This is a genomic window from Streptomyces marianii, assembly GCF_005795905.1.
Taxonomy (GTDB): domain Bacteria; phylum Actinomycetota; class Actinomycetes; order Streptomycetales; family Streptomycetaceae; genus Streptomyces; species Streptomyces marianii.
On sequence record NZ_VAWE01000001.1, the window covers coordinates 1,662,281 to 1,776,844 of the forward strand.

Annotated in this window: 94 protein-coding genes, 7 pseudogenes and 1 riboswitch (2 of these 102 only partly in view); of the genes and pseudogenes, 54 read left to right on the top strand and 47 right to left on the bottom strand. The window is 73.1% G+C overall.

The annotated features are described in order from the left end of the window. From FEF34_RS07390 to FEF34_RS07400, 3 genes are all read right to left on the bottom strand, one after another. Window positions 1-172 carry the 5' end (the start) of an NAD(P)/FAD-dependent oxidoreductase gene (locus FEF34_RS07390; RefSeq protein ID WP_138052412.1) on the bottom strand. 1,073 nt of this gene lie to the left of the window's left edge, so only the first 172 of its 1,245 coding nucleotides appear in the window; it begins with the start codon at window positions 170-172; its stop codon lies off the left edge, out of view. Between the two features lie 159 nt (window positions 173-331). Continuing rightward, window positions 332-1,714 (bottom strand): cryptochrome/photolyase family protein, encoded by a 1,383-nt coding sequence (locus FEF34_RS07395; RefSeq protein WP_138052413.1) that lies wholly within the window; start codon window positions 1,712-1,714, stop codon window positions 332-334. Between the two features lie 409 nt (window positions 1,715-2,123). After that, window positions 2,124-3,689, bottom strand: coding sequence for an SDR family oxidoreductase (locus FEF34_RS07400; RefSeq protein ID WP_138052414.1), 1,566 nt, complete (start codon window positions 3,687-3,689; stop codon window positions 2,124-2,126). Between the two features lie 465 nt (window positions 3,690-4,154). Here FEF34_RS07400 and FEF34_RS07405 point away from each other — a divergent pair, with 465 nt between their 5' ends. The 5 genes and pseudogenes from FEF34_RS07405 to FEF34_RS07425 all read left to right on the top strand — a co-directional run bounded on the left by FEF34_RS07405 (window position 4,155) and on the right by FEF34_RS07425 (window position 7,660). Next, window positions 4,155-4,592 carry an ATP-binding protein gene (locus FEF34_RS07405; protein ID WP_234042315.1) on the top strand — a complete coding sequence of 146 codons (438 nt, stop codon included), beginning with the start codon at window positions 4,155-4,157 and terminating at the stop codon, window positions 4,590-4,592. Between the two features lie 303 nt (window positions 4,593-4,895). Then, entirely contained in the window at window positions 4,896-5,432 is a 537-nt protein-coding gene (locus FEF34_RS07410) for a hypothetical protein (protein WP_138052415.1), read from the top strand. A gap of 433 nt (window positions 5,433-5,865) precedes the next feature. Continuing rightward, complete coding sequence (locus FEF34_RS07415) at window positions 5,866-6,306, top strand: ATP-binding protein (protein WP_234043065.1); 441 nt, start codon at window positions 5,866-5,868, stop codon at window positions 6,304-6,306. Window positions 6,307-6,538: 232 nt separating this feature from the next. Beyond that, window positions 6,539-6,732 (top strand): annotated as a pseudogene (locus tag FEF34_RS42675) (alcohol dehydrogenase); the annotation flags it as partial. A gap of 118 nt (window positions 6,733-6,850) precedes the next feature. Next, complete coding sequence (locus tag FEF34_RS07425) at window positions 6,851-7,660, top strand: GPP34 family phosphoprotein (protein ID WP_138052417.1); 810 nt, start codon at window positions 6,851-6,853, stop codon at window positions 7,658-7,660. A 190-nt stretch (window positions 7,661-7,850) separates the two neighbouring features. On the opposite strand, the gene aspA is transcribed toward FEF34_RS07425, so the two are convergent. Then, window positions 7,851-9,323: an aspartate ammonia-lyase gene (gene aspA / locus FEF34_RS07430; RefSeq protein ID WP_138052418.1), complete on the bottom strand. Its 1,473-nt coding sequence runs from the start codon at window positions 9,321-9,323 to the stop codon at window positions 7,851-7,853. A gap of 177 nt (window positions 9,324-9,500) precedes the next feature. Further along, on the bottom strand, window positions 9,501-10,520 hold the full coding sequence (locus tag FEF34_RS07435) for an asparaginase (RefSeq protein ID WP_138052419.1): 1,020 nt from the start codon (window positions 10,518-10,520) through the stop codon (window positions 9,501-9,503). 215 nt (window positions 10,521-10,735) lie between these two features. Between FEF34_RS07435 and FEF34_RS07440 the strand changes: the two genes are divergently transcribed. Continuing rightward, the gene (locus tag FEF34_RS07440; RefSeq protein WP_138052420.1) at window positions 10,736-11,191 is read left to right on the top strand and encodes an Lrp/AsnC family transcriptional regulator; all 456 of its coding nucleotides are present in this window, start codon (window positions 10,736-10,738) and stop codon (window positions 11,189-11,191) included. 421 nt (window positions 11,192-11,612) lie between these two features. On the opposite strand, the gene FEF34_RS07445 is transcribed toward FEF34_RS07440, so the two are convergent. Then, window positions 11,613-12,002, bottom strand: a complete 390-nt coding sequence (locus FEF34_RS07445) for a (2Fe-2S) ferredoxin domain-containing protein (protein WP_138052421.1) — start codon at window positions 12,000-12,002, stop codon at window positions 11,613-11,615. A 44-nt stretch (window positions 12,003-12,046) separates the two neighbouring features. After that, window positions 12,047-12,229: riboswitch (cobalamin riboswitch) on the bottom strand. A gap of 242 nt (window positions 12,230-12,471) precedes the next feature. Here FEF34_RS07445 and FEF34_RS07450 point away from each other — a divergent pair. From FEF34_RS07450 to FEF34_RS07460, 3 genes are all read left to right on the top strand, one after another. Next, a complete protein-coding gene (locus tag FEF34_RS07450; RefSeq protein WP_234042316.1) occupies window positions 12,472-12,870 on the top strand; it encodes a hypothetical protein in 399 nt (132 codons plus the stop codon). A 181-nt stretch (window positions 12,871-13,051) separates the two neighbouring features. Continuing rightward, complete coding sequence (locus FEF34_RS07455; protein ID WP_138052422.1) at window positions 13,052-13,654, top strand: carbonic anhydrase; 603 nt, start codon at window positions 13,052-13,054, stop codon at window positions 13,652-13,654. Window positions 13,655-13,761: 107 nt separating this feature from the next. After that, entirely contained in the window at window positions 13,762-15,357 is a 1,596-nt protein-coding gene (locus FEF34_RS07460) for a SulP family inorganic anion transporter (RefSeq protein ID WP_138052423.1), read from the top strand. A gap of 322 nt (window positions 15,358-15,679) precedes the next feature. Here FEF34_RS07460 and FEF34_RS07465 read toward each other — a convergent pair whose 3' ends face one another. Both FEF34_RS07465 and xylA read right to left on the bottom strand, forming a co-directional pair. Then, the gene (locus FEF34_RS07465) at window positions 15,680-16,981 is read right to left on the bottom strand and encodes an ROK family transcriptional regulator (protein WP_199800649.1); all 1,302 of its coding nucleotides are present in this window, start codon (window positions 16,979-16,981) and stop codon (window positions 15,680-15,682) included. Between the two features lie 80 nt (window positions 16,982-17,061). Continuing rightward, window positions 17,062-18,231: a xylose isomerase gene (xylA, locus tag FEF34_RS07470; RefSeq protein ID WP_138052425.1), complete on the bottom strand. Its 1,170-nt coding sequence runs from the start codon at window positions 18,229-18,231 to the stop codon at window positions 17,062-17,064. A 195-nt stretch (window positions 18,232-18,426) separates the two neighbouring features. On the opposite strand from xylA, the gene xylB reads away from it, so the two are divergent. The 3 genes from xylB (at window position 18,427) to FEF34_RS07485 (ending at window position 22,513) form a co-directional block, all read left to right on the top strand. Beyond that, on the top strand, window positions 18,427-19,935 hold the full coding sequence (xylB, locus tag FEF34_RS07475; RefSeq protein WP_138052426.1) for a xylulokinase: 1,509 nt from the start codon (window positions 18,427-18,429) through the stop codon (window positions 19,933-19,935). 263 nt (window positions 19,936-20,198) lie between these two features. After that, window positions 20,199-20,816 carry a TetR/AcrR family transcriptional regulator gene (locus tag FEF34_RS07480; protein WP_138052427.1) on the top strand — a complete coding sequence of 206 codons (618 nt, stop codon included), beginning with the start codon at window positions 20,199-20,201 and terminating at the stop codon, window positions 20,814-20,816. A gap of 23 nt (window positions 20,817-20,839) precedes the next feature. Continuing rightward, complete coding sequence (locus FEF34_RS07485; RefSeq protein ID WP_138052428.1) at window positions 20,840-22,513, top strand: acyl-CoA dehydrogenase family protein; 1,674 nt, start codon at window positions 20,840-20,842, stop codon at window positions 22,511-22,513. Between the two features lie 573 nt (window positions 22,514-23,086). Here the strand turns inward: FEF34_RS07485 and FEF34_RS07490 are convergent. After that, the gene (locus FEF34_RS07490) at window positions 23,087-24,319 is read right to left on the bottom strand and encodes an FAD-dependent oxidoreductase (protein ID WP_138052429.1); all 1,233 of its coding nucleotides are present in this window, start codon (window positions 24,317-24,319) and stop codon (window positions 23,087-23,089) included. Window positions 24,320-24,425: 106 nt separating this feature from the next. Between FEF34_RS07490 and FEF34_RS07495 the strand changes: the two genes are divergently transcribed. After that, window positions 24,426-25,727: a cytochrome P450 family protein gene (locus FEF34_RS07495; protein WP_138052430.1), complete on the top strand. Its 1,302-nt coding sequence runs from the start codon at window positions 24,426-24,428 to the stop codon at window positions 25,725-25,727. A gap of 273 nt (window positions 25,728-26,000) precedes the next feature. On the opposite strand, the gene FEF34_RS07500 is transcribed toward FEF34_RS07495, so the two are convergent. The 3 genes from FEF34_RS07500 to FEF34_RS07510 form a co-directional block, all read right to left on the bottom strand. Next, a complete protein-coding gene (locus FEF34_RS07500) occupies window positions 26,001-26,825 on the bottom strand; it encodes an anti-sigma factor (protein ID WP_138052431.1) in 825 nt (274 codons plus the stop codon). Then, window positions 26,822-27,421 (bottom strand): ECF RNA polymerase sigma factor SigK, encoded by a 600-nt coding sequence (gene sigK, locus FEF34_RS07505; RefSeq protein WP_138052432.1) that lies wholly within the window; start codon window positions 27,419-27,421, stop codon window positions 26,822-26,824. Before sigK ends, FEF34_RS07500 begins: the two co-directional genes overlap by 4 nt. A gap of 302 nt (window positions 27,422-27,723) precedes the next feature. After that, the gene (locus FEF34_RS07510) at window positions 27,724-27,996 is read right to left on the bottom strand and encodes a hypothetical protein (RefSeq protein WP_138052433.1); all 273 of its coding nucleotides are present in this window, start codon (window positions 27,994-27,996) and stop codon (window positions 27,724-27,726) included. A gap of 434 nt (window positions 27,997-28,430) precedes the next feature. Here FEF34_RS07510 and FEF34_RS07515 point away from each other — a divergent pair, with 434 nt between their 5' ends. Both FEF34_RS07515 and FEF34_RS07520 read left to right on the top strand, forming a co-directional pair. Then, window positions 28,431-29,207: a hypothetical protein gene (locus FEF34_RS07515; RefSeq protein ID WP_234042317.1), complete on the top strand. Its 777-nt coding sequence runs from the start codon at window positions 28,431-28,433 to the stop codon at window positions 29,205-29,207. A 133-nt stretch (window positions 29,208-29,340) separates the two neighbouring features. After that, window positions 29,341-30,030, top strand: a complete 690-nt coding sequence (locus tag FEF34_RS07520) for a class F sortase (RefSeq protein WP_138052434.1) — start codon at window positions 29,341-29,343, stop codon at window positions 30,028-30,030. 596 nt (window positions 30,031-30,626) lie between these two features. Here FEF34_RS07520 and FEF34_RS07525 read toward each other — a convergent pair. From FEF34_RS07525 to FEF34_RS07535, 3 genes are all read right to left on the bottom strand, one after another. Next, complete coding sequence (locus FEF34_RS07525) at window positions 30,627-31,547, bottom strand: MurR/RpiR family transcriptional regulator (protein WP_138052435.1); 921 nt, start codon at window positions 31,545-31,547, stop codon at window positions 30,627-30,629. A gap of 158 nt (window positions 31,548-31,705) precedes the next feature. After that, window positions 31,706-32,185, bottom strand: coding sequence for an SPW repeat protein (locus FEF34_RS07530; RefSeq protein WP_138052436.1), 480 nt, complete (start codon window positions 32,183-32,185; stop codon window positions 31,706-31,708). Window positions 32,186-32,347: 162 nt separating this feature from the next. After that, on the bottom strand, window positions 32,348-33,265 hold the full coding sequence (locus tag FEF34_RS07535) for a DMT family transporter (protein ID WP_138052437.1): 918 nt from the start codon (window positions 33,263-33,265) through the stop codon (window positions 32,348-32,350). 340 nt (window positions 33,266-33,605) lie between these two features. On the opposite strand from FEF34_RS07535, the gene FEF34_RS07540 reads away from it, so the two are divergent. The 5 genes from FEF34_RS07540 (at window position 33,606) to FEF34_RS07560 (ending at window position 40,611) form a co-directional block, all read left to right on the top strand. Beyond that, on the top strand, window positions 33,606-33,800 hold the full coding sequence (locus tag FEF34_RS07540; RefSeq protein ID WP_138052438.1) for a hypothetical protein: 195 nt from the start codon (window positions 33,606-33,608) through the stop codon (window positions 33,798-33,800). Beyond that, window positions 33,797-35,986, top strand: coding sequence for an FUSC family protein (locus FEF34_RS07545; protein WP_138052439.1), 2,190 nt, complete (start codon window positions 33,797-33,799; stop codon window positions 35,984-35,986). The genes FEF34_RS07540 and FEF34_RS07545 overlap by 4 nt, the downstream gene beginning before the upstream one ends. Before the next feature lie 398 nt (window positions 35,987-36,384). Beyond that, complete coding sequence (locus FEF34_RS07550; RefSeq protein WP_138051936.1) at window positions 36,385-37,023, top strand: flavin reductase family protein; 639 nt, start codon at window positions 36,385-36,387, stop codon at window positions 37,021-37,023. Between the two features lie 130 nt (window positions 37,024-37,153). Then, a complete protein-coding gene (locus FEF34_RS07555; protein ID WP_456114791.1) occupies window positions 37,154-38,581 on the top strand; it encodes an IS1182 family transposase in 1,428 nt (475 codons plus the stop codon). 356 nt (window positions 38,582-38,937) lie between these two features. Further along, on the top strand, window positions 38,938-40,611 hold the full coding sequence (locus FEF34_RS07560) for a SpoIIE family protein phosphatase (RefSeq protein WP_138052440.1): 1,674 nt from the start codon (window positions 38,938-38,940) through the stop codon (window positions 40,609-40,611). A gap of 658 nt (window positions 40,612-41,269) precedes the next feature. Here the strand turns inward: FEF34_RS07560 and FEF34_RS07565 are convergent. Continuing rightward, window positions 41,270-42,559 (bottom strand): DUF6777 domain-containing protein, encoded by a 1,290-nt coding sequence (locus FEF34_RS07565; RefSeq protein ID WP_138052441.1) that lies wholly within the window; start codon window positions 42,557-42,559, stop codon window positions 41,270-41,272. Between the two features lie 178 nt (window positions 42,560-42,737). On the opposite strand from FEF34_RS07565, the gene FEF34_RS07570 reads away from it, so the two are divergent. Further along, the gene (locus tag FEF34_RS07570) at window positions 42,738-44,012 is read left to right on the top strand and encodes a streptophobe family protein (RefSeq protein ID WP_138052442.1); all 1,275 of its coding nucleotides are present in this window, start codon (window positions 42,738-42,740) and stop codon (window positions 44,010-44,012) included. A 330-nt stretch (window positions 44,013-44,342) separates the two neighbouring features. Here FEF34_RS07570 and FEF34_RS07575 read toward each other — a convergent pair whose 3' ends face one another. The 7 genes from FEF34_RS07575 to FEF34_RS07605 form a co-directional block, all read right to left on the bottom strand. Further along, on the bottom strand, window positions 44,343-44,978 hold the full coding sequence (locus FEF34_RS07575) for an SH3 domain-containing protein (RefSeq protein WP_138052443.1): 636 nt from the start codon (window positions 44,976-44,978) through the stop codon (window positions 44,343-44,345). 10 nt (window positions 44,979-44,988) lie between these two features. Continuing rightward, on the bottom strand, window positions 44,989-47,526 hold the full coding sequence (locus FEF34_RS07580; RefSeq protein ID WP_138052444.1) for an FHA domain-containing protein: 2,538 nt from the start codon (window positions 47,524-47,526) through the stop codon (window positions 44,989-44,991). 133 nt (window positions 47,527-47,659) lie between these two features. Next, window positions 47,660-48,811 (bottom strand): XdhC family protein, encoded by a 1,152-nt coding sequence (locus FEF34_RS07585; RefSeq protein ID WP_138052445.1) that lies wholly within the window; start codon window positions 48,809-48,811, stop codon window positions 47,660-47,662. A 45-nt stretch (window positions 48,812-48,856) separates the two neighbouring features. Continuing rightward, entirely contained in the window at window positions 48,857-50,320 is a 1,464-nt protein-coding gene (locus FEF34_RS07590) for an NCS2 family permease (RefSeq protein ID WP_138052446.1), read from the bottom strand. A 317-nt stretch (window positions 50,321-50,637) separates the two neighbouring features. Next, window positions 50,638-53,046: a xanthine dehydrogenase family protein molybdopterin-binding subunit gene (locus tag FEF34_RS07595; RefSeq protein WP_138052447.1), complete on the bottom strand. Its 2,409-nt coding sequence runs from the start codon at window positions 53,044-53,046 to the stop codon at window positions 50,638-50,640. A gap of 4 nt (window positions 53,047-53,050) precedes the next feature. After that, complete coding sequence (locus FEF34_RS07600; RefSeq protein ID WP_138052448.1) at window positions 53,051-53,641, bottom strand: (2Fe-2S)-binding protein; 591 nt, start codon at window positions 53,639-53,641, stop codon at window positions 53,051-53,053. A 2-nt stretch (window positions 53,642-53,643) separates the two neighbouring features. Next, complete coding sequence (locus tag FEF34_RS07605; protein ID WP_138052449.1) at window positions 53,644-54,534, bottom strand: FAD binding domain-containing protein; 891 nt, start codon at window positions 54,532-54,534, stop codon at window positions 53,644-53,646. A 282-nt stretch (window positions 54,535-54,816) separates the two neighbouring features. Here FEF34_RS07605 and FEF34_RS07610 point away from each other — a divergent pair, with 282 nt between their 5' ends. Then, entirely contained in the window at window positions 54,817-56,544 is a 1,728-nt protein-coding gene (locus FEF34_RS07610; RefSeq protein WP_138052450.1) for a PucR family transcriptional regulator, read from the top strand. A 341-nt stretch (window positions 56,545-56,885) separates the two neighbouring features. Beyond that, a complete protein-coding gene (locus FEF34_RS07615) occupies window positions 56,886-57,650 on the top strand; it encodes a hypothetical protein (RefSeq protein WP_171052862.1) in 765 nt (254 codons plus the stop codon). A gap of 306 nt (window positions 57,651-57,956) precedes the next feature. On the opposite strand, the gene FEF34_RS07620 is transcribed toward FEF34_RS07615, so the two are convergent. Together FEF34_RS07620 and FEF34_RS07625 are read right to left on the bottom strand one after the other, a co-directional pair. After that, a complete protein-coding gene (locus tag FEF34_RS07620; protein WP_138052452.1) occupies window positions 57,957-59,513 on the bottom strand; it encodes a hypothetical protein in 1,557 nt (518 codons plus the stop codon). 10 nt (window positions 59,514-59,523) lie between these two features. Continuing rightward, window positions 59,524-60,195, bottom strand: a pseudogene (locus tag FEF34_RS07625) (GntR family transcriptional regulator); the annotation flags it as partial. Between the two features lie 872 nt (window positions 60,196-61,067). Between FEF34_RS07625 and FEF34_RS07630 the strand changes: the two are divergent. Continuing rightward, window positions 61,068-61,937, top strand: a complete 870-nt coding sequence (locus FEF34_RS07630; protein ID WP_138052453.1) for a (2Fe-2S)-binding protein — start codon at window positions 61,068-61,070, stop codon at window positions 61,935-61,937. 268 nt (window positions 61,938-62,205) lie between these two features. Then, entirely contained in the window at window positions 62,206-63,261 is a 1,056-nt protein-coding gene (locus FEF34_RS07635; RefSeq protein ID WP_138052454.1) for a DUF2637 domain-containing protein, read from the top strand. A 342-nt stretch (window positions 63,262-63,603) separates the two neighbouring features. Here FEF34_RS07635 and FEF34_RS07640 read toward each other — a convergent pair whose 3' ends face one another. Next, entirely contained in the window at window positions 63,604-64,017 is a 414-nt protein-coding gene (locus tag FEF34_RS07640) for an ATP-binding protein (protein WP_171052863.1), read from the bottom strand. Window positions 64,018-64,239: 222 nt separating this feature from the next. Next, complete coding sequence (locus tag FEF34_RS07645) at window positions 64,240-65,898, bottom strand: protein phosphatase 2C domain-containing protein (protein ID WP_138052455.1); 1,659 nt, start codon at window positions 65,896-65,898, stop codon at window positions 64,240-64,242. Between the two features lie 401 nt (window positions 65,899-66,299). Here FEF34_RS07645 and FEF34_RS07650 point away from each other — a divergent pair. Beyond that, window positions 66,300-67,289: pseudogene (locus tag FEF34_RS07650) on the top strand (helix-turn-helix domain-containing protein); the annotation flags it as partial. Window positions 67,290-67,788: 499 nt separating this feature from the next. Here the strand turns inward: FEF34_RS07650 and rsgA are convergent. After that, window positions 67,789-68,958, bottom strand: a complete 1,170-nt coding sequence (gene rsgA / locus FEF34_RS07655; protein WP_138052456.1) for a ribosome small subunit-dependent GTPase A — start codon at window positions 68,956-68,958, stop codon at window positions 67,789-67,791. Window positions 68,959-69,280: 322 nt separating this feature from the next. Here rsgA and FEF34_RS41095 point away from each other — a divergent pair, with 322 nt between their 5' ends. From FEF34_RS41095 to FEF34_RS07665, 3 genes are all read left to right on the top strand, one after another. Continuing rightward, complete coding sequence (locus FEF34_RS41095; RefSeq protein WP_171052864.1) at window positions 69,281-70,543, top strand: hypothetical protein; 1,263 nt, start codon at window positions 69,281-69,283, stop codon at window positions 70,541-70,543. A 221-nt stretch (window positions 70,544-70,764) separates the two neighbouring features. Then, the gene (locus FEF34_RS07660) at window positions 70,765-71,535 is read left to right on the top strand and encodes a VOC family protein (protein ID WP_138057351.1); all 771 of its coding nucleotides are present in this window, start codon (window positions 70,765-70,767) and stop codon (window positions 71,533-71,535) included. Window positions 71,536-71,773: 238 nt separating this feature from the next. Further along, window positions 71,774-74,488 (top strand): FG-GAP-like repeat-containing protein, encoded by a 2,715-nt coding sequence (locus tag FEF34_RS07665; RefSeq protein WP_171052865.1) that lies wholly within the window; start codon window positions 71,774-71,776, stop codon window positions 74,486-74,488. 594 nt (window positions 74,489-75,082) lie between these two features. Here the strand turns inward: FEF34_RS07665 and FEF34_RS07670 are convergent. Further along, window positions 75,083-75,460: a DUF488 domain-containing protein gene (locus FEF34_RS07670; RefSeq protein WP_138052458.1), complete on the bottom strand. Its 378-nt coding sequence runs from the start codon at window positions 75,458-75,460 to the stop codon at window positions 75,083-75,085. A gap of 119 nt (window positions 75,461-75,579) precedes the next feature. Between FEF34_RS07670 and FEF34_RS07675 the strand changes: the two genes are divergently transcribed. Both FEF34_RS07675 and FEF34_RS07680 read left to right on the top strand, forming a co-directional pair. Beyond that, entirely contained in the window at window positions 75,580-76,590 is a 1,011-nt protein-coding gene (locus FEF34_RS07675) for an SPFH domain-containing protein (protein WP_138052459.1), read from the top strand. Further along, a complete protein-coding gene (locus tag FEF34_RS07680) occupies window positions 76,587-77,570 on the top strand; it encodes a hypothetical protein (protein ID WP_138052460.1) in 984 nt (327 codons plus the stop codon). Before FEF34_RS07675 ends, FEF34_RS07680 begins: the two co-directional genes overlap by 4 nt. A 257-nt stretch (window positions 77,571-77,827) precedes the next feature. Here the strand turns inward: FEF34_RS07680 and FEF34_RS07685 are convergent, their stop codons facing one another. Beyond that, window positions 77,828-78,076, bottom strand: a complete 249-nt coding sequence (locus tag FEF34_RS07685) for an acyl-CoA carboxylase subunit epsilon (RefSeq protein WP_138052461.1) — start codon at window positions 78,074-78,076, stop codon at window positions 77,828-77,830. 6 nt (window positions 78,077-78,082) lie between these two features. Beyond that, a pseudogene (locus FEF34_RS07690) lies at window positions 78,083-78,720 on the bottom strand (cytochrome P450). 294 nt (window positions 78,721-79,014) lie between these two features. Between FEF34_RS07690 and FEF34_RS42680 the strand changes: the two are divergent. Next, window positions 79,015-79,110, top strand: a pseudogene (locus FEF34_RS42680) (cupin domain-containing protein); the annotation flags it as partial. On the opposite strand, the gene FEF34_RS07700 reads toward FEF34_RS42680, so the two are convergent. Further along, entirely contained in the window at window positions 79,085-79,423 is a 339-nt protein-coding gene (locus tag FEF34_RS07700) for a hypothetical protein (protein WP_138052462.1), read from the bottom strand. The pseudogene FEF34_RS42680 and the gene FEF34_RS07700 sit on opposite strands and share 26 nt — an antisense overlap. A gap of 200 nt (window positions 79,424-79,623) precedes the next feature. On the opposite strand from FEF34_RS07700, the gene FEF34_RS07705 reads away from it, so the two are divergent. Beyond that, window positions 79,624-80,790: a serine hydrolase domain-containing protein gene (locus tag FEF34_RS07705; RefSeq protein WP_138052463.1), complete on the top strand. Its 1,167-nt coding sequence runs from the start codon at window positions 79,624-79,626 to the stop codon at window positions 80,788-80,790. A 277-nt stretch (window positions 80,791-81,067) separates the two neighbouring features. Here FEF34_RS07705 and FEF34_RS07710 read toward each other — a convergent pair whose 3' ends face one another. After that, window positions 81,068-82,177: a sensor histidine kinase gene (locus tag FEF34_RS07710; RefSeq protein WP_138057352.1), complete on the bottom strand. Its 1,110-nt coding sequence runs from the start codon at window positions 82,175-82,177 to the stop codon at window positions 81,068-81,070. Between the two features lie 5 nt (window positions 82,178-82,182). Further along, a complete protein-coding gene (locus tag FEF34_RS07715) occupies window positions 82,183-82,977 on the bottom strand; it encodes a response regulator transcription factor (RefSeq protein WP_234042319.1) in 795 nt (264 codons plus the stop codon). A 268-nt stretch (window positions 82,978-83,245) separates the two neighbouring features. On the opposite strand from FEF34_RS07715, the gene FEF34_RS07720 reads away from it, so the two are divergent. Then, window positions 83,246-83,656 (top strand): VOC family protein, encoded by a 411-nt coding sequence (locus tag FEF34_RS07720; protein ID WP_138052464.1) that lies wholly within the window; start codon window positions 83,246-83,248, stop codon window positions 83,654-83,656. Here the strand turns inward: FEF34_RS07720 and FEF34_RS07725 are convergent. Further along, window positions 83,578-84,324 carry a helix-turn-helix domain-containing protein gene (locus FEF34_RS07725; RefSeq protein ID WP_138052465.1) on the bottom strand — a complete coding sequence of 249 codons (747 nt, stop codon included), beginning with the start codon at window positions 84,322-84,324 and terminating at the stop codon, window positions 83,578-83,580. The genes FEF34_RS07720 and FEF34_RS07725 overlap by 79 nt on opposite strands. A gap of 135 nt (window positions 84,325-84,459) precedes the next feature. Continuing rightward, a complete protein-coding gene (locus FEF34_RS07730; RefSeq protein ID WP_138052466.1) occupies window positions 84,460-85,773 on the bottom strand; it encodes a YihY/virulence factor BrkB family protein in 1,314 nt (437 codons plus the stop codon). Between the two features lie 17 nt (window positions 85,774-85,790). On the opposite strand from FEF34_RS07730, the gene FEF34_RS07735 reads away from it, so the two are divergent. Both FEF34_RS07735 and FEF34_RS07740 read left to right on the top strand, forming a co-directional pair. Next, window positions 85,791-87,464 (top strand): acyl-CoA dehydrogenase family protein, encoded by a 1,674-nt coding sequence (locus tag FEF34_RS07735; RefSeq protein WP_138052467.1) that lies wholly within the window; start codon window positions 85,791-85,793, stop codon window positions 87,462-87,464. 356 nt (window positions 87,465-87,820) lie between these two features. Next, complete coding sequence (locus FEF34_RS07740; protein WP_171052866.1) at window positions 87,821-89,194, top strand: GAF domain-containing protein; 1,374 nt, start codon at window positions 87,821-87,823, stop codon at window positions 89,192-89,194. A 263-nt stretch (window positions 89,195-89,457) separates the two neighbouring features. Here the strand turns inward: FEF34_RS07740 and FEF34_RS42685 are convergent, their stop codons facing one another. After that, entirely contained in the window at window positions 89,458-89,661 is a 204-nt protein-coding gene (locus FEF34_RS42685; protein WP_234042320.1) for a hypothetical protein, read from the bottom strand. On the opposite strand from FEF34_RS42685, the pseudogene FEF34_RS43890 reads away from it, so the two are divergent. The 3 genes and pseudogenes from FEF34_RS43890 to FEF34_RS07755 all read left to right on the top strand — a co-directional run. Next, window positions 89,645-91,462: pseudogene (locus tag FEF34_RS43890) on the top strand (RHS repeat-associated core domain-containing protein); the annotation flags it as partial. The gene FEF34_RS42685 and the pseudogene FEF34_RS43890 sit on opposite strands and share 17 nt — an antisense overlap. Before the next feature lie 91 nt (window positions 91,463-91,553). Beyond that, entirely contained in the window at window positions 91,554-92,045 is a 492-nt protein-coding gene (locus FEF34_RS07750; RefSeq protein ID WP_138052469.1) for a hypothetical protein, read from the top strand. Between the two features lie 75 nt (window positions 92,046-92,120). After that, window positions 92,121-92,460 (top strand): annotated as a pseudogene (locus FEF34_RS07755) (transposase family protein); the annotation flags it as partial. Between the two features lie 108 nt (window positions 92,461-92,568). On the opposite strand, the gene FEF34_RS07760 reads toward FEF34_RS07755, so the two are convergent. From FEF34_RS07760 to FEF34_RS07770, 3 genes are all read right to left on the bottom strand, one after another. Next, window positions 92,569-92,751, bottom strand: coding sequence for a hypothetical protein (locus FEF34_RS07760; RefSeq protein ID WP_138052470.1), 183 nt, complete (start codon window positions 92,749-92,751; stop codon window positions 92,569-92,571). A gap of 85 nt (window positions 92,752-92,836) precedes the next feature. Then, on the bottom strand, window positions 92,837-93,559 hold the full coding sequence (locus FEF34_RS07765) for a hypothetical protein (RefSeq protein WP_138052471.1): 723 nt from the start codon (window positions 93,557-93,559) through the stop codon (window positions 92,837-92,839). Further along, entirely contained in the window at window positions 93,556-94,071 is a 516-nt protein-coding gene (locus tag FEF34_RS07770) for an RNA polymerase sigma factor (RefSeq protein ID WP_138052472.1), read from the bottom strand. The genes FEF34_RS07765 and FEF34_RS07770 overlap by 4 nt, the downstream gene beginning before the upstream one ends. 903 nt (window positions 94,072-94,974) lie before the next feature. Here FEF34_RS07770 and FEF34_RS07775 point away from each other — a divergent pair. The 12 genes from FEF34_RS07775 to FEF34_RS07825 all read left to right on the top strand — a co-directional run bounded on the left by FEF34_RS07775 (window position 94,975) and on the right by FEF34_RS07825 (window position 105,721). After that, complete coding sequence (locus FEF34_RS07775; protein ID WP_138052473.1) at window positions 94,975-95,541, top strand: GNAT family N-acetyltransferase; 567 nt, start codon at window positions 94,975-94,977, stop codon at window positions 95,539-95,541. 257 nt (window positions 95,542-95,798) lie between these two features. Further along, a complete protein-coding gene (locus tag FEF34_RS43895; protein WP_325063666.1) occupies window positions 95,799-95,882 on the top strand; it encodes a putative leader peptide in 84 nt (27 codons plus the stop codon). 149 nt (window positions 95,883-96,031) lie between these two features. Next, window positions 96,032-97,729: a nitrite/sulfite reductase gene (locus FEF34_RS07780; RefSeq protein WP_138052474.1), complete on the top strand. Its 1,698-nt coding sequence runs from the start codon at window positions 96,032-96,034 to the stop codon at window positions 97,727-97,729. Window positions 97,730-98,096: 367 nt separating this feature from the next. Next, on the top strand, window positions 98,097-98,276 hold the full coding sequence (locus FEF34_RS07785; RefSeq protein ID WP_138052476.1) for a hypothetical protein: 180 nt from the start codon (window positions 98,097-98,099) through the stop codon (window positions 98,274-98,276). Next, window positions 98,273-98,974 carry a phosphoadenylyl-sulfate reductase gene (locus FEF34_RS07790; RefSeq protein ID WP_138052478.1) on the top strand — a complete coding sequence of 234 codons (702 nt, stop codon included), beginning with the start codon at window positions 98,273-98,275 and terminating at the stop codon, window positions 98,972-98,974. Before FEF34_RS07785 ends, FEF34_RS07790 begins: the two co-directional genes overlap by 4 nt. A 59-nt stretch (window positions 98,975-99,033) precedes the next feature. Then, window positions 99,034-99,573, top strand: coding sequence for an adenylyl-sulfate kinase (cysC, locus tag FEF34_RS07795; protein WP_138052480.1), 540 nt, complete (start codon window positions 99,034-99,036; stop codon window positions 99,571-99,573). Further along, window positions 99,570-100,508 (top strand): sulfate adenylyltransferase subunit CysD, encoded by a 939-nt coding sequence (gene cysD, locus FEF34_RS07800; RefSeq protein WP_138052482.1) that lies wholly within the window; start codon window positions 99,570-99,572, stop codon window positions 100,506-100,508. The genes cysC and cysD overlap by 4 nt, the downstream gene beginning before the upstream one ends. Window positions 100,509-100,510: 2 nt before the next feature. After that, window positions 100,511-101,851: a sulfate adenylyltransferase subunit 1 gene (locus FEF34_RS07805; protein ID WP_138052484.1), complete on the top strand. Its 1,341-nt coding sequence runs from the start codon at window positions 100,511-100,513 to the stop codon at window positions 101,849-101,851. A 225-nt stretch (window positions 101,852-102,076) separates the two neighbouring features. Beyond that, window positions 102,077-103,183: an aliphatic sulfonate ABC transporter substrate-binding protein gene (locus FEF34_RS07810; RefSeq protein ID WP_138052486.1), complete on the top strand. Its 1,107-nt coding sequence runs from the start codon at window positions 102,077-102,079 to the stop codon at window positions 103,181-103,183. Window positions 103,184-103,226: 43 nt separating this feature from the next. Then, a complete protein-coding gene (locus tag FEF34_RS07815) occupies window positions 103,227-104,018 on the top strand; it encodes an ABC transporter ATP-binding protein (protein ID WP_171052867.1) in 792 nt (263 codons plus the stop codon). Then, complete coding sequence (locus tag FEF34_RS07820; protein WP_138052490.1) at window positions 104,005-104,919, top strand: ABC transporter permease; 915 nt, start codon at window positions 104,005-104,007, stop codon at window positions 104,917-104,919. The genes FEF34_RS07815 and FEF34_RS07820 overlap by 14 nt, the downstream gene beginning before the upstream one ends. A gap of 10 nt (window positions 104,920-104,929) precedes the next feature. Then, window positions 104,930-105,721 (top strand): sirohydrochlorin chelatase, encoded by a 792-nt coding sequence (locus FEF34_RS07825; protein ID WP_138052492.1) that lies wholly within the window; start codon window positions 104,930-104,932, stop codon window positions 105,719-105,721. A 487-nt stretch (window positions 105,722-106,208) separates the two neighbouring features. Here the strand turns inward: FEF34_RS07825 and FEF34_RS07830 are convergent, their stop codons facing one another. Both FEF34_RS07830 and FEF34_RS07835 read right to left on the bottom strand, forming a co-directional pair. Continuing rightward, a complete protein-coding gene (locus FEF34_RS07830; protein WP_138052494.1) occupies window positions 106,209-106,847 on the bottom strand; it encodes a mycothiol-dependent nitroreductase Rv2466c family protein in 639 nt (212 codons plus the stop codon). Window positions 106,848-106,968: 121 nt separating this feature from the next. After that, window positions 106,969-107,433: a hypothetical protein gene (locus tag FEF34_RS07835; protein WP_138052496.1), complete on the bottom strand. Its 465-nt coding sequence runs from the start codon at window positions 107,431-107,433 to the stop codon at window positions 106,969-106,971. A gap of 193 nt (window positions 107,434-107,626) precedes the next feature. On the opposite strand from FEF34_RS07835, the gene FEF34_RS07840 reads away from it, so the two are divergent. Further along, complete coding sequence (locus FEF34_RS07840; RefSeq protein ID WP_138052498.1) at window positions 107,627-107,818, top strand: DUF4236 domain-containing protein; 192 nt, start codon at window positions 107,627-107,629, stop codon at window positions 107,816-107,818. Window positions 107,819-107,998: 180 nt separating this feature from the next. Beyond that, window positions 107,999-108,235: a hypothetical protein gene (locus FEF34_RS07845; protein WP_138052500.1), complete on the top strand. Its 237-nt coding sequence runs from the start codon at window positions 107,999-108,001 to the stop codon at window positions 108,233-108,235. Window positions 108,236-108,326: 91 nt separating this feature from the next. On the opposite strand, the gene FEF34_RS07850 is transcribed toward FEF34_RS07845, so the two are convergent. The 3 genes from FEF34_RS07850 to mgt form a co-directional block, all read right to left on the bottom strand. Then, window positions 108,327-108,887, bottom strand: a complete 561-nt coding sequence (locus tag FEF34_RS07850; RefSeq protein ID WP_138052502.1) for a DUF1697 domain-containing protein — start codon at window positions 108,885-108,887, stop codon at window positions 108,327-108,329. Between the two features lie 77 nt (window positions 108,888-108,964). Continuing rightward, complete coding sequence (locus FEF34_RS07855; protein ID WP_138052503.1) at window positions 108,965-110,167, bottom strand: S8 family peptidase; 1,203 nt, start codon at window positions 110,165-110,167, stop codon at window positions 108,965-108,967. A 720-nt stretch (window positions 110,168-110,887) separates the two neighbouring features. Next, window positions 110,888-112,081, bottom strand: a complete 1,194-nt coding sequence (gene mgt / locus FEF34_RS07860) for a macrolide-inactivating glycosyltransferase (protein WP_234042321.1) — start codon at window positions 112,079-112,081, stop codon at window positions 110,888-110,890. A gap of 171 nt (window positions 112,082-112,252) precedes the next feature. Between mgt and FEF34_RS07865 the strand changes: the two genes are divergently transcribed. Further along, window positions 112,253-113,104 carry a phosphotransferase enzyme family protein gene (locus FEF34_RS07865; RefSeq protein ID WP_138052504.1) on the top strand — a complete coding sequence of 284 codons (852 nt, stop codon included), beginning with the start codon at window positions 112,253-112,255 and terminating at the stop codon, window positions 113,102-113,104. 271 nt (window positions 113,105-113,375) lie between these two features. Here FEF34_RS07865 and FEF34_RS07870 read toward each other — a convergent pair whose 3' ends face one another. After that, window positions 113,376-114,089, bottom strand: a complete 714-nt coding sequence (locus FEF34_RS07870; RefSeq protein ID WP_138052505.1) for an exonuclease domain-containing protein — start codon at window positions 114,087-114,089, stop codon at window positions 113,376-113,378. 312 nt (window positions 114,090-114,401) lie between these two features. Then, window positions 114,402-114,564 carry the 3' end of an SAV2148 family HEPN domain-containing protein gene (locus FEF34_RS07880; RefSeq protein ID WP_138052506.1) on the bottom strand. It continues 1,082 nt past the right edge of the window, so only the last 163 of its 1,245 coding nucleotides appear in the window; its start codon lies off the right edge, out of view; the stop codon is at window positions 114,402-114,404.

Consider the following 114,564-nt stretch of genomic DNA (forward strand, 5'->3'; position numbering starts at 1 on the left):
CCAGCAGGAAGCCCCGGCAGCGGTCGGTGCGCATCCGGCCGCCGACCGCGTCGGAGGCCTCCAGCACGGCCACCGAGAGGCCCGCCGCGGTCAGGTCGAGGGCGCAGGTGAGGCCGGCCAGGCCGGCTCCCACGACGATCACGTCGGTGTGCGTCCCGTGGGGCCTCTTCATCGCTGTCACCGTCCTCGGTGTGTGGTGGGTGTGCGGTCGGTGCCGGTGTGCGGGTCGGTCCGGGTGTGCCGTCCGGGAGTCCGGTACTTCACGGCGGTCCGGTGGCCCTCGCCGCGTCGCCGGGTGCGCACCGGCCGCGTGTGGCGCTCGCGCGTGCGGTCAGCGGGTGCCGCGGCCCTCCCTGAACCGGGCCAGTCCGTCGCCGAGCGCCACGATCGGACCGGGGTAGTCCAGCCGGGCACGGTCGGCGCCGGGCAGTTTCCAGGGTTCGTGGACGGCGGATCCTCCGACGTCCTCCAGTTCCGGCACCCAGCGGCGCACATAGGCGCCGTCGGGGTCGTAACGGTGGGCCTGGCGGACGGGGTTGAGCACCCGGTTGGGCCTGGTGTCCGTCCCGGTGCCCGCCACCCACTGCCAGTTGAGCTGGTTGTTCGCGAGGTCGCCGTCGACCAGCAGCTCCAGGAAGTACCGGGCGCCGACGCGCCAGTCGACGTACAGCGTCTTGGTGAGGAAACTCGCGGCCAGCAGCCTGCCGCGGTTGTGCATCCAGCCCTCGTGGCGGAGCTGGCGCATCGCGGCATCGACGACCGGGTAGCCGGTGCGGCCGTTCCTCCATGCCTCGATGTCGGCCCCGGCCTCCTTCGCGGAGCGCCAGCGGTCGTGCCGGGGCCGGTAGTCGGCGGCGGCCGCGTCCTGCCGTGCGGCGAGCACCTGGTGGTGGAAGTCGCGCCAGCACACCTGTCGTACGAAGGCCTCGGCACCCGGCCCGCCGGCGGCCCGGGCCCGGTGGACGGCCTCGGCCGGGGAGAGGGTGCCGAAGTGCAGATGGGGCGAGAGCCGGGACGTCGCGTCGCCCGCCAGGTCGTCGTGGCGCTCGTCGTAGCGGGAGAGACCGCCGCGTGCCCAGGCGTTCAGCCGCTTGCGCGCCTCGCGTTCGCCACCGCGGGCGAGTCCTTCCGACACTCCCCCGGCCTTCTCGGCGTCCGTGCGGGAGGGCACCGGCTCGGAGCGGATCCCGTCGGGCACCAGGACCGTGCGCGGCGCCGCGAGCACGCCCCGGATCTCCTGCTGCGACCAGCGGCGGTGGTACGGCGTGAACACGGCGAAGTGGTCCCCGCCGGACGGGACGACGGCCCCGGGGGCGAGGGCGGTGACGACCGCGTCGTGGACGCGCAGCGTGCGGCCGTCCTCCTCCAGCACGGTGCGCAGCCGCTCCTCGCGTGCGTGCGCGTAGCCGCTGACGCCGGCCGCCATGTGCACTTCGACGGCGTCCGCCTCCCGCGCGACCGCACGGACCTCCTCGACGACGTCACCGGAGCGGACGACGAGCCTCCCGCCCCGTTCGCGCAGTCCTTCGTGGAGGTCGGTGAGGCAGTCGGCGAGGAACGCGCGCCGGTTGGGAGGCGCGAATCCCGCGGCCTCGACGCGGTCGTCCCGTACGAACAGCGGCACCACCCGGTCCGCCGCCGCGAGTGCGGAGCGCAACGGCGGATGGTCGTGCAGGCGCAGGTCGGAGGTGAACAGGACGACCGCGGCGTTCATGGGACTCCAGGCTGGGGCGGATGGGATGGATGGAATGGATGGCGCGGACGAGACGGTCCGGTGCGACGGTGGCCGTGGGCACCGGCCGTCCGGGGCGGCGCGTTCCTCGGGACGTCCGTGTGGACGGGCCGTCCGAGGCGGGCCCCCGGGGGACCGGCTCACGCGCCTCGGGACGCTCCCGTACGGTTCTTCCGCCGGAAGGCGCCTGCCGGATGCACGGCGTCCGGGGCGGCGCGCGAAGTCGCCGGAAGGCGGCGGAAGGTACCCGGGGGTCGCAGGGAGTCGGCGGAAGGTACCCGGGGGTCGCAGGGAGTCGGCGGAGGGTCCCGGAGGCCGCGGGCAGGTCCCGGAGGCCGCACGGAAGTCCCGCCGTGCCGCACCGCAGGAGGGCAGGACGGCAGGACGGCGGTCAGCGGACACGGGCCGACGGGGTGCTGTCCGGCGCGGGCCCGGTACCGTCGGGGCCGTCGGGGCCGGCCTTCGCGGCGGCGCGGGCGATATTGCGTGCCATGCCGCCGAACACGACGGCGTGAAAAGGGGAGACGCTCCACCAGTACACGTGCCCGAGCAGTCCGCGCGGATGGAACAGGGCCCGCTGCCGGTAGCGGCTGCGGCCCCCCTCGCCGCGTTCGGCCCGCATCTCCAGCCACGCGAGACCCGGCAGCCTCATCTCGGCCCGCAGCCGCAGCATCCGGCCCGGTTCGATCTCCTCGACCCGCCAGAAGTCCAGCGAGTCGCCGACCCTCAGCCGTGCGGCGTCCCGCCGGCCTCGGCGGAGCCCCACGCCGCCGACGAGCCGGTCGAGCCAGCCCCGTACCGCCCAGGCGAGCGGGAAGGAGTACCAGCCGTTGTCGCCGCCGATCCCCTCGATGACGCGCCACAGGGCCTGCGGCGAGGCGTCGACGTCGAGCGCGCGCCGGTCGGTGTAGAGACTGCCCCCGGCCCAGTCCGGGTCCGTCGGCAGCGGGTCGCTCGGAGCCCCGGGCAGCGCGGCGGAGGACCACCGGGTGGCGACCTGCGCGTCGCGCACCCGCTGGAGCGCAAGTTCCAGGGCCCGGTCGAAGCCGAGGGGGGTGCCGGGCGGATCGGGGACGTAGCGGGCGATGTCGTGCTCGCGGCAGACCACCTCGTGGCGCAGCGACTCGGCGAGTGGCCGGGCGAGGGCCGGCGGCACGGGCGTGACCAGGCCGATCCACAGACTGGACAACCTCGGCGTCAGCATCGGCACGCCGAGGATGAGGCGCCTCGGCAGCCCGGCCACCTCGGCGTAGCGCCGCATCATCCGCTCGTACGTCATCACGTCCGGCCCGCCGATGTCGAAGGGCCGGTTCACGTCCGCAGGCATCCGGGCGCTCCCCACGAGGTAGCGCAGCACGTCCCGGACGGCGATCGGCTGAACGCGGGTGCTCACCCAGCTGGGGGTGACCATCACGGGCAGCCGCTCGGTCAGGTAGCGGAGCATCTCGAAGCTGGCGGAGCCGGAGCCGATGACCACCGCGGCACGCAGCACCGTCGCGGGCACGGGTGAGCGGAGGAAGATCTCGCCCACCTCGGCGCGGGAGCGCAGATGCGGCGAGAGCTCATGGCCGGGCACCTCCGCGGGCGTCAGCCCGCCCAGGTAGACGATGCGCCCCACGCCCGCCTCACTCGCCCGCCCGGCGAACGCCCTGGCCGCCTCGCGGTCGGCCTCCTCGAAAGACGGCCCGGAGCGCAGCCCGTGCACGAGGTAGTAGGCGACGTCGACGCCGCGCAGCGCCTCCCCGAGCGAGTCCGGGTCCGTGACGTCACCCCGTACGGTCTCCACCCGCCCCGCCCATGGATGGTCGCGCAGCTTCTCCGGCGAGCGGGCCATACAGCGGACCCGGAACCCGGCGTCCAGCAACTCGGGCACCAGCCGGCCGCCGACGTAGCCGGTCGCACCCGTCACGAGACAGCGCGGGCCCTCGGTGTTCCGGCCGTTGCCCTGTCCGCTCATGCGAACCTCCGATTCCCGCGGGCGCTCCGCTGCTGATCCCCTGCCGGTCTGCCCCAGTCACCTTGCCCTCTGCGGAGTGCTTCCGCTCGGGGAGGGACGGCGGATGCGTTGCGGTCCCGCTCGGGGAGGGACGGCGGATGCGCTGCGGTCCCGCTCGGGGAGGGACGGCGGATGCGTTGCGGTCCCGCTCGGGGAGGGACAGCGGATGCGTTGCGGTCCCGCTCGGAAACCGCGTGGGACCGCGCAGCGCCGACGCGGCCGCTCCACCGGTGCCCCGGCTGCTCCCGGCCGACCGGCGGGCCGTCTTCCGCCGTTGCCGCGCGAGCGGGACGGGACGGGGGCGGGAGCGTGCCGGGCGGCGCTCGGGACGGCCGCGGGCAGGGCCCCGGCCGAGGTTTGCGCCACGCACCCCCGGTCAGACGCAGAACACGTACGTGTCGTCGCGTACGCAAGGAGCGGTGGAGGATGTCTGCTGATGAAATGACCGGGACCAACCGCCCGGAAGCCGTGCTGCCGCGCACCCCCTCACAGGCGCGCACCAGGGTGGAGGCGTTGCTGCGGGAGTGGCTGCTCCCCGCCGGCGGGGCTCCCGACGACACGCACGTGGTCGGCGACGCCGTCCTCGTGACGTCCGAGCTCGTGACCAATGCCCTCCGGCACGGCGGCGGTCTGACGAGCTTCGACGTCGAGATGACCGACCAGGGCTGCCGGGTGAGCGTCGGCGACCGCAGCGACCGGCTCCCGGAGCTCGCCTCCTCCCGGGACGACAGCGGCAGGCTCCGCGTCGGGGGGCACGGCTGGCGCGTGATCCGCAGGCTGGCGCGGAGTATCACGATCACCCCGGAGTCACACGGGGGGAAGCGCGTGAGCGTGCTGATCTCTCTGGCCCGAGGCGCGGCGTAGGGCCCGGGCGGGCCGTACCGGCCGGGCGCCCGCGGTACGCGGACGCAACGCGACGTCTTCCCGGACGCCCCGCGACTCCCCGGGTGCTCCGCGGTCTCCGGGTACTCCGTGGCTCCCGGGCACCCCTTCCGCCTCCGGGGTGCCCCGCAGTCGAAACCGAGCCCTCCGCCTCGGTGAACACCCTTCGTGGAGCGGATGTTTACCCGCAGCGACGCCGGTAACGCTCAGTAGTACATGGTCACCGAGGGAGACGAATGCTTACCGACAGATCCCTTGGGACAGATCCCCGCAGAGGAGGAAGTCATGTCGATCAGTGCGCTGGCCATCCTCGGGGTGGCGGCCGTCATGATCCTCGCACTCGCCATGGCACGGCCCGTGCGGCGCGCACACCCCGGGCGCTTCCGTCATCGGCTCGTCACGCCGCGGCTCAAGCCGATGAGCCGGAGCGAGGCCGAGCAGTACCTGGCCCAATGGGCCGTGATCTCGGGCCAGTTCGTGGAGTCGCCCGGCGGGGCGACCATCAGGGCCCATGAACTGCTGGAGACGGTGGCCACCGCGCGCGGCCTCCCCACCGCTTCGCACGAACTCCGGACGCGCGCCCTGGGCACCCTCTTCCCCGGTCACGCCGAGGCCGCCGGCCGACTGCGCGCCGCCTCGGGGCAGGCGGCGGCGGGGAAGGCGGACGCCGAGAGCCTGCGACAGGCCATGCTGGCGGGCCGCGCGCTGCTCACGGAGTTGCTGGCCGCGGCGCCCCGCGTCCCCGACATCGCCTCCGTCCCGCAGCGGGGGGTCCCGGCCGGGCGAGTTCCGCCGCAGCGCTCGGCAACCCTCCATCCGTGAGAGGTCCGTGCCTCCGTGCGATCCGTGCGATCCGTGCGGTCCGTGAGGTCCGTGAGGTCCGTGAGGTCCGTGAGGTCCGTACGTCAGTGAGATCCGTACGTCAGTGAGGTGCGCCGTCAGCCCGTCGTGAGATCCGCTGTTCGACGGCATCCACGCCAACGCGGGAGGCCGCGTGCCCGTGAGGTCCGCCCGTCTCCGACGCGGTTCCGTGGAGAACGGCCCCACAGCCCACGTGCGGCGCCGGAGCGGCGCGTCCCCGACCAGGGGCCGCGCCGCTCCGCACTCCCGGGAGGGCGATCGGGGGCCGGCAGCAGTGCCTCGGGGAACCGCCCGAGACGGACGACACCGCGCGAACACCCTTCGGCCGCTGGGTGAAGAAGGCATCCTTCTGGGTAAGCGGCGTTCTCGAACGAAGAATTGCGCGGGGGTGAACATGCTGTCAGGCGACGTGGCCGGCGAGCGGCACCAGCCTTCGCGGCCCTCGGTGCCGACGGGCGCGTCCGCCGCCCGCGGTCGGGTCGAACGGCTGCTGGAGGACCGTTTCCGGGAAGCGCCCCAAGTCCGGCCGCAGGCCGCGGTGCTGACGGATGCTCTGCTGGTCACCTCGGAGCTGGTGACCAACGCGATCCGGCACGGAGGCGGGGTCACCGGCTTCGCGGCACGGGTGACCGACGAAGGGCTGGAGCTGACGGTGCGGGACCGCAACCCCGCCGTGCCCGTCGTGCGCCTCCGACCGGACGGGCAGACGTTCCCCGTGGGCGGCTACGGCTGGCCCCTCGTCCAACGACTCGCCACACGCATCCACATCACCCCGCTGCGCGAGGGGAAGAGCATCACGGTCCTGCTCCCCCTCGGCCCGCGCTCTCCGGCCTGAACCAGCACGTCATTCAGGCTGATGTGCGCCGGATGACGGCGGTTGCATGGGAAAGCCGCGTGCCGGCCGAACCGCCCAGCTCCCGGGTGCCCCGGCGGGCCACCGACGGATCATCGGCCCCGGAGCAGGGGCCCAGGGACGTCGCGCGACACGTCCGGCTCCCCTGTCGCCCGTGACGCCCGCCCCGCGTCACCACCCGCGGGCGTCCGTGCCCCGCGAGCCCGGGGTACATTTGCTGATGAGCGGCCGGGTCGTCCGCGGCCACCCGTCCGGCACCGCGCAGGACGTGCAGGACACCATGGAGTTCAGTGCCCTGCACGGGATCCGCCGGACGATCGGACCGTGCCGCTGGGCCGGGCCGACGAGGCGTACCGGAAGATGATGTCGGGCAGCGCGCGCTTCCGCATGGTGCTCACCACCGGCTGACGGGCCGGCACCCGGCGATGCGCCGACCCAGCCGTCCCCGGGCCCGCTCCGCGCGAGCCTGCGGCGGCGGCACCGACCGCGACGCTTTCCCCCGCACCCTCTTGAGCGGATGTGACACATGACCACTGCACGAGACCTGATGATCACCGCCATGGACGTGGCGCCCAGCCGCCCCGTCACGCAGGGCGATCTGTCGCTCGCGCTCGCGGGAGCGGAGGTCGTCGACCTGCTCGCCGCCGAGGCCGTCACCCTGGACGGCGACCGCATCGTGCCCGGTCTCGGACCCGCCACGGGCGATCCGCTGCTGGCCCAGGCCGTGTCGTCGCTGGTCCGCGAGGCGCCGTACGAGCTCGTCGGCGACTGGCTCTGGCGACGGGGCAGGGGCCTGTCCGCGGCGTATCTGGCCGCGCTCGAGGCGGAGGGGCTGTTCGGCCGGCCACGCCGCCGCGGGCTGCGCTTCCGGGCCGGCCGCGAGGCGCCGGCAGATTCGGCGGACCGGCGGGCGGCGGCGGAACGTCTGGCCTCGGACGAGCCGGTCCTGGCCGCGCTCGCGTCGGCCGTCGGAATCCGCGACGACGGCGTGGGCGGCGGCGAGGAGGGACCGGACCGCGAGAAACCCGTCCACCCCGAGAGCCCCGAGAGCCCCGAGAACCCGGAGAACCCCGAAACCGGGTACGAGGGCCGGCACGAGACCGGGAGCGGGGCCGGAACCGGGAGCGAGGGCGGCCGTGGGACCGGCGGTGACAGGGCGGGCGACGGGACCGGGACGGGCGGGCTCCAGGAGGGCTCCGGTGGCTTCCCGAGCGTGTCCGACGACGTGGACACGGTGCTCGCGGCCGTGCTCGACGCGCTGACGCAGTTGGAGGCCATGAGGCAGCGTCGCTCCGTCGAGCAGGCCGCGTTCGACAACATCTGGCGAGGCGACTGACGCGGCGGCGGTGCCGGACCCCCGTCACCGGTCCGTCCGCCGCCCCGCCCGCTCTCCGGCCTTCCGAGACGGCCGTCCGGCACCCCGGCGCAACGCGGGAGCGGCCGGAGCCGTACCGGCCCGCATCCGGAACGGCCGGTCGGCATCCCCGGGTACGACCGCGTCTGCGGCCGCCGCGATCGGAGCGGCTTCAGGAGACGGCGTCCCGGACCGGCTGACGGCCGTGCGGGCGGGCCAGGTTGTCCGGGAGCAGGACGAGCCTGAGCTGCTCCTCCGTCAGCAGGCCCTTGGCGAGGACGAGTTCGTGCACGCTGCGGCCGGAGCTCAGCGCCTCCTGGGCGACGGCGGTGGCCTGTTCGTAGCCGATGTGCGGGTTGAGCGCGGTCGCCAGGCCGATGGAGCGGGTGACGAGGGCTGCGAGGTGGTCCCGGTTGGCGGTGATGCCCGTGACGCAGCGCTCGGCGAGCGTCAGGCAGCCGGCCCGCAGATGGGTCAGGCTCTTCAGCAGACTGTGGGCGATCAGCGGTTCGAAGGCGTTGAGCTGGAGCTGCCCCGCCTCGGCCGCCATGGTCACCGCCATGTCGTTCCCGATGACCTCGAAGGCGATCTGGTTGACGACCTCGGGGACCACGGGGTTCACCTTGCCGGGCATGATGCTCGAACCCGCCTGCACCGGCGGCAGGTTGATCTCGGCGAAGCCGGCCCGCGGGCCGCAGGACAGCAGCCGCAGGTCGTTGCAGGTCTTGGAGAGCTTGACGGCGATCCGCTTGAGGACGCCGGACAGCTGGACGAACGCGCCGGCGTCCTGGGTGGCCTCGACGAGGTCCTCGGCGACGGTCAGCGGCAGGCCGGTGATGGTCCGCAGGTTCCGGGCCGCCAGCGCCGCGTACCGCGGGTGGGCGTTGAGTCCGGTACCGATGGCCGTGCCGCCGAGGTTGATCTCCCGGATGAGCTCACGGGCCTCGGTGAGTCGCTTGTGGTCCTCGCCGAGCATGACGGCGTATGTCGCGAACTCCTGGCCCAGGGTCATCGGGACCGCGTCCTGGAGCTGCGTACGGCCCATCTTGAGGACGTCCGCGAACTCCGCCGCCTTCGTGTCGAAGGCCCCGCGCAGCACCTCCATGGCGTCCAGCAGCCGCTGGGCGGCGAGGTCGAGGGCGATCTTCACGGCGGTGGGGTAGACGTCGTTGGTGCTCTGGCCGGCGTTGACGTCCTCCAGCGGGTGCAGCCGGGCGTACTCGCCCTTGCGGTGGCCGAGGAGTTCCAGGGCCCGGTTGGCGACGACCTCGTTGGCGTTCATGTTCGTCGAGGTGCCCGCACCGCCCTGGATCACGTCGACGACGAACTCGCGGTGCAGCTTCCCGGCCCGTATCTCCTCGCACGCCGCCACGACCGCGTCCGCCTTGGCGGGGTCCAGGAGCCCGAGTTCACGGTTGGCGAGTGCCGCGGCCTGCTTGACGGAGGCGAGGGCGGTGACGAGGTCCGGGTAGGCCGAGACGGCGGTGCCGGTGATGGGGAAGTTCTCGGCGGCCCGCAGGGTGTGGATGCCGTAGTAGGCGTCCGCGGGGACGTCGCGGTCGCCGAGCAGATCGTGCTCGCGGCGGAACGCGCCGGGGGCCTCGTCGCGCGGGTCGTCGGGGTGGGCCTGGTCGTGCGTGGGCATGGCGCTGGGGACTTTCGTGTCGGGTGACTACGCAGGGGAGGTGGCGAGGGAGGGGCGGGGCGGGGATGCGGGCGGGAGCGGGTGCTACACCCGGGACGGGATGCGGGCGGGAGCGGGGCCGCACCCAGGTCGGGGATGCGGGCGGGAGCGGGGCCGCACCCAGGTCGGGAGCGGGTGCTACACCCGCGCCAGGTCCGCGGGCCGGACGTCTGCGGCCGCCGGTTCGCCGAGCGCATGGCGCAGCACCCGTTCCCGCTCCCGGGGGTCCGCGGTGGCGAGCAGCGCGCTCAGCACGGCGATCCGGGCCTGCCCGGCACGGAACGTGCCGGTCGGCACGGCGCCCGCGGCCACCAGGTCGACGGCGCCGCCGTGCGTGTAGATCTCGGTGACCGGGCCGGCCTGGACCCGGGTGGTCAGGGCGACGAGCACGCCGCGGGAGGTGGCGGCGGCGACGGCCTCGGCGATCTCCGGGGTCGCGTTCCCGGCCCCGGTGGCCACCAGGACGACGCCCTGGGCCCCCGCGTCCAGCGCGGCGTCGAACAGCAGGGCGTCCGCGTCGCAGTGATGCATGACCATGTCGACGCGGGGGGCCGTCTCCGGGACGGCGGGCAGCGCGAGCGCGGCGGGGCGCTCCGGCCGGCGCAGTACGGACACCCGGCCGAAACCGACGTTGCCGAGGCGGGTGCCGGAGGGGTCGGCGAAGGCGTCGGGGGCGAGGGTCTGCGTCTTGACCGTGCCGCGGGCCGGGTGCACCTTGCCGTCGAAGGCGATCACGACGCCCAGACCGCGGGTCGTCGCGGCGGTCAGCAGGGCGTCGTGGAGATTGCCGGGACCGTCGCCGTCCGTCGCCCCGAGCGGGAGCTGCGCGCCGGTGAAGACCACCGGTCGCGGGTCGTCGTGGTGGAGGTCCACGAGGAAGGCGGACTCCTCGAGCGTGTCGGTGCCGTGGGTGACGACGATTCCGTCGACACCGGGGTCCGCGAGCACCTCGTGGACCGTGCGGAGGAGGGTCAGCTGATGGTGGGTGGTGAGCCGGGGGCTGTTCACACTGAAGAGGTCCACGACCTCGACGCTGATGCCCTCCGGCAGCGGGGCGGTGGCCATGACCTCTCCCCCGTTCGCGTCGGCGGCGAAACCGGAACCCTGCCAGCGGCTGGCTATCGTCCCTCCGGTGCTGATGACGACCATGCGTCCCACGGTGCGTCCTCCTTCGTGCGGCGTCGTGCCGCAGTGGGGCGGCTGTTCCGACGGGGCACGCGGCCCGGCCTCGCTCATGGCGCCGGCCGGGCAGCGCCCCATGGCTGGCTCCGGGGGGTGGCCGGAGCAGTCGACGCAATCATAGGAGTTACAGGGCGCAATTTGATCGCTGCTTCAACCCTGCCTGGCCGAGAAGTGTGGGGGATAATTGCGCCATGGACGAGATCGACAGGGCAATCTTGCGCGAGCTCCAGAACGACGGCCGGCTGAGCAACCAGGAGTTGGCGCAGCGCGTCGGCCTCACGCCGTCGCCCTGCATGCGCCGCGTACGGCAGCTGGAGCAGGACGGCGTGATCCAGGGCTACCGGGCGGTGATCGACCCCGATGCGGTCGACCGGGGGTTCGAGGTGCTGGTCTCCATCGAGGTGGCGCGCGACCGCGAGGTGGTCGAGTCCTTCGAGTCGGCCCTGCAGGACATCCCGGACGTCATCGAGGCGCACCGCCTGTTCGGCAGCCCGGGGTGCCTGCTGCGGATCGCGGTGAGCGATCTCCGCGCCTACGAACGGCTGTGGATCGAGAAGCTGACGGCGCTGTCCGGCGTCACCGAGGTCAACTCCCAGATCATCATGAAGCGCATCAAGGAAGCCCGGGGACTTCCGGTGGACGGCTGAGGCGGTCCACGCGGGGTTCCGGCGGGCCCGGCACGCAGTACGGCCGCCGGCCGGCGCGCCAGGTGCCTGCCCGGCATCCGCCGTATGTCCTCCCCTGTCCTCCCCGTCCAGCAGCACCCGCCCCGTGGTGGGGCGCAGCCCCGGCAGACCGTGCGCAACGGGCGGACAGCAGGAACTTCGGGCGTGTGCCCATCATGGGAGTGGGTCCTCTCACCGCGGTAGGGAGCCGGAGGGCGGCCGGGCCCCGGCGGGTCCGGGCGCGGTCGCGCCGGACCGCCGGGGAGGAGCTACCGGCGCCGCTCCGGAGGAACGGTCGCTACGGTCGGCGGAAGTGGTGGGACGTCAGTCGGAAGCGGGCGTACGCCGCCTGACGCGGTCGCACGTCCGCAGGGCGCGCTCGTGAGGCGAGGGGCCCGCCGGCTCAGCCGGCGTCACGGAGCCGCCCGGAACGGACGCGCCGTGGCGGGGTGAAGGCGTACAGCCCGAGGATGTCCGGCATCTCGGCGAGCCCCGGCCCGCCCGCGCGTACCCACGCGGCCACGTCCTCGGTCGCGGCCGGATCGTTCACCAGTCCGAACCAGACCGGACGCCCGCCCGCGGCCCGGCCCTCGGCCGACGGCTGCACGACGACGACGTTCGCCTGGTCGCACACGTCCAGGCAGTCGGAGATCCGCACCGGCGCCTGTTCCGCGAGACGCGCGGTCTGCTGCGCGTGGTCGACTCCGGTCACCTTGGGACTGCCGCAGCAGCAGTCCCGGCACACGACGACCCGGCACGGCACCGGGCCGGTGTCCACTGGTCCCCTGGGCACGACGACAAGCACTCCCCTCCGGGGAAATCCGCCCCAGTCAGCTCGAGGAGGCGACCGCGTGAGTCTCCTGGCTCTCGGGTCACCGCTCGCCCCGGCCTTCCCACCCGCATCCGGGCAGTGGTCCGTTCGGGGTCCGCTCGCCGATCACAGTGGCGGGACCGCGCCGGATTCACACCGGCTTCCTCGTTCCGCCGTCGCCTTTTACGGCGGACATCATCGCAGAATCCCGTGCCGTGTCCACGCCGCGTCCGGATCCGGCGGCCCGGACGACCCGTCACGCCCCGCGGCCGGGACCACGGAGAGCCGTCGGCCGTACCGCGAACGGACGCCCACCGGTGGCACCCGAACACCGGGCGAACCAGGCTGACAACACCACATACTGCAAAAAACGCGGTAATCAACCGGAAAACGAGGCAAAGGAACGGTAATGTTCGGCCCGGCGCAGCACTGACATCCAAGGAGTCCGGCGGTGATCTCACGTGTGTCAGCGGGCGTTCTGCTGATCTGCGCGGTGCTGCTGCACGTGGTGACTCCGCTGTGCGCCACCCCTGACGCACCCCGGGCCGAGGCGGCCGTCGTCTCGACCGAGAACAGGAACCCCCACACCGCGGCCGTGGTCGTCCGCGCCGACGGCGCCGGGCTCCACCACGACGAGTACGACCCGCGCAACCATCCCTCGCGGCTGACCCCGCTCGGCGCCCAGGCCCCCGCCGGCCCCGGCTACGGGAACACGGGCCACGGCGGCGGCGCCCCGGACGAGACGACGGGCCCCCCGCGCGGTACGTCGGCCTGGACCGCGAGACACAGCCGGAACCCGGGCGCCGCACCGGCGCCGACCCTGAGCACCCTGCAGTCGTTCCGCTGCTGACCGGCAGGTGCGCCACCGGACGCCGACCCTCCCCCCGAGCCGCCGGGACACAGCCCCCGCGCGCCCCGGGACGGACGTCCGGTGCGGCCGACGCCCTCGTCACGAGGCGTCAGGGCCACCGCGGCGCACCCCTCTTCGACGAGGCAGACCCGTTCCGCATCGAAGAGACCGAGGTACGACCATGCAGTCACTCATCGAGCACGCCCGGCAGTTCCCCGCGCGGATCGCGGGCCAGCAGGACGCCTACGCGGCGCTCGCGCGGGGGCAGCGGCCCCAGGCGCTGTTCATCACCTGTTCCGACTCCCGGGTGGTCCCTTCGCTGATCACCGGCGCCCGGCCCGGCGACGTGTTCGAGGTACGCACCGCCGGGAACATCGTCCCGCCCTGGCAGCCGCGGGCGGCCTGCGCCGTCGGGGGCAGCCTGGAGTTCGCCCTGGAGGCCCTGGAAGTGCCCGACATCGTCGTGTGCGGGCACTCGCACTGCGGCGCCGTCCAGGGCCTGCTGCGGGAGCAGGACGTCCGGAGCATGCCGCTGGTACGGCGCTGGCTCACCAGGGCGGGGCACCGCACCGGGCACGACGCGCCCGAGCCGTCCACGGGCGAGGAACTGACGCCCGCCGTGCAGCGGCACGTCCTCACCCAGCTCGGCCATCTGCGGACCTACCCCTGCGTCGCCCGGCGGCTGGACTCGGGCCGGCTGCGGCTGCATGCCTGGTTCTACACGGTCGAGTCCGGCGAGGTCCTCGCCTGCGCGGCGGACGGCCGCACCTTCCGGCCCCTGTGATCCGGGCCGGCACCCCGGCCGCCGGCGCCGGCGGCCGCGCACCGCGGTGCCCGCCGCACCGGCCCGGACGCCCACGACGTTCCTTCCTCACCTCCTGAAAGAACGCCATGCCCCTGATCACTGCAGAGCAACGGCGCACCCTCCGCGCCGACGTCACCGCCTCCCTCGTCGTCTTCCTCGTCGCCCTGCCGCTGTGCGTGGGCGTGGCCGTCGCCTCCGGCGTCCCGGCCGAACTCGGCCTCATCACCGGCATCGTCGGCGGTCTGGTCACCGGGCTGCTGCCCGGCAGCAGCCTCCAGGTCAGCGGCCCCGCCGCGGGACTGACCGTCCTCGTCTTCACGGCGGTGTCCGACTACGGGCTGCCCGCCCTCGGCGTGATCGTGCTCGGCGCCGGGCTGATCCAACTCGTGCTCGGCGCCCTGCGGCTCGGCCGGTGGTTCCGCGCGATCTCCCTGGCCGTCGTCCAGGGCATGCTCGCCGGTATCGGGCTGGTCCTGATCGCCGGCCAGCTCTACGCGCTGGCGGACGCCAAGGCTCCGGGCGGCGGACTGGCCGACCTCGCGGGTCTGCCGCGGCTCGTCCTCGCCACCGTCACCTCGCAGAACGCACTCCTGGCCCTCGCCGTGGGCGTGGGAACGGCGCGGCTCATCGCCGTGTGGCCGCGGGTCTCGGGACGGGCGCGGGTGGTGCCGGGAGCGCTGGTCGCGGTGGGCGTCGCCACCGCTCTGACCGCCCTGTTCGACCTGCCCATCGCACGGGTCGAGGTCACGGGGCTGCTGCACGCGATCCAGCCGCCCGGCCTGTCCGACGCGACGCGGCTCGCCGACGTAGGACTCGCGGCCACGGTCGTGGCGTTCGCGCTGATCGCCTCGGCCGAGAGCCTGTTCAGCGCGAGCGCCGTCGACCGGCTCCACTCGGGTCGCCGCACCGACTACGACAAGGAGCTGATGGCGCAGGGGGCGGGCAACAGCGTCTGCGGTCTGCTCGGCTCCCTGCCGATGACCGCGGTGATCGTGCGCAGCTCCGCGAACGTCCAGGCCGGTGCGCGCACCAAGCTCTCCCGCGTGCTCCACGGCGTGTGGCTGCTGCTGTTCGCGGCCTTCCTCCCGCAGGCGCTCTCCTACGTCCCGACCGCCGCGCTCGCCGGCGTCCTGATCCACGCGGGGTGGAAGCTGATCCCGGTGAAGGAGATCGGGCCGCTGTGGCGGGACCACCGCGGCGAGGCGGTCATCCTGGTCGTCACCGCGGCGGCGATCGTGACGACGAACATGTTCGAGGGCGTGCTCATCGGTCTGCTCCTCGCCGTCGTCAAGACGGCCTGGGCCATGTCCCACGTCCACATCTCCGTGTCCGACAGCGGCATCGGGCCTGTCCGGGTCCGGCTAAGCGGCAACGCCACGTTCCTGCGGCTGCCCCGCATCCTGGACACCCTGGACGCCCTGCCGCAGCGGCATGTGGAGCTCGACCTCTCCGGGGTGCGCCATCTGGACCACGCGTGCATGACCGCCCTGCAGAGCTGGGCCGACGAGCGCAACGCCCATATCTCCCGGCCGGACGCGGAGGCCGGGGTCCTGGGCGGGCCGGACAGGGCCGGTACGGCGGCCGAAGCGTCCGCGGGCCCGGATACGGCCGGTACGGCGGGCGGCGCGGGCGGTCCGGGCCGGGGTTCGGCCGGACACCGTCCCAAGGGGCCGCTGCCGTAGCGGGCCTGACGCTTCGTCCGGTGCCGGGAACGCGCCACCCGCCGGACGGACCGCCCCCGGGACTGCGGACGCTTCGGCCGCCGGCACAGGGGGCTCCGTGCGCGCGGACCGCGCCAGCGGGCCGACCGCTGCGGGACCTCCGGGCAGACGGGCCGCCGGCTCGCGTGCTCGGGCGTGGCGGAGCACCTGGCGGCCGAGCCGGCCGATCAGGGGGCCGACCGACCCGCGGGGGCAAGGCGGCGGCGTCCGCACACATGTGTGCGGACGCCGCCGCCTGCCCCTGGTCGGCCGCCGACCGACCTGCCCGGCGCCATCACCGGCATCAGCCCTGCAGGCCCGGAACCGCCACCCCGGCAGCGGGAGGAATCAGGCGGGCCGGGTCGGCGAAGACCTCCTCCACGACGACGCCCGCAGCGCCGCGCACCGCGGCGGTGAAGCCCAGGGCGGATCCGGTGACCCGGGCGACCGCGGGGTCGCCGGCCACGGCCCGCTCCCTCAGCTCCCGCATCGCGGCGGGCAGCAGGTACGGGGCGACCGTCGCGAAGTAGCCGCCGAGCACGATCACCTCGGGGTTGAGCAGATTGACCGGAATGGCCAGGCCGATGCCGAGCCAGCGACCGATCTCGTCCAGCCCGCCCAGCGCCCGCGGGTCCCCTTCGGTGGCCCGTCGCAGCAACTCCGCCGCGAGCTCCTGGGGGTCGAGGGCGACCGCGCCCGCCGGTCCGTCCGCCAGATCCGGCGCGGCGGTGCGGATCGCGGCGGTGAGCCCGACCTTGGTCTCCAGACAGCCGGTTCGCCCGCAGGCGCACCTCTCCCCCGCCGGGTCCACCTGCAGATGGCCCAGCTCGCCGCTGAAGCCGCCCGCACCGCGCAGCAGCCCGCCGTCCGCGACGATGCCGGCGCCGATGCCCGCCTCGCCGGTGACGTACACCAGATCGGCGGCACGGGAGCCGGGGCGGCCGCGTTCGGCCAGTGCCGCCAGATTGGCCTCGTTGTCGACGACGACGGGCACCTCGGCCGGCAGTCCGAGATGATCACGCAGCAGCCGGGCGACGGGAACGTCCCGCCAGCCGAGATTCGGCGCGGCCCGCACCGAACCGTCGGCGGCGTCCACCGGACCGGGCACCGCGACGCCGATGCCCGCCGTGTGCGCTCCCGCGGCCCGCGCCTCGTCAAGCAGTTCGGCCGCGATCCCGGCGAGCGCGCGGATCGTGCGCTCGGCGCCCTCACGGGTGGCGTCGTGGACGACGCGCCGCTCCTGCCGGGTGCCGTCGGCGAGATCCGTCGACCGGGCCGCCAGATAGCGGGAGTTGACCTCCAGCCCCAGCACGGCGACCGCCCGTCCGTCGATCTCCAGACGGCGCCCGGGGCGCCCGACGCTCCCGTCCTGCTGGAAGTCCGTCTCCCGGAGCAGCCCGCGTTCGATCAGCTCCGCCACGAGGCTGGACACCGTGGCCCGTGTCAGCCCGGTGTGCCGGGCCACGGTCGCCCGGGACAGCGGACCGGCCGAGCGCACCTCGCCGAGGACGCGGACGAGGTTGGCCCGGCGGACCGCCACCTGGTCGGACGGTGCCCGGCCCGGGCCGCGGGCGGCCGCTGCTGCGGCGCTCTGTGACACGTTCACGCTCCCCATCCGCCCGGGCCGCGTGGTTCCGGCCGGGGACTTCAGCTCGTCAAAGGGCGACAGGGAAACCTATCCCGCCGTCACCGCACGGCGAGCAGGTGTTCCATCGCCAGCTGGTCGAGTCGCTCGAACGCCATGGAGCGCTCGGCCGCCGCCCGCACGTCGAACTCCTCGTAGGCGGATGCGTCGGCGAGCAGGCCCCGGAGACCGTCGGCTGCGGTGGGCCGGGCGAGTTCGTCGAGCCGCGAGGCGGCCAGCGCCTGCCCGACCTCGGGATCGGCACGGAAGGCGGCGGCGCGCTCCTTGAGGATCAGGTAGTTCCGCATGCAGTTCCTCGCCGACTCCCACACCCCGTCGAAGCCGTCGGTGCGCACCGGCTTGAAGTCGAAGTGGCGGGGGCCCTCGTAACCGGCGGTCTCCAGGAGGTCGACGAGCCAGAACGCCTGGCGCAGATCGCCGGCGCCGAAGCGGAGGTCCTGGTCGTACTTGATTCCGGACTGGCCGTTCAGGTCGATGTGGAAGAGCTTGCCCGCCCACAGCGCCTGGGCGATGCCGTGCGGGAAGTTGAGTCCGGCCATCTGCTCGTGGCCGGTCTCCGGGTTGACGCCGACCAGCTCGGGGCGCTCCAGGCGCTCGATGAAGGCGAGGGCGTGGCCGATGGTGGGCAGCAGGATGTCGCCGCGCGGCTCGTTGGGCTTCGGCTCGATGGCGAAGCGCAGGTCGTAGCCCTGCTCGGTGACGTACTCGCCGAGCAGGTCGAACGCCTCCTTCATCCGGTCCAGGGCGAGGCGCACGTCCTTCGCCGCGCCGGACTCGGCGCCTTCCCGGCCGCCCCAGGCGACATAGGTGGTGGCGCCCAGCTCTGCGGCGAGGTCGATGTTGCGGATCGTCTTGCGGAGTGCGAAGCGCCGGACGTCGCGGTCGTTGGCGGTGAAGGCGCCGTCCTTGAACACGGGGTGCGTGAAGAGGTTGGTGGTCGCCATGGGCACGGCGAGGCCCGTGCGCTCCAGGGCGGAGCGGAACCGCTTGACGGCGGCCTCGCGCTCGGTGTCACCGGCGCCGAAGGGGATCAGGTCGTCGTCGTGGAAGGTCACACCGTAGGCGCCCAGCGCCGCCAGCCGTTCGACGGACTCGACCGGGTCGAGGGCCGGACGGGTCGCCTCGCCGAAGGGGTCCCGGCCCTGCCAGCCGACGGTCCACAGACCGAAGGTGAACTTGTCCTGCGCGGTGGGAGCGTACTTCTCCGACATGGTGTGCCCCTTGGGAGACGACTGTCCGGAATTTGTTTTACCTCTTATCAATACCTCAGAGCTCACCCCCTGCCAAGCCATACCCCATGGCTCGCAGACGTCGAGATTGCCCCGTTATGCTGGGCTTGACGACCTCCGATGACCTCGACATATTTTGTTTTTACGACAGACTGAATTAGCCCAGTGAGGTGCGCAGTGCCGTCATCGCCCGTCGTCATCGGCGTGGACAGTTCCACCCAGTCCACGAAGGCCGTCGTCATCGACGCCGACTCCGGCCGCCTGCTCGCCGCAGGGCGCTCGCCGCACACCGTCACGGGCGAGGGCGGGGCCCGGGAGACCGATCCCGAGGAGTGGTGGCGGGCCCTACGAGAGGCCGTCGCTTCTGCCCTGCACGCATCCGGGGCCCCGGCCTCCGCCGTCACGGCGATCGCGGTCGCCGGACAGCAGCACGGGCTCGTCACCCTGGACGCCGCGGGGCGCCCGCTGCGTCCGGCACTGCTCTGGAACGACACCCGGTCCGCCCCGCAGGCCGCCGCCCTCACCCGTGCCCTCGGCGGCGCGGACGCCTGGGCGGCCCGCACGGGTTCGGCACCCGTCGCCTCCATGACGGCGACCAAGTGGCGGTGGCTGCGCGAGAACGAACCACGGACCGCCGACGCCACCGACGCCGTACGGCTCCCCCACGACTTCCTCACCGAGCGGCTCGCGGGCACCGCCGCGACCGACCCCGGCGACGCCTCCGGCACCTGCTGGTACTCGGCCGCCACCGGCGGGTACGACCCCGAACTGCTCGGCCTCCTCGACCTCGATCCGGCGCTGCTGCCGACCGTCGCCGCGAGCGGCGCCGAGCGGATCGGATCCCTGACCCGCTCCGCGGCCGAGGCGCTCGGGCTGCCGGAGGGCGTCGCCGTCGCCGCGGGGACGGGCGACAACATGGCGGCGGCCGTCGGGCTGGGCCTCGGCGGTGCGGGGCTGCTCGACCACCCGGTGGTCAGCCTCGGCACCTCCGGCACGGTCTTCGCGGCCACCCGCACCCGCCCCGCGTCGCCCGCGCTGGCCGGCTTCGCCACCACCGACGGCGGCCATCTGCCGCTCGCCTGCACCCTCAACTGCACACTCGCCGTCGACAAGGTCGCCGCCCTGCTCGGGCTCGACCGCGAGGACGCCGAACCGGGCGGCGAGGCGGTGCTGCTGCCGTACCTCGACGGTGAGCGCACCCCCGACCTCCCGCACGCCTCGGGGCTGCTCACCGGACTGCGGCACACGACCACGCCGCGTCAACTGCTGGGAGCGGCCTACGAGGGCGCGGTGTTCACCGTGCTGCACGCCCTCGACCAGCTCCCCCTCGGCGAATCCACCCTCGGCGACGGGGCGGCGTACGGCGGCCCGCAGGGCTCCGGCGCGCACGAGCGGCCCCTGAGGCTGATCGGGGGCGGCGCGCGGGGACGGTTCTGGGTCGACACCGTGCGCCGCCTGTCGGGCCGCGCCGTGCTGATCCCGGAGTCGGAGGAGCTCGTCGCGCTGGGAGCCGCCGCGCTCGCGGCGGGCGCGGCGTCCGGACGGGACCCGGTGGCCGTCGCGACGGCGTGGGGTACGGGGCGCGGTCGTGAACTGCCCGCCGTCCCGAGGGACGAGGCCGCGTGGCGGCGCATCGAGGCCGTGCTCGCAGACGTCACGGCGCGGGCCGGGCGAGCGGGCGACTGAAGGGCCCGGGGTCGCGTCCGCGGGCGGGCGCCCGGCCGGAGGACGCCGGTCGAAATCTGCCGCCCGAACGCCTGGAGCGGTCTGCCGGGTGACCACTTCCTTGTTACCCACCGGCACGAGGTTCCCCACCGGCACGAGGCCGTGGACGCGGCACTGCGGGCCCCGACGGCAACGACAGGGCACGGCAGCCGACGGAGCGTGCCCGCCTCGGGCCCCGGCCCGCAGATCTGGCCGAAAGCTCTGAACGGTGGTTCACTGTTTCCATGCCCTACCGCAGGACGCCCGCCGTCGAGGACCGTCTGGCCGCCGCCAGGGAGCATCTGGTCGAACGCGCCACGTCCGTGGTCGCCGAGGCCGGATGGGCGAACGCGTCCGTCACCGCGGTCGCCGCCGCCGCCGGCATGTCGGTCGGCTCCGTCTACCAGCACTTCCCCTCCAAGCAGGCGCTGGCCGTCGAGGTGTTCCGCCGGGCCTCGGGCCACGAGGTCGACGTCCTCGGCGAGGTACTCCGGGAGGGCACCGGCGACCCGGTGGAGCGGCTGGCCCTCGGTGTCGGCGTCTTCGCGCGCCGCGCCATGGAGCGGCGCGGACTGGCGCACGCGCTGCTCGCCGCACCGGCCGAACCGGCCGTCGGCCAGGAGCGCCTGGAGTTCCGGCGCCGCTACCGCGCCGTGTTCGCCGAGGTCGTCCGGGAGGGCGTCGACGCCGGGCTGCTCCCCCGCCAGGACCCGGAGATCACCGCGGCCGCGCTGACCGGCGCGATCGGCGAGGTGCTCGTGGACCCGCTCGCCGCTCCGGCGGAGGGTCCCGAGGCCGGCCGACTGGTGGACGAACTGGTGGCGATGTCCCTGCGCTGCGCGGGCGCCCGGCCCGCGGCATGACCCGACGACCCCGGAGGACCCGCATGCCCGCGACCACGGAAGCATCCCCGCTCAGCAAACCGACAGCCCGTACGCACGAGGTGACCAACCAGCCGCCGCCGCTCACCGGTCACGACGTCGCCGAGGACCCCGTACTGCTCGAGGGACTGCGGCGCGAGGGTGCCGGCTGGTACGCGGACGACCTGCACCGCCTCGGCAGGCTCGCGGGATCGGAGCAGGTCCTGCGCTGGGCCGAGGAGGCCAACCGCCACGAGCCGGAGCTGCGCACGCACGACCGCTACGGCAACCGGATCGACGAGGTCGACTTCCATCCCTCGTACCACTCGCTGATGGACGTGGCGATCCGCGAGGGCCTGGGCGGGGCGCCATGGGCGGACGACCGGCCGGGCGCGCACGTCGCCCGCGCCGCGGGCTTCATGGTGTGGAGCTCGGCCGAACAGGGCCACGGCTGCCCGGTGTCCATGACCTACGCCGTCGTGCCAGCTCTCCGGTCGGCGCCCGAACTCGCCGCCGTCTACGAGCCGTTGCTCACCAGCCGGGTGTACGACCCGGGCCTGCGGGCGCCGGGGGGCAAACGGGGACTCCTCGCCGGTATGGGCATGACCGAGAAGCAGGGCGGCACGGACGTGCGCGCCAACACCACCGCGGCCACCGCACAACCGGACGGCAGCTGGCGGCTGCGGGGGCACAAGTGGTTCACCAGCGCTCCGATGAACGACCTGTTCCTGGTGCTGGCGCAGGCACCGGGAGGGCTGTCCTGCTTCCTGGTGCCCCGGGTGCTGCCGGACGGCTCGCGCAACACCTTCCGCATCCAGCGGCTGAAGGAAAAGCTCGGCAACCGCAGCAACGCCAGCAGCGAGCCGGAGTTCGACGACACCGTCGCCTGGCTGGTCGGCCGGGAGGGGCAGGGCGTACGGACGATCATCGACATGGTGACCATGACGCGGCTCGACTGCATCCTGGGCTCGGCGTCGGGGACCCGCGCGGCGCTGGCGCAGGCCGCACACCACGTACGCCACCGGGCCGTGTTCGGCGCCAAGCTGATCGACCAGCCGCTCATGCGCAACGTGATCGCCGACCTGGGGCTGGAGTCGGAGGCCGCGACGACGCTCGCGCTCCGGGTCGCGGGCGCGGCGGACCGGGCGCAGCGCGGCGACGCGCAGGAGCGGGCCTTCCTTCGGCTGGCCACGGCCGTCGGGAAGTACTGGGTCTGCAAGCGGCAGCCCGCGGCGGTCGCCGAGGCGCTGGAGTGCCTCGGCGGCAACGGATACGACGAGGCGTCCGGCATGCCGCGGCTGTACCGCGAGGCTCCGCTGAACGGCATCTGGGAGGGCTCGGGCAACGTCAACGCCCTCGACGTGCTCCGTGCACTCGCCCGCGAGCCGGAATCCCTGGAGGCGTTCCGGGCGGAGGTCGAGGCGGCCGCGGGCGCGGACGCACGACTTGACGAGGCGTGGCGGACGCTGCGCGGCGAGCTGGTACTCACCGCCGACGCCGAACTGCGCGCACGACGGCTGGTCGAGCGCCTCGCCCTGGTGCTGCAGGGCTCCCTCCTCGTCCGCCACGCGCCGCCCGCCGTGGCCGACGCGTTCTGCGCCTCCCGCCTGGCAGGCGACACGGGCTTCGCGTTCGGCACCCTCCCGCCGGCCGCCGACCTCGCCAAGATCCTCACCCGGGTGCCGGGCGCGACGCACTGAGGCACGGACCGCTCCCGCCCGGCGCGCGGCTCGCCGCCCGACCCCGCCGGGCGGAGCGGACCGGTGCCGGCACACCTCCTGGAGACCGGCAACGGCACGGCGGCGCCGGCCCTGCAGCGCGGCGCGACCGGCAACGCTGTGACAGCGTCGGCCCGCAGCGGCGCACGGCCCGGCGGCACGGCACCAGCACCAGCACCAGCACCAGCACCAGCACCGAGACGCGGACCGGTACCGCGGCACGACCGGCAACGGCGCACGGCCCGGCGGCTTGGCACAGACGCGGCACAGCGCGACACGGCACCAGCACCAGCACCAGCACCAGCACCAGCACCGAGACGCGGACCGGTACCGCGGCACGACCGGCAACGGCCCGGCAACGGCGCACGGCCCGGCGGCTTGGCACAGACGCGGCACAGCGCGGCACGGCACCAGCACCGGCACCGGCACCGGCACCGGCACCGAGACGTGGACCGGGCACCGGCCCCGCGCCGGCACCGGACCGCCCGCCCGGCACGAGGCGAAAACGCGTCGCGCGGGCGGGCCGGCGCCGCCGCCCGCGGCGCCGGCCCGCCGTCACCGCACCGACTCCTCCGGCGGCCTTTCGCGCAGAGCACCGTAGGCGAGGAAGTAGGCAGGGAGCCGGTTGAGCCTGCGGGAGGTGGTGATCAGCTCGGTCAGGTGCTTGGCCAGCCGGGGGTTGCCGAAGGCGGGCTCCCCGGCCAGCAGGGGCGCGATGACCCTGGCGTGGGCGAGGCGCTGGAGGGCCTGGGTCCCTGCGGTGGTGGGCCACCGGCGGCGCTGGACGCGGCGTACGTCCTCGAGGCGCACCCGGCCCTCGCCCAGGGGGCCGACGAGATGGCGTGCGGCGGCCACCGCGTCCTCGACGGCGAGGTTGATGCCGATGCCGAAGACCGGTGACATGGCATGGGCGGCGTCGCCGATGCACAGCAGCCCCGGACGGTGCCAGCGCCGCAGCCGGTCGAGCCGTACGTCGAGCAGCTTCACGTGGTCCCACGAGGTGAGCGCGTGCGTCCGGTCCGAGAGCCAGGGCACCGCGGAGGTGAATCGTGCCATGAACCGGTCCAGGCCCTCGGCGCGCCGCTGCGCGTCGGTGCCCTTGGGGATCAGCGCGGCGATCTGCCAGTAGTCGCCGCGGTCGATGAGCGCGCTGAAGAACCGGTCGCCGACCCCGCCCACCAGCCCGCTCGGGTCGCCCTCGTGCCGGGGAAGTCTGAACCACCAGGCGTCCATAGGGCAGTTGAAGTTCTCCAGGCCGAGTTCGGGCAGCGTCCTCGCGATCGAGCCCCGGCCGTCGCACGCCACGGTGAGCGTGGCCCGCAGTTCGCCGGTGCGGCCGTCGGAGGTGCGGTAGCGGACGCCGTTCACCCGCCCGCGTTCCATGAGGAAGGAGGTCGCCTCGGTGTTCATCCGGACGGAGAAGGAGGGTTCCCGGCCCGCCTCGTCCACGAGGAGGTCGAGCAGGTCCCACTGGGGCACCATCGCGATGTAGTTGTACTTGCCCCGGAGAGCGCCGATGTCCCCGACGGTGATCAGCGAACGGTCCGGTCCGATGGGCAGCTGCACCGTCGTCACCCGGCGCTGCGGCAGCCGGGCGAAGCGCTCGGCCAGTCCCAGATCGTCCAGCAGCGCCAGGGTGGAGGGATGCACGGTGTCGCCACGGAAGTCGCGCAGGAAGTCGCCGTGCTTCTCCAGGACGGTGACGTCCACCCCGGCCCGGGCCAGCAGCAGGCCGAGAACCATGCCCGCGGGCCCTCCACCCACCACGCAGCACGTGGTCCGATCCATGGAACCGCTCCCTTCGATGGAATCCCGGGGTCAGCAACAATTGGACATATACCCTCAAGCTGGACACTCGTGGCACGGACGGCCGTGCCACTTCCCGGGAGGCAACATGAGCGAGCAGCCGGTCCTTCTGCCCTACGCCGACCCTGCCTTCGTCGCGGATCCCTTCCCGCTCTACCGCCGGCTACGCGAGGAGGGCCCGGTGCGGCGGGCCGTGATCGCGGGCGGCGTGGAGGCCTGGCTGGTCACCCGCTACGAGGACGGCCTCGCGGCCCTGTCGGACTCCCGGCTGAGCAGCGACGTCCGCGACGCCTCGGACCCGCGGCTGATGCAGCAGCTGCCCTCGACGGAGCGCGAGTCGATGGTGAGCAACATGCTGCGCTCCGATCCGCCCGACCACACCCGGCTGCGCCGGCTGGTCTCGAAGGCGTTCACCGCGCGCCGGGTGGCGGAGATGCGGCCCAGGATCCAGGAGATCACCGATCGGTTGCTCGACGGGCTGCTACCCGCCGGACGGGCGGAACTCGTCGCGGACTTCGCACTGCCGCTCCCGGTCACCGTCATCAGCGAACTCCTGGGCGTCCCCCTGGACGACCGGCACGAGTTCCAGCGCTGGACCGACGACATGCTGCTGCGCCGGGCGGAGATGCCGGACCCGGCCGTGGTGGACTCGGCGTGGCAGCACATGCGCGCGTATCTGACCGGGCTCATCGCAAACAAGCGGTCCCGGCCGGGTGACGACCTGCTGAGCGCCCTGATCACCGCCCGCGACGAGGAGCAGCGGCTGAACGAGGACGAGCTGATCGCCATGGCGTTCCTGCTCCTCGTCGCCGGGTACATCACCACGGTCAATCTGATCGGCAGCGGCGTCGCGGCACTGCTCGCCCACCCCGACCAGATGGCGCTGCTGCGGGACGACCCGGAGCTGCTGCCCGGCGCCGTCGAGGAGTTCCTGCGGTACGACGGGCCCGTCAACCCCGGAATCGCGAGGTTCGCGCGCGAGGACGTGGAGATCGCCGGGGTGACCGTCCCGAAGGGCGCGACCGTGCTGATCGCCTCGGCCATCGCCGACCGCGACCCGGCGCGGTTCGCCGAACCGGACAGGCTGGACATCACCCGGCGTGACAACGCGCACCTCGCCTTCGGGCACGGGATCCACTTCTGCCTGGGGGCCCCGCTGGCCAGGTTGGAGGGGCAGATCGCCATCGGCTCCGTGCTGCGGCGCCTCCCCGACCTGGCGCTGGCCGTGCCGCCGGAGGAACTGCATTGGCGGCCGGGCGGGCTGAGGGGTCCGGCGCGGCTGCCGGTCACGTTCACGGCCACGGACGGGCACCGCCCCGGCTCCACCCCACAACGACGGGACGCCGCCGGGTCCGCCCCGGGGGAGATCGCACCGTTCGGCACGGGCTGATGGGCTGACGGGCTGACGGGCTGACGGGCTGACGGCAGCCGACCCCGCGCCGGGCAGGGCGCCCCACGCGACCGAGGCTGCGCGGGGTGGCTCGTTCAGGGAGGTCCCGGGGCACCCGGGCCGGACCGCGGCGTGCCGCTCCACCATGCGCGGAAGCCCCGGTGGCGATACCGGTCCCGGGCCGGACGCGCACGGCGTCCGGCCCGGCGGAGCCGCGGTCGTCCACACGTCACCCCACCTGCCGGACCGGGGCGGGCCGTCAGTGCGGTGCCGTCAGGCGGGGATGTCGATCATCCCCAACGGGGGGCTGGTGGGCTGCAACGAACCTCCGACCGGCTCGATGGTGATGCCGACCGCCGTCGCTCCCGAGACCGGGCCGTTCAGCATCTGCATGTCCTGAGCCTCGGCACCGCTGACCAGCCCGGCGGGCCGGTAGGAGCCGTCCTCACTGAACCACAGGGCGTACGTCTGCCCGACGGGCAGCGGCGGAACTCCCGTCGCGAAGAACACCGCCGCGTCCTGGCTCCGGGAGACGGCGATGGTGCCGGTGCCGCCGTCCGCAAGCTGCTGGGTGTGGAGCTCGACGTCCGGCGCGGCGAGCACGTCGGCCACACCCGCGTACCGCTCCTCGGCCCAGTGCAGCTGGGAGCGCGCCCGTTCGGCGGCCTGGTACTGCCAGGCGGCGACCCCGCCGAACGCCACGGCCAGCGCGGCGCAGGCCGCGAGGGCCAGTTGCATGATCCGCGGGACGGGAGAGCGCCCGGTGCCGGACGGAACCGGCCCGCCGGCGGAGGGCCGGGCGTGCGGGACCTCCCCAGCGGGCTGTTCGCGCGGGACGCGGGGAGCGTACGGGGCCTGGGAGGTGACGGCGATCCGCTCCAGCACCCGGCGCCGCAGGTGCTCCGGAGGCTCGGCCGTGACCGGCTGGGCGAGGCGTGCCGCCGAGTCCGAGAGTTCCGCGACCTCGCGCGCGCAGTCCGCGCAGGACGCGAGGTGCTCCTCGAAGGCCCTCCGCTCGTCCTCGGGCAGCGCGTGCAGCGCGTAGGCGCCGGCGGCGGAGTGCAGCTCGTCGCCGTTCTTGTCCCGGACCTCGCTCATGGCCGCACCTCACCCTCGTACAGACAGTCACGCAATCGCATCAGCCCGTCACGCATCCGGGCCTTCACCGTGCCCAGCGGCTGGGACAGGTAGTCGGCCACCTCCCGGTAGGTGAGCCCGTGGTAGTAGGCCAGGACGACCGACTCCCGCTGGAGCTCGGTCAGCGACTGCAGACAGCGCCGGACCTGCTGCTGCTCCAGGCCGGTCTCGACCTGCTCGACCACGTCGTCGAACGGCGGCACGGACTCCAGCAGGGCTGCTCTGCGCTCCCGCTCGACCCTGGCCTGTGACGACCGGACCCGGTCCACCGCACGCCTGTGGGCCAGCGTCAGGACCCAGGTCAGGGCACTGCCCTGCTCGGGCCGGAACCGGCCGGCCGTCCGCCACACCTCCACGAGCACGTCCTGGGCCACCTCCTCGGACTGGGCCGGATCTCTCAGGACCCTGCGGACGAGGCCCAGTACGGCGCCGCTGACCGCCTCGTAGACGGGTACGAACGCGTCCTGGTCGCCGCGCCCCACCAGGACCATGAGCTCGTCCAGTCCGAGCTTGGCCAGTTGTTCGGCGGCGTCGGGATCCGCATCAGGTGGCGACACTCGCGCCCCCTCGCTCCTCGTGGGCACCAGGGGTGCCGTACAGGCTCGTTCGTCACCATGCCACCACTGATCGGAAGGGGCCGCACGCCTGGAGCCGCGAGGGGAGACCGGAGGTACCCGGTGACATGTCACGTCCACCGTTCACCTCTCATCCGCCACCTGCCCGGTTCTCTGTTCGTCACTCACACACGTCCTCGTTCAGCGGCCACCCCCGTGCCGTCCACGCGCCCTCGGCGGGCGGTCACGAGCCCTCGTTCGGGGGTCGCCCGCCGTGCGTTGGACCGGCCCAGGGTCGCGGCCGGTCAGCCGCGGTCGCGGCAGTCCCAGCGTCCCCGGACCCACTCGTCCACCCACTGGTCCTTGACCCACTTCTGCTTCCAGTGGCCCTTACGCCATTCGCAGCGGTCCCAGTCCGGGCCCCCGGAGTCGCCCGCGAGGTGGGAGACCCGCGCAGGGGCGGGGGGCTCGGAAGAGGCCGCCGCGGTGCCCGAGGACGCCGCTGACAACCCGCCGACGAGCACACCCGTGGCCGCCGCGGCCGCCGCGAGACGGCGCACCCGGAGGGAAACGCCCATCTGACCCACCTCTCTCCCGGGGGCCTTCCGGATTTCCCCTTCGGGAGACCGTCCGGACCGCCGCACACGGAACCCGCTCGGCGTCGCTGCCGTGCGCACGTGACACGAGTAGTTCGAAGCCGAGCCGTCTCCGGATAGGCGCGCGAAGCGAAGAAGACGGAATTCGCGGCACCGGCCGGCCACTCCGGCCGTTCCGCGCGAGCCGCATCGCGAAGGGTTCGGAGAGCGCTGCGAAGGCGCCTATCGGCTGGCTGCCGCCCAAAGGGTGAATAGTCGGCGTGTCGCCACCCGAAGAGCGGACAGTGTCCCTCGAATGCGACGTTCTCGGCTGGTGCGAAGCCGCGATCCGTCTGACGGTGAATTCGTCGCTGCTGCGATCCGATGAGCCGACGATGTGTCAGCCCTCGCAGTCGCGGCGAAAGGAATGGGATCTCATGCGCTCTGCCCGCACCCTGTGCGCCTCGGCCGCCATTGCCGCGGTCCTGACGATTGCCGCACCTACCGCTTACGCGATGACCCTGGCCGAGGACTGGGGCCAGGACAACGGTTCTTCGTCCGGCAACTACGAGGGCAAGAAGGACGACGACAAGAAGGACGACCACGGAAAGGGCGACTACGGCAACAAGTGGAACAAGAAGGACAACCACAAGAAGTGGGACAAGGACTACGACGACGACGATGACGACGACGACGATGACGACGACCCGAAGGGCAGCGTCGACGCCGGAGGCGGCTTCCTCGCATCCGTCATGAACGACGAGTGGGGCCAGGGCTCCAAGCAGGAAGAGACCGGCTCCAAGCAGATGGAGAACGGGTCCAAGCAGGAAGAGACCGGCTCCAAGCAGATGGAGAACGGGTCCAAGCAGGAAGAGACCGGCTCCAAGCAGGAAGAGGACTCGAAGAAGGACGAGTACGGAAAGAAGGACGACGAAAAGAAGGACTACGGCAAGAAGGACTACGGCAAGAAGGACTACGGCAAGGACGACCACGACAAGAAGTGGAAGCACAAGGACTACGACAAGGGCGACGACTACGACGACGATGACGACGACGATGACGACGACGACCCGAAGGGCAGCGTCGACGCCGGAGGCGGCGGCCTGGCGATGAACAACGGCAGCCTGGCTGCCGGTTCGCTGCTCATGCTCGGCGGCATCGGTGCCGGCGCCTGGAAGCTGCGCCGTCGCGGCGTGACCGGTACCTCGGCCTGATCGAGGTCGCATCACCTGCAGCTCGCTGCGCTGTCGCGGCCGCCGTCCTCTCCGGACGGCGGCCGCGGCGATGCGTTTCCCAGCCCCGATCCGGATCTCCCCGCCGCGTCCCGGCACACGAAAGGCCTCTCGCATGAACGCCAGGCAACCGCTCGGCTCGCAGACGCCCCCCGAGCCCGCGTCGTCCCGCTCCCTCGGCCAGACCCTCCTGTGGCCGGTGCTGGCGGCCGCGTTGGGCGGGCTGCTCTGCTACAACTCGCTCGGCGGCCAGACGGCCAATACCCCTCAGGCCCGCCCCGCGTCGCCCGCCCCCGCGCCCGTCAGCCCACCGAAGGCCGCTCCCGTCCACCCGCCGCTGCCGCGCTCCGTCCCGACCCGTATCGCCATCCCGGCCATCTCGGTCAGCGCCCCCTTCACCGTGCTGACCCTCAACAAGGCCGGGCAGTTGAACGCGCCGCCGCCCAACGACAAGAACCTGGTGGGCTGGTACGGGAAGGGTGCCACCCCGGGTGAGAAGGGCACGTCCATCCTCGCGGGTCACCTGGACACCATGACGGGGCCCGCGGTGTTCGAGTCGCTCAGCGCGCTCAAGCCCGGCAACAAGATCGACATCACCCGCCAGGACCGGAAGGTGGCCACGTTCAAGGTCGACACGGTGGAGACCTTCAGCAAGGCCGCCTTCCCCAGTGCACGGGTCTACAACGACGCGCCGACCGCTCAGCTGCGTCTGATCACCTGCGGCGGTCTCTACGACAAGAAGACCAAGGACTACACGGACAACGTCGTCGTGTTCGCCCATCTCGACTCCGTCAGGAACGGCTGAACCACCGGGCGCGGTCCGGCACGGGACAGGCCGTGCGGACACCGGGGGCGTTCGCACGGGCCCTTCGCCCGCCAGGAAGACCGGCCGGCACCGGCGAGGTGACCCGGCGCCCATGACGGTGGTCGTTCCCCGCTCGCCGCTCCGGGGCGGTCCCGGATTCCCTCCGGGGTTCCTCCCGCGACGCGTCTGCCCGGGAAGCGCGACGAACCAGTTGCCGGATCAGCTTGTCCCGTACGGCGATCGGTTCCCGGAGCCGGCCCTGGGGACCGGGCCGTCCTGTGGTGCGGCGGGGACGCCGGGCGCCGTACAGCCGGGGGAACGCCGGGCGCCGTACGGCCGGGGGCGTCCGGTGTGTGAGGCTGTTGACCGGCGGCTCCGGCCCAGGGGTTGACCGGAGCCGCCGGGGGGCATCCGAGGGGAGCGGACTGCCCGAACAGAACACCGTGGGGCCGACGAGGAGGAGTGTCGTCCGCAGTGCCACACGCAGTAAATATATTTACCGCCAAGTAAGCAAGAGCATGAAAAAATTCATGCTCTTCTGGGCATGAAAGTCCCTCTTTTCTCCCACCGGGGGGAGGGGTGGCCGGTGCTGCCCGTCAGTCCTCGAGGAAGAAGTCGTGCTGTTCGGCGGCGTGCTCGTACTGCTCCAGCCGCCGCTGCGTGCGTTCGGGGTCCGCGTCCACCATCGCCTGGAGGATCGCCGCCGACAGCACACCGGGCGCCGAGTAGGAGTCGAAGACGAGCCGCGAGCCGGTACCGGCGGTGAGGGCCACGTCGACCTCGTCCACGAGCGGCCCCAGGGTGAGGTCCGTGATGAGGGCGGTCCGCAGACCCGTACGGCGGGCGGCCCGCACCGCCGACAGGGTCTCCTTCGCGTGCCGGGGCATCGCGAAGGCCAGCACCCAGGTCCCGCCCGCCTCGCGCGACTGCAGCAGCGCGTCGTACGCCACGCTCCCGCCCCGCGAGACCAGCCGAACGTCCGGGTGGATCCTCCGGGCGGCGTAGGCGAAGTACTCGGCGAGCGAGGTGGAGATCCGCAGCCCGAGGATCGTCAGCGGCACCGACCGGGCCAGCTCTCGGCCGACCTCGAGCACCTGGCCGGTGTCGGCGAACCTCCGGCGCAGGCTCTCCAGGTTCGCGATCTCGGCGTCGACCGCCGTCTGCAGTTCGTTGCGATGGCTCTCGCCCGGCTCCGGGGAACCGGCGACCGCGCTGAGCGCTATGGGCTGCAGCGCCTCACGCAGGGCCGGATAACCGCTGAAGCCCACCGACGAAGCGAAACGCGTCACCGAGGGCTGGCTGACACCCACGCGGTCCGCGAGATCGGTGATCGACAGAAAGGCCGCTTCGGTGAGGTTGTCCGTGATGTACTGCGCGATACGCCGCTGCCCGGGTGACAGCCGGTGTCCGCCGAACAGCGCACGGACCCTCTCCACAGGAGCCGGCTCCGCGTCCGGAGTCTGCCTTCCCGGCGTGATCGCAGACGCCTGTGCGCGCGCCCGCTGCCCTGATGGCACCGTGTGCCTCCCTCTCGTCCCGCTCTCGCTCAACATAGCTCACCATGTGTGGTCGTCCGCGAGACTCTTCGTACAACCGGAAGGAGCTCCGGTCGTACGACCGGAGGGTCCCGGCCGCCCGGTCAGGGCGGCCGGGACCCTCACGGGGACGGGTGGCCTCAGCTCAGGGGACCGAGGTCGCGGCTCGGGCTTCCGGAGGTCCTTGCGGGGCGCAGCGTGGCGGGGCGGTCGGTCATGGCGGCCATGGCCACGCCGAGGCAGAGGGCCACGATGCCGACGATGACGTTGCTGACGACGCTGCCGGTGACGGCGACGTTCCCGGCGACGATCCACGGGGAGAAGATCGTGAAGGCGCCGATCACGATGGCGCACCAGGCCATGGCGTGGGTCCGCTCGTAGGCCGAGCCGAACCCTCCCAGGCACAGGGCGAAGGCGACACCGCAGATCAGGTTGGTCACGGCCAGGGTGGTGAGGCCGTTGAAACCGACGATCCACGGCGAGGCCGCGAGGTAGAGGCCCGTGAGGAGGGCCAGCGTTTCTGTCACCTGGCCGCGCGGCGACGCGGTGGCGCGTTCGAAGCGCGCGCGCATCTCTGCGAGATCAGGGTGCTGCTCGATACTCGGTTGGTGTGTGGTCATGCGGGCCGCCTCCTTCGGAAGCATCAAATCGGCCCCTTTCCCCTGCAATGAAACGCTTCTCGGGCGATTCCCTCAATCCCCTGGCACTCCCCCGGTACTCCCCCGGCGGGACGGTGCACCGGTTCTTCGGCGGCCGCCCGTGGTGCAGTCGGCGGGGCGGGCTCAGGGCAGGGTCTGTCCGGCCTGGGGAGGGGCGGCATCGGGGGTCTGGTCCGGGGCCACGAGCGACTCCGCGAGGGGGATCCGGGCGAGGGTGAAGACGCCGACGGTGATCAGCGCGAACCCCAGCAGCTCCGGCAGCAGCCACCAGCCGGTGCGCACGTGCTCCTCGTACAGGGTGACGCCGAGCAGGAGGCTCAGGGTGGCGTCGCCGAGGGTGAGCGCGGGTTGGGAGGCGACCAGCGGGCCCGCCTGCAGGGCGTTCTCCAGCAGGAACAGCGCGGTGCCGCCGGCGGCCGCGAAGGCGTACACCTCCCAGGAGGTGAAGAAGGCCACGGCTCCCTCGTCCTCGAGGATGTGGGTCGCCGACTTCATGAGGGCCGCGGTGAGGGAGTAGCTGATGGCGGTGGCCGTGCCGAGAAGGGCGGCGCGGGTGCGCCCCACGGGCCGTCTCAGGGCCACGGCCGACAGCGTGACGACCGCTCCCCCGCAGAGGGTGAGCGCGGGCAACCAGCGGTCCAGGGGTACCTGAGTGCGGTTGCCGGTGGGGGACGCCGCGGCCAGGGCGATGCCCAGCCCCACCACGACGAGGCCCACGGCTCCCCAGCCGACCGGGGGCAGATGACTGCGCATCACGAACGAGGCGACGATGAGTGCGAGCGGCAGTTCGAGGACGAACAGAGGCTGGACGATCGCCAGCGGCCCCGTGTTCAGCGCCAGCGCCTGGCACACCCCCGCCACGAGAACGGCGGCGATCCCGGCCAGCCAGAGGGGGCGGCGCAGCAGATCGAGCATCAGCCCGGGCCGGAAGCCGCTGGAGCTGGGCACCTTGAGGGCTTCCTGGCGCTGCAGCACGGTGGCGACGGCGTTGCTGAGCGCCGAGGCGAGGGCGAAGCCCACCGGCACCAGGAGTGCCTGCACCGTACGTTCCTCCCGCCTCCGCCCCCGTGGCCGCTGTGGTTCCTGCCATCGTGACCCCGGCGCGGGTCCCGCCGCGATCGGGGAGGACCGGGCTGCGGTCCGAACGGGGTGGCCGGGGCCGGCCTCAGCGCGAGGTCCACCCGTCCGCCCGCCACGGGTCCTCCGGCCCGCCCGCCGCAGCTGAACGCCGCGCAGCCCTCCCCGCGGGGTCCGCAGTGCCGCCGTCGCCGCGGACTCCGCCGGGCTGCGGTCCGTTCGGGGGCGGCCGACAATGGGCAGCGGGTCGCTGTCCGGCCCGCCCACGACGCCGCGGCGGCGTCGGCCCGAGAGGAACGTGCTCATGCGCGCTGAGTCTTCGCCGGCCGCGCGGACGGGGGCCTTCATCGCGGTCGCGATCGCCCTGTTCCGCCTGTTCCGCGTCCGGCCCGTCCCGGCGGCGTCCGTGGTTCCGGTGGCCGTACGGCACGGGCTCGCGGTCCTCGGCAGGGTCCCGTCGCCCGGCTCGGGCGGGACACGCGGCAGGGGCCTGCCGTGAAGAGCGGGGCGGAACGGACGGAGATCCTCCATCGGTCGCTGCGGGTGTCCCTCGCCGCGTCCGCGGGCTTCTACCCGTTCCTGTACGGGCTCCACGATCCGGAGCTGGCGCTGTACGCGCTGTTCGGGCCGATCGCCCTCGGTCTGCTGTCCTCGATCCCCGGGTCCGGGCGGCAGCGGGCCGCGGTGATGCTGAAGGCACTGCCGGTGGGCCTGGTGCTGGTGGCACTGGGAACCGTGCTGGCGGTGGCGACCTGGGCGGCGGTGCTCGGGATGCTCGTCGTGGGCTTCCTCCTCGCCTTCGCGGCCATCGCGGGGCCGCGGCCGGCGGGCGCCGCGCCGGGACTCCAGCTCTTCTACATCCTGGCCTGCTTCCCGCCGTACGAGCCGCAGACCCTGTGGCTGCGGCTCGCCGGACTCACCTTCGGGGTGGTGGTGCTGGCGCTGTGCGAGCTGTTCCTGCTGCCGCGGCAGGCGGGCCCGACGTACCGGTCGACCCTCGCGGAGGCCGTGGCCACGGCCGGCGACACCATGGCCGGACGCGTCAGCCCCTCCCCCGAGGAGCTGCGGGCCGCCGGCTCGCGCCTGCGGCTGTCGAAGTTCCCGCCCGCGGAGCGCCCGGCGGGCCCGGGCCGTGCGGTGCGCGGACTGTCCCAGGCCGGGTCCGCCGCCCGGCGGCTGCTGGAGCAGCTGGCCCATCAGACCGAGACCGGGGAACTGCGCCGGCTCGTCCGGGACGGTGCCGAGGCCGGTGCGCGCGGCGCGGAACGCACCGACTCGGCGTCCGGCTCGCTGCTGTCTCGGTTGAGGGCCGTGTGCGACGAGACCGCCGCCGCCCTGCGGGCGGGGCGGCCCGCCCCCGGCCCGCAGCGGATGGACGGGGCGATCGACGCCTTCCAGCAGACGCGCGTCCGGCAGGCGACGGGGCCGGCGGCCGACGTCCCCCCGGTGCCGGTGCTGCGCCGGCAGGCGGCGCTGCTGGCGGTCGCCGAGTCGGTGCGGATCCTGGAGATCTCCGTACGGGTCGGCCTCGACGGGCGGCGCACCCCGCCGATCAAGCCCCGGGAGCTGTTCTGGTACGCCGAGGCATCCACCCCGCAGTTGTGGATCCGCCGGGTCACCGGCAACATGACGCTCCGCTCGGTGCAGTTCCAGAACGCGGTACGGATCGCGCTGGCCCTCGCGGCCGCCCGGTTCGTCGCCGGTTCGCTGGAACTGACCCACGGCTTCTGGGTGCTGCTGGCGGTGCTGACGCTGAGCCGGACCACCGTCGGCCAGGCCTGGGCGGCCATCCGCAAGGCGGTCGCCGGCAACCTGGTCGGGGCCGTCGCGGCGGGCGCCCTGCTCATCGGCCTCGGGCAGCACACCGAGGCGTACGCCGTGCTCCTCGCGCCGGGCATGCTGATCGCGTTCGCGCTCGCGCCGCTGCTCGGCATCGCCTGGGCACAGGGGCTGTTCACACTGGTGGTGGCCACCGCGTTCGCCCAGATCGCGCCGGTGTCCTGGCGCCTGGCCGAGGCGCGGATCGTGGACGTGGTGACCGGGAGCGCCATCGGTCTGCTGTGCGCGATGCTCGCCTGGCCCGCCGGCGCCCGGCGGGAGGTGCGCAGAACCATGGCGGGGCTGCTGCGGGAGTGCGGACCGCTGATCAGGGGCACCGTCGCCGTTCTGACGGCCTCGCCGCCGGGCTCGGTCCCTCCCCCGCCGACGCGCCCCGCGCTGCACCGGCTGACCCTCGCCGAGTCCGCCTACGCCCAGTTCCGCAGCGAGCCGGCGGGGAGCAGGCCCGTCCTGGCCGACTGGCACGGCGTGCTGATCGCGGCCAACCAGATCCTGCTCGGCGCCCACTGGCTGCCGCGTTTCGACATACCCGCACACGCCCTGCCCCCGGAAGCCGCCGACCGGGCCCGCGCGGACGCCCGGGCGCTGGCGCGGTGCACCGACAGGCTCTCCGCCCTGTGCACCGGTGAGCGGCCGCCGCCCGTCGGGACCCGGCCGGACTCCTCCCCGCCGCCCGGGCCGCCGCTGCCGGCGCTGGTCGACCTCGACGTGTGGTTGCGCAGCCTCGAGGACCAGCTCGCCCGGATCGAGGCCCAGCTGCCCGACTCGGTCCGCCGGGCGGCACCCGGCACCTCGGAGCCGGGGTCCCCGGGCTCGGTGTCCGGTCCCGACGGGCCCGGAAGGTAGGGCGCGCGCCCATGTCCGGCCGGAGCCTCCGCACCGCGCTGCGGCCCCCGTCCCCTGCCGTGGGTGGGTGTGGTGGCTGCCGCTGGCCGCGGTGGCCGTCGACGTGGTCGCGGAGGCGATGCAGCGGACCCTGCTGCGCCCCGTTCGCCGTGTCCCCGGACGGGACGGAGCCGCGACGGCGGGGCGGCGGGGGGCGCCGCCGCCCGCCCGGGGCCCTGCGGCTAGGAGCGTGTCCCAGTAATCAACGCCGGGCCTGTCATCGGGCGACTGCTCTGCTCGCCCGAAACTTGATGTCGTATTGCCGCCAGAGTTGGCGTCTCGCTCGCGAGAGAGTCGGCGACGGTTCGTGTTCCTGATCGCGGACCTGTCCGTCTGGCACTCCGCGAAAGGCACAGCGCATGCACGTCGTCCCCGGGCTCAAGGTCTTGTACTTCGGAACTCCGGTGGTGCTGATCAGCTCACTCAACGAGGACGGCACTGCGAACCTCGCGCCGATGTCCTCAGCGTGGTGGCTGGACCAGTCCTGCATGCTCGGTCTCGGCAACAACGCCCAGACCACCGCGAACCTGCTGCGGGAAGGCGAATGCGTGCTCAATCTGCCCTCGTCGGCGATGGTCGATGCCGTCGACCGGATCGCGCTCACCACCGGGAAGCCGGCCATGCCGGACTACAAGGCGAAGCAGGGCTACCGGTACGAGCCGGACAAGTTCTCGACCGCGCAGTTGACCGAGCAGGCATCGGATCTGGTCCGGGCCCCCAGGGTTGCGGAATGCCCGGTCCAGATGGAATGCAGGGTCGTCGCGGCCCATCCTTTCGGCGGTCCCGAACCGCATGCCACCGCCTTCGAGGTCGAGGTCCTTCGCGCCCATGTCGAGGAAAACCTGGTCATCCCGGGGACGCACTACGTGGACCCGCTCGGCTGGGACCCTCTGATCATGAAGTTCTGCGAGTTCTTCGGCGGGGGACGCAACGTTCACCCGTCGAGACTCGCCGAGGGCTGGAGCATGCCCCACCAGCTCCGGTCGGCGACCGCCTGAACAGGCATCCGGCGCCCTCATCCATATCTCGTGACCATTCATGCGGGATGATCTCGGTATGCGTGATGGGGATGGGCTGTTCGAGGTCGAGCCGGTCGGTAAGAAACGGCCGCAGGGCCGTCCGACCGCGGTGAACAAGACGTTCCGGGCGTTCGACCCACGCCAGGTCCTGCTGTTGCCGCCGTCGCTGGACGACTGGCTGCCCGAGGACCACCTGGCCCGGTTCGTCGCCGACCTGGTCGACGAGGTGCTCGACCTCGGGCCGGTCCTGGCGGACTACACCGAAAAGCGCGGCTACCCGCCCTACGACCCGCGGCTGATGGTGCGGCTGCTGATCTACGGATACACCACCGGGGTGCGCTCCTCACGGGCGATCGAGCGCCGCCTGGCCGACGACGTCGCGTTCCGGTTCCTGGCCGCCGGCCAGGAACCGGACTTCCGCTCGATCGCCCGGTTTCGCCGCCGCCACCTCGATGCGCTCGCCGGTCTGTTCGCCCAGTCGCTGCACCTCGCGACCAAGCTCGGCATGGTCAAGATGGGACGCGTCGCGCTGGACGGCACGAAACTTGAGGCCAGCGCCTCCAAGCACAAGGCGATGAGCTACGGTCGCCTGGTCGACAAGGAAGAACGCATCGAGGCCGAGATCGCACAGCTGGAGGCACAGGCCCAGGCCCTGCTGGCCGACGCGGAGGCCATCGATGAAGCCGAGGACCACGCCTTCGGCGTGGACGGCAAGGAGACGGACCTGCCCGCCGAACTGGACCGGCGTGAGAAGCGCCTGGCGAAGCTGCAGGCCGCCCGCACGCAGATTGAGGCCGAGGCCGCTGACAAGGCCCGCAAGCATGCCGAGGACAAGGAACGCCGCCGTCAAGAGCGCGCCGACATCCACGACGGGCAGGCCGTCACCAGCGCCGGGGAGAAGGCCGCCAAGGCGGCACGCCCCAAGCCGAAGGCGCAGGCCAACTTCACCGACCCCGACTCGCGGATCATGAAGAACAGCGACGGCGCCTACATCCAGGCCTACAACGCCCAAGCCGTCGTCGACGAAGAACACCAGGTCATCACCGCCGCCGACGTGACGACAAACCCTTCGGATGCGCTGAACTACACCACGATGCTCGACCAGTCCGCCGCCAACACCGGCGTTCATCCCAAGCAGGCCCTGGTCGACGCCGGCTACTGCTCCGAGACCAACCTCGAAGCAGCGCGAGAGCGCCATCTGGCCTGCGGCACCGACACCTTCATGGCCACCGGCCGGCTGACCCACGACGAGCAGGTCCCGCCCGCACCGCGCGGACGCATACCCAAGGACGCCACACTCAAAGAGCGCATGGCCCACAAGCTGCGGACCAAGCCGGGCAAGGCCGCCTACAGCCGCCGCAAGGCCATCGTCGAACCCGTCTTCGGACAGATCATGACTTGCCAGGACGGCCGCCAGCTCCTCCTGCGCGGCGAGGACGGTGCCCGTGGTGAATGGCGACTGCTGGCGGCCTGCCACAACCTTCGCAAGATCTTCCGACACGCCGGGACCGCCGGGCTCGCCGGCCTGACCGGGTAACCCACCAGGCCTCCCCGGCCACACCACGAGCCCTGCACCTGGCAGACCCCCACCGAAGCCCCACAGACCCCGACAGGCCCTCCGCAACCGATCCGCCGACCACAGAAGCCGAGCCGCTTGCTCGTTACTGACCCACGCTCCTAGGGCGTGTTGGCCGGCCTGCGGGCCTCCCCCGGGCGGCTCCCACGGACCGCCGGTCACGCCGAACCGGACGGCGGCGGACCGGGCCGGGCCGGACGGCCCCTCCCGGGCGGTCCGCTTCCCTGGGCCGGCCCGGGGCTCCCCGCCCGCTGATGCGCGCGGGGAGGCTGTGGAGGAAGCTGGGGTCACCGCCCCGCGGGGGAGGAGGTGAGGGTGTGGCTACCGGCCCATGGGACCGGCTCCAGGGCCGTCACGGGCTCCCCACCGCAGACGCCGACGAGCCCCCTGCTCTGCCCGGGGGCCGGGACCTGTGGGACAGCGCGGCCGGGGTCGCGGTCCTGGACGCCGATCTGCGCTACCGCTACGCCAACCCCGCCTTCTGCCGGATCACCGGGGAGTCCGCGGCCGGTGCCGGCGGCCGGCTGCCGAGCCCCGCCGCGGAGCAGTACCTGGGCACCCCCACCGGACTGCCGGCCGAGGTGCTCGCCGACGGCGTCCCCCGCACCCGGGTCACCGGTCCCGGCGGGCGCTTCCACACCACCTGCCTCCGGCTGGAGAACGAGGGCACCGTCACCGGGCTGATGTGCGTGGTGGCCGAGTCCTCCGCGCCCCGGCTCGAGGAGGAACTGGCCCGGGCGGACGCCCGCCTCGCCGCGGCGGACGAGGCCGTCGAGCGGATCGGCACCTCCCTCGACGAGGCCGCCACCTGCCGCGAACTGGCGGAGTTCCTGGGCTCGTGGATCGCGGAGGCCGCCGCCGTGGAACTGCTCCCGCCACCTGCGAAGAGCGGCGCGCCGCCCCCGCGGCGGCCCTCCCCTGCGATGATGCGCCGCGCCGCCGGGTCCGGGGCGGTGGAACTGCTCGCCGACGGCGACCGGCTCCGGCCGCGGGCGGAGTCCGCCGCGCGCGCCGTCGAGTCCGGGCTGCCGGCGGCGGAGTACGACGCCGCCGCGCGGGCCGCGGTGCTCGCCGTCCCGCTGATCGGGCCGCCGGACGGCGGCGGACCGGGCGGGCACGTCCTGGGCCTGACGCTGCTGGCCCGTACCGGCGCGGCGTTCACCGGCCACGACATCACCGTCGCCCGGCACGCGGCGCGGCGCGCGGCGGTCGGCGTCGTGCACGCCCGGGCGTTCGCCGCCGAGCAGGGCAAGGCCGTGGAGCTCCAGCGGGCCCTGCTGACCGAGCCTGGCAAGCCGCACCCCAATCTGCGGTTCGCGACCCGCTATCTGCCGGCGGGCAGCCTCAACATCGTGGGCGGCGACTGGTTCGAGACCGTACGCCTCCACTACGGCCGCACCCTTCTCGTCATGGGCGACGTCATGGGGCACGGCGTGGAGGCGGCCGTCGAGATGAACACGTACCGGTCGATGCTGCGCGACGTGGCCGCCGCCGATCTGCCGCCGCACCGGGTGCTGCGGCAGCTGGACATCGCCGTATCCGAGACCATGACCCGGCCGGCGACGTGCCTGCTGGTCCGGGTCGACCCTGCGCGCGGGCTCGGTTCCTTCGCGAGCGCCGGTCACCTGTCGCCCGTGGTGTTCACCGCCGACGGGCACGCCGAGCTCGTGGACGTACCCGCCGGACCCCCGCTCGGCACCGGTGTCGGCGGCTACGAGCTGGTCACCCGGTCGCTGACGCCGGACGACACGCTGCTGCTGTACACCGACGGCCTGGTCGAGCGGCGCGGCGAGGACATCGACGACTCGCTGCGGAGGCTGGTCCGGGTGCGGCTGCCCTGCACGGCCACGGTGGACGAGATGGTCGACTCGGTGGTCCGGGAGCTGGACGCCGAGCACGCGGAGGACGACGTGGCGCTGCTCGCGGCCCGTATCCGCCCGCGCCGCCCGCACCCGGCGGAGGAGCAGCCGTTCCTGGGCGGGGCGCGCTGACCGCGTCGCCCGGGAACGGCCGGCGGGAGCGTTTCGCGCGCCCGCGCCGCCGCCCAGGACCGGCGCGGAGAGCGCGACACGCTTCCGGGGCTGGGCGAACGCCCTGGGCGGTCCCGCCGTCAGGGGCGTCTTCAGGGTCCCTGCCGTCGGGCGGGGGCAGACTCAGCGCACCGGCGTTGCGCCTCGACCTCGTCCGTCATGCCGGCGGGCGCCGCGAAGCCTGCCCTGCGGGCGCGGGTTCGCGCCCGCACGGCAGGTCCGGGGCCAGGTCCGGGGCCAGGTCCGAGCAAGACGGGCAAGGGAGGGACGGGCAGGGCAGGCTCGGCGGGTACGGGCGCGGACGGGCAGGGCAGGCGCGGGTACGGACGAGGCGGACACGGGCGGACACGGGCGGACGCGGGCAGGGTGGGCGGGCGCGGGTACGGACGAGGCAGGGCGGGCGCGGGTACGGACGAAGCGGACGCGGACGGGCGCGGGCAGGGTGGGCAGGCGCGGACGGGCGCGGACGGGCAGGGCAGGCGCGGGTACGGACGAGGCAGGGCGGGCGCGGACAGGGTGAGCGGGCGCGGACGCGGGGCAGACGGGCAAGCGCGGACACGGGCGCGGCGGAGGGGCCGTCCGCCGCCTCCGGTCCGCCTCACCCGGAGCCGCCGTGGTGTCAGGGCGCCCGGGCCGGCGACGTCGGGACGGGTGCCTCGTCCTGGGGCGGCGGGCCCGAGGTCGGTGGCGGGTTGCCGGGGACGCTCTCCGGCGTCGCCGGTGGCGGCGCGGGCGGTTCCTCGGACGCGGGGCCGGTCGGCGGCTCCGCGGGCGGCTCGCTGACGGTGGTCTCCTCCGGGGGCCGGCCCGGCGCGGTCTCCTCCCCCGGGCTGCGCGGCCCGGGCGTGGCGGTGCCGTCGGTTGCCGAGCCCGGCGGCGACGTGCCTGATCCGGGGCGCTCCCGCTCCGGGCTCCCGGACGCCTCGTCGGACGGGCTGGCGGTCGCCTCCTCGGGCGGGACGAGGACCGGGGTCGACGGGTCCTGCGGCGGTGGGGCCGGTTTGTCCTTCGCCCCGTCGTCACCCCTCTCCCGGGCGAAGTAGTCGCGCTCCGCGGGGTCGTACACGACGAAGACCTCGACGGGCCGCGGCGCCGGGGTGACGGCCACGGTCTCGGCCGGGTTGTAGCCGGGCCAGGCGTCCCCCCTGCGCTCCGCGGGGCCGCGGACGAAGACCGGCGGCAGCAGCGGGTTCCCGCAGGCGCAGCGCACGCGGGGCACACCGCGGTCGTCGACGAGAACGGCGGTGCCGGTCTGCAGGACGGCCTGGTACGGGCGGGCCGCGCCGTCCGTGAAGCCGTGGTTGGTGACCCGGGTGTCCATCCGCAGGGTCACGGGGGTCAGGGAGCGCAGGTACGCGGGGACGGCGGCCGGCGCGAGCCCGATGGCCGAGGCGAAGGCCCGGTTCCGGTCCGGCTGGTCGGCGAGGAGCCGGATCTGCTGCTCGGTGTCGCAGCTGGCGGTCTTCTCCGTACCGCCGTAGAGGCCGGGCGTCGCACCGTCCACTCCCCGCGTGACGTTGGCGCCGGCCGGGGACGGGCTCGCCGGCGAGGCGGGCAGTTTGGCACGCGGCTGCGGGGTCCCGGGGACCTTCGCCGTCGACCGGGTGAAGGGCTCGGGGCCGGTCGCGGACGCGGCCTGGAGCTGGATCTCGGTGCCGGCCCCGCCCGTGCCGCCGGGCCGGGTGAGGACGACGGCGAGCGCGGCGGCCACGACGACGGCTGCGGTGAGCACGGCGATCCGCGGGACCGAGCGCCACCAGGGGCCCGAACCGCCCGGACCGCCGCCCGCGGGGCCGGACGGTCCGCCGCCGGGAGGCGCGGGCGGAGGTGGTGGAGGTGTCGCCTCCCCGCCCGAGAGCGGGCCGGAGGGAGGTCCTGCGGGTCGCCCCGACGGCGGTTGCGCGCTCACGGGCCCTACTTCCCAGACCGGGACGTCCGTTCCCCGGAGGGTCCCGGTTCCACCGGCCGTGCCGGAGATCGAGAGTGCCTTTCCCCAATTGTGTGCGCGGCCGCGGCGGGGCCCGCAAGCCGAACCGGTCGGACCAGCCGGGCGGGCGGCGGGGGTCCCCGCTGCTTACGGTGGCACCGTGAGCCAGCAGCCCCCCACCCCCCGGCGCGGCGGCGCGCACGGCCTGCGCGACTGGCGCGACGCGCTGGTGGCGGTCGTGGCGGGCTTCGCCGCGATGCTCGTCGTGGCCGCCGCGGGTCTGTGGGCGGCGGGCGCGACGGACCTCCCTGACGGCGCGTTCCCGCAGGTCGTGGCCGCGGTGGTGGTCCTGGCGGCCGGCGGTGAGGTGGCACTCGCCGGGGACGCGGGGTTCCTGGCGCAGTCCCAGGCCGAACTCACGGTGATGCCGCTGTCCGTGAGCCTCGTGGGGGCGCTGGTGACCGCGACGGCGTTCCTACGTCCGCTGCGGCACCGCGCCGTGGCCGGGACCCGCGAACTGCTCGGCCGGTTCGCCCGACTGGCGGTCCTGTGGTTGGCGGCCCTCGCCGGCCTCACCGCCATGGCGCGCAAGACGTTCCGGATCCCGCTCGGGGAGGACTCCCCGCTGTCCGACATCGGCGAGTTCCTGGACGCCACCCCCCGGCTCGGCTTCCGCGCGGAGCTCGGGACAACCCTGCTCTACGGGCTGCTGTGGCTGATCGGGGTGACAGCCCTGGCCCTGATCGTGTCGCGCCGGGCTCCGCTGCCCCCGCGGCTGGTGCCGTTCCAGGAGGCGGTGCGTCCCGCCGCGTACGCGATGGTGTGGCTGCTGCTCGCGTACGTGGCCGTCGGGCTGTGCGCCGGCATCGTGGTCGCGGTGACCCAGGGACACCCCGGGCGTACCTTCGCGGTGATCCTGCTCGGTCTGCCCAACCTCGCCTGGCCGGCGCTCACCCTCGGCCTCGGCGCCAGCTGGGAGGGCAAGGTCGAGGGGCCGTTCGGACTGCCGATGCCGCAGGTGCTGGACACGGTGCTGCGCGGCGAGGACCGCTCGACGCTGAACGTGGCCACGCTGGCCGAGCAGGACGGGCGGGCGTGGTGGCTGGTGGTCGTCGCGGCGGTGCTGGTGCCCGCTGCGGCCTTCCTCATGGCGGCACGCTCCCCGACCCGGACCAGGCCCTGGCAGCACGCGCTGCGGATGGGCGCGGCCCTGGCCCTCACGGTGCTCTTCGTGTGTCTCACCGGCCGGGTCGCCGCGCGCTACGGCCTCTCGCTGCTCGGCGTCGGCGACCTCGGGGGGCTCGGCGGGGAGGTGTCGCTGGAGCCCAGGCTGTGGGCGGCGGTGGGCATCGGCCTCTGCTGGGGCCTCGTCGCCGGCCTGCTCGGCTCCCTGCTGGCGGCACCGGTACGGCGCCGCGGCAAGGTGGACGGCTGAGCGGTCGCAGCCGGACGGATCGCGCGGGGACCGGCGCGGGCCCGGGGACCGAGGATGCCGGCACACCGACCCGGAGACCGACGGGAACAGGCACGGACCCGGGAACCGAGGATGCCGGCACACCGACCCGGGAACCGACGGGAACAGGCACGGACCCGGGAACCGAGGATGCCGGCACACCGACCCGGAGACCGACGGGAACAGGCACGGACCCGGGAACCGAAAGTGCCGGCACACCGACCCGGGAACCGACGGGAACAGGCACGGACCCGGGAACCGAGGGTGGCGGCCCGCAGCCGGGCCGGGAGAGCGGGCGGACCCGCCTCGGCGTCAGCCGGACGTGCCCCGCCGGCGGCCGGTCTCGGTGATCTGCGTCGGTGGCGCCGGAGCCGCGGACCGCCCGGGCGCGGTGGTGCGCCGGGGCGGCTGGGACTGCTGCGACGGCTGCGACGGCGACTCGCGCGGCGACGGCGGAGGCGCGGCGACGGCGAACGGGGCCAGCCGGGCGCCGTCGCAGTACACCCACCGCTCGTGCTCCGCGTCGTACAGCCAGAGCGTCTCCCCGTCCACGACCATCCCCAGCCGCATCCCCCGGGTGCGCCTTCGGAACGTCTCGCGGTCGGCGCTGCCCGCGGCGAGTGCGTCCGCGGCCCGTCGGTACTCGGAGAGCGCTTCCTCCGCGCGGGCGAGCAGCGGCTGCGGATCAGAGGTGCGGTCCAGCGGCTGCCCGGCCGACGGCGGAGCCTGCGGGACGGCGACGAGCAGCCGCCCGTCGACCCAGGCCGACCATCCGTTGGCGCACATGACCCGCGCCCAGTCGCCGCGCCGGTCGACGAGTTCGACCGGCAGGAACGGGTCGAGGGGCACGCTGGGGCTGCTCACGTCGGGGGCCTGCCAGGTGGGCATGCCGTCACCGGGGACGACGTGCGTCGGGCTGAAGCCCGGGACGGCGGTGGGTTCGGTCATCGGTACCCCGTCACTTCCGCATGACCGCGGGCTCGTGCCGCCGCAGCAGCATCGCGACGACGAACCAGAGCGCCACGCTGAGCAGCACCATCACGCCCATGTTCGTGAGCCACACCGCGGCGGAGTGGTCGAAGAGCGGATCGGCGGTGTCCTTGCCGGGCACGATCCGGGCGAGGTCGACCGTGCTCGCCATCGCCGCGAACGCCCACCGTGCGGGCACCAGCCAGCCCAGCTGCTCCATGCCCAGCACGCCGTCGAGCTTCAGCAGGGCGCCGCAGAAGACGATCTGGACCATGGTGAGGAGCACCAGCAGCGGCATGGTGACCTCCTCCTTGGGAACCAGCGCGGAGATCACGAGGCCGAGCATCATCGACGTGAACGACAGCAGCGCCACGGCCAGGGTGATCTCGAGCAGCGGGGGCAGGAGCACGCCCTCGCCGCCGGGCGCGTTCAGATCCACGCCGGCGAGGCCCACGAGGGTGAGGACGACCGCCTGGACGACCGTGATCGAGCCGAGCACCACGACCTTGGACGTCAGATAGGCGGATCTGGACAGGCCGACCGCCCGTTCCCGCCGGTAGATCACGCGCTCCTTGACCAGCTCGCGCACCGCGTTCGCCGCGCCCGTCAGCACCCCGCCGACGCAGAGCACGAGCAGGGCGTCCATGGCGGTGTCCAGCGTGAACCTGCTCCCCGCCAGGGCCCGGGCCATGACGCCCATCCCGAAGGGCAGCGCGATCATGATGACGATGAAGGTGCGGTCCGCGCTCAGCACGGAGACGTAGCGGCGGACCAGGGTGCCCAACTGCCCGAACCAGCTCTGGGACTTGGGCGGTGGCGCCGCCGCCACCGGCCGGCGGTCCGGCGCGGCGCGCGGCTGGGGGCTGAGCGCGATGTACTGGCGGTGCTGCGACGACACCCGGTAGTCCCCCGCCCAGTCGCGGTCGCGGTCGTTCTCGAAGGCCTCGAACGCCTCCGGCCACTGGTCGAAGCCGAAGAACTCCAGGGCGTCCTCGGGAGCCCCGAAGTAGGCGATCCGGCCTCCCGGCGCCAGGACCAGGAGCCGGTCGCACACATCGAGGTTGAGCACGCTGTGGGTAACCACGATGACCGTGCGGCCGTCGTCGGCGAGTCCGCGCAGCATGTGCATCACCGAGCGGTCCATGCCCGGGTCCAGGCCCGAGGTGGGCTCGTCGAGGAACAGCAGGGACGGCTTCGTCAGCAGCTCCAGCGCGACGCTGACGCGCTTGCGCTGGCCGCCGGAGAGACTGTGGATGGGCTGGTCGGCGCGCTGCTCCAAGCCCAGTTCGCGGATGACCTCCTCGACCCTCGCCTCACGCTCCGCGGGCGCCGTGTCCTCGGGGAAGCGCAGTTCGGCGGCGTAGCCGAGGGCCCGGCGCACGGTGAGCTGGACATGCAGGATGTCGTCCTGCGGTACGAGCCCGATGCGGCGGCGGAGTTCGGCGTAGTCGCGGTACAGGTCGCGCCCGTCGTAGACGACGGTGCCGTGCTCGGCGGGGCGGAGCCCGGTGAGCGCGTTCAGGAGGGTCGACTTGCCGGCGCCGCTGGGTCCCACCACGGCGAGCAGGCACTTCTCGCCGACCGGGAAGGACACGTGGTCGAGGAGTACCTTGCGGCCCTCGTCCACCGTGACGGCGAGGTCCTGCACGTCGAGCGAGATCTCGCCGGAGTCCACGAACTCCTGCAGTTCGTCGCCGACGAGACGGAAGGCGGAGTGCCCGATGCCTACGGTGTCCCCCTCCGAGATCGCGGCCTGGGTCACCGGCTGGCCGTTGAGGTAGGTGCCGTTGTGGCTGCCGAGGTCGACGATCTCGTAGCGGCCGTCCAGGTGGGCGCGGAGTTCGGCGTGCCGGCGGGAGACGATGAGGTCGTCGATGACGATGTCGTTGTCGGCGGCGCGGCCGATGCGGACCGTGCGGGTGGGCAGCGGGCGTACGGTCGTGGGCTGCCGGAACGTGCTCGTGGCGGCGGTTCCCGCCGCGGCGGACGGCGAGATCTCCGCAGGCCGGGCCTGCGGTTCCCGCCGGGCGGCGGGCTCGCGGGCGCCGGAAGCGGGGACCCCCGGCTCAGGGGGCGCGGGAGAGGGCGCTTTCCGCTCTCGCGGGCCGGGGGAGGCGGTTCCGGACACCGGTGCCGCGGGTGACGGCCGCTCCGGACGCGGGGCCCCGGCCCGGGGGCGGACCGCCGCCGGCGCCTCGGGCTCGGCCGCCGTGCCCACGAGCACGGCGCGCGGGCCGTCCTGCGGATTGCCGAACCGGATGACGCTGCCCGGCCCCACACCCCACTCGTGGACGCGGCGGCCCTCGGTGTACGTGCCGTTCGTGCTGTTCTCGTCCTCGACGGTCCAGTGGTCCGCGACGGTCCTCAGGACCGCGTGGTGCCAGGACACCCGGGCGTCGTCCAGGACGATGTCGCTCAGGGGGTCCCGCCCGACGTGGTACACCCGGCCCGGGCTCATGAGCGTCGAGCCCCCGTCGGTTTCGATGACCAGCTCGGGCGCGGTCGGCGCAGCGGGCCGCTCAGCCATGCGACGATTTTAACTTTCGCCCTGTATGTCCGCCCGGTCACCGGAGCCGGACGGCCGCCGGGAGCGGGACGGGGAGAGGACTCCGGGACGGGCCGCCGGGGTGGGAGCCGCGGACCGCCCCGCGGGACTCGCCTCAGGCGACGGACCCGACGGTCCGGGCCGGTACGCGTGGGCCGTCGTGATGGATCGGCGTGTGGGCGCCCGCCAGGGGCACGCCGGTGCCGCCGCGCCGTCCTGCGACGATCTCCGCGGCGATGGAGACCGCCGTCTCCTCGGGCGTACGGGCTCCCAGGTCGAGGCCGATCGGCGAGCGCAGCCGGGCGAGTTCGAGTTCACCGACGCCCGCCTCGCGCAGCCGGGCGTTGCGGTCCTCGTGGGTGCGGCGCGATCCCATCGCGCCGACGTAGGCGACGGGCAGCCGCAGCGCCCGTTCCAGCAGCGGTACGTCGAACTTGGCGTCATGGGTGAGGACGCACAGCACCGTGCGGCCGTCGACACCGGTCGACTCCAGGTAGCGGTGCGGCCATTCGACGACGATCTCGTCCGCTTCGGGGAAGCGGGCCTTTGTCGCGAAGACCGGGCGGGCGTCGCACACGGTGACGTGGTACCCGAGGAACTTGCCGACCCGGACGAGGGCGGAGGCGAAGTCGATGGCCCCGAAGACGATCATCCGGGGGGCGGGAACGCTGGACTCGACGAGCAGGGTGAGCGGACGCCCGCAGCGCGAACCGTCCTCGCCGATGCCGGCGGTGCCGGTGCGCCCCGCGTCCAGCAGGGCGCGGGCCTCGCCGGCGGCGGTGCGGTCGAGCTCGGGGTGCCCGCCGAGGGTGCCTTCGTACGAGCCGTCGGCACGGACGAGGAGCGCGCGGCCCATCAGCTCTCCGGGCCCGTCGGTGATCCGGGCGACCGCCGCGGCCTCCCCTCGTGCGGCGGCGGTCAGCGCCGCCGCCACGACGCCCCGGGACGGGGAGTCCGCGCGGACCGGTGTGACGAGGACATCGATGATCCCGCCGCAGGTCAGCCCCACGGCGAAGGCGTCGTCGTCGCTGTAGCCGAAGCGCTCCAGGACGGTCCGGCCGTCCTCGAGCGCCTGCACGCACAGGTCGTAGACGGCGCCCTCCACGCATCCCCCGGAGACCGACCCGATCGCCGTGCCGTCGCTGTCGACGGCGAGCGCGGCACCGGGCTGGCGGGGCGCGCTGCCGCCGACGGCCACCACGGTGGCGACGGCGAAGTCACGTCCTTGCCCGACCCACCGGCTCAGCTCGTCGGCGATGTCCAGCATGTCGGTCTCCTCAGGGTCGTGGACGCGTGGAGGGCGCGGCCGGGATCAGTGGACGCCCAGCCAGCCTTCGATCGGGTTCAGGGCGAAGAACACGATGAAGATCGCGGTCAGGCCCCACATGAAGCCGCCCACCTCCCGGGCCCTGCCCTGGGCGGCCTTGATGGCGACGTACGAGATGACGCCGGCGGCGACACCGGGGGTGATGCTGTACGTGAACGGCATCAGCACGACGGTGAGGAAGACCGGGATGGCGACGGAGCGGTCGCCCCAGTCCACGTGCCTGGCGTTCTGCATCATCATCGCGCCGATGACGACCAGGGCCGCGGAGGCGACCTGGGGCGGCACGATCGCGGTGAGCGGGGTGAAGAAGAGGCAGGCCGCGAAGAACAGCCCGGTGACGACCGAGGCGAGGCCGGTCCGCGCGCCCTCGCCGACGCCGGTGGCGGACTCGACGAACACGGTCTGGCCCGAGCCGCCCGAGACACCGCCGATCGCACCGCCGGCACCGTCGATGAACAGCGCCTTCGACAGACCCGGCATCCGGCCGCGCTCGTCGGCCAGCTTGGCCTCCGTGCCGACGCCGATGATGGTGGCCATGGCGTCGAAGAAGCCCGCGAGCACCAGGGTGAAGACGATGAATCCGACGGTGATCGCGCCGACGTCGCCCCAGCCGCCGAACTCGACCTGCCCGAAGAGCGAGAAGTCGGGCATGGAGACGGCGCCGCCGGCGAGCTCCGGCGGGGCCATGTTCCACGCCTTGGCGTCGAGACCGGCGATGTTGTGGACGGCAACCGCGACGACGGTGCCGACGACGATGCCGATGAGGATGGCGCCGGGTATCGCACGGGCCTGCAGCATGAAGATCAGCAGCAGGGTGAAGCAGAAGATCAGCACCGGCCAGCCGGCGAGCTCACCGCCGGCACCGAGCGTGACGGGCGGCCCGAACTCCGCGCCCTTACCGACGAACCCGGCCTTGACCAGGCCGATCAGCGCGATGAACAGACCGATGCCCATGGTGATGGCGTGCTTGAGCGCGAGCGGGATCGAGTTCATGATCAGCTCGCGCAGCCCGGTCACCACCAGCAGGCAGATCACCACGCCGTACATCACGCACATGGCCATCGCCTGCGGCCAGGTCATCTGGGGGACGACCTGCGAGGCGAGGACGCCGGAGACGCTCAGACCGGCCGCGAGGGCGAGCGGCACCTTGCCGAAGAAGCCCATCAGCAGGGTGGTCGCCGCGGCCGCGAAGGCAGTCGCAGTGATGAGGCCCGGTTGGCTCAGGACGTTGCCGGCGACGTCCTTGCCGTTGAGGATCAGCGGGTTGAGCAGGAGGATGTACGCCATCGCCATGAAGGTGGTGATGCCGCCGCGCACTTCGCGCGCGACCGTCGATCCTCGTTCGGAAATGTGAAAGTACCGGTCGAGCCAGGACCGTCCGGCGGGGACGCGCGAGCCGGGGCCGGCGTCCTCAGCGGTGGTCCTCGGCTCCACTGACGACTGGGTCATGGTTGCCTACTCCCAAGGTTCACAGGGGCACCCGCGTCGCATCCGAGAACTGGCTCGGGCTGCGGGATTTGGGATCTTGCGCTGGCTGCACGACCCGGGGGACGGCCCGAGACGAACGGTCTGCGGGACGGGAACCCCGTGGGGGCGCCGGTCCGCAGTTCTTCGGGTGCTGCTGGTGCCGGCACCACCGCGTTCGGTGTCCGGCGGCCCGGGACGGATCCCCGGAAGCACGGTCCCCCTCGGAAGGGGGCCGGAGGCGTCCCGGGCGGGGTGGCCCCGGGGCCCGGGGGACGGTGGTCCCCCGGAACCCGCGCGGCTCAGGTGCCGGTCAGGTGCTCCGGGCGTACCGGCGTCCTGTTGAGTTCCAGGCCCGTCGCGTCGCGGATCGCCGCGAGGACGGCCGGCGTGGAGGACAGGGTCGGGGCCTCGCCGATGCCGCGGAGCCCGTACGGGGCGTGCTCGTCGGCGAGTTCGAGCACGTCGACCGGGATCGTCGGCGTGTCGAGGATGGTGGGGATCAGGTAGTCCGTGAAGGAGGGGTTGCGCACCTTCGCGGTCTTCGGGTCGACGATGATCTCCTCCATGACGGCCACTCCCAGACCCTGGGTGGTGCCGCCCTGGATCTGCCCGACGACGGACAGCGGGTTCAGCGCCTTGCCGACGTCCTGTGCGCAGGCCAGCTCGACGACCTTCACCAGGCCCAGCTCCGTGTCCACCTCGACGACGGCGCGGTGCGCCGCGAACGAGTACTGGACATGGCCGTTGCCCTGGCCGGTGCGCAGGTCGAAGGCCTCGGTCGGGCGGTGCCGCCACTCGGCCTCCACCTCGACGGCCTCGTCCTCCAGCACATCGACCAGGTCGGCGAGGACCTCGCCGCCGTCGGTGACGACCTTGCCGCCTTCGAGCAGCAGTTCGGCGGTGGCCCAGGCCGGATGATGGGAGCCGAACCTGCGCCGGCCGATCTCCAGGACCTTCTCGCGGACCAGCTCGCAGGAGTTCTTCACCGCGCCGCCCGTGACGTACGTCTGCCGGGAGGCGGAGGTGGAGCCGGCCGAGCCGACCTGGGTGTCGGCCGGGTGGATGGTCACCTGGGTCACGCCCAGCTCGGTGCGGGCGATCTGGGCGTGGACGGTGACACCGCCCTGGCCGACCTCGGCCATCGCCGTGTGCACGGTGGCGACCGGCACTCCGCCGACGACCTCCACCCGCACCTTGGCGGTCGAGTAGTCGTCGAAGCCCTCGGAGAAGCCGACGTTCTTGATGCCGACCGCGTAGCCGACACCGCGGACGACGCCCTCGCCGTGGGTGGTGTTGGACAGTCCGCCGGGCAGGGCGCGCACATCGGCCTCGCCGCCCGCGACCTCCCACTGGCGCTCCGGCGGCATCGGGCGCGCCTTGATCCGGCGCAGCAGCTCCGCGACCGGCGCCGGCGAGTCGACCGGCTGCCCGGTCGGCATGATCGTGCCCTGCTCCATGGCGTTGAGCTGCCGGAACTCCACCGGGTCCATGCCCAGCTTCGCCGCCAGCTTGTCCATCTGCGCCTCGTAGGCGAAGCACGCCTGCACCGCTCCGAAGCCGCGCATCGCACCGCACGGCGGGTTGTTGGTGTAGAGCGCGACGGCCTCGATGTCGACGTCGTCGACGACGTACGGGCCGACCGACAGCGACGCGGCGTTGCCGACGACGGCCGGGGAGGCCGAGGCGTACGCGCCGCCGTCCAGGACGATCCGGCACTTCAGGTGCGTGAGCTTGCCGTCCCTGGTGGCGCCGTGTTCGTAGTACAGCTTCGCCGGGTGCCGGTGCACATGGCCGAAGAAGGACTCGAACCGGTTGTAGACCATCTTCACGGGCTTGCCGGTGCGCAGCGCGAGGAGGCAGGCGTGGATCTGCATGGAGATGTCCTCGCGGCCGCCGAAGGCCCCGCCGACACCGGAGAGCGTCATCCGCACCTTCTCCTCGGGCAGGCCGAGGACGGGGGCGATCTGGCGGAGGTCGGAGTGCAGCCACTGGGTGGCGACGTACAGGTCGACACCGCCGTCCTCGGCGGGCACGGCGAGGCCGGACTCGGGACCGAGGAAGGCCTGGTCCTGCATGCCGAAGACGTACTCGCCCTCGACGATCACGTCGGCGCGCTCGCGGGCCAGGGCCGCGTCGCCGCGGACGATGGGCTGGCGGTGCACGATGTTCGGGTGCGGGACGTGGCCGATGTGGTGGTCGTCGCGGTTCTCGTGGACCAGGACCGCGCCGGGGGCCGTCGCCGACTCCTCGTCGGTGATCAGCGGCAGTTCGGCGTAGTCGATCCTGATCTTGGCGGCGGCGCGGCGGGCGGTCTCCGGGTGGTCGGCGGCGACGAGGGCCACCGGCTCGCCGTGGTGGCGGACCTTCCCGTGCGCGAGGACCGGCGTGTCCTGGATCTCCAGGCCGTAGTTCTTCATCTCCGTGGGCAGGTCGTCGTAGGTGAGGACCGCGTGGACGCCGGGGACGGCCAGGGCCTCGGAGATGTCGATCGACCGGATCTCGGCGTGCGCGACGGTGGAACGCAGCGTCTGGCCCCACAGCATGTCCTCGTGCCACATGTCCGAGGAGTAGGCGAACTCGCCGGTGACCTTGAGGGTGCCGTCGGGGCGGAGCGTGGACTCTCCGATGCCGCCCTTGGTCTGCGAGCCCTGGGTGACCTTGGTGGGAGTACCGGCCGGGGTGGTGGTGACTCGGGGGTCGAGCGCCATGGTGTCAGACCGCCTCTCCCTGCCGGGCGGCCGCGAGGCGGACCGCGTCGAGGATCTTCTCGTAACCGGTGCAGCGGCACAGGTTGCCGGAGAGCGCCTCGCGGATGTCCGCGTCGGACGGGGAGGCGTTGTGCTCCAGCAACTCGTCGGCGGCGACCAGCAGACCCGGGGTGCAGAAACCGCACTGCACCGCTCCGGCGTCGATGAACGCCTGCTGGACCGGGGACAGTTCGGTGCCCTCGCCGGTCTGCGAGTCGGTTCCCCCGGCGCTCCACTGCCGGGCCTCCTGCAGCGACGTACCGCAGGCGTCCGTGGCGCATCCGCCGTGCCCGTGCTCGGCGCGCTGCCGGGCGAAGTCCGCCAGGCCCTCGACGGTGACGACCTCGCGGCCCTCCACCTGCCCGGCCGCGACCAGGCACGAGCACACCGGGACACCGTCGAGGCGGACGGTGCAGGAACCGCACTCGCCCTGCTCGCAGGCGTTCTTGGAGCCGGGCAGGCCCAGGCGCTCACGGAGCACGTAGAGGAGGCTCTCGCCCTCCCAGACGTCGTCGGCTTCCTGCTTACGGCCGTTGACCGTGAAATTCACGCGCATGGTTATGCAGCTCCTTCAAGCGTGCGGCCGCTGCCGCGGTACTGCTCCCAGGTCCAGCCGAGCGTGCGCCGGGCCATGATGCCGACCGCGTGCCGGCGGTACTTGGCGGTGCCGCGGACGTCGTCGATCGGATTGCAGGCGCCGGAGACCAGCTCCGCGAACTGCTTGGCGATCGAGGGAGTGATGATCTTTCCGCTGTCCCAGAAGCCGCCCTCCAGGAGCGCGGCGTTGAGGAAGTCCTCGGCGGCTTCGGCGCGCACCGGGGTGGGCGCGGCCGAGCCGATGCCGGTCCGCACGGTGCGGGTCTCGGGGTGCAGGGCGATGCCGAAGGCGCACACGGCGATGACCATCGCGTTGCGGGTGCCGACCTTCGAGTACTGCTGCGGTCCGTCCGCCTTCTTGATGTGGACGGCTCTGATGAGCTCGTCCGCGGCGAGCACGTTGCGCTTCACTCCGGTGTAGAACGCGTCGATCGGGATGAAACGGGTGCCCCGCACCGACTCCACCTCGACCTCGGCGCCTGCGGCCAGCAGGGCCGGGTGGGCGTCACCGGCGGGGGACGCGGTACCGAGGTTGCCGCCGACGCCGCCGCGGTTGCGGATCTGCGGCGAGGCGACGGTATGGGAGGCGAGCGCCAGGCCCGGGAGCTCGGTCCGGAGGTTCTCCATGATCCGCGTGTACGGAACGGAGGCGCCCAGCCGGACGTTCTCCTCGCCGACTTCCCACTCGCTCAGCTCGGTGATGCGGTTCAGGTCCAGGAGGTACTCGGGCCGACGGTGGTCGAAGTTGATCTCGACCATGATGTCGGTGCCACCCGCGATGGGCACGGCAGTGGGGTGCTCGGCCTTCGCGGCGAGCGCCTCCTCCCAGCTGGCGGGGCGAAGGAAGTCCATGAGTGGCTCTCTTCTACGTGATTCGGTCGTTCACTGGGGTCCGGGGACGGCCGGCCCTGGCGGGATGTTCATGTCCTGTTAACGCGGTGCGGCCCAGTACACAAGGACCGTCCCGCCGGGTGCAGTCACCGAAACCATGAAGGAGTTGGCTGGTCGCCACCCTCGTCTTGTAGATTCGAACGAAAGGGGGAGACCGGTAACCTCGCCGTTTTCCTCCCGAAACCATCGGCACACCCCTCAGCACAGTCCAACGGCACGACACGACAGATCGGCGGCGACGAGATGCGGCTGCGCGCACTGCTGGAGACCGACGCGCTGGGACTGCGGCTGCTCGGCGGCGACGACGAGCTGGACCGCACCGTCCGCGGCGTGATGACGACCGACCTTCGCGACCCGAGCCGCTACCTCTCTGGCGGTGAACTCGTGCTCACCGGCCTCGCCTGGCGGCGCAGCGCCGATGACTCCGAGCCTTTTGTACGCATTCTCGCAAGCGCGGGGGTCGCCGGACTCGCCGCCGGCGAGGCGGAACTCGGAGACATCCCCGATGATCTCGTCCTGGCCTGCGAACGGCACAGACTGCCACTCTTCGCCGTGAACGAAGACGTCGCATTCGCAACGATCACCGAGTATGTGGTGCGCCAGGTGTCGGGCGAGCGGGCCGGCGACCTGGCCGCCGTCGTCGACCGCCACCGCCGGCTGATGACCTCGGGCCCGGCGGGCGGCGGCCCGGAGGTCGTCCTTGATCTCCTCGGCTCCGACCTGGACCTTCGCGCCTGGATTCTCTCCCCCACCGGACGCGGGATCGCCGGGGCGGGCGAGCCGCTGCCGCCGGGGACCGGCGCCGCACTGGCCGCCGGGCATCTGGCCGCGACCCGCACGGGGCGCCGCGGCCCGCACCGCGCCACCGTCGGCGGCACGACGTATTCGCTGTTCCCGATCCGGAACACGGGCCGGGGCGCCACACCGGCCTCCCGGGACGTCCGGGAGACCGTGCTGTCGGACTGGCTGCTTGCCGTGGAGGCCGACGCGTCCGACTGGCCGGCCGCCCGGCTCGACCTGTTGCAGGGCGTCACCCAGCTGATCGCCGTCGAACGGGACCGCCGGGAGGCGGCCCGCACGGTACGGCGCCGGCTGGCCCAGGAGGTGCTGGAACTCGTCCAGGCGGGCGCACCGCCCGCCGAGATCGCCGCCCGCCTCAGGGTCGCCGCTCCCGTCCTGCTGCCGGGCCTCGGCACGGCGCCCCACTGGCAGGTCGTCGTGGCCAGGGTCGACTGGGATGCGGAGGGTGGCTCCGCCGTCGAGGCCGGGCCGGCCGCCCAGTCCCTCCTGGAGGAGATCCTCGTGGACCCGGCAACGCCGGGCTCCGAGACCGCCGACCGGATCGCCGTCGCCCACAGCGGGGAGGAGGCCGTGGCACTCGTCCCGCTGCCGGCGATGCCCGCCTCCGCGGGCGAGGCGGGCGAGCAGGCCGAGGGACAGGCCGACGAGCAGGCCACCGGCCGGGACGAGGCACCCGGGCTCCACGCGGACGCACTGCTCGAGGCGGTCCGCGGACCGCTTTCCGCCGGCCTCGCCGACGACGGCCGCCTCACCCTCGGCGTCAGCGCCGCCGTCCACTCCGCGGAAGGACTGCGCGGCGCCCTGGAGGAGGCCCGGCACGCCCGCCGCGTGGCGGCCGCCCGCCCCGGGCGGGTGTGCGCGGCCGGCCACCACGAGCTGGCGTCGCACGTCCTGCTGCTGCCGTTCGTCCCCGACGACGTCCGCAGGGCGTTCACGGCCCGGCTCCTCGACCCGCTGCGCGACTACGACCGCCGCCACCGCGCCGAACTGATCCCGACGCTCGGGGCGTTCCTGGACTGCGACGGCTCGTGGACGCGCTGCGCGACCCGGCTCCATCTGCACGTCAACACGCTGCGGTACCGGGTCGGGCGGATCGAGCAGCTGACGGGCCGGGACCTGTCGCGCCTGGAGGACAAGCTGGACTTCTTCCTGGCCCTGCGGATGAGCTGACCGGAGGGGTGGGCCGCCCCGGGGAGGAGCGAGCGAGGGCCGACGGACACGGCGCCGACCTGCGACGCGGCAGACGATCCCGCACTCGCGAGGGGAACGGCTACGCGCCTGCGCGCGGTGAGGCCCCGTCAAGCGGCGTACACGCCTTCATCCGAATGTCTGCGAAACATCGACCCGGCCCGGATCGCACCGGAATTGCACGGCCTTCGGCGATCAGACTCCCGGTGATTGTGAACTGATTCACCAGACCCCTTGGCCACGTAGCCCGATCCGTGCTCTGATTCCGTCTGACTCAACAGCACAATGGCGCGCTTGGGGAGGGCAATGTGGCGTATACCGCCATGTCTGGTTCCGGAACCACAGCAGGTGACGATCCACTCCAGACCGCGGTATGGCGGCTGCGTTCGCGCGGCTGTTGGACGGACGCGGCGGCCCTCCTCGCCCCCCGCGGGGCGTCCCCCGCACTGGCCCTGCAACGCGCCTCGCTCCTCGTGGAGCGCTGTCTGTTCACCGGCGTCGGCTGGGCGGACGCGGAGGACGCCCTGCGCGCGGCGGAGGCCGCGGCGGGGGACGACGACGAGCGCGGCGCGGCCGCCTGCGAGCGCGGTCAACTCGCCTACGCCTCAACCGTGCTGGGAGTGCGCGACCGGGCCGACGAGGCCCGCGCCGCCCTCGGCCGGGCCGCCGCGCTGCTCGCGCCGGACGCGGCGGGCCGGCCGCTCCTCGACTTCCGCCGGGGCCTGGTCGCCGAGCATCTCGCCGACTCGGCGCAGGCCGCCCGCGCGGCCTACCACCGCGCCCACGCCGGCGCCCTCGCCCACGGCGACACACTGCTGCTGTCCTTCACCTGGCGCCATCTCGCCGCACTCGCCCTGCGCGACGGAGAGCTCGCCGAGGCCCGGCAGGGGTTCACCGAATCACTGCGCATCCGCGAGGAACTCGGCTATCTGATCGGCACGGCTCCGGCGCTGGCGGCGCTCGCCGACACCGAGCCGGAACCGGAGGCCACCCGCCTGCGCACCGAGGCCACCCGCCTCTTCCGTCTGCTCGGCGGCATCCCGACCTGGCTCGGCGACCAACTGGCCCCGCCGGCCCCGGCGGCATGACACGTCGAGTGCCGTCCCTGCGGCGGGACGCGCCGCGCACTCCCCCGCCCGGTGCGATACGGCGGCCGCTGCTCCCGGCAGCGTGAACCACCTCGGGCGATCGCCTCCCCGATCGGTCGGCCGACCTCCGCGCCGACCGTGTGACATGTCACGGGTGACGGCCCCGGCGGTGGGACGCATCGCGTGCCGCACCGTCGGACGCGTCGCGGCACGATCCGCCGGACGGGACCCTTCCGGCACGATGCGTCGGACATGCCGCATCGTGGACGACCCGCGGGGGCCGTGACGCGCCGGTGCAACGGCCGGTCAGGACGGAACGCGTGCCGTGACCCGGAACAGTGTGTCGTCCGTGCCGATGACGATCGACCCGTCCCCCGGCACCGCCACCGCCCGGACCGGTGGGCCGGGCCGCAGCGGCAGGGCCTCGTCCGTGCCGAGGCGGCGGAGTTCGACGAGTCCGTCCGCCCAGGCGACGGCCATCGCCCGGCCGTGGACCGCGAGCGCGGTCACCGGGACCCCCCGTTCCACGAGCGGGGTGCTCTCCGGACGGCGGCCGGGCGTCCAGGTGCGGACCGTGCCGTCCGCGCCCCCGCTGCACACCAGCGGCGCCGGGCCGTCCGCCACCGCCACGGCGGTGACCCTGCCGCGGTGCGCGGCGGCCTGGTGCATGCCGTCGTAGCCGAACGCGTGCAGCGATCCGTGACGGTCGCCGACCATGACGAGCCTGGCCGTGGCTGCCAGCGCGGTGCCGGGATGCGCCTCCAGCGTGGCGGCCACCGCGTCCGTGAGAGGGGTGTCGCCGTGGGTGCGGAGGCGACCCCGTTCGTCCAGCATCAGCAGGGTGCCGTCGGGCAGGGGGGCGAGCGCCGTGATCCGCACGGGCATGGCCGCCGTCCCCGCCGCGGGAGTCGCGTCGGCGGGGTGCACGGAACGTATCGCCCCGCGCTGATCGGCGACGAGCAGATGCCGCGACCAGCGCCCCGTGCCCTGGGCGAGCGCCGCCACCGGACCCGGCCAGGGCGGGGAGACGTCGCCGCGCACCCGGGTCCAGTCGGACCGCCACGGAGCCGTGGCGGCAAGGGTGTCGAGGGCCGGGCGAAGGCGGGGGTCGGCGTCGTCACCGAGGGAGGTGAGCAGGACGAGCGCCCGCTCGGCCGGTGGCTGTTCACGGATCAGCGACTGGCCGGCCCGGAACCAGGCGGCTCGCAGTCCACCGTGTCCGTCCGGCCCAGGGAGCTCCACCGGCCCACCGTGTCCGTCCGGCGCTCCTGCCGGACGCTCGTGCCCGTCCGGACGCCGGTCCGGCCCACCGACCCCGTCCGGGCATCCTGCCGGACCGTCGTACGTGTCCGGGCGTCGCTGCCGGGTGTCCGGGCGTCGCTGCCGGCCGTGGTTCTCGTACCGGCGTCCGCGCGGGCCGTCAGCGCCGCGCTCGTACGCGGCCGTCACGCCCGCGGGATCCGCGGCGCAGACCTCGGCCGGGTCCCCGAGGTCCGGTGGTCCGCCGCGGACCTGCTCCACGGGGCCGTCCCCGCTTCCCTCCGCCGCGGCACCGGACGGAAGCGGAGCCGGTTCCTGATCCGGCGCGGGAGACCCGTCTCCCGCGGTTCCCGGTTTCCGCCCGGGTGCGGTGACGAACCGGATGTGCCCCAGGTCCCGCAGTGCGCGCAGGAGTTCGGCGACCTCGGCCGGCTCCCCTGCGTCCGGCGGCGGCGGAACAACGGCCACACCCGTGAGACCGATGCCCGTCAGCGCGCCGACCAGTTCAGCGGGGCTCCTGGCCACGACGCCGAACCGGTTGGCGAGGGCCCACACCGCGCCGCGCACGCTCTGGGCCGGAAGGAGGACGGCCGGGTCGGACACCGCTCCTGCCCTAGCGGTCCGCGCCGTTGAAGTGCTCCCGTACGAGGGAGGTCACCACGGCCAGGTCCTGCACCATCAGCGCCTCCAGCAGGGCCGCGTGCTCGGCCGCGTCGGCCACGAGGTCCGCACGGCGGAGTACGGAGGAGCTCACGAGGGGCCACTGCGAGCGCCGGTGGAGGTCGTCGGCGACCGCGACGAGCTGGTCGTTGTCGGCGAGGGAGAGGACGGCGCGGTGGAAGGCGCGGTCGGACTCCGCGTAGCCGGCCCGGTCACCGGTCGCGGCGGCGGCCGCGGTCGCTTCGGCGAGCGGCACGAGTTCGGCCCAGCGCGCGGCCGGGACGGTACGGGCGAGCCGCAGCATCACCGGCACCTCGATCAGGGCGCGGACCTCGGCGAGCTCGGCCAGTTCCCGGGCCGTCCGCACGACGACCCGGAAGCCGCGGTTCGGAATCGTCTCCACCGCGCCTTCGAGGGCGAGTTGCTGCATGGCCTCGCGTACGGGAGTGGCGGAGACGCCGAACCGCTCGCCCAGTGCGGGGGCCGAGTAGACCTCGCCGGGACGCAGTTCGCCGCTGACGAGAGCCGCCCGGAGGGCGTCCAGGATCTGGCCGCGCACGGAGTGCCGCCGGACGACCGTGCCGGGCGCCGGGGGTTCGCTGTGGGTGTGCTCACCTCGGACGTGCGTACCGGACGGCGGTTCCGTCCCCTCGTCGTGCCGGCGGGGCGAGGGCGCCCCGGTACCGGACTGCTGGCGGCCGGCCGCCCCGCCCGGACCGTTCCCCCACCCCCCGGAGGGAGGCCGGGCGCCCGGGGCTCGCTCCTCGCGGGTCTGCCCGGGTACCGGGGCGGGCGCTTCCCCGGCAAGGGGGGCCGCGGCGAAGTGGGGCCCCTGGGCGGACTCCTCCGCTCGGGCACGGACAGGAGACGGGCCGTGTGACGGGCGCGCGCCGCCCTCCGGGACCGGGATCCGACTCGGACCGGGACCGTGCGCGGGAACCGGCCCCTGGGCCGAAGCCGGGTCGTGTGACGAAGCGGAGCCGAAGGACCGAGCCGATCCAAGGGCCGGAGCGGAGCCACGGGACGCGGCCGGACCGCCTGCCGCACCCGGTCCCCGGACCGGGCTCGGGAGCCGTCCGGATCCGAGGTCAGAGCCGGTGCCGAAGTCGGAGCCAGGCCCGGTTTCAGAGCCGGTGCCGAAGTCGGAGCCAGGCCCGGTTTCAGAGCCGGTGCCGGGGTCGGAGCCAGGGCCGGGGTCGGAGCCGGTGCCGGGGTCGGAGCCGGTGCCGAGGTCGGAGCCAGGGCCCGAACAGGGTCCGGGAGCGTACTCCGCCCGCGTCTGCCCGGGAACGCGGACGGACGCGGACGGCTCCGCCGCGGCCTGGCCGCGCGCTGTGCCCTGCTCCACTCGGGTCCTCCTCCGCCTGCGCTCCGGGCCCGGCTCGCACGGCGCGGGTCCTGCGTGCACGATAAGCGGACGGGGTCACAGTTCAAACACGCATCGCGTCGGGTAAGGTAAGGCTAACCTGCTAACGATCGCGATTCGGTGGTCCCCGCATGACGGTCCCCGCTGTTCTTCACGGCTCGCGGCCTTCCGCCCCTTCCGCCGTCACGACGCCCCTGACCGGCGCGTACGCACGAATGTCCGCGGTGTTCCCCGGGCTCGGGGTGCGGGAGCTCACGGGCGGCGAGCCGGCGCCGCGCGGAGCCGGCTGGGTCGCGGCGGCGGACCTCGCGGCCGGCGGCGCCGCCCTCGACGCGTTCCTCGCGTGGGACAACGCACAGGTGCTGCAGGACTACGGACAGCAGGCCCGCCCGGACGTCGTCGCGAGCTTCGGGCTCCACCGCTACGCCTGGCCGGCCTGTCTGCTGATCACGGTGCCGTGGTTCCTGGAGCGGCGTGTCCCTCGGCTGCCCGTCGGGGACGTGTCCTACCAGCGCGCCCGCGGCCGGATGGCGGTCCGCGTCCGCTCCTTCTCCTGTCTGCCGGGCGACCCGGCGGCCGGACAGCCGGGCGCGCGCGTGGTCACCGACGAGAACGCACTGCGTGCGGAGGTGCGGGACGCCGTCGCCGAACACATGGAGGCGATCCTCGACGGCTTCGGCGCACGCATGCGGCGCGGACGGCGCGCCCTGTGGGGCATGGCGACGGACGAGGTCGTCGAAGGGCTCTGGTACGTGGCGCACCTCCTCGGCGAGGAGCGCCGCGCGATGACGGAGCTGGAGGCGCTGCTGCCCGGCGCCACCAAGCCGTACGTCGGCACGGCCGGGTTCCGCGAGCTCTCCGGGCCGTCCGGGGAGCCGCTGCCCACCAGGGACCGGGCGAGCTGCTGCATGTTCTACACGCTGCGCCCGGAGGACACCTGCGTCACCTGCCCCCGCACCTGCGACGCCGACCGGGTGCGCCGGCTCGACGCAAGGGGCTGACCCGGGCCGGCCCCCGCGAGGTTCGGCGCACACCGGACGGCGCTCGATGTTCGGCGCCCCCGGTGGCGCACTCGACCGGCGTCCCGCGAGCAACGGAATTCGAACGCAATTCCCTTTACCTACTGGGGTGTTCGAGCGAATAGCGCCCATTCGCAGGCCATGAGGACCCCTTGGCACCCTCTTGCGGGGAAACCCCCTGTCCGCGACGGCACTTCGGCCAATATGGCGCGCGAAACGCCCAACGCGATGCAGATGCAAGGGACACCGCATGAGACTGACCGACATATCGCTCGACTGGCTGCTTCCGGGCGGCGTGATGCTCGCAGGGGTCGTCGCGGCGGTCGCGGTGCTCGCGCGCGGCAGGCGCACCGGGAGCGGTAGCGCGACCGAGGACTCCTGGGAGCGCAGTGAGGAACGCCGCAGGCGCAAGGAGGCCGTCTACGGCACCGCCTCCTACCTCCTGCTCTTCTGCTGCGCCGCGGTCGCCGCGGCACTCTCCTTCCACGGCCTGGTCGGCTTCGGCCGGCAGAACCTGAACCTCTCCGGTGGCTGGGAGTACCTGGTCCCGTTCGGCCTCGACGGTGCCGCGATGTTCTGCTCGGTGCTCGCCGTGCGTGAGGCCAGCCACGGCGACGCTGCGCTCGGCTCACGCATACTGGTCTGGCTGTTCGCCGGTGCGGCGGCCTGGTTCAACTGGGTCCACGCGCCGCGCGGGCTCGGTCACGACGGCGCGCCGCACTTCTTCGCGGGGATGTCGCTGTCCGCGGCCGTGCTCTTCGACCGGGCGCTGAAGCAGACCCGCAGGGCGGCGCTGCGCGAGCAGGGGCTGGTGCCCCGGCCGCTGCCGCAGATCCGGGTCGTGCGGTGGCTGCGGGCGCCCCGGGAGACGTTCGGCGCCTGGTCGCTGATGCTGCTCGAAGGGGTGCGCACCCTCGACGAGGCGGTCGACGAGGTACGCGACGACCGGCGCCGGAAGGAGCAGGAGCGCATGCGCCGACGCGACCACGAGAAGCTGGAGCGGGCGCGGCTGCGGGCGCTCAACCGGCAGCACCGGGCCTGGGGTCGGCGCGGCGGACGGCAGGTGGAGGTCACCACGACCTTGAGCGGCGGTCTCCCCGGCTCCGCGCCGGCCGTCGGAGCCGTCGCGGAGCCCGCCGTGGCCGAGTCCGGGCAACTGCCCTCGCGCTCTCGGCCCTCCCTGCAGGCCGTCAAGGGCAGTGACCTCGTCACGGTCGACCTCACGGCCGAGGACGACACCCAGGCGCTGCCGCGTCTCGAGTCCCTCGAGCAGAAACTCAAGCATCTGGAGCAGCAGTTCGGCTGACACGCACACGGCACCGGCACGGGCGGGCCCCTTCACCGGGGCCCGCCCGTCCGCGTCGTACCGCCCGGGGCCGTCGCACCCGCGTTCACAGGGCCTCGCGGACCGGTCCGTACCCGCAAAACCCGACCCACGGACTGCCCTCCACTCGCACATCCCGGCGTACGGACCTCCCCGTACCCGCACACCCCCGCGTACGGACCCGCCCTCGGCTCGCACCCCGGCGTACGGTCAGCCCCGGGCCTCACGGCCCTCGTGCGCACGTCCCGGAGCCTCACACCCACCCTGCCAGCGATTCCCCGGATCACACCCCGCAGGTACCCCGGACCCGCGTCACCGCGCCCGTCACGCCCGCCCGCCGTGCAGTTCGAACCACACCGCCTTGCCCAGGCCGTGGGCCCGTACACCCCACGCGTCGGCAAGGCTCTGCACCAGCAGCAGGCCCCTGCCGTGTGTGCTCTCGTCGGGCACGGGCTCCGCGGGCGGCTCCACCAACGCGGTCGTGAAGTCCCGTACCTCGACCCGCAGTCGTGCGGGTGCCACCGTCGCCGTGACGACCGCCCCGTCCTCCGTGTGCACCAGCGCGTTCGTCACCAGTTCACTGGTCAGCAGTTCCGCCACCTCGGCCGAGCCCGGCTCGCCCCAGTGGCCCAGCAGGACCCGCAGGGCCCTTCTCACCTCCGGTACCGCCCTGAGGTCCGCGCGCCTCACGCTGCGCCGCAACTGCGCGGCACCCGACCCCTCCTGACGCCCCGCCATTTTCCCCCACCGCACGTCGGAACGGCCCCTTCCCCGTCGCTCGTCCCGTCCGTCTCGAACAGGAACTCCCGGAATGCATGCCCCGCCGAGCTGTCGCCACGCATGCCGATTTCACCCGCAGTCACGGACGCGGCACGTTCCACAGGTTCGAGCGTGCCATCTGGACCATCCGGCCGACGCCGCCCTCCAACAAGAGGATCCGTCTATCCACGGCCCCGGCGGTTACGCCTCCCAGACGGCACACGCCGTACGGTCGTCGGCGTAGCCCTTCACCCGCAGCTGGGTGTCGGCCAGGTACGCGGAGAGACCGGGCGGCTCCGCGCCGGCCCATCGTTCCGCCAGCTCCCCGGCGAGCTCGCCCTCGCCGCGCAGGGGGTCGGCGAGGCCGTTGCTGCAGAGCAGCAGCGTGTCCCCCGGGCGGGCCACGGACGCGCGGAACCGGAACGGTTCGGCGGGCGTCGGCACGGGCGCGTCGAGGTGCGGCGACGCGGACGTGGTGACGCCCAGGTCCATGGTGAGCCGGTCGCCCTCCCCGGGCCCCGGGGGCCGGGAGCCGTAGCCGACGACGGGTTCCCCGGCGAGGGCGTCGGGGAGTGACGGTTCGAGGTCCTGCCAGCCACCGTCGCGCAGGCGGAACAGCCCACCGGCACCGACGCCGAAGAACACCCGCGTGCGGCAGCCGGGGTCGGCGGACAGCAGCAGGCACCGCAGGCTCGCCGTGTACTCCTCCGGCGTCAGGCCCAGTTCGGCGGAGCGTGCGCGGAGCTTGCCGAAGGAACGGTCGGTGAGCCGGTGGAGCCCCAACTTCAGGTCGCCGCGCCGGCCGGCCCTTATGTCCTCGGCGAGCCGGGCGTGGCTGCGGCCGACGGCACCACCGATCCAGCGACAGGCGTCGGCGGCGGCCAGGTGCGCGCTTTCCGCGGCCCGCGCGCCGGTGGCCACGGCGACCAGCACCAGGGCCCCTTCACCAGCACCGAAGCGTGCGGTGAGCAACGCGTCACGGCGGTGCTCACCGCGGTATCGGGCCGAGTCGCCGCGCACGGAGGCGGCCCGCAGGGTGAACGCGCCGTACCGCGCACCGTCCAACACGGTGTCCGCGACGATCCCGTCGAGCTCGTCCGGATCCGCGGCGGGCAGCGCGGCGGGCTCGGCGTCGTACGTGGGCGGCCGGTCCCCCACGTACCAGCCCCCGTCCCGGCCTCCGTCCCGGCCTCCGGTGCCCTCCCTGCGCCGTGGCCACGGCACGGCCCCGCGCCGCCCCGCGTTCCGGGTCACCCGGTCGGGGGGCGTGTCGGCCGCTCCGGCCGGGGGCCCCGCAGGTTTCGGCGGGAGTTCCGGTGCGGGTTCCCGCGCGGGGTTCCGGGCGGGAACCCCCACGGGCCGCGCACCGGCGGCAGCGGGCGGGGGCGTCGTCGGCGCGGGGACGGACGGGGCGGCAGAGGCCGCGGGGTTGGGCGGCGCCGACGAGGCGTCGGGCGCGGGTCCGCAGGGGACCGGCGGGGACGGTACGGAGGACGAGGGCAGCGGCGCCTCGACGGTCGGCCCGGGTGGCGGCGCCGACGGAGGTGGAGGTGCGGCGGAGGAACTGGGTGCGGCGGGTGCGGGCCACCCGGATTCGGTGCGGGACGCGCGCGGGTCCTCGGCGGAACCCGTCGGGGTGGACGGGGCGGCGGGCGGCTCCCAAGGGGCGCCGCCGCCGCGGCGGGACGGGTCCCACCAGGTGTTCGAGGGCCCTTCGGGACCCACCGTGTCCACCGCGGAGTCGAAGCGGTCGTCCAGTGTGTCGCCCGCCGCGGCGGGGCCGGTGTCCGGGGGCGACTCGTCGTACAGCCGGTCCCACCAGTCGCCGCCCGCGGCGGGCCTCTCCCCCTGCTGGCTCATGCCCTTATTGTCCACCGCGGGGGCCGCACGAAAACCGCGTATTCGGCAGTACTCGCTCCGGAAGCATGCCCACCGGGCGTCCCAACCCCCCAGGGGAAGGGCGCCCGGCGGACGTTCGGGTGGTCAGCGCACGCCGGGCGCAAGGCCGTTGACGTCGGCGGACGTCCCATGGTGTGTGCTGTCCTTGTAGTGCGTGTCGCGTCCGTGGTGCGGGAGCTGCTGCTGCGACGTATGTGCCTATGCGACCTCGGTGGTGCGTCCGGTGCTTGCGGTGGAGCCACCTTGGCAGAGCCGGAAGCCCTCCGGGGATGATGTCGGGCGGCGGGTTCACGCCGTGGCCGGTTTCCGCCACGATCGTGTCCGCAGCAAGCGGAATGGTGAGGGCCGGGGAGGGCTCAGAGGTGCTGGGAGCAATTGGTCTCGACGCGAGGCAGGAGTCGGCGTACCGCGCACTGGTGGCGCTGGGTGCCGCGGAGGTGGCCGATCTGGCACACCGGCTCACGCTCCCGGAGGCCGACACCGAGCGGGCGCTGCGGCTGCTGGAGCGTCAGGGACTGGCCGCGCAGTCGTCAGGGCGCGCCGACCGCTGGGTGGCGGCACCGCCGGGGGTCGCGCTCGGCGCCCTGCTCACCCAGCACCGCCACGAACTGGAGCGGGCGGAACTCGCGGCGGCTCTGCTGGCCCAGGAGTACCGGGTGGAGTCCACGGAACCGCCCGTGCACGACCTGGTCGAGGTGGTCACCGGGGCCGGCGCGGTGGCGCACCGCTTCCTGCAGCTCCAGCTGGGCGCGTCCGAGGAGGTGTGCACGCTCGTCACCGGGAAGCCTACGGTCGTCTCGGGCATGGAGAACGAGGCGGAGGAACGGGCGGCACAGCGTGGCGTCGCGTACCGCGTGGTCATCGAGCGCGAGGTGCTGACGCTGCCGACCGGGCTCGTCGAGGTGTCGGCCTCGCTCGGCCGCGACGAGCAGGTCCGGGTCGTGGACCGGGTGCCGACCAAGCTCGTCGTCGCCGACCGGGCGCTGGCGATGGTCCCGCTGACGGGGCGCGGTTCGGAGCCGGCGGCGCTGGTGGTCCACGCGAGCGGACTGCTGGAGTCGCTGACCGGTCTGTTCGAGGCCGTGTGGCGGGAGGCGCTGCCGCTGCGCCTCGGCGGGAGCGGCGAGGTGACGGAGGACGGCCTCGCGGGCCCGGACGGCGCTGACCTGGAGATCCTGTCGCTGCTGCTCGCCGGCATGACGGACGCGAGTGTCGCCAAGCAACTCGACCTCGGCCTCCGCACGGTCCAGCGTCGTGTCAAGGGCCTCATGGAACTGGCCGGCGTGACGACCAGGCTGCAACTCGGCTGGCACGCGTACGAGAAGGGCTGGGTGGCACGGTCGGCCGGCGAGCGCCGGTCGGGCGGCCCGGGCACCGGTGCGGCCGCGGTCGCCGGGGCGGAGACCGACGGCGACGCGGGCTCCGCGGCGTGCGCGGTGCCGTCGGCCGCCGGGGGGCCGTCGGGGCCGAGGACGGATGCGGACGAGGTGGCCGCGGGGATCGGGGCGGCCGGCGCCGGGCTTGCCGAAGCGACCGCCCCCGACACGGGAACGGTGGCTGCCGCGGGGTGAGCGTCGGGGGTGGCCGGCCGGCGGGCCGGCGGCCGGGCGTGTGGTCCGGGGCCGGAGCGCCGGACCCACCCGGATCGCGCTCCGGGACGCGCTGCCGGCGGCAGCCCCCGTACCGCGGCCGGCAGCGCGTCCCGGCGCCCCGCACCGTTGGCCCGGGGAAGGCCCCCCGGGCCCCGGTGGGCACCCGGCCCCTTGGGGACCCCCGGAAGCCCGGGGCCCCAGGAGCCCCGGGAACCCGCAGGAAGCATGGGACCCGGGAGCCCCGGGGACCCCAGCGGAATCAGCGCACGCGGCCGCTCCGTTTCGCCTCGCCCGCCGCGCGGCCCTCCGCGAGTTTGCGCTGCCAGTCGCGGCGGATCTCCGCACGGAGTCGGGCGTCGGTCTTCGCGACGATGCGCCGGTTCTCGCGGACGAGCTTGCGGTAGCTGTCCAGCCGGCGTTCCGGCAGCGAGCCGTCGGCGAGTGCCGCGAGCACGGCGCAGCCCGGCTCCGACTCGTGGGCGCAGTCGTGGAAACGGCAGTCCGCGGCCAGGTCCTCGATCTCCGAGAACACCTGGCCCACACCGGTACCCGCGTCGAAGAGGCCGACCCCCCGCAGCCCGGGGGTGTCGATGAGCACGCCGCCGCCGGGGAGCACCAGCAGGTTCCGGGTCGTCGTCGTGTGACGGCCCTTCCCGTCGACGCCTCGCGTGGACTGCACGTCCATGGCGTCCTCGCCGAGCAGCGTGTTCGCCAGGGTGGACTTCCCCGCGCCGGAGACGCCGAGCAACACGCTCGTGCCGTCGGAGACGACCGCAGCGAGGACGTCCATGCCCTCCCCGGTCATCGAGCTGACCGGTAGCACCTGGACGCCGGGGGCCGTGGTCTCCACGTCCTGCACCAGGTACGACAGGGCGGTCGCGTCCGGCACCAGATCGGCCTTGGTGAGGACGACGAGGGGCTGCGCCCCGGACTCCCAGGAGTCCGCCGCGTTGTGCAGCAGTGCCTCACCGTTCGAACTGGACATGGCGAGTGCCAGGAACCGCTCGATCCGCCCGAGGTCGAGTTCGACCGCGAGCGACACACAGATGACGACGTGATCGATGTTGGTGGCCAGCACCTGACCCTCGGAACGCTGGGACGAAGTCGACCGTACGAAGGCGGTCCGCCGAGGCAGGATCGTCCGCGCGTACCGGGGGTCACCGCCCTCGGGGTCGACGGCGACCCAGTCCCCCGTGCACACGACCTTCATCGGGTCATGGGGAACGACGAACTCGGTGTCGGCACGGACGACGCCGGCGGGGGTGGTGACGTCACACTGACCGCGATCGACCCGGACGACCCGGCCCGGGACCAGGCCCTGGGCTGCGTACGGGGCAAACTCGGCCTCCCAGCCCTCGTCCCAGCCGTAGACGGCGAGCGGGTGCTGGACAGCGGAAGAGGAAAACGGGTGGAGCGAAGCGTTGGACAAGGGGAAACCCTTCGAAGGGTGGCCCCGGCGGCGCGCTCCGAACGCGCGGATCGAGTGGGTGTCAGCCGGAGACCACAGGGGTGGGAACGATGAACTCCTGCATGCGGGCAGAGCCCGTCACCGTGACAGTCATCAATGTCCTCACCTCCTGCTTCTTCTCAACGAACCGACACCGCCCCTCGGAAGCGGATAGACAGCACCATAGCCCCGCCCCTGGCGCGACACCACCGATTAGACCCGAGACCTCACCCGCCGACATCAGCTGGGGGCGTTTACGCCGCGAGTCGCACAGTGTCCCGGGCCGGCACCTGACAACTTGACCGTGGACCTCCAGAACTTCTCCACCATGGCGACCGACATCCCTGCCGCCACGGACTCCACGCTGCGACGGGAGGCGCAGCTCTGGACGCAGCACAAGGACGACCTGCTGGCGGCCGGCCTGTTGACGCCGACGGTCAAGCGAGTAGCCGCCGACGACGGGGCAGGACCGTACGACGTCGATTCGCCGGGCTTCGGGGACTACTGGATGGAGTTGAAGGCCAACGGGATCTCGAACAGCGGTGACTTCATCGGCAAGACGGACGCGGCCCGGCACATGGACCACTACCTGAACGGGACCGGCAGCACTCTCGACCTCGACGTCGACAGGATGCTGAGCGACGAGAACGACACGGTCCTGCGCGACGTGTCGGCGCTGACACGCTCCAAGCAGGAGGCCGAATGGCGCCGCCAGGTGCTTGAGGCATACGCGCAGTCTGGCGGCAAGCCCGTCGCCATCCCCGTGGAGACCACAGGGGTGGGGTACACCCACGACAAGGGGCCGGATGGCACAGCGAACTGGTACCTCGCGGTGGGCAGTGCCATGACGAACACCACTGGTGTCGTGACCGCGGTGCCGGGCGCGGACGGCAAGCCGCACGTCAGCATCGACTATCAGGTCAACGTCTGGGACCGGTACAACTGGGATCCCGGCAAGGCCACGCCCATCGGTCCGACCTCGGTCACCCGCCGACATGGCCCGCATGCACACGACTGGACAAGCCAGGGAGTTCGACATGAGAGGGAGCAGTTCGGTGCAGCAGCACGACATGACGTCGGGCGGCGCCTGGCCCGATCCGAAAGAACCCGGACGGGACGGCACACGCACCGACATCGGCCGGAACGGGGACGCCCGGTGAACAGGGAGCCGCGAAGCAGGTGGTATGCCGCGCTGCCCGGCGGGATGACCGTTCTCACATCGCTGCTGGTAGCCGGATGCTCGGGTTCGGCGGAGAACCGTACTCCGGCCCTGAAGGGAGCGCGGGAGGAGGACGCGGAGGGAGTGGAGGGAGTTTCGGAAGAGGAGTGGGCAGAGGAGGGGAGAGACAAGGGAGATCCTTCACACGGATGGCCCCGGCAACGCACGCGTACGGCGTACGCCGTACGGCAGGAAAAGAGCGGGTCAGCCGGTGGCCACGGAAATGGGGGTGATGAACTTCGGGTTCCGGGCAGCGCCCGGCGCGGTGACCGTCATCAACGTCCTCACCTCCGTGTGTTTCTCGATGCCCATGGCCGCGTCTCGGGCACGGCGGTGACGCCACACTAGCCGGTCACCGGCACCGCGCCAACGCGTCTTCCGGTACTCCGCCGCCGGGCGTCGGCGGCGGCCCGCTGCGGTGGCGACCGCCCCGATTCTGTTGAAGGGTGTCAGGGAGCAGCGGCCATCCGCCCCTGCCCGGTGGCCGTCTGTCCCGGCCCGTCCCTGCCCCGGGACGAACACGAATGACGCGAATGAGGTGAGCGGCCGTGGCGAGCACTTCACCCGGGGTGCCGGGCACGCCGTGCTGGGTGAGCCTGACGACGCAGGACATGCGGGCCTCCCAGGACTTCTACGGTGCGGTGTTCGGCTGGGAGTTCGCGCCGGACGTCCAGGCGGAGGGGTACGTGGTCGCCCACGCGGACGGCGAACCGGTCGCCGGTCTCGTGGAGTCCGCGGAGAGCATGGGGGTCCGGCTGCCGGTCGCCTGGACGGCGTACTTCGTGGCCGAGAGCGCCGACGCGGCGGCCGGACGTGTGCGGGAGCGGGGCGGGACGGTCGCCGTGGGACCGCTGGCGTTCGGCCGGGGACGGATCGCCTGGGCGGCCGATCCCCTGGATGCGGCGTTCTGCATCTGGGAGGGACCGGCCTCCCCGGAGTGGCAGGCGGGCCGGGGAACCGGCGCCGTGGCATGGCTGGAGCTGCACACGAGGGACCCGTTCGCGTCCGCACTGTTCTACGGCGGGGTGTTCGAATGGGACGCCCATCCGGACACCATCGACGTGCGCTACGAGCACGACCGGGTGATGCTGCGGGCCGGGGGCCGCACGGTGGCGGGGATGTACGGCGGCGTTCCGGAGTCGACGGAGGCGGCGATCCACCCCCAGTGGCACGTCCACTTCTGCCGCGACGACGTGGACGGGGCTACGGCCCGCGCGGCCGCGGCGCACGGCACCGTCGTGACGTCCCCGCAGGAGACGCCGCTCGGGCGGACGGCGACGATCCGCGACCCCGAGGGGGCACTCTTCCATCTGTCGTCCGCCGAGGACGACCTCTCCTGACCCACGCCCCCCGCCGGTGACCTGAACCTCGGGGCTCCCGACCCCTCGACGCGCACACACCCCAGCGGGCATGTGACATCAGCCACATGCCCGCTGGGGTGTGTAATATTTCACCGCTCCGGCCCGCTGAGCTGGTCAGGTGCTCCTGATGCGGGAGGGCCACCGGGGAACCGGGAAACATCACTGAGGGGTGGGGCATTTGAGCCCGCGCAGGTCGCACGCGTATCGACCGTTGAGCATGAGACGCCGGGCGTGGCTGACGCTCGGCGCCGTGGTTCTCGGAGGGGCCGGCGTGGTCACCGTGGCCACCGCGAATCCTTCCGACCCGCCGCGGCCGACCGGGCCGCCGGAGCGGGCGGCGAAGCTGCGCACGCTCGCGCTGGCCCGGGGCGGGGCGACGGAGCGCGAACTGCCGGCCACCGACGCGGCGCCGTTCTCCCTGGTCGGCATCGGCTGGGACGGCGACGCCGACCAGCTCGACGGCACGGCACAGGTCCGTACCCGCAGCGCCGCGACCGGCAAGTGGTCCGGTTGGCAGTCGGTCGAGTTCGACGCGCACCGCCCCGACGGTGCGGAGGGCGCGAAGCGGGCGGCCTCGGAGCCGCTGTGGGTCGGCCCGTCGACCGCCGTCCAGCTGCGCGTCCGCTCGGGCACGTCCGGACGGGCCCTGCCCAAGGGGCTGAAGCTGCACATGGTGGACCCTGGCGTCAGCAAGGCGGAGTCGAAGAACACGGCGGCTCCGTCCGCGCGGCTGAGCTCGCCCGGCCCCGAGATGGACAATGCCGCGTTCCCGGTCGAGGAGTCGCCCTCCGCGACCGCGTCCGGCACGGCCGCTCCTTCGGAGACGTCCACGCAGGACCCGCTCCCGAGCGATCCGCCCGCGCCCTCCGACTCCGTCACGCCGACCGAGACGGCCACCGGCACGGCCGACCCGACCGCGACGCCCACGCCGACCGCGACCAAGCCGATCGCGCCACCGTCGACGGTCCGGCAGCCCCCGATCATCGGCCGGGCCCAGTGGGGCGCGGACGAGTCGCTCGTCGCCGACCCCGCCGAGTACATCGACAAGGTCCAGGCGGTCTACATCCACCACACCGTGGGGACCAACGACTACAGCTGCGCCGAGTCCGCGGCGCTGGTGCGCGGCATCATGACGTACCACGTCAAGACCAATGGCTGGAACGACCTCGGCTACAACTTCCTGGTCGACAAGTGCGGCCAGATCTTCGAGGGCCGGGGCGGCGGCGTCGACCTTCCCGTCAGGGGCGCCCACACGTACGGCTTCAACAGCTACTCCACCGGCATCGCGATGCTCGGCGACTTCGAGGGCGATCCGGCGGCCGGCAAGCCCGCCGGCCGGCCGTCGAAGGCGGCGCTGCAGTCTGCCGCCAGGGTCGCCGCGTGGAAGCTCGGCCAGTACGGCGGCGACCCGAAGGGCACCGTCACGCTGACCGCGCAGGGCAACACGGGCAAGTACACGACCGGCCAGTCGGCCGTGATGAACGTGATCTCCGGGCACCGTGACGCGTTCGCGACGGCCTGCCCCGGCAAGAACCTGTACGCGCGGCTCCCCGCCATCCGGGACTTCGCCGCCGGCCCCGGCCGCAACTCCTCGATCCCGACGGCCGACTACAACCGCGACGGCATCAACGACCTGGTCGCGGGCCTGCCCAGGACCGACGGCGGCGCCGGCCGGGTGACGGTCCTGCCGGGCACGACGGACGGTCCGAGCACGACGGTGCGCACCGTGATCAGCCAGAGCAGCCCGGGAGTGCCGGGTGATTCGGAGGACGGCGACCAGTTCGGCACCTCCTCCGCGTGGGGCGACTACAACGGTGACGGCCACGCCGACCTGGTCGTCGGCACCCCCGGTGAGGACGACGAGTCCGGCCACACCGACACCGGCTCGGTGACCGTCCTGCACGGCCCCGGCCTGAACTCCGGTGTCAGTTACATGACTTCACCCGCCTATCGGGTCACGGGCGACAAGCTCGGCACCGCCGTCGCCACCGGCGACTTCAACGCCGACGGCACGGCGGACGTCCTGTCGGTGGCACCGGGCAAGCCGGGCCGCTGGTGGGTCTTCGAGTCCAAGAACCCCACGTACGCCACGAAGGCCGGCTGGCTGAGCAACACCGCCAACACCTCGGTGGTCTCCTTCGCCTCTGCGGCGAGCGGTGACTTCGACAACGACGGCTACGCGGACGCGGCCGTCACCTACCGCGACTCGGCGGGCGTCGGCCGACTGCTCGCACTCAAGGGCTCGGCCACCGGGCTGCAGCGGGTCGGCATCCTCTACCCGCGCGGCGGCCGCTCGCTGGCGGCCGGCGACATCAACGGCGACGGATACGACGACCTCGTCATCGGCCAGCCGAACGCCACCGAGTCCGGTCACACCGCGAAGGGCGGGGCCGTCGCCACCGTTCTGGGGTCCGCGACCGGACTGACCACGACCGGCCGTCAGACCTTCCAGCAGAACACCACGGGCATCCCCGGCGCCGACGAGTCCGGTGACACCATGGGCGCCTCGGTCTCCATCGGTGACGTCGACCTCGACGGGTACGGGGACATCCTGACCGGTCTGCCCGGCGAGGACCTCCCACGGGGCGGCGTCAACCAGTCCAACGCCGGGATGGCCATCCTGATCCGCGGCTCCGCCGCGGGAATGACGGCCACCGGGTCGGTCTCCTACCACCAGGACACCACCGGCGTGCCCGGCTCGACCGAGCCGAACGACCGGCTCGGCTCCGCCGTGTCGCTGACGGACCTGTCGGGCTACTCACGGGCGGACCTTGCCCTGGGCGCGGACGGCGAGGACTCGAACAACGGCACGATCCTGCAGTTGGACAACAGCAGCGCCTCCGGCGTCATCCCCTCCTCGGGGGTCTACTACGGCCGAACACTGCTCGGCGCGCCCGCGGGTGTCGGCATCGGCCGGCTGATCACCCCGTGAGCCGGTGACGACCCAACCGCACCGACGGCACGGGTGACGCACAGGTCGTGACCCGTGACCGGTGACACGTCACGCACCACCACCGGGGTGCGGCGCCGCAGAGTACGTCTTCGCACCCTGCGGCGCCGCACCGCGGCCCGGCGGACGGCCGGGACCCCAGGAGAAGGGGGTCCCGGCCGTCCGCTGTCCCGGCGGCACCGCGCGGGCGGAGCCGTCTCCCGCCGGAGTGACCCGCCGGAGTGGGGGTCGCATCCGCTCCGCGCCGTCACCCGCCCTTGGGTGTGACGTCGTTTCCGCTGGAGCGCGCTCCGAGGCGCGGGCGGCCACGTCGAGCCGGCCGGCGGGCACGGGCGGTTCCCACCCGGAGGTCCGCCACGTCGCCGGAAGCAGTCGGTGTGGCCGCTCCGGGCGGGCCGGCCAACGGGCTGCGGGCCCACGCGACCGACCTCGGCGGCGCCGCGCGCCCGTGAGCGCCGCCGGCGCGCTCACGGGAGTGGACGCCCTCGTTCCAGGCCGCAGGCCTGACGACCTTCCCACCCGCCGACCCGCGCGGTGCTCTCCCCCCGTACCGGACGGGACCCCGGTGGGCGGCGTCTACCGGCCCGCCGGCGGCTCGGCGGACTTCTCCAGCACGTCGACGAGCGTGGGCACGTGGCTGCCCTCGACGCTCTTCACCGAGGTGACCAGGGTGACCGGGCCGCCGCGGACGAGTGCGCACAGCCGCTCCAGGGCCTGCGCCGCCGCGCCGTACTCGAGTTCCGAGCGGTAGCGGGCGTCGAAGTCCTCGTACCGCGAGCGGTCGTGGTGGTACCAGCCGCGCAGCTCACCGGACGGGGCGACCTCCTTGAGCCATGCGTCGACGGCGGCCCGCTCCTTGGAGACACCGCGCGGCCAGAGCCGGTCGACCAGTACACGGGTGCCGTCTTCCGGGTCGGGGGCGTCGTAGACCCTGCGCACCTTGATGGTCGCCATGCCGTCAGCCTGCTGCGCGGGACGGCGTGGCGCAAGCGCGGGGATCCGGCCTTTCGTCTTATTGACGATAACCCTGCCGGCCCGATATCGTCTCAATGACGAAAAGAGGGGGTCGCCACATGGCCGACATCACCAGGCGCCTCGGTTGGCGCCATCTGCGTTCCGCGCCCACCGCACACGTCCGCCACCACCGCCGCGGCCGGCTCGTCCACGACGGACCCGGCCTCAGTCTCTGGTTCCGGGCCCTGACCTCCGTGCTGTCCGAGGTGCCCGTCGACGACCGGGAACTGGCCATGACCTTCCACGCCAGGACGTCCGACTTCCAGGACGTGTCGGTGCAGGCGACGGTGACGTACCGGGTCAGCGATCCGGCGACGGCGGCCGCCCGGCTGGACTTCTCCGTCGACCCGGACACCGGCACCTGGCGGGGAGCGCCGCTGGAGCAGATCGCGACCCTGCTGACCGAGACCGCCCAGCAGCACGCACTGGACGTGCTGGCCCGCACCCCGCTTTCGGCGGCCCTGGCCGACGGTGTCGCCGCCGTGCGGGAGCGGATCTCCGGCGGGCTGGGCGCGGAACCGCGGCTGTCCGCCACGGGCATCGAGGTGGTGGCCGCGCGCGTCATCGCGCTGCGGCCCGAGCCCGAGGTCGAACGGGCCCTGCGCACCCCCGCCCGCGAGCAGATACAGCAGGAGGCCGACCGCGCGACGTACGAGCGGCGGGCCGTGGCTGTGGAGCGGGAGCGGGCCATCGCCGAGAACGAGCTGGCCAGCAGGATCGAACTCGCACGCCGGGAGGAGCAGTTGGTCGACCAGAAGGGCACCAACGCCCGGCGCGAGGCCGAGGAGAGCGCCGCGGCGGACGCCGTGCGCGCCGAGGCGGAGGCCGCCCGGAAGGTGCGGCTCGCCGAGGCCGAGGCCACCGCGGCGCGCGAGGTGGGCGAGGCCGGCGCCGAGGTCCAGGCCGCGTGGCTTCGGGTGCACTCCGAGGCCGACCCGTCGACCCTGCACGCCCTGGCCGTCACCCGGCTCGCGGAGAACCTGCCGCGCGTCGACAGCATCACCCTCTCCCCCGACGTCCTCACCGGACTGCTCGCACGGCTGGGCGGGACGGGGGCGGAGGGAGCGTGAGCCTCGCCCCACGGGCCGTGGTCGTGCACCGCACCACCGAGTACGAGGAACTGCTCGCCCGCCACGGCACGCACGGCCAGGCCGAGTTCTTCCTCGCCTCCCGCGGCCGGAGCGTCCGTGAGGTCGCCGAGCGGCACCGGCGCACCCGCCAGGCACTGGCCGCCGTCTCGGCGGCCGTGCCCGCGCGGTGGCGCCGGGCCCGGGTGGAGCGGTCGGACCTCGACCGGTTCCTGTTCGCTCCCGGGGACGTGGTCGTCGTGGCCGGACAGGACGGGCTCGTCGCCAACACGGCGAAGTACCTGTCCGGTCAGCCGGTGGTGGGCATCGACACCGATCCCGGCCGCAACACCGGCGTGCTGGTACGGCACCTGCCCGGCGACACCGGGCGGCTGCTACGGGCCGCCGTCGGCCGCGGGGCCACGACGGAAGAACTCACCATGGTGGAGGCGGTCGCCGACGACACCCAGCGGCTCGTCGCGCTCAACGAGATCTACCTGGGCCGGCCCGACCACCAGACGTCCCGCTACCGGCTGGAACTCGACGGCGGCCGGGGCGGTCCCGCGGGACCGGCGCGGGCCGCCGCGGGCGGGGACGGCAGGAGCGCCGGGGGCGCCGGTCACGAGTCCGACGGGGCCATGGCCGGTGAGGCACAGGCGTCCTCCGGGGTGCTCGTCGGCACGGGGACGGGGGCGACCGGCTGGCTGCGGTCGCTGTGGCGGGAACGCGGCGGCGGCCGGCCGCTGCCGGCACCCGGCGAGGCGCGGCTGCTCTGGTTCGTACGGGAGGCCTGGTCCTCTCCCGCGACCGGGACGTCGCTGGTCGACGGGGACCTGTCCGCCGGGCGCGGGCTGCGGCTCACCGTCGAGTGCGACCGGCTGGTGGCTTTCGGTGACGGCATGGAGTCCGACGCGCTCGAGCTCACCTGGGGTCAGTCGGTCCGCGTCGGGGTGTCGGATACGTCGCTGAGGCTCCTCGTCTGACCTCCCCTCCGGGAGGGCATGCGTCGGCCCCGCCTGCTGGAGGGGGCGGCGGGCGGGGCCGTTCGCGGGGCGGCGGGGGGTGCCGCCCCCTTCGTGGGGGGCTATCGCGGACTTCGGATACCCGGGGAGCACGGGTTCATGCGCGGCGACGTCGAGGAGTTCCGGAGCGGTCGGCACCCGACTCGAAGGGCACCACCGGCCTGCCAGGCCCGATGGCCGCCCCGTATCGAACAATCACCTCCACCGCCGGGCCCGGCTCAGCGGCTTCCCGGGTCGAACGCCGTCACCGTCCGGTCCCGTTCCCGCCACGAGCCGCAGGGCTGGAAGCCGCCGCCACAGGCGCGGTCCCAGTGGGCGCGCCGCGATCCGCCGTCCGGTTCGCCGCCGCCGCCGGCGGCGGCGCGGGCGGTCGAGCGGCGGTGGGCGACGACGGTCAGCACGGCCATGACGGCGGCCAGTTCCTCGGCGTCCGGAGCGCCGTGCACGATGCGCAGGTCCACGTCCACGCGGCCTCACCACCTCACCGGGAGGGACTCGGGCCCGCGGATCAGCGCGCCCTCCTGCCAGGCGATCTCCTCCTCTGGCACCGCCAGGGCCAGCCGCGGACAGCGGCGCAGGAGCGTCGCCGGCATCACCTCGGACTCCATCCGCGCCGGCATCGGGCCCACGCAGTGGTGCGGGCCGTGTCCGAAGGAGAGATGCGCGGCCGCGGGGCGGCCGAGGTCCAGGGTGTGCGGGTCGGGGAAGACCGAGGGGTCCCGGTTCGCGGCCAGGTACGAGCAGTAGACGGCCTCGCCGGCTCCGATGCGCCCCCGCCGACCTCCACGTCCTCGGTGGCGATCCTCGGCAGGCCCACGCCGTTGCGGTGCGGGACGAAACGCAGCCTGGCGGCGACGGCATGCGGGGATCCGCCGGTCACGTCCCGATCGGCGAGAGCCCGGCGGCTGAACCGGGGGTCCGACGTGATGGACTCGACGTCGTCGTGGCGTGTCACGAGCCACGCGGTGCCCTCGCCGTACCGGAGCCGGATGGGCACCACCGGCTCGTCCCGGAGGACCGTGGTCAGGAACGGGTCGAAGTCCAGGGCCCTCAGGTCCTCGAGGTGCCAGTGGCGAACGCCCTCGTCCTCCCGCGGACCGGGTCCGGACACGGCCGGCGTCCCGGGTTCTGACGTCTTCACGTTCAACTCCCAACGTCCGACGCCCGATGCCGCCGCGGCCCCTGGTCACGCCGGGTGAGCGGAGCGGGCGGCGGTCAACGGCTCTCACATCCCTTCCCGGTCGCCGCGCCGTCGGGACGGCACCGGCGCGCCATCACCCGGACGGACCAGCCCTTCACGGCCGCCGCGCCGTCGGGACGGCACCGGCGCGCCATCACCCGGACGGACCAGCCACAAGGGCTTTCCTCGGCGGGCGCGAACGGGTGACCTCACGGATCCTTTGGACTCGACGCGGGCGGCCCGCCCGACCACGGGGCGATCGTCGAACTCCGGGCCCGTTACGACATCGAGCAGCTCACGCCCCTGCGCCACGAGGCGTGACGCGCGCCGGCCGCGGACCGCGATGCGCCGCCGGGTCCGACGGATTCGACGGATTCGAAGGATTCGACGGCTCTGACGGGCTCCTGCGGTGCAGCCCCGTCACCAGACCGAACAACGCCATCTCGTTGCCCACGAGGCCCGCAGCGGCGAGGGCCTCGTCCGCCTCCGCCATGGGGGCGCTGAGCAGCACGGGAGGCGGCGGGGCTTCGGCACCGGGAGGTTCGGTGAGCGCGGCGCGCACGGCGCCGAGGAGCCGCACGTACGCCTGGGCGGCGGCTCGTTCACGGGACGTCATCACAGCGGTGGCACTCATCGGTCGGCCGTTCCTCTCGGGTCGTCTCGCGTCATATGTGACGGTGCACTCGCCACCCTGCCGCACGGCACTGACAACGCCTCCCCGTCGCGCTCCCGTTGGGGTGACCGCGCCCGCCGTCTTCCCGTCGGTCCGACCAGTCGGTATGTTCCTGGCCGCCGGCCGGTGCAGGACGGCGCACGACGGACCAGGGAGGGGCCATGACCGACACCGGGACACGCATCGAGGGCCACTGCGACGCACGGTTCACCGCGGTGCGCACCGCCTTCGAGGAGAACTTCGCCGAACGGGACGAACTGGGTGCCGCCGTGACGGTCCGGGTGGGCGGACGGGCGGTCGTCGACCTGTGGGGCGGCTGGGCGGACGCGGGGCGCACCCGGCCGTGGGAGCGGGACACCGTGGTCAATGTGTGGTCGACAACGAAGGGCCCGACCGCACTGTGCGCGCACGTCCTGGCCGACCGGGGGCTGCTGGACCTGGACGCACCGGTCGCCTCGTACTGGCCGGAGTTCGCCGCCGCCGGCAAGGAGTCCGTCCTCGTCCGCCATCTGCTGTCGCACCGCTCCGGGCTCGCCGGACTGCGGGAGCCCCACACGTTCGCCCAACTCTGCGACTGGGAGCTGACGGTGGCCCGGCTCGCCGCGACCGAGCCGTGGTGGACGCCCGGAACCCGGTCCGGCTACCACGCGATGACGTACGGCTTCCTGGTCGGCGAGGTGGTGCGGCGCGTCACGGGTCTGCTGCCCGGGGCCTTCCTGCACGAGGAGGTGACGGGGCCGTACGGCGTCGACTTCTCCATCGGGCTGCCGGAGAAGGAGTACCACCGAGCCGCCGAGCTGGTGCACGCGCCCGTCGCGTCGGACAGCGAACAGGCCGCGGTCTTCGCCCAGTTGGAGCCCGTGGCGCTGGCCGCCCTGGCCAACCCCGCCGTGGGCGCCGCGGAGGCCGGCAGCCCGGAGTGGCGGGCTGCCGAGATCCCGGCCGCCAACGGCCACGGCAGCGCCCGCGCGATCGCCGAGCTGTACGGGATCATCGCCTCGGGCGGTCTGCTCGGTGGGCGGCGGCTGCTGTCGGCCACCGCCGCCGAACGGGTCCGCGAAGGCCAGGGGCCCTGCCGGGACCTCGTCCTCGGCGCGGGCTCCGCCCATGACACGGAGGTCGCGCTCGGGCTGTGGCTGAGCGGCCCCAACGGGTCGTACGGTCCCAACCCGCGGGCGGTCGGCCACGACGGCTTCGGCGGCTCCTGCGGGCTCGCGGACCCGGAGGCGGACCTGTCGATGGGGTACGTCATGAACCGCATGGGCTCACGGATCGCCGACGACCCACGCAAGATGGCGCTGGTCGAGGCGGTGTACCGGGCCCTGTGACGCGGGACGCCGCCTCGGCGGCCCACCGCCGGCGCCGGGAGGAACCCGGCACGTCCCTGCGGGATGGGCCGGACCCCCGTGCGGGGGCTCGCGGTCGGGTGCGGGGGGCGGCGACCGGCGCGGGGGGGTGTCCACCGGCCGGGTCGCGACCGGCACAGAACCGACCCGGTAGCCCTTCCGGTGCGGACGCCGAAGCGACGCGGTGGGTCGGAGCGGCCCGGAGCCACCGCAGGCACCGGGCACGTCGGCGCCGGCGGCCGCGGGCGGGGAGGGCGGGTCACGGGGCGGCCGGGAGGGTCACCTCGAAGCGGCAGCCGCCCGACACGTTGTGCACCCCGGCGCGTCCTTCGTGCGCCTCCACGATGCCTCTGACGATCGCGAGACCGAGGCCCGCCCCCGCGGGAGGCGTGCGGGCCTCGCTGCCGCGCCAGCCGGTGTCGAAGACCCTCGGCAGATCCTCCTCCGGGATACCCCCGCAGCCGTCGGTCACGGACAGCACGACGGAGCCCTCGCGGCGTTCGGCGGCCACCGCGACCGTCCCGTCGGCCGGGGTCCGCCGGATCGCGTTCACCAGCAGATTGGCCAGGACCCGCGTCATCTCCTCGGCGTCGACCTCGATCGGCACCTGCTCGACCCGGTCCCCCACGAGCCGTACACCGTGCTCCCGGGCCAGTGGGACGGCGCCCGCCAGGGCCTCGCCGACCAGGTCGTGCACGGACATCCGCGTGGGCGTCAGCGCGAGCGCGCCGGCGTGGATGCGGGACAGTTCGAAGAGGTCGCCGACCATCCGGTTCATCCGCTCGACCTCCGCACGGATCTGCCGGAAGTACCGCTGGGGGTCGGGTACGACCCCGTCCTCCAGCGCCTCCGACATGGCCCGCAGCCCGGCGAGCGGGGTCCGCAGATCGTGCGAGATCCAGGCGACGAGTTCCCGCCGGGAGGTCTCCAGCGCCCGTTCCCGTTCCCGGGACTCGGCGAGCCTGGCGCTGGTGGCGGCGAGTTCCCGGCCCAGCTCGGCGAGTTCGGCCGTGGCCTCCCCTCCGGGCGCGGCGAAGCTGCCGTCCTCCCCGAAGGTACGGGCGGCGAGGGCGAGTTCGCGGCTGCGCGCGACGACCCACCGGCCGAGCAGCAGGGCCGTGGCGAGGGACACCACCGCGGCCATCGCGACGACCGTGGTGACGACCGTCAGATCGTGCGCGGACAGGAACATCGCCTGGGCGACCGCCAGGGTCCCGGCGAGCATCGCGACGACGGTCACTCCGGCGACCACGGTCAGCGAGACGGTGAGGGACCGCCGGCGCAGCATCCGCAGCACGACGGCACCGGCCAGTCCCGCCGCGGCGGCGCCGAGGAACGCGAAGAGGGCGATGAGGAGGACGTCACGCACGGCGTTCACGCCCCTTCCGCCGGGTCGGTGCCCTCACCCGGGGTGCCCCCGCCGGCTCGGCGGTCCGGTTGCCCGTCGGACACCCGCGCCGATGCCGCCGGCGGTTCCGGTTCCGCGGGCGCGTCGAAGCGGTAGCCGACACCCCAGACCGTGTGGATCAGGCGCGGCCGGGCCGGATCGTCCTCGATCTTGCCGCGCAGCCGTCGCACGTGCACGGTGACGGTCGACAGATCGCCGAAGTCCCAGCCCCACACCTCATGCATCAGCCGCTCCCGCCCTATGGCCAGCCCACGGTGGCGCATGAGGTGCAGGAGCAGATCGAACTCGCGCAGGGTCAGACCGATCTCCACTCCGTTCTTGGTGACGCGACGGGCAGCCGGGTCCACGGTGATCCCGGCGCAGCCGAGCACGGGCCCGCCCGGGTCCGCGTCGGCGGCCGCCCGGCCGCGGCGCAGCACGGACTCGACCCGCAGCACCAGTTCGCGCGGGCTGAACGGCTTGGTGACGTAGTCGTCCGCGCCGGTCTCGAGACCGAGGATCCGGTCGTCCTCGTCACCGCGCGCGGTCAACATGATCACCGGAACCGGTCCCCGGCCGCGGAGCCTTCGGCAGACCTCGAGGCCGTCCATGCCGGGCAGCATCAGATCGAGGACCACCAGGTCCGGCCACCGCTCTCCGGCGGCCTCCAGGGCCCCGGGCCCGTCCGCGGCGCGGGCCACCGTGTACCCGGCGCGCTCCAGATAGCCGGTGACCACTTCGGCGACGGTCGGATCGTCGTCGACGACCAGGATGTTGTGCATGCCCCCAGTCTTCTCCCCCCCGGCCCCCGGGCGCGCGCCCCACCCCTTACGAATCGATGACGCCGCCCCGCGGGCGGTCGCCACGTCGGACACGGTACTCCTCCGGAGAAGCGGTGCCCGGTGCGGTGCGGCCGGAGGAAGCGCCCGCGTCGTCCGGCAGGACGATGCCGTTCCCGGACTCTCCTCGGCCCGCGCCTGCGCGGAAGAGCCGGCGGCCGTGTCCGATTCCTTCAAGCCCCCGCCGCGTCACCGCCCCTACGGTGGCCGCATGACTCCACGACTCGATGCTGTCGGCCTGGTCGTCTCCGACATGGCCGCCTCGCTCGCCTTCTACCGCCGGCTCGGCCTGGACGTCCCCGAGGGGGCCGCGGCCGCACCGCACGTCGAGGCCGTGCTGCCCGGTGGGCCGCGCGTGCTGTTCGACACCGAGGACACCGTCCGCTCCTTCGACCCGGACTGGACCCGGCCCGAGGGCGGGGACCGGGTGGGGCTCGCCTTCCTCTGCGACAGTCCCGCCGAGGTGGACAAGGTGTACGAGGAGCTCGTCGGGGCGGGACACCGCGGCCACCTCGCGCCCTGGGACGCGGACTGGGGGCAGCGCTACGCGGTCGTCCTCGATCCGGACGGTGCCGCGGTGTCGCTGTTCGCGGGCCAGGACGCGGCGGCCAGCTCGGCGTAGCGGCCGAGGGTGAGCCCGGTCAGGGACCGCATCTCGCGTGCGAGGTGCGCCTGGTCCGAGCAGCCCGCGGCCAGGGCGGCCTCCGCGTACGGCACGCCGTCCCGTACGAGGGCCAGGGCACGTTGCAGCCGCAGTACGCGGGCGAGTGTCTTCGGCCCGTAGCCGAAGGCGTCCAGGGAGCGGCGGTGCAACTGGCGGGCGCCCATCCCGACGGCCGCGGCGGTCGCGGCCACGGTCGCGCCCGCGTCCAGCCCCTCCGCGACGGCCCGCAGCAAAGGGTCGGGCGGGGGCGAGTCCGCCGCGTGCCGCAGGGCCACGGCCTCCAGAGCGGAGGCCCGGTCCGGCGCGTCGGTGACCCGGTGCGCCAGCGGGCGCACCTGCCGGGCGGGCCACAGTTCGGTGAGGTCCACGCGCAGGTCGCGCAGTTCGTGGGCCGGGACGCCGAAGAAGGCGGGTGCGGCGCCGGGCGGGAAGCGTACGCCTGCGTAGGCGGCTCGCACGCCGTCGAGAGGTTGCGCGCGGGTGTCGGGTCCGGCGACCAGCAGCCGCCCTTCGGTCCAGAGCAGGTCCATACAGCCGTCGGGCAGGACGGGCACCGCCGGGCCGGGCCCCGGCTCGTTGTGCCAGAGGACGGCTCCGGGAAGCAGGGAGGTCCGTTCCGCGTACATGCTGTCGAGGTTAGGGGCTGCTCCGGACGTTGCGCCGCTCCCCTTCCCCCCGTGCCCCGGGGCTCACCCTCACATGCGGCCGGCTCCTCGTCGCACGCCCCCGAGCTCCGCTGCCGAGGCTTCCACCGCCCCTCGTCAGAGTTTCCGCTCCCCCTTGTCCTTGTCACGCGCGTCCCGGTCACGCGCGTCCCGGTCACGCGCGTCCCCGTTGTCCCGGTCGCCCCTGCCACGGGCGTCCCGGTCGTCCCCCTCGCCCCGGTCGCCCCGGTCGCCCTTGTCGCCCTTGTCGCGAGCGTCCCGGGTGTCCCGGGTGTCCCGGGTGTCCCGGTCACGGTGCTCCCGGCTCCCGTGCAGCCGGGACCGCACGTCGTCCGGCGGCAGGAACTTCGACCAGCGCTCGGGGAACTCCGAGGGCATGTCCCCGCCGCCCTCCTCCAGGTCCTCGCTCTCCCCCTCCGCCGCCCGGGCGCGGGCGACCAGCTCGGCGGCGTGGGCGGCCCGGACGCGCTGTTTGGCGGCTCGGGCGGCGGCCGTGGCGACCGACGGCCACACCCGGTCGATCGCCGCGTTGACGGCGGCGCCGACGAGGACCGCGAACGCCGAGATGCCGATCCACAGCAGTACCGCGATGGGCGCGGCGAGGGAGCCGTAGATGGTGGGGCCCTCGACGGTGCTGGTCAGATAGATGCGCAGCAGGAAGCTCCCGAGCACCCACATGCCGAGGGCCACCAGTGCGCCCGGGACGTCCTCCACCCAGGGCGATCGGACCGGCACGGACACGTGGTACAGCGTGGTGAGGAAGGCGACCGACAGCAGGATCACCACCGGCCAGTACAGGACGCTGACGAGGTCCGCGCCGAACGGCACGAACTCGACGACCCGGTCCGGGCCGACCACGGCGAGCGGCAGTACCACGGCGCCGATCAGCAGTGCGATCAGATAGAGCAGGAACGCCAGCAGCCGGGTGGCGACGATGCCGCGCTGGCCGTCGAGTCCGTACATCACGGTGATGGTGTCGATGAACACGTTCACCGCGCGGGAGCCCGACCACAGGGCGATCGCGAAGCCGAGGGAGATGACGTCGGGGCGGCCGCCGCGGGTGACGTCCTCGAGCAGGGGTTTGGCGATCTCGTTGACGCCGCGGTCGGACAGCACGGTGCCGGCGGCGCGGAGGATGTTCTCCTGGATGGAGGCGACGGTGGTGGTGCTGGTCCAGTCGTCGACGTAGCCGAGGAGGCCGAGCAGGCCCAGCATCAACGGCGGCAGGGACAGCAGGGTGAAGAACGCGGCCTCGGCCGCGAGCCCCAGGATCCGGTACTCGATGCACGAATTGACCGTGTCCTTCAGCAGCAACCAGGCGAGCTTCCGCTTGGAGACGTTGCGGTAGAGGACTCTGACCCGGTGGAGCCGGCCGGCGGGCCGGTCAGGTGTTTCGTTTGCTGCCTGCACCTCCTTACCGTATCGGCATGGCGACCAGCACCCACACCGTGACCAACCAGCCTCCGCCCCTGGTGGCGTACGACGTGTTCTCCGCGGACCGGGCGCTCGCCGAGGCGGTCGAGCGGCACTTGGACCCGTCGGTCCACGGCACGGCGCGGCGGGAGCTGGCGGAGCTCGGCCGGGCCGCGGGCTCGGCCCAGGCACAGCGCTGGGCGGTCGAGGCCGACAAGAACCCGCCGGTGCTGCGCACGCACGACCGGTACGGGAACCGGATCGACGAGGTCGACTTCCATCCGGCGTGGCACCGGCTGCTGGGCAAGGCGGTCGCCTCGGGGCTGACGAACGCCTGGGGACGGCCCGGCGGGCACGTCCGGCGTGCGGCCGGGTTCCTGGTGTGGTCGCAGGCGGAGGCCGGGCACGGCTGTCCGGTGTCGATGACACACGCGGCGGTGCCCACGCTGCGCACCGACCCCGAGCTGGCGGCGGAGTGGGAGCCGCGGCTGACGTCCGGGGTGTACGCGCAGGGACTGCGGCCGGCCGCGCGGAAGCCGGGCGTGCTGTTCGGGATGGGCATGACGGAGAAGCAGGGCGGCAGTGACGTCCGCGCGATCACGACGCGGGCTGTGCCGCTGGCCGCTGCCGGGGAGTACGAGCTGACCGGGCACAAGTGGTTCTGCTCGGCGCCGATGAGCGACGGGTTCCTGGTGCTGGCCCAGGCCCCCGGGGGGCTGTCGTGCTTCCTGGTGCCGCGGGTGCTCGACGACGGGACGCGGAACGTGTTCGCGATCCAGCGGCTGAAGGACAAGCTGGGCAACCGGTCGAACGCGTCGGCCGAGGTGGAGTTCGCCGGCACGTGGGCGCGCCGGGTCGGCGAGGAGGGGCGCGGGGTGCGCACCATCATCGGGATGGTGGCGGCCACCAGGCTCGACTGTGTGGTCGGCTCGGCGGCCCTGATGCGGCAGGCGGTGACGCAGGCCGTCCATCACACCGCCTACCGGAGCGCGTTCGGCGGCCCGCTCGTCGACAAGCCGCTGATGCGCAACGTTCTGGCCGATCTGGCGCTGGAGTCGGAGGCGGCGACGGTGCTCGCGATGCGGCTGGCCGCGGCCTACGACGCCGCGGGTGGAGGCTCGGAGTCGGAGCGGGCGCTACTGCGCATCGCGGTGCCGGCCGCCAAGTACTGGGTCACCAAGCGGTGTACGCCGGTAGTGGCGGAGGCGCTGGAGTGCCTGGGCGGGAACGGCTACGTGGAGGAGTCGGGGATGCCGCGGCTGCTGCGGGAGTCGCCGCTGAACTCCGTGTGGGAGGGATCGGGCAACGTCCAGGCGCTGGACGTGCTGCGTGCGCTGCGGGGCGCGCCCCGGACCGCGGGGCGCAGCGGGCGGGAGGTGCTCCCCGTGGACGCCTTCCTCCGGGAGGTCGGCCTGGCCCGTGGCGCCGACCACCGGCTGGACGGTGCGGTCAAGGCACTGCTGACGGAACTGGCGGACCTGGAGTCCGCGGAGGTGCGGGCACGCCGGCTGACCGAGCGGATGGCCTTGGTGCTCCAGGGGTCGCTGCTGGTGCGCTGGGCGCCGCCGGAGGTCGCGGACGCCTTCTGCGCCTCACGGCTGGGCGGTGACTGGGGGTCGGCGTTCGGCACGCTGCCGTACGGGCTGAACCAGGCGGCGGTGGTGGGACGGGCGCGCGTGGAGGTGTGAGCGGTGGCATCGCGCGCCGCTGGCCGCACCCGTGCGTCTTCAGGCAGGCGAGCCGGGTCTGACCTGCGCAAAAGCGGGGGTGGTGCTGCGCCGACACGGCACCACCCTCCGCTCGTGCCACCTTCACCCACCTGTCGTTCGTTGGCCAGAGTTGCAGACCGTTGCAGGAGTTGTCCGAACTCCGCTTCCGGGTACGGGCACGGGCGGCACGATGGATCCGGACGGTCCGCGGCGGCTCGCGCACCGGGCAGCACCGATACGGCACGACCGGCCCGCAGTGTCGCGAGGGCCGGCCGGCCCGGCACCACGCGCATGACCGACCTGCACCGATCGGCGCCGACGACGGGGGGCTTCCGATGAGGAACACGGCTCTGGACATCTCGCGGCTGAGCGCCGCGGACGCCGCGCACGCGGCCCACGTGCTGCACCAGGTGCACGCGGCGACGCTGGCCGGGCGCCGCCCGCCGGTCCCGCCCCGAGCGGTCATCGACGCCTCCTGGCAGCGCATGCTGCGGCTCGGGCTGGACCCCGACCGTTCCACGAGCAGCGTGCTGCTCCAGCGGGACGAGCTGGAGCACCGGCGGCGGTCCAGCGTGCTCGGCGAGGTGATGCACACGCTGAGCGGCGGGCTCACCGCGATCGCCGACGCCTCCCTGCAGATCATGGTGGTGACGGACTGCCAGGGCAGGGTGCTGTGGCGGGAGGGGAACGCGGGTGTGCTCCGGCAGGCCGCCACCATCTGCCTGGAGGAGGGCGCGGCCTGGAGCGAGGACAGCACCGGCACCAACGCCATCGGCACCGCGCTCGCGGCCCGGCGGCCGGTCCAGGTCCACTCGGCCGAGCACTTCGTCCACACGCTGCACAACTGGACCTGCGCGGCCGCGCCGGTCCAGGACCCCCGCGACGGCCGGCTGCTCGGCATCGTCGACGTCAGCGGGCCGGCGTCCAGCTTCCATCCGGCGACCCTCGCGCTCGTCAGGTCGGTGGCGCAGCTCGCCGAGGCGGAGCTGCGGGAGCGCCATCTGCGGCAGATCGAACGGCTCCGCTCCGTCGCGGCGCCGATCCTGTGCCGGATCGGCGGCCGGGCGCTCGTCGTGGACGTGCACGGCTGGACGGCGGCCGTGACCGGAATGGCGCCGGCGGACCGGCTGCCGCTGCCCAAGTCGTTCCACGCGGGCCGGGTGTGGCTGCCGTCGCTGGGCGTGTGCACCGTCGAACCGCTGCCCGGGGGCTGGCTGGTGCGCCCCGACGAGCCGCGGCCCGCGGAGTCCGCGGGGCGGGTCGTCCTGGACCTGAGCCGCGCCCGCCGGTGGTCGATCGCGGTCCACGGCCCCGCCGGCAGCTGGACGCAGGAGCTCAGCCCGCGCCACGCCGAGCTGCTGTACGTGCTGGCGGTGCATCCGCAGGGGCGCACGGCCACGGAGCTCGCGGGCGATGTGTTCGGCGACCCGACGCGTACGGTCACGGTGCGCGCTGAAATGTCACGTGTGAGGCGCTATCTGTCGGGTGTGCTGGCACACCGCCCGTACCGCTTCAGCGACGAGGTCGAGGTGGAGGTCGTGTGCCCGGCGCACCCCGCCGATCTGCTGCCGCACTCGTCGGCCCCGGCCGTGGCGGAGGCGCGGGCCGGGACCGGAACGGAAGCCGGGGCGTGGACCAGGACCGGTACGGAGACGCGGACCGGGGCCGGGACCGGAACGGAAGCCGGGGCGCGGGGCGGGTCCGGCTGACGCGTTGCGGGAGCATCTCCGTGCGCCGAAGTTCGCGCTTCTTCGGGTCCTTGCCGTACAGCGCCGGCGCATGGGCCTTCGCCGGACGGGTGTTGTCATCGGGGCCGGTGCCCTCGGAGCCTCCGGTGACGGCCGCGACCGTCACGTCCGTGGCCCCGTGCACGACGGCCCCCGTCACCAGCCAGATCGTGCGTGGTGCTCTTCTCGCCCGCCGTTGCGCGGGTCCCTCTCGGAGTCATGCCTCATCCCTTCTGCGCAACTGATCAGTGGTCGGCGGCGGGCAGCTCGCCGGTGCAGGTGGCGCGGCCGAACTCTCCCATGGCCGTGGCGCGTTGGACGTGCTTGTCGCGGATGGCGAGCGTGCAGGCGGCCTGGCCGCCCTTGTCGTCGAGGACGATGGCGACGACCGGGTCCTTGCCGGTCGGGACGTCGGCCGTCTTCTTCCAGATCGAGAAGAAGCCGAACACCACCCTGGTCTCGTCGCACACCTACGCCTACGACGCCAACGGCAACCAGGCGCAGGACGTCGCGTCCAAGATGAACGCTGACGACCACGGCGCGTACCTGAACTCCACCACGGACTACACCTACGACCCGGTCAACCGGCTCGCCCAGTCCGTGAAGACGGGAACCGGCGCGGGCACCGAGACCTACGTCCACGACAACAACGCCAACGTCGTCACCCAGACGATCAAGAACGTCACAACCAACTACACCTACGACCGCAACCGGCTCCTCAGCTCCAGCATCGGCGCCGCCAGCAACAGCTACAACTACGACCCGTACGGCCGACTGGACACGGTCGTCGCGGGCGGCAAGGTGGTCGAGGACAGGGACTACGACGGCTTCGACCACGTGGTCAAGAACGCCAAGCTGCAGACCGACGGGGTTACGACGAAGACCACCGCCTACGTCTTCGACCCCCTGGACCGCACGGCATCCAAGACGGAGGGCGGCAAGACCACCGACTTCAACTACCTCGGTACCTCCAGCGAGGTTCTCAACGAGGCCGTTGCAGGCGCGGTCACCAAGTCCTACCAGTACAGCCCGTGGGGCGAACGCCTGACGCAGCTGAAGCACAACACCGACGGCAGCGAGGAACTCGGCGTCTACGGCTACAACGGCCACACCGACGTCGAAACCCTCACCGACACCAGCGGTGACACCAAGTCCACCTACGGCTACACCGCCTACGGCACCAACAACGACGCCGAGTTCACCGGCATCGACAAGCCCGACACGGCCCAGCCCGACAAGGAGGCGTACAACCCCTACCGCTTCAACGCCAAGCGCTGGGACGCCGCCAGCGGCACCTACGACATGGGCTTCCGTGACTACAGCCCCGGCCTGAACCGCTTCACCAGCCGGGACATGTACAACGGCGCCCTGGCCGACATGCGGCTGGGATCGGATCCCTTCACGGGGAACCGCTACGCCTTCACCGGCGGCAACCCGATCAGCGGCGTCGAGATCGATGGGCACAACTGGTGCGAAGGTGGCTCATTCTGCCCCTGGGACGACAACTTCGCCGCTGCCTGGGTCGGCACCGTCACGACTGTCGCCGACACGCTTGCCAGCCCCGTGCTCGCCGCAGAGCCGATTCTTCGGGAGAAGTGCCCTGGATGCTTCGGAAGTCCCGGTAACCCCAATGGAGTGGATCTGGGATTCGAATGGGTCGCGGGCACCGGTCCCAAGCATCGGGACTTCGGCGGAAACGACGCCTTCACACAGTCGCTCATGGACCACTACCACGTCCAGCGCGTGCGGGAGATCGCGGCCGACAACATCAACATCGGCAACTACAATCTGGGCGCAACTGTCGCACAGGGAAAGCCGGACAAGGAAACAGGCCTCATACCGAATAACGGCCTGAATCACTCGCTGAACTCCAAGACCGTCTTCATGGACTTCACGTCGAACATGTCCGCGGCGTTCCTGGGTTCCTACAACATGGACTACACGGTCAAGTCCGTCGACAAGGAGGCAGGCACGGCGACCATTCAGTTCCATGTGAGCAACAACAGCACCATGAACTCTGGAACGCATATTGCCCCGGAGCTCGGCGGGTACAGCGAGTGGTGGAGCGAGAACATCGCCAAGCCCCTCAACTCGTACTACGATACGGGGCGTTTCAGCACGAAATCACAGGACATCACGTGGACGGAGACGGTCGACCTCAACGAGGCTCCGTCGCAGTCATCGTCGTCGTCGGAGGAGTCGAGTGGCTTCCTGGACACCGTGACAAGTTGGCTGGGCAGCCTCTTCTGATGGCAGGCTGACGCGTCTTGAAAACGGCGGGGCTGTCCCCGGGGATCCCTGGGGACAGCCCCGCCGCCCGGAGCGACTGGAAGTAGATGGCATGAAGTTCGACGTATTTCGCATCAGTACAAGCCTTGCGACTGCCGCTTTGGCGGTGATCGCCTCGACCGCTTGTGGAGCAATTAAACCTGCCAAACCCGTCCAGGTCCCGGAGGCCGTACATCATTCCGAGTTGGTCGGCCGATGGGACGGGGGGAAGGAATGCGGCTCGCCGCTTCCGGTCATTCGACTGCGCGACGATTACACTTTTACCGCCAATGGTGTTCCGGTCGAGTGGGACGGCCCCGTGCCGGACGCGAAGGTGACGCGCAGTTCAGCCGACGGAAAATGGCATGCGGTCAATAAGGATCCTGGCCTGTCGCCCTATCTGGTGCTTCGTTTCGAGGATCGGAAGGACATTAAGTCTCTGCAATTCACTTTGGATCACGGAAGGCTGCAGATGGATGGGAGTGTCGAGGCGACGGGCGGGGATCCCTATTCCTACCCATGTGACTACAAGCGCACTTCTGCCGACCCCGACTTCGGCCGCTAGCGCGGGTCAGTGAGCCTCTTCCATCCTGTGCTGGAGGGTGAAATGGGCTGGTCAGTGGGTGTGGTGACGAGGCAGGGCCTCCACGAAGCCCCTCACCGGCCTCGGTGAAGACGACCACGTCAGCGTCGACGGCACCCTGATCCCCACCGACCGGATCCGCGCGGACGAGCAGTACTACTCGATGAAGCACCGCAAGCACGGCATGAACGTGCAGGTCATCGCCCGTCCCGACGGCACACCGCTCTGGTTCTCCCGCGCGACGCCCGGCAGGACACACGACCTGACCGCGGCCCGGGCCCACGGCATCGTCCAGGCCTGCCCCACCCGACAGATCCTCGTCCTGGCAGACCGCGCCTATCAGGGCGCCGGCGCCACCTTCCGTACCCCGTACTCCCACCACCGCGAACAGCCCGAGCCGACCGGAAAGGCGCCGGTACCCCATGTAATCGATAGGTGTCGCTGCGACCATCGCGATAGGCGGGCGAGGCGAGGCGGCTGACTGGTGCCGACGGGGCCGAAGGGGTCAGAGAAGTTGCTGCTGGATCCACCAGAAGGCCAGGCCGACGACGCCGGCGCCAAGGGCGTAGGCGGCGCCGCGCAAGGCGCCGGAGAGCAGGGCGTGGCGTCGGCGGCGGATCCATGCGAGTAGGCGGGTCAGTGGGTTGGGCTCCGGTTCACCGGAGTCGTGGCCGTTGGTCTGGTGCACGGTGATGCTTCCTCGTGTGAATGGGTGTCCGGCCGGGCCCGGCGGCGGTGTCTCCTTCCGGCACGCCGGGCTCTGGTGTGGTCGGTCAGCGCTGTGCGGCGAGCTCCTGGATTTGGTCGGGCAGTTCCCGGTCGGGGCGGCAGACGAGTCCGCCGTCGTCCTGTCGGTGCGCGAGGCGTTCGAAGCGCTTCTCCAGGCCGCGGGGGGGCCGGGGGCGGGCGGTGCGGTGGCGGGCGCTGTAGCAGGTGAAGGACTCGAGCCCGTCTATCAGCTCCTCGGTGAACTCCTCAGCGGACCCGTCGAACTCTGCGGGCACGTCGTCCCGCAGTGCGCTCATCTGCTCTTTCCAGAAGGCTGCCTCGCGCGTCTCCCCCATGCTGAGGTGGTGCAGGTACAGGCAGTAGGCGGCGCCGGGGTGTGTGGCGCCGGCGGCGAACTGCCACCAGAACAGTGCGCTCTCGGGGTGGTTGGCCAGGAAGAGAATGCAGGCGAAGACGTGGACGCCGTGTATGTCCACAGCATCGGTCCAGCCGTCGAAGTCGGCCGGGTTGAGCTCGCCGGTTCCGTCGTCGCCGATGAGCTCGGTCAGTTCCTCGACGTGCTCGGCCGCTCCGGCCTCGGTGACGGTCCAGTGGGCGATGAGGGCGAGCCGGTGGCGGGCATGCGAGCTCCGCGGTTCGGTCGCGGTCGGCTCGAGGTAGCCGGCCTCCCGGGCCAGGCGGCGCAGGCCCGCAGCCACGTCGAAGGGGCGGCGCGGCTCCCGGGCGGAGATGTCGGCTTCGGCCAGCCGCTGGTGCCAGATGCTCACTTGGGGTCCTCCTTCGTCCCGTACCGGCTCTGGTAGACGGGGGCGAGCCGCTCGCGGGCCTTGCGGCAGTGGTAGTCGACGGTGCTGGGGGTGACGCCCAGGTACCAGCTGATGCGTGCGGTGTTGTAGTCGAAGATGTAGCGCAGGACGATCACGTCGAACTGGCGCTGGGGGAGCTTGCCGAGCGCCGGGTAGAGGCCGACACCGCTGTCCATCGCGGCGAGCTCCTCGCGGAAGTCCTGGAGCAGCTCGTCGATGACCACGCGGCGCAGGATCGCCCAGGTCTGCTGCTGGAGGTCGGCCTCGGCGAGCAAGGCGTTCCAGTGCCGAAGGATCTCCAGAAACACCCGGTGGACCGCTTCCTCCGCCGCATCGTTGGTGCGCAGGAAGTGCAGTGCGTACGCGTGCCAGGCTTCCTGGTTCATGAGGTAGTGCGCCTGGAAGTCCAGCGGGAGTCTGAGCGGGGCGGCCACGGGACTGCGGCCGTCGTCCTCGCGGACGTCTTCTGACATGAGCCCTCTTCATTGAGGTGGTGGACGGGGTGATCCGGCGCGTACGCCGGTGCCGTTCACTCAACCGGCCGACAGCCCCGAACACGCATGCCTCCATCGACAAAATGTCACGGGAGGGAGCTTCGGAGTCGCGCAGGGTGATCATCGCGACTGGGTGAACGAGGGTGTGACCTGCCGCGATTCGTTGGCTCTCGCAACACCTCGGGGCGCCGCACGTGATGGACGTCACGGGCCGACGAGACGCGGTTCGGCCAGCGCCAACTACCCGATTCAGCCGCGCAGTTGCCCATCCACAGCCAAGGGATCTTGGCAGCCGCGAATCCCGCAGGATGCCCTAGGACGACGCGACGAGGTGTGCGCCGCCGGCGCCATGCTGGATGAGATCACCCCACGGGCGGGGCTCCGTGGTACCGCACCCCGCCTGCTTCGCGTTCCGCCACGTTGATGGTCACCAACTGCCAAGACCTCCCCGCCGGCTGACCTTCACGAGACAGTGCCTGGCTGCGATCCCGACCGGGGCGGCTTCACCGTGGCCCTGGAGGCTCCGCGCGACACGGTCGTTGGCGTCGCTGGGACGGCTGCGGCCGCAACTACGAGCCCGCCGCCTGAGGCGCCCGGATCCCGGAGTCCCGGGCCCCGCGTACCTGCGCCGCCGGCGCCGTCCACTCGTGCCGCGGCGCACGTACCTCCCGGTTCCGAGCCGCCGACCGCCATGTGGACCGCGGGCCGCCATGTGGACCGCCGGCCGCACGGCTCCGAGGCCGGGGCCGGGTGCCGTGCTCCGGGCGGGCCGACGGGCACCGCACCGCGTGCGACGCCCGGCCCGTCGGGCGGGCCGTCGGGCGGGCCGTCGGGCGGGGTCCCCTTTGTCCCGGGCGGGGCGCCCGTGGTTCCCTGACGGTCATGAGCATCACCGTGACCACGTGGTCCCTGGAGCAGACCTCGCCCTCCGATCTGCGCCCCGCCGCCGAGCCCTCGGGGCACGTACGGATCGTGCGCGCCGAGGTCCCCTCGCCGGAGTTCAGCCGCTTCCTCTACACGGCGGTCGGCGGGGACGTCCGCTGGACCGACCGGCTGGGCCTGACCTACGCGCAGTGGGAGGAGACGCTGAACAGGCCGGGGGTCGAGACGTGGGTGGCGTACGAGCGGGGTACACCCGCCGGGTACGTCGAGCTGGAGGCGCAGGAGGAGGGTGCCGTCGAGATCGTCTACTTCGGGCTGATCCCGGCCTTCCGGGGCAGGCGGATCGGCGGTCATCTGCTGTCGTACGGCACCGCTCGCGCCTGGGACCTCGCGGAGCGCTGGCCGGGACGCGCCCCGACGAAGCGGGTCTGGCTGCACACCTGCTCCAAGGACGGCCCGCACGCGATGGACAACTACCTGCGCCGGGGCTTCGCGCTCTTCGACACCAAGCTGGAGGAGGAGCCGGAGGCCGCCACTCCCGGGCCCTGGCCCGGCGCCCTGGGCTGACCCCTGGTCCGCACCCCCGGCCGGGGTCCTCGACCGACGCCGACCCGCCGCCCGGGCCCCGGCGCGGCGCCCCCGGCCTGCCCCGCGGGCCGGCCCCGCAGGCCGACCCCGGGGCCCGGTCAGCACGCGGCGCGCCGGCCGGGCCCGACATCCGAGGCCGAGTGACCGGCCCCACAGTGTCTCGCGATGCAGGACACTCTTGTCCAAATACTGGATAGCGGTGGACTGGGTCCAAAGTCCCGTGACACGCTTCCGTCATGTCTCGAGCTGGAATTGCCTTGGTGAGTCGGCGGCACGTCGACCTCGGCCGCATGTCCAGCGCCATGTGTCGCGCGGCCTGAGTGTCCCCGGGGGCCGATCGGCCCCGGCACCAGTTCCCCCGCGTTCCCTGAGATCCCCGACCTCCGCGCATCGCCGCGCCTACCCGTGAAACGGGCGCGCATGTGCAGGTCAGAGCCGCCCTCCCGTAGTCCCGAAGGACGTAACCGCCATGGCCGCCACCCCCGGAAAGCCCGCCACCGCCACGCCCCGCCGCAAGGCCGGACGCCACCGCGGCGAGGGCCAGTGGGCCGTTGGCCACTTCACGCCCCTGAACGGCAACGAGCAGTTCAAGAAGGACGACGACGGTCTCAATGTGCGGACACGTATTGAGACGATCTACTCCAAGCGCGGATTCGACTCGATCGACCCGAACGACCTCCGCGGCCGTATGCGCTGGTGGGGCCTCTACACCCAGCGCCGGCCCGGGATCGACGGCGGCAAGACCGCGATCCTGGAGCCGGAGGAGCTGGACGACGAGTACTTCATGCTGCGCGTCCGCATCGACGGCGGGCGGCTGACCACCGAGCAGCTGCGCGTCATCGGCGAGATCTCGCAGGAGTTCGCACGCGGTACCGCCGACATCACCGACCGGCAGAACGTCCAGTACCACTGGATCCGCATCGAGGACGTGCCCGAGATCTGGGAGCGGCTGGAGGCCGTCGGCCTGTCCACCACCGAGGCCTGCGGTGACACCCCGCGCGTCATCCTCGGCTCCCCGGTCGCGGGCATCGCGGAGGACGAGATCGTCGACGGCACCCCGGCCATCGACGAGATCCAGCGCCGCATCGTCGGCAACAAGGCCTTCTCCAACCTCCCCCGCAAGTTCAAGTCGGCGATCTCCGGCTCGCCGCTGCTGGACGTGGCGCACGAGATCAACGACATCGCCTTCGTCGGGGTGAACCACCCCGAGCACGGCCCCGGCTTCGACCTGTGGGTGGGCGGCGGCCTCTCCACCAACCCGAAGATCGGCGTCCGGCTGGGCGCCTGGGTGCCGCTGGACGACGTCCCCGACGTCTACGAGGGCGTCATCTCGATCTTCCGCGACTACGGCTACCGCCGGCTGCGCACCCGCGCGCGGCTGAAGTTCCTGGTCGCCGACTGGGGAGCGGAGAAGTTCCGCCGGGTGCTGGAGGACGAGTACCTGGGGCGCCCGCTGACCGACGGCCCGGCGCCGGAGCAGCCCCTGCAGCGCTGGCGCGACCACGTCGGTGTGCACCGGCAGAAGGACGGCCGCTTCTACGTCGGCTTCGCGCCGCGCGTCGGCCGGGTCGACGGCGCGACCCTCACCAAGATCGCCGAGGTGGCGGAGGCGCACGGCTCGGGCCGGGTGCGTACCACCGCCGAACAGAAGATGATCGTCCTCGACGTCGAGGAGTCACAGGTCGAGTCACTGGTGTCCGGGCTGGAGTCGCTGGACCTGCGGGTCACCCCGTCCCCGTTCCGGCGCGGCACGATGGCCTGCACCGGCATCGAGTTCTGCAAGCTGGCCATCGTCGAGACCAAGGCCCGCGGTGCCTCGCTGATCGAGGAACTCGAGCGCCGCATCCCGGAGTTCGACGAGCCGATCACCATCAACATCAACGGCTGCCCCAACGCCTGCGCCCGTATCCAGGTCGCGGACATCGGTCTCAAGGGCCAGCTGGTCCTGGACGAGAACGGCGAGCAGGTGGAGGGCTTCCAGGTGCACCTCGGCGGTGCGCTGGGCCTGGAGGCCGGATTCGGCCGCAAGGTCCGCGGACTGAAGGTCACCGCGGCGGAACTCCCCGACTACGTCGAGCGCGTGCTGGGACGTTTCCAGGGGGAGCGCGAGGACGGCGAGCGCTTCGCCGCCTGGGTGGCTCGCGCCGGCGAGGAGTCACTCTCATGAGCGACGCACGCGCGGCCACCGCCCCGCAGCCGACCGACAAAGCCGCACCCCCGCGCCGCGCGGGCGGAGAAGCGAAACGGGATGCACGGTTGAGCGACGCACGCGCGGCCACCGCCCCGCAGCCGACCGACAAAGCCGCACCCCCGCGCCGCGCGGGCGGAGAAGCGAAACGGGATGCACGGTTGAGCGACGCACGCGCGGCCACCGCCCCGCAGCCGACCGACAAAGCCGCACCCCCGCGCCGCGCGGGCGGAGAAGCGAAAGGGGATGCACGGTTGAGCGACGCACGCGCGGCCACCCGGCCGCAGCCGACCGCGAAAGCCGCACCCCCGCGCCGCGCGGGCGGAGAAGCGAAAGGGGATGCACGGTGAGCGAGCGGGCTGCCCCCTTCTACTGCCCCTACTGCGGCGACGAGGACCTTCGTCCGAGCGAGCAGGGCCACGGCGCCTGGGAGTGCGCGTCGTGCAGCAGGGCCTTCCATCTGAAGTTCCTCGGGCTGCTCGCCCGCGGGGTTCGGCGCAACGACGACGGAGGGGACGCGATATGACGGCGGTACGGACCGGCGAGGAGCTCAGGTCGCTGGCCGAGTCGGCCGGGCGGGACCTCGAGGAGGCGTCCGCCCTCGACATCCTGACGTGGGCGGCGGACACCTTCGGCCCGCGCTTCTGCGTCACGTCCTCCATGGAGGACGCGGTCGTGGCCCATCTGGCATCGCGCGCTTTCCCCGGGGTCGACGTGGTCTTCCTGGACACCGGCTACCACTTCCCCGAGACCATCGGCACGCGTGACGCGGTCGGGGCCGTGATGGACGTCAACCTCATCACGCTCACCCCGCGCCGGTCGGTAGCCGAGCAGGACGCCGAGCACGGCCCGCGGCTGCACGACCGCGACCCCGACCTGTGCTGCGCGCTGCGCAAGGTCAAGCCTCTCGAGGAGGGCCTCACCGCCTACGACGCTTGGGCGACCGGGCTACGCCGCGACGAGTCCCCGACCCGGGCGGGCACCCCCGTCGTCGGCTGGGACGAGAAGCGGCAGAAGGTCAAGGTCTCGCCGATCGCCCGCTGGACACAGGCGGATGTGGACGCCTACGTCGCCGAACACGGCGTCCTCACCAACCCGCTGCTCATGGACGGTTACGCCTCGGTGGGCTGCGCACCCTGCACCCGGCGGGTGCTGGAGGGCGAGGACGCGCGAGCCGGCCGCTGGGCGGGCCGCGCCAAGACCGAGTGCGGGCTGCACGGCTGATGACGGCACCCGCGACCACAGCAGACCATTCGACCGAACCGACCCTGAACCAACGGGAGATGCACGTGACTGGGGCCACGATCTGGCTCACCGGACTGCCGAGCGCGGGCAAGACCACCATCGCGTACGAGCTGGCGAGCCGGCTGCGCGGCGGGAGCCGGCGCGTCGAGGTGCTCGACGGCGACGAGATCCGCGAGTTCCTGTCCGCGGGTCTCGGCTTCAGCCGTGAGGACCGGCACACCAACGTCCAGCGGATCGGTTTCGTCGCCGAACTGCTGGCGTCCAACGGTGTGACGGTCCTGGTGCCGGTGATCGCCCCGTACGCGGACAGCCGCGAGGCCGTCCGCAAGCGGCACGGGGCCGAGGGCACGCCGTACGTGGAGGTGCACGTGGCGACCCCGGTCGACGTGTGCGCGGTGCGCGACGTCAAGGGCCTGTACGCCCGGCAGGCGGCCGGCGAGATCAGCGGCCTGACCGGGGTGGACGACCCCTACGAGGCACCGGAGTCCCCGGACCTGCGGATCGAGTCGCACACCCAGACCGTGCAGGAGTCGGCGCAGGCGCTGCACGCGCTGCTCATCGAGAGGGGACTGGCATGACGACCAGCATCGACGTCGTGGACGGGAGCACGGACAGCCCGTACGCGCTGACGCATCTGGACGCGCTCGAGTCCGAGGCGGTGCACATCTTCCGCGAGGTGGCGGGCGAGTTCGAGCGGCCGGTGGTCCTCTTCTCCGGCGGCAAGGACTCCATCGTCATGCTGCATCTCGCGCTGAAGGCGTTCGCTCCCTCGGCGATCCCGTTCTCGCTGCTGCACGTGGACACGGGGCACAACTTCCCCGAGGTCATCGAGTACCGGGACCGTGTGGTCGCACAACACGGTCTGCGGCTCCATGTGGCCTCCGTGCAGGACTACATCGACCGCGGTGTGCTCCGCGAGCGCCCCGACGGCACCCGCAACCCGCTGCAGACCGTGCCGCTGACGGAGGCCATCCAGCAGCACCGCTTCGACGCCGTGTTCGGCGGCGGGCGGCGCGACGAGGAGAAGGCCCGGGCCAAGGAGCGGGTGTTCTCGCTGCGCGACGAGTTCTCCCAGTGGGACCCGCGGCGCCAGCGCCCCGAGCTGTGGCAGCTCTACAACGGCCGCCACGCGCCCGGTGAGCACGTCCGGGTGTTCCCCCTCTCCAACTGGACCGAGCTGGACGTCTGGCAGTACATCCAGCGCGAGCGGATCGAGCTGCCGGAGATCTACTTCGCCCACGAGCGGGAGGTCTTCGCCCGCAACGGGATGTGGCTGACCGCCGGTGACTGGGGCGGCCCGAAGGACGGCGAGACGCCCGAGAAGCGGCTGATCCGCTACCGCACCGTCGGCGACATGTCCTGCACGGGCGCCGTCGACTCCGACGCGACCACGCTGGACGCCGTGATCGCCGAGATCGCCGCCTCCCGGCTCACCGAGCGGGGCGCGACCCGCGCCGACGACAAGCTGTCCGAGGCCGCGATGGAAGACCGCAAGCGCGAAGGGTACTTCTAGACATGACCAGCTCCACCGAGCAGTCGGCCGAGCAGTCGTCGGCCACCACCCTGCTGCGCTTCGCCACCGCCGGGTCCGTCGACGACGGCAAGTCCACCCTGGTGGGCCGGCTGCTGCACGACTCCAAGTCGGTGCTCGCCGACCAGCTGGAGGCCGTCGAGCACGCCTCCCGCTCCCGCGGCCAGGAGGCTCCCGACCTGGCGCTGCTCACCGACGGTCTGCGGGCCGAGCGGGAGCAGGGAATCACGATCGACGTGGCGTACCGCTACTTCGCCACCCCCCGGCGGCGGTTCATCCTGGCCGACACCCCGGGGCACGTGCAGTACACCCGGAACATGGTCACGGGCGCCTCGACGGCCGAGCTGACGGTGATCCTCGTCGACGCCCGCAACGGTGTGGTCGAGCAGACCCGCCGGCACGCCGCGATCGCCGCGCTGCTGCGCGTGCCGCACGTCGTCCTCGCCGTGAACAAGATGGACCTGGTGGGCTACGAGGAGTCCGTCTTCGCCGCGATCGCCGAGGAGTTCACGGCGTACGCGAGCGAGCTGGGCGTCCCGGAGATCACCGCGATCCCGATCTCGGCGCTGTCCGGCGACAACGTGGTGGACGCCTCCGCGAACATGGACTGGTACGGCGGCCCGACGGTGCTGGAGCACCTGGAGACCGTGCCGGTGAGCCACGATCTGACCAGCTGCCACGCGCGCTTCCCGGTGCAGTACGTGATCCGTCCGCAGACCGCCGAGCACCCGGACTACCGCGGCTACGCGGGCCAGATCGCCGCCGGCACGTTCCGCGTCGGCGAGGGCGTGACCGTGCTGCCGTCGGGCCGGACGTCGCGGATCGCGGGGATCGACCTGCTGGGCGAGCCGGTGGACGTCGCCTGGACCCCGCAGTCGGTGACGCTGCTGCTGGAGGACGACATCGACGTCTCCCGCGGCGACATCGTCGTACCGAGCGACGACGCGCCCGCGACGACGCAGGACGTCGAGGCCACGGTCTGCCATGTCGCCGACACTCCGCTCACCGTGGGCGCGCGGGTGCTGCTGAAGCACACCACCCGCACGGTGAAGGCGATCGTGAAGGAGATCCCGTCGCGGCTGACGCTCGACGACCTGTCCCAGCACCCGGCTCCCGGGCAGCTGGTGGCCAATGACATCGGCAGGGTCCGGGTCCGCACCGCCGAGCCGCTGGCGCTCGACGCCTACGCGCACTCCCGCCGTACCGGGTCCTTCCTGCTCATCGACCCGGCGGACGGTACGACCCTGGCGGCCGGGATGGCGGGCGAGTCCTTCGCCACCGCCGGGGCCGCGCCGGCCCGGGACGACGAGGGGTGGGACTTCTGATGACGATCGACGCGTACGCGACCTTCGCCAAGGAGGGCGGCCGCGTGGGCAGCGGTGTGCTCGGCGCGGGTTCGGGAGGTGTCACGCGATGTGTCCGATGACCGGCGCGACACGCCGACCGCATCCCGGACGAAGACACCGACCTGCCGACGTCCCGGCCGCGTCCCGTACCAACCGGAACCACCGGGGGACGTGAGCCCGGGCCCCCGAGAGGAAAAGCCTCCCGTGCCTGCATCCCGTACGACCCTGCGCCGCGGTCTCGCCGCCGCCCTGCTCCCCCTGCTGGCCGTCGCGGCCACCTCCTGCGGCTACGGTTCCCAGGCCAAGGACGGCGGGAGGCCCGTGGTGGCCGCCGAGGGCAGGAAGCTCTCCGCCGACACCGTCCGCGTCGGCTACCTCCCGAACCTGACCCACGCCACCGCTCTCGTCGGCGTCCAGGAGGGGATCATCCAGAAGGAGCTCGGCGGCACCAGGCTCGCACCGCAGGCCTTCAACGCGGGCCCGTCCGTGATCGAGGCCCTCAACGGCGGCTCCCTCGACATCGGCTTCATCGGCCCCTCGCCGGCCGTCAACGGGTACGTGAAGTCCAAGGGCAGGAACCTGCGGATCGTCTCCGGTTCCGCGTCCGGCGGCGTGAAGCTCGTCGTCAACCCGGACCGGATCAGGACCCTGGACGACGTCGAGGGCAAGCGGATCGCCACCCCGCAGAAGGGCAACACCCAGGACGTCGCGTTCCTGAACTGGGCCTCCGGGAAGGGCTGGAAGGTCGACGCGGAGAGCGGCGAGGGCGACGTCTCCGTGGTCCGCACGGACAACAAGGTCACCCCGGGCGCCTACGAGTCCGGCTCCGTCGACGGGGCCTGGGTGCCGGAGCCGACCGCCTCCAAGCTGGTCTCCGAGGGCGCGAGGGTCCTCCTCGACGAGACGGCGCTGTGGCCCGGCGGGAAGTTCGTGACCACGAACGTCATCGTGTCGCAGACGTTCCTGAAGGAGCACCCGGACGTCGTCGAGGCCGTGCTCCGCGGCACGGTGAGGACGAACGCGTGGATCAACGCCAACCCGGAGAAGGCCAAGGCGTCCGCCAACGCGGCCCTGAAGACCGAGACCGGCAAGGCGCTCCCCCCGGAGGTCATCGACCCGGCCTGGCCGAGCATCCGGATCACGGACGACCCGCTGGCCGCCACGCTCAGGACCCAGTCCGAGTGGGCGGTGAGGGCCGAGCTCATCGACGAGCCCGACCTGAACGGCATCTACGACCTGACGCTGCTGAACAAGGTGCTGAAGGCCGAGGGCAGGCCCGGGGTCGCCGACGCCGGCCTCGGCGCGAAGTAGGCACACGAGTACCCGAACCGAACGTTCCCAGGAGGTGACGACCATGGCCACCACATTCGCCGAGGCCGCCGAGGACACCACCGCGGTGTCGCACGCCGCCAGGATCGAGCACGTCTCGAAGTCCTTCTCCGGTCCGGCCGGATCGCAGCTCGTCCTCGACGACATCAGTCTCGATGTCGCCGCCGGCGAGTTCGTCACCATCCTGGGGGCTTCGGGATGCGGCAAGTCCACGCTGCTCAACCTGGTCGCGGGGCTGGACCGGCCGAGCGCCGGGTCCATCGAGACGCCCGGCGGGCGGCCCGCCCTGATGTTCCAGGAGCACGCCCTCTTCCCGTGGCTGACCGCGGGCAAGAACATCGAACTGGCCCTGAGGCTGCGCGGGGTCCCCAAGGCCGGGCGCCGTACCGAGGCCGAGCGGCTGCTGGAGCTGGTCCGGCTCGGCGGCGCGCACGGCAAGCGCGTCCACGAGCTGTCCGGCGGCATGCGCCAGCGGGTCGCCCTGGCCCGGGCGCTCGCGCAGGACAGCGATCTGCTGCTGATGGACGAGCCGTTCGCGGCGCTCGACGCCATCACGCGTGACGTGCTGCACGGCGAGCTGACCCGGATCTGGCGCGAGACGAACGTGTCGGTCCTCTTCGTCACGCACAACGTCCGCGAGGCGGTGCGGCTCGCCCAGCGCGTGGTCCTGCTGTCCTCACGGCCCGGCCGGGTGGCCCGCGAGTGGGCCGTGGACATCCCGCAGCCGCGCCGTATCGAGGACGCCGCCGTGGCGGAGCTGTCCGTCGAGATCACTGAACAACTGCGTGGGGAGATCCGCCGACATGGCCAGCACTGAAGTCCGCGACGGCGTCACGAAGGCGGGCACGTCCCCCGCCGGGCGCGACGACCTCGCCGGTCTCGAGGCCGGCCTGGACGCGCTCGACGCCGTCGAGATCCGCCGCACGCCGGTGCGCGAGCTCCTCGTGAAGAAGGTCGTGCCGCCGGTTGTGGCGGTCGCCCTCGTCCTCGCGGTGTGGCAGGTCCTGGTCTCGGCCCAGGTCACGACCGAGGACAAACTGCCCGCGCCGTCCGCGGTGTGGACGGGCCTGTCCGACATGTGGCTGCAGGGCACCCTGTTCGACGTCATCTGGACCAGCGTGTCGCGCGGTCTGTTCGGCTTCCTGCTGGCCCTCGCCATCGGTACCCCGCTCGGTCTGCTCGTGGCGCGGGTGAAGTTCGTCCGTGCCGCGATCGGCCCGATCCTGTCCGGCCTGCAGTCGCTGCCGTCGGTGGCGTGGGTGCCGCCGGCCGTCATCTGGCTGGGCCTGAACGACTCGATGATGTACGCGGTGATCCTGCTCGGCGCGGTGCCGTCGATCGCGAACGGACTCGTGTCCGGCGTCGACCAGGTGCCCCCGCTGTTCCTGCGGGCCGGACGGACCCTCGGCGCCACCGGGCTGAAGGGCACCTGGCACATCGTCATGCCGGCCGCCCTGCCGGGCTATCTGGCGGGACTGAAGCAGGGCTGGGCCTTCTCCTGGCGCTCGCTGATGGCGGCGGAGATCATCGCCTCCTCCCCCGACCTGGGCCTCGGCCTCGGCCAGCTGCTGGAGAACGGCCGCAACAACATCGACATGCCCGGCGTGTTCCTCGCGATCCTCCTGATCCTGATCGTCGGCATCGCCGTCGACCTGCTCGTCTTCAGCCCGCTGGAGCGCTGGGTGCTCCGCAGCCGCGGGCTTCTCGTCAGGAGCTGAGCTGATCACCGTGCACCGACCTCACCGCCCCGCGCGCCCTCACCGGCCGGCCCTTCTCGTCGTCGCCCACGGAAGCCGCGATCCGCGCCACGCGGCGACCGTGCACGCCCTCGTACGGCACATCCGGTCGCAGGAGCCCGAGCTGCGGGTCGGCACGGCGTTCCTGGACTTCAACGCGCCGTCCGTGCCGCAGGTCCTGGAGCGGATGGCGAACGACGGGGTGGGGGACGTGGTCGCGCTGCCGCTGCTGCTGACCCGCGCCTTCCACGCGAAGTCGGACATCCCGTCGGTGCTGAACGAGGCGCGGGCGAGGCATCCGCGGCTCCGCATCACCCAGGCGGACGTACTCGGCCCGTCCCCCCTCCTGCTGGACGCGGTCGAACAGCGGCTGTACGAGGCCGGGCTGACCCCGGCCGACAAGAGCTCGACCGGGGTCGTCCTGGCCTCTGCGGGCTCCTCCGACCCGGAGGCGATGGCAGTGATCGCTGACATGGCGCGGGAGCTGCGGCACACCGGTTGGTGCGCCGTGCGGCCCGCGTTCGCCTCCGCCGTCACCGCCGGGAGCCCACCCCGTCCCGAGGACGCGGTGCGGGCACTGCGGGCCGAAGGAGTGGCCCGGGTGGCCGTGGCACCGTACGTCATCGCCCCGGGCCGGCTGCCCGACCGGATCGCGGACGGCGCCCGGTCGGCGGGAGCCGAGGTACTGGCCGGCGTCCTCGGCCCGTCGCCGGAGCTGGCCCGGCTGATGCTGCGCCGGTACGACGAGGCCCGGCCGGCACGCCGCCTCGCCGCCGCGGGCTGAGCGTCCGCTTCCGGCGGGCCTTACGCGCCCCTGCGGCCGGGCACGGGCGGCGGTTCGGACGTCGACCGGCCCGGTGCGCCGCGACCCCGGGTGTCCGGCCCGGCGCGCCGCGGGCCCCCCGGGGTGTCCGGCTCGGCTCGTTCCTGGCTCGGCGTTTCCGTGCTGGGCGCGCCGCACGCTCGGCGCGGGTCTGGCTTCCCCCTGCGCCGCACGCTCAGTGCGGGTCGAGCTTCCCCCTGCCCCGCACGCTCAGTGCGTACCCGGCCCGCGCGCTGCACACGCTCCGTGCGGGTCGAGCTTCCCCCTGCCCCGCACGTTCAGTGCGTACCCGGCCCGGCGCGCCGCACGCTCGGCGCGGGTCTGGCTTCCCCCTGCGCCGCACGCTCAGTGCGGGTCGAGCTTCCCCCTGCCCCGCACGCTCAGTGCGTACCCGGCCCGCGCGCTGCACACGCTCCGTGCGGGTCGAGCTTCCCCCTGCCCCGCACGTTCAGTGCGGGTCGAGCTTCCCCGTGCGGGTGCGCTTCAGCTCGAAGAAGTCGGGGTGCCTCGCGAGCACGCGGAAGCTGTCGAAGAGCCGCCCCGCCTCCTCGCCCCGGGGCACGGAGTTGAGGACGGGCCCGAACCAGACGGCTCCGTCCACATGAAGGGTGGGAGTGCCGACGTATCCGTCCCCCGCCGGGTCCTTCCCGGCGTCATGGCTGCGGCGCACCGCGTCGTCGTGGCCCGGGTCGTGCGCGGCACCGGCGAGTGCGGCGGGAAGTCCCGTCTCCGCCAGCGACGCGGCGATCACGGTGTCGAAGTCCTCGGCCTTCTGCCGGTGGATACGGGTGCCCATGGCGGTGTAGAGGTCGCGCAGGACGTGCTCGCCGTGCTGCTCGGCGGCGGCGACCGCGACGCGCACCGGTCCGATGGAGCGGTCGACCAGGTCCCGGTACCAGTCGGGGAGTTCGTTCCCGACGTTGTGCAGGAACAGACTCATCGCGTGGAAGCGGACGTCGACCGGGCGCCGGCGCTCCACCTCCAGCATCCAGCGCGAGGTGATCCAGGCGAAGGGACAGGCGGGGTCGAACCAGAAGTCGACGGTGGTGCGGTGCGCGTCGGCGCGGCGCTCGGTGGGCTTGGTCATGGCTGTGAGCCTAGGACCGGGGTGTCCCGTCCACCCGGGCCAATGGACGCCGGTTCTCCTGGGCCATTCGCCGCTGCCGGCCCGGCCGTTCAGCCTGACGGTGCGGTGGACGCGCGGCCGTTCAGCCCTGAGGGTGCGGTGGACGGACCTCCAGGAAGCGGCGCCGGTTCCGACCCCGGTACAGCAGGGCGTCCCAGCCGAGGCGTTGCAGGACCCCGGCGCAGTCGGCGAGGGCGCTCTCCTCCTCGCCGGCGGCCCGGCTGCCGTGGGGTCCGAGCCACTCGACCGTGACCGTGCCCGGTTCGTCCGGGGCCGGGCCCACCCGGTATCCGGTGGCCACCCGCTGCCCGGAATCGGCGTCGACGGCGGAGGGGGCGATACCGGCCGCCTCCAGCGCGAGGGCCACGGCACGGACCATCCGGCCCCGTTCCCAGGGTGCGGGCACCGACTCGGGGTCGGTAGCGCCGGTGTTGGTCAGCCGCCGTATCTGCAGCATGCCTTCGAAGACGCCCCGCACCTCGGCGGCCCGTGCCCGTGCCTCGCGCGTGCCGCCCGGGCGCGGCGGTCCGTCACCGTCGTCGTACATGGGACCGACGATAGGGCGCGGCACCGACAGGCACCTGCCCGCCCGGGAGCTTGTCCGGAAGTCCGCCCGGTGTGCGCCGGGAATGCCCGGTCGGGGCCGGGCATGACAGCCCGGCGCCGCGGTGACACCACCGTGGCGCCGTCGTGACGCAGACGTCGAGCCGGCGAAGCATGATGGCTTCGAGGAGGCCGACATGTCGCTCTACTACCACAAGCGGATCACGATCGTCCCGAGGCTGCTGCACCTGAACATCGGCACGCACGGGTGGTCGCTGAGCCTGGGCACGCGCCGGGCCCACATCACCCGGGGCAGCGGCGGCCACGGCAGGGCGTCGGTGCGGCTGCCCGGCGGCTTCAGCTGGCACCGGAACTTCCGGCGGCGGTGAGCCCGAGGACGTGCTCGCAAGGCAGGGAGACCGCCCGGCGAGCGGGAAGCAAGGGGCGGCTCCGCGGGGTCCTCGACTCGCGGCACACCACCTGCGGTGGCCGGTCGGGAGGAGCCGAGGCAGGCGAGGGCGCCCCGCTTCCCGGGTCAGAAGTCGTTTTCATCACGGGAGGAGGAAGTTGTGTTCGACCACGTCATCGGGCTGAGCCCCGAGGACGCCGCACGCTGGACCGATCTGGTCGAGCAGTCCCGACCAGTCCTTGAGAGCGACGGAATGGAGGCTGTCCAGACCCTCCTGGCCGAGCACGGTACGAGCATCATCCAAGCGATCGCAATCACCCGGGCGCTACTTGGGAATGCCGAGACACCGCTTCGAGTCGCCGTCGACATCGTGGCCACAAGCAAGGCCCGACAATAAGTTCAGAGACGACGAGCGGTGCTCGGCTGCGATTTCCAGCGCCGGGGCAGGACGACGAACCCTTTGGCGTCCTTGGGTCTGGTGACAGTCCTCAGGCGGGGTCCCCGGTCATCTCCGCGAGCTTGACGACGGTGTTCCAGTTGCGGGTCGTGGCGACGAGTCCCTTGCTCACGCTCGACCGGGCCAGCGCGTCGGCCAGCTTGGAGCGGCCGATTCCACCGGGTGTGTACAGGTACAGCGCACGTTCCCCGAGCCGGAAGTCCTCCGGCAGATGGGCGTCCAGGTCGACGCCTGCGAACCGGTCCGGGTCGACCCGCTCCGAGAAGTAGGTGACGTGCAGCTGCCTCCCCTCGAGCCGGCCGGCCGGGAAGGGGCATTCCTCGACGACGGAGGCGAGGTACGGGCCGCCGCGGACGAGGCAGTCCACGGTGAAGCCGAAGCGCTCCTCGACGGCCCGTTCGATGCCGCGGGCGAGTGCGTCCTCGTCGTCCGTCTCGCTGGTGAACACGGCGTTGCCGCTCTGCAGGTAGGTGCGTACGTGGCCGTGGCCGAGGTCCGTCACCAGGCTGTGCAGGTCGGCCATCGGGACCTTGCGGTGGCCGCCGACGTTGATGCCGCGCAGCAGCGCGGCGTACGCGTGGGTCTTCGCCATGCGCACACCATAGGACGGCCGCCGCGCCCCGTGGGGGAGGGCACGGCGGCCGCCGGATCATACTGTCGGCCGGTCGGCTACTCGACGACCTTCAGCAGCTTGTTGGGCGTACCCTCGCTCGGGTTGCCGATCTTGTCGGGCGTGGCGCCGTCCGTCAGGGCCTTGGCGACCTGGTCCGGCGTGGCGTCCTGGTGCGCGGCGAGGTACACCGCGGCCGCGCCGACGACGTGCGGGGTCGCCATGGACGTGCCGGAGATGGTCTTGGTGCCCTCGTCACTGTCGTTCCAGGCGGAGGTGATGTCCGAGCCCGGGGCGTAGATGTCGACGACCGTGCCGAAGTTGGAGAAGTCGGACTGCTCGTCGTCCTTGGTCGAGGAGGCGACGGTGATGGCCTCCTCGACGCGGGAGGGAGAACCCTGGCCGGCGTCGCTGGACTCGTTGCCCGCGGCGACGCCGAAGGTGACACCGGCGGCGATGGCCTTCTGCACGGCCTCGTCGAGCGCGGGGTCGGCACCTCCGCCGAGGCTCATGTTGGCCACGGAGGGTCCCTGGTGGTTCTTGGTGACCCAGTCGATGCCGGCGATGACCTGCTCGGTGGTGCCGGATCCGCTGTCGTCGAGCACGCGCACGGCGACGATCTTCGCCTTCTTGGCGACGCCGTGGGAGGCGCCGGCGATGGTGCCCGCCACGTGGGTGCCGTGGCCGTTGCCGTCGTCGGCGGTCTCGTCGTTGTCGATGGCGTCGAAGCCGTGGCTGGCGCGGCCTTCGAAGTCCTTGTGCGTGATCCGGACCCCGGTGTCGATGACGTACGCCGTGACGCCCTCGCCGGCGCTGTCGGGGTAGGTGTACTTGCTGTCCCCGGCGGTGTCGGCCTGGTCGACGCGGTCGAGGCCCCACGAGGGCGGGTTGTCCTGGGTGGCGTTGACGGTGAACTTCTTGTTCTGGACGACCTTGTCGACGGCCGGGTCGGCGGCGAGGCGCTTGGCCTCGGTCTCCGAAAGGCCACTGGCGGAGAAGCCGTTCACCGCCGAGCTGTAATTGCGCTGGAGCGAGCCGCCGTACTCCTCGGCGAGCTCCTTCTTGTCCGTCTTCTCGTCCAGCAGAACGATGTAGCTGCCGGCGACGGCGCCTTCGGCGTTCGCACCGTAGATCTTGCCCTCGGCGGGCACGGGGGCCGCGCCGGCGAACGAGGTGCTGAGGACGGTCACTCCGGCGGCGGCCGCAACGGCGGTTATTGCCGCGGTCAGCTTCGTCCTGTTGGTGCGCTTGTGAGATGCCATGAAGAGGGGTTCTCCTCGTCATCATTTGTGGGGGGATTCGCTCCCGGAAGGAAAATCTCCGGGGCTGAGTCGAAACCCTGACCGATTGACGGGCTCAGATCAAGCCCTTCACTCAGGTGTGACTTGATCAACAAGAGTTTGTAATACGAAATCGGCCACGACTTCACAAGTCGGACCACCGCTCGAACTTCCCTCACAGGCAAGGAATTTCTGTCGAGGAAATGTGCTCATGCGGTAATCGTGGCGTGCCCCCGGGGAATACGGGTATACGCCGCCGCGCACGCCGGAGCACAGGGAAATCACGCGCCGGCAGATGGGCGGCACACCCGCGGGGAAGCGTGAACGGCCTTGCGGGGCGCGAGGATCGGCTCGATCCGAAAGGGAGGTTTACGCCCCTTCCGGCACGTGGGGCGCGAAAGCCGCGGAGCGAGCGGCAGGGACGCCGCTCCCGCGGGACGACGTGGTCATCCGGCGGTCACGGGGTGAAGACGGGACCGGACGCCGGCGACGCCCGCCCGGCCCACCGGGCCCTTTGCCGACGTCACGGACACGGCCGCGACCGGACGGGGCCCCTGACTGCCCGTCGACGTCTCCGGGGGCGACGACGGGCACGCGCACGGGGGCGCGGCGGGCACGAAGGTACAGCGGCACGTCAGACACGGCGGGCCTGCGGCCGAGTACCGTCACCCCCGCCCCGTCCACCGGCACGCGCCCTCAGGTCTACGGCAGTTCGGCCTCGATGAGGTCGGCGGCGCGGCGCGTACCGCCCTCCAGGCGCATCGAGCGGCGGATCTCCTCCAGACGTCGGGCCACCTCGGGGTCGCCCGACAGGGCGAGTACGGCATCCCTCAGGTTGTCCGCGGTGGCCTCCTCCATCGGCAGATGGCGGGCCACACCGAGCGAGGCGAGCATGTCGGCGTTGCCGAACTGGTCGACCGCCTGCGGGACCGCGACCATGGGCGTGGCGGTGGCCAGCCCCTCCTGGCTGCCGCCCGCGCCGGCATGGGTGATGAAGGCGTCCGCCTGCCTGAGGATCGCCTGCTGCGGTACCCAGTCGTGCACCTCGATGTTCGCGGGCACACGGCCCAGTTCCGCCGGGTCCACGAACTTGCCGATCTGCAGCACCACATGCCACCCGGGCAGTTCGCCGAAGGCCTTCACGCACTCGCGGTAGAAGCCGGGCTGCTTGGTGAAAGCCGAGCCGAGGGAGACCAGCAGCACCTTCCCGGCGTCCGCGGGCCGTCGCCACTCCCCCTGCTCCGTGCGGTCGCCGTGGCAGGCACCGACGAAGGAGTGGACACCCTCGTCGACCCGCTCGGCGTTCGGCTGCAGCGCCCTGGGGATCAGCACCAGGGAGCGGGCCGGGCGGCCGACGAAGGGGTCGGGGTGGACACCGATCCCGTTCTCCGACAGCCAGGACGCGAACCGGGCGTAGTAGGCCCTGCCGCGTTCGGTGGCCCTTATCGCGGCGGTCATCGGCTCGCCGACCTCCTCCTCGTACCCCTCCCAGGCGACGAGGTTCGGCGAGAGGGAGATCGCGGGCACGCCCCAGCGATGGGCGAGGACGCGCGCGGGGTAGGAGGTGATGTCGTGCAGGACCAGGTCCGGCTCGTCCCCCGCGAACGCCTCGGCGAGCTGCGGCAGCGCCTGGATCGCGTCGTCCAGGAACGGCTCGATGTGGTCGATCGGTTCGGTGCCCCAGGCCTCCGGATCGTCGTCGGTCGGCAGCGTGGAGTTCCACAGCACCGTTTCCGCACCCGTCGCGGAGACCTTCCCGGCGAAGGACGGCGGGATCGCGTAACTGACGCGGTACCCGCGGGCCACGAGTTCCCGGATCACTTCGATGCTCGGGTTCACGTGCCCGTGGGCGGCGATGGAGAACATGGCGATGTGGGTCCGCTTCGCTTCGGTCATGCCCTCACACTAAACGAGACGATACGTCTCGTGCAATCTCGTTGCGGGCCGCCGCCTGACGCGGCATCAGTCGCGCCGGCAGCGGGCGGGCACCGGGTCGCCGTCCTCGGCCAACCGCTTCCTCGACGTCTCCCGGCCGACCCCACCTGCGGGGATGCGAGAATTCGCGCCATGGACGAGACACGCGCGCGGGAGGTGCTGGCGGCGGCCGGACTGCCGCGGACCGCGGAGCTGCTGGCGCTCGGCGAGAACGCGGTGTTCGCGGCCGGGGGCACCGTGGTGAGGATCGGACGGAGCGCCGAACTGCTGGAACGCGCGGAGCGCGAGCTGGCGGTGTCCGAGTGGCTGGAAGCCGAGGGTGTCCCGGCGGTACGGGCCGCGGAGCCGGAGGCACGGCTGGTCGAGGGCCATCCGGTGACAATGTGGCACCGGCTGCCCGAGGCGGTGCGCCCTGCGCAGCCACGTGATCTGGCGCCGCTGCTGCGCCGGGTACACAGGCTGCCGGAGGCGCCGTTCGCGCTGCCGGGGCGGGAACTGCTCGGGGGTGTGGAGCGCTGGCTGCGGCTGGCGGGCGACGCGATCGACCCGGCGGACGCGGCCTGTCTGCGGGACCGCCGGGACCGCTTCGCGGCCGCGGCCGCCGCACTGACGCCGCACCTGCCGCGCGGGCCGATCCACGGCGACGCGCTCCCCCGCAACGTGCTCGTCGGGCCCGACGGTCCGGTCCTCGTCGACCTGGAGACCTTCTCCTCCGACCTGCGCGAGCACGACCTCGTCGTGCTGGCTCTCGCGCGCGACCGCTACGGGCTCGACCCGGCGGCGTACGACGCGTTCACCGACGCCTACGGGTGGGACGTCCGCGCGTGGGACGGCTGCGCGGTCCTGCGCGGCGCCCGGGAGACGGCGAGCTGCGCCTGGGTGGCGCAGCACGCTCCCGCGAACCCCCGTGCCCTCGCCGAGTTCCGCCGCCGCGTCGCGTCGCTGCGCGCGGACGACCCCGAGGTGCGCTGGTACCCGTTCTGACGCTCCCCGCTCCTCGGCTGCGGGCCGGCCGGCACGGAGGCTAGGTTCCGCCCGTCAAGGAGCGGCGTCCGGTGCACGGGGCCTCCCCAGGCCCTCCGGCCGAGGGGGTGGGGCCTCCCCCGGCCCTCCCGGGCCGAGGGGAAGAACGCAAGGCGCCGGATCGACCTCGTAGTGGGCCTACTCGGTTGATCCGGCAACGCCGCGAGTCGCCGTGCCGGGCACCGCGACGGGACGAACGTCGCCTGACGCGGCACCAGCGAACCCGCCCGGGTCACGGGCTCCGCGGGATGACCGGCCAGGCCGACTCGACGACCGCCGTCGGATTCGTGGTCCGCCTCAGGTATTCCTGCAGTGAGGCCGACTGCGCGGCAGCCGCGCGCACCTGGAGCTCGTGCAGGGCCGTCAGGGACATCCTCCCGACGGGCCGGTGCCGCTCGCCCATGCGCCGCACCACGCGAGCCGCGGCCACCGCGTCCGCCCTGGCATCGTGCGCGTCCTCGAGCGGAACGCCGTAGTGCGCACACAGTGCGTGCAGGGCGCGTTTGCCCTTGCGGTACTTGTCGACGTGCTTGTCGATCACCAGGGGGTCGACGACCGGCACGGGCGCGGTTCCCAGCCGCTCGGTGACCGACTCCAGCCCGTAGCGCCGGCATTCGCGGTCCAGCAGCGACAGGTCGTAGCGCGCGTTCATCACGACCAGCGGGGTCCCCGAGCGCAGGACCCCGGCAACGGCCTCCGCGATGTCCTCGATCGCGGACGCGGCCGGAACTCCGTGCTCGCGGGCATGGGCCGTGGAGACGCCGTGGATCGCGGAGGCCTGTTCGGGTATCACGACCCCGGGATCGAGCAGCCAGGTCCGTTCCTCCGAGACGTCCCCGGCCGGCTCCAGTCGCACGACCGCCGCGGTGACGACGCGGTCGGTCTCGACGTCCGTACCGGTGGTCTCCAGGTCGAAGGCCGCCAGGGGCCCGGTGATCCAGCTCATCCCGCGACACCCGCTCCGGAACGGACCGCGGCCCGGCACCCGGCGACGGAACGAGACGTCCGGGGCACGTCGTCCGTGCCGACCGCCGTCACGGTCCGCGCCGGGAGCGGGTCCGTGCCCGTCGTCTCCGGAGCGGAGCCCACCGGTGGCTCGCGGTGCCAGGTCATCGTCCCCCCCCTTGTCGGTCCTGCTGACCGAGAAACACTCGCACGCGGCACTGACAGTCCCTCCACCGGGCCGTCCGCGACGTCCCGCCCCGTGGACGTTCCCCGGGCCACCGGCGCACCCGGCCGGCCCCGGGACGCGGCCCGTTCAGGACACCGGCCGGGAGTCCGCCCAGACCGACTCGAACTCCTCACGGTAGGTCTGGAACAGCCCGTGCTCGGTTTCCTGGCCGGATGTCACCACCGACCGGCCCCCGCCGCGCAGGACGAGCACCGGCGCCTCCATGCCGCGGGCCCGCCGGAGGTACGTC

Excerpts from the sequence above, each read along its gene's own strand:
- FEF34_RS07395 (WP_138052413.1), bottom strand. The coding sequence starts at position 1,714 with ATGAACGCCGCGGTCGTCCTGTTCACCTCCGACCTGCGCCTGCACGAC.
- FEF34_RS07400 (WP_138052414.1), bottom strand. The coding sequence starts at position 3,689 with ATGAGCGGACAGGGCAACGGCCGGAACACCGAGGGCCCGCGCTGTCTC.
- FEF34_RS07405 (WP_234042315.1), top strand. The coding sequence starts at position 4,155 with ATGTCTGCTGATGAAATGACCGGGACCAACCGCCCGGAAGCCGTGCTG.
- FEF34_RS07410 (WP_138052415.1), top strand. The coding sequence starts at position 4,896 with ATGTCGATCAGTGCGCTGGCCATCCTCGGGGTGGCGGCCGTCATGATC.
- FEF34_RS07415 (WP_234043065.1), top strand. The coding sequence starts at position 5,866 with ATGCTGTCAGGCGACGTGGCCGGCGAGCGGCACCAGCCTTCGCGGCCC.
- FEF34_RS07425 (WP_138052417.1), top strand. The coding sequence starts at position 6,851 with ATGACCACTGCACGAGACCTGATGATCACCGCCATGGACGTGGCGCCC.
- aspA (WP_138052418.1), bottom strand. The coding sequence starts at position 9,323 with ATGCCCACGCACGACCAGGCCCACCCCGACGACCCGCGCGACGAGGCC.
- FEF34_RS07440 (WP_138052420.1), top strand. The coding sequence starts at position 10,736 with ATGGACGAGATCGACAGGGCAATCTTGCGCGAGCTCCAGAACGACGGC.
- FEF34_RS07455 (WP_138052422.1), top strand. The coding sequence starts at position 13,052 with ATGCAGTCACTCATCGAGCACGCCCGGCAGTTCCCCGCGCGGATCGCG.
- FEF34_RS07460 (WP_138052423.1), top strand. The coding sequence starts at position 13,762 with ATGCCCCTGATCACTGCAGAGCAACGGCGCACCCTCCGCGCCGACGTC.
- xylA (WP_138052425.1), bottom strand. The coding sequence starts at position 18,231 with ATGTCGGAGAAGTACGCTCCCACCGCGCAGGACAAGTTCACCTTCGGT.
- FEF34_RS07480 (WP_138052427.1), top strand. The coding sequence starts at position 20,199 with ATGCCCTACCGCAGGACGCCCGCCGTCGAGGACCGTCTGGCCGCCGCC.
- FEF34_RS07485 (WP_138052428.1), top strand. The coding sequence starts at position 20,840 with ATGCCCGCGACCACGGAAGCATCCCCGCTCAGCAAACCGACAGCCCGT.
- FEF34_RS07490 (WP_138052429.1), bottom strand. The coding sequence starts at position 24,319 with ATGGATCGGACCACGTGCTGCGTGGTGGGTGGAGGGCCCGCGGGCATG.
- FEF34_RS07495 (WP_138052430.1), top strand. The coding sequence starts at position 24,426 with ATGAGCGAGCAGCCGGTCCTTCTGCCCTACGCCGACCCTGCCTTCGTC.
- FEF34_RS07500 (WP_138052431.1), bottom strand. The coding sequence starts at position 26,825 with ATGAGCGAGGTCCGGGACAAGAACGGCGACGAGCTGCACTCCGCCGCC.
- FEF34_RS07510 (WP_138052433.1), bottom strand. The coding sequence starts at position 27,996 with ATGGGCGTTTCCCTCCGGGTGCGCCGTCTCGCGGCGGCCGCGGCGGCC.
- FEF34_RS07515 (WP_234042317.1), top strand. The coding sequence starts at position 28,431 with ATGCGCTCTGCCCGCACCCTGTGCGCCTCGGCCGCCATTGCCGCGGTC.
- FEF34_RS07520 (WP_138052434.1), top strand. The coding sequence starts at position 29,341 with ATGAACGCCAGGCAACCGCTCGGCTCGCAGACGCCCCCCGAGCCCGCG.
- FEF34_RS07530 (WP_138052436.1), bottom strand. The coding sequence starts at position 32,185 with ATGACCACACACCAACCGAGTATCGAGCAGCACCCTGATCTCGCAGAG.
- FEF34_RS07540 (WP_138052438.1), top strand. The coding sequence starts at position 33,606 with ATGCGCGCTGAGTCTTCGCCGGCCGCGCGGACGGGGGCCTTCATCGCG.
- FEF34_RS07550 (WP_138051936.1), top strand. The coding sequence starts at position 36,385 with ATGCACGTCGTCCCCGGGCTCAAGGTCTTGTACTTCGGAACTCCGGTG.
- FEF34_RS07575 (WP_138052443.1), bottom strand. The coding sequence starts at position 44,978 with ATGACCGAACCCACCGCCGTCCCGGGCTTCAGCCCGACGCACGTCGTC.
- FEF34_RS07580 (WP_138052444.1), bottom strand. The coding sequence starts at position 47,526 with ATGGCTGAGCGGCCCGCTGCGCCGACCGCGCCCGAGCTGGTCATCGAA.
- FEF34_RS07585 (WP_138052445.1), bottom strand. The coding sequence starts at position 48,811 with ATGCTGGACATCGCCGACGAGCTGAGCCGGTGGGTCGGGCAAGGACGT.
- FEF34_RS07590 (WP_138052446.1), bottom strand. The coding sequence starts at position 50,320 with ATGACCCAGTCGTCAGTGGAGCCGAGGACCACCGCTGAGGACGCCGGC.
- FEF34_RS07595 (WP_138052447.1), bottom strand. The coding sequence starts at position 53,046 with ATGGCGCTCGACCCCCGAGTCACCACCACCCCGGCCGGTACTCCCACC.
- FEF34_RS07600 (WP_138052448.1), bottom strand. The coding sequence starts at position 53,641 with ATGCGCGTGAATTTCACGGTCAACGGCCGTAAGCAGGAAGCCGACGAC.
- FEF34_RS07605 (WP_138052449.1), bottom strand. The coding sequence starts at position 54,534 with ATGGACTTCCTTCGCCCCGCCAGCTGGGAGGAGGCGCTCGCCGCGAAG.
- FEF34_RS07610 (WP_138052450.1), top strand. The coding sequence starts at position 54,817 with ATGCGGCTGCGCGCACTGCTGGAGACCGACGCGCTGGGACTGCGGCTG.
- FEF34_RS07615 (WP_171052862.1), top strand. The coding sequence starts at position 56,886 with ATGTCTGGTTCCGGAACCACAGCAGGTGACGATCCACTCCAGACCGCG.
- FEF34_RS07630 (WP_138052453.1), top strand. The coding sequence starts at position 61,068 with ATGACGGTCCCCGCTGTTCTTCACGGCTCGCGGCCTTCCGCCCCTTCC.
- FEF34_RS07635 (WP_138052454.1), top strand. The coding sequence starts at position 62,206 with ATGAGACTGACCGACATATCGCTCGACTGGCTGCTTCCGGGCGGCGTG.
- FEF34_RS07640 (WP_171052863.1), bottom strand. The coding sequence starts at position 64,017 with ATGGCGGGGCGTCAGGAGGGGTCGGGTGCCGCGCAGTTGCGGCGCAGC.
- FEF34_RS07645 (WP_138052455.1), bottom strand. The coding sequence starts at position 65,898 with ATGAGCCAGCAGGGGGAGAGGCCCGCCGCGGGCGGCGACTGGTGGGAC.
- FEF34_RS07665 (WP_171052865.1), top strand. The coding sequence starts at position 71,774 with ATGAGACGCCGGGCGTGGCTGACGCTCGGCGCCGTGGTTCTCGGAGGG.
- FEF34_RS07670 (WP_138052458.1), bottom strand. The coding sequence starts at position 75,460 with ATGGCGACCATCAAGGTGCGCAGGGTCTACGACGCCCCCGACCCGGAA.
- FEF34_RS07675 (WP_138052459.1), top strand. The coding sequence starts at position 75,580 with ATGGCCGACATCACCAGGCGCCTCGGTTGGCGCCATCTGCGTTCCGCG.
- FEF34_RS07700 (WP_138052462.1), bottom strand. The coding sequence starts at position 79,423 with ATGAGTGCCACCGCTGTGATGACGTCCCGTGAACGAGCCGCCGCCCAG.
- FEF34_RS07705 (WP_138052463.1), top strand. The coding sequence starts at position 79,624 with ATGACCGACACCGGGACACGCATCGAGGGCCACTGCGACGCACGGTTC.
- FEF34_RS07715 (WP_234042319.1), bottom strand. The coding sequence starts at position 82,977 with ATGCACAACATCCTGGTCGTCGACGACGATCCGACCGTCGCCGAAGTG.
- FEF34_RS07720 (WP_138052464.1), top strand. The coding sequence starts at position 83,246 with ATGACTCCACGACTCGATGCTGTCGGCCTGGTCGTCTCCGACATGGCC.
- FEF34_RS07725 (WP_138052465.1), bottom strand. The coding sequence starts at position 84,324 with ATGTACGCGGAACGGACCTCCCTGCTTCCCGGAGCCGTCCTCTGGCAC.
- FEF34_RS07735 (WP_138052467.1), top strand. The coding sequence starts at position 85,791 with ATGGCGACCAGCACCCACACCGTGACCAACCAGCCTCCGCCCCTGGTG.
- FEF34_RS07740 (WP_171052866.1), top strand. The coding sequence starts at position 87,821 with ATGAGGAACACGGCTCTGGACATCTCGCGGCTGAGCGCCGCGGACGCC.
- FEF34_RS07750 (WP_138052469.1), top strand. The coding sequence starts at position 91,554 with ATGAAGTTCGACGTATTTCGCATCAGTACAAGCCTTGCGACTGCCGCT.
- FEF34_RS07770 (WP_138052472.1), bottom strand. The coding sequence starts at position 94,071 with ATGTCAGAAGACGTCCGCGAGGACGACGGCCGCAGTCCCGTGGCCGCC.
- FEF34_RS07775 (WP_138052473.1), top strand. The coding sequence starts at position 94,975 with ATGAGCATCACCGTGACCACGTGGTCCCTGGAGCAGACCTCGCCCTCC.
- FEF34_RS43895 (WP_325063666.1), top strand. The coding sequence starts at position 95,799 with ATGTCTCGAGCTGGAATTGCCTTGGTGAGTCGGCGGCACGTCGACCTC.
- FEF34_RS07780 (WP_138052474.1), top strand. The coding sequence starts at position 96,032 with ATGGCCGCCACCCCCGGAAAGCCCGCCACCGCCACGCCCCGCCGCAAG.
- FEF34_RS07790 (WP_138052478.1), top strand. The coding sequence starts at position 98,273 with ATGACGGCGGTACGGACCGGCGAGGAGCTCAGGTCGCTGGCCGAGTCG.
- cysC (WP_138052480.1), top strand. The coding sequence starts at position 99,034 with ATGCACGTGACTGGGGCCACGATCTGGCTCACCGGACTGCCGAGCGCG.
- cysD (WP_138052482.1), top strand. The coding sequence starts at position 99,570 with ATGACGACCAGCATCGACGTCGTGGACGGGAGCACGGACAGCCCGTAC.
- FEF34_RS07805 (WP_138052484.1), top strand. The coding sequence starts at position 100,511 with ATGACCAGCTCCACCGAGCAGTCGGCCGAGCAGTCGTCGGCCACCACC.
- FEF34_RS07815 (WP_171052867.1), top strand. The coding sequence starts at position 103,227 with ATGGCCACCACATTCGCCGAGGCCGCCGAGGACACCACCGCGGTGTCG.
- FEF34_RS07820 (WP_138052490.1), top strand. The coding sequence starts at position 104,005 with ATGGCCAGCACTGAAGTCCGCGACGGCGTCACGAAGGCGGGCACGTCC.
- FEF34_RS07830 (WP_138052494.1), bottom strand. The coding sequence starts at position 106,847 with ATGACCAAGCCCACCGAGCGCCGCGCCGACGCGCACCGCACCACCGTC.
- FEF34_RS07835 (WP_138052496.1), bottom strand. The coding sequence starts at position 107,433 with ATGTACGACGACGGTGACGGACCGCCGCGCCCGGGCGGCACGCGCGAG.
- FEF34_RS07840 (WP_138052498.1), top strand. The coding sequence starts at position 107,627 with ATGTCGCTCTACTACCACAAGCGGATCACGATCGTCCCGAGGCTGCTG.
- FEF34_RS07850 (WP_138052502.1), bottom strand. The coding sequence starts at position 108,887 with ATGGCGAAGACCCACGCGTACGCCGCGCTGCTGCGCGGCATCAACGTC.
- FEF34_RS07855 (WP_138052503.1), bottom strand. The coding sequence starts at position 110,167 with ATGGCATCTCACAAGCGCACCAACAGGACGAAGCTGACCGCGGCAATA.
- mgt (WP_234042321.1), bottom strand. The coding sequence starts at position 112,081 with ATGACCGAAGCGAAGCGGACCCACATCGCCATGTTCTCCATCGCCGCC.
- FEF34_RS07865 (WP_138052504.1), top strand. The coding sequence starts at position 112,253 with ATGGACGAGACACGCGCGCGGGAGGTGCTGGCGGCGGCCGGACTGCCG.
- FEF34_RS07870 (WP_138052505.1), bottom strand. The coding sequence starts at position 114,089 with ATGAGCTGGATCACCGGGCCCCTGGCGGCCTTCGACCTGGAGACCACC.